Annotated in this window: 110 protein-coding genes, 3 tRNA genes and 1 pseudogene (2 of these 114 only partly in view); 14 read left to right on the top strand and 100 right to left on the bottom strand. The window is 34.5% G+C overall.

Features of this window, described 5'->3' with window-relative positions; translation table 11 throughout:
- The 29 genes from EL165_RS23425 to EL165_RS23285 all read right to left on the bottom strand — a co-directional run.
- Window positions 1-21: the 5' portion of a metallophosphoesterase family protein gene (locus tag EL165_RS23425; protein WP_002981113.1), read on the bottom strand. 753 nt of this gene lie to the left of the window's left edge; 21 of the gene's 774 nt are visible here — the first part of the coding sequence; the start codon lies at window positions 19-21; its stop codon lies off the left edge, out of view.
- 26 nt (window positions 22-47) lie between these two features.
- Window positions 48-539, bottom strand: coding sequence for a GNAT family N-acetyltransferase (locus tag EL165_RS23420; RefSeq protein ID WP_002981114.1), 492 nt, complete (start codon window positions 537-539; stop codon window positions 48-50).
- A gap of 10 nt (window positions 540-549) precedes the next feature.
- Window positions 550-1,023 (bottom strand): DUF6428 family protein, encoded by a 474-nt coding sequence (locus tag EL165_RS23415; protein ID WP_002981115.1) that lies wholly within the window; start codon window positions 1,021-1,023, stop codon window positions 550-552.
- 56 nt (window positions 1,024-1,079) lie between these two features.
- Window positions 1,080-1,406: an ArsR/SmtB family transcription factor gene (locus EL165_RS23410; protein ID WP_002981116.1), complete on the bottom strand. Its 327-nt coding sequence runs from the start codon at window positions 1,404-1,406 to the stop codon at window positions 1,080-1,082.
- Window positions 1,407-1,549: 143 nt separating this feature from the next.
- Window positions 1,550-6,658 carry an Eco57I restriction-modification methylase domain-containing protein gene (locus EL165_RS23405; RefSeq protein WP_002981117.1) on the bottom strand — a complete coding sequence of 1,703 codons (5,109 nt, stop codon included), beginning with the start codon at window positions 6,656-6,658 and terminating at the stop codon, window positions 1,550-1,552.
- Window positions 6,659-6,660: 2 nt separating this feature from the next.
- On the bottom strand, window positions 6,661-7,341 hold the full coding sequence (locus EL165_RS23400) for a hypothetical protein (RefSeq protein WP_002981118.1): 681 nt from the start codon (window positions 7,339-7,341) through the stop codon (window positions 6,661-6,663).
- Window positions 7,342-7,416: 75 nt separating this feature from the next.
- On the bottom strand, window positions 7,417-9,441 hold the full coding sequence (locus EL165_RS23395) for a hypothetical protein (protein WP_002981119.1): 2,025 nt from the start codon (window positions 9,439-9,441) through the stop codon (window positions 7,417-7,419).
- 21 nt (window positions 9,442-9,462) lie between these two features.
- Window positions 9,463-10,161 carry a hypothetical protein gene (locus EL165_RS23390; protein WP_027374958.1) on the bottom strand — a complete coding sequence of 233 codons (699 nt, stop codon included), beginning with the start codon at window positions 10,159-10,161 and terminating at the stop codon, window positions 9,463-9,465.
- Between the two features lie 13 nt (window positions 10,162-10,174).
- Window positions 10,175-11,032 carry a M23 family metallopeptidase gene (locus tag EL165_RS23385; RefSeq protein ID WP_002981121.1) on the bottom strand — a complete coding sequence of 286 codons (858 nt, stop codon included), beginning with the start codon at window positions 11,030-11,032 and terminating at the stop codon, window positions 10,175-10,177.
- Window positions 11,033-11,048: 16 nt separating this feature from the next.
- Window positions 11,049-13,037: a type IV secretory system conjugative DNA transfer family protein gene (locus EL165_RS23380; RefSeq protein ID WP_002981122.1), complete on the bottom strand. Its 1,989-nt coding sequence runs from the start codon at window positions 13,035-13,037 to the stop codon at window positions 11,049-11,051.
- 49 nt (window positions 13,038-13,086) lie between these two features.
- Window positions 13,087-13,953, bottom strand: a complete 867-nt coding sequence (gene traN, locus EL165_RS23375; RefSeq protein ID WP_002981123.1) for a conjugative transposon protein TraN — start codon at window positions 13,951-13,953, stop codon at window positions 13,087-13,089.
- A 5-nt stretch (window positions 13,954-13,958) separates the two neighbouring features.
- Window positions 13,959-15,170 (bottom strand): conjugative transposon protein TraM, encoded by a 1,212-nt coding sequence (gene traM, locus EL165_RS23370; protein WP_002981124.1) that lies wholly within the window; start codon window positions 15,168-15,170, stop codon window positions 13,959-13,961.
- A complete protein-coding gene (locus EL165_RS23365) occupies window positions 15,160-15,513 on the bottom strand; it encodes a hypothetical protein (RefSeq protein ID WP_002981125.1) in 354 nt (117 codons plus the stop codon). The genes traM and EL165_RS23365 overlap by 11 nt, the downstream gene beginning before the upstream one ends.
- 1 nt (window position 15,514) lies before the next feature.
- Window positions 15,515-16,129 carry a conjugative transposon protein TraK gene (gene traK, locus EL165_RS23360; RefSeq protein ID WP_002981126.1) on the bottom strand — a complete coding sequence of 205 codons (615 nt, stop codon included), beginning with the start codon at window positions 16,127-16,129 and terminating at the stop codon, window positions 15,515-15,517.
- Window positions 16,130-16,150: 21 nt separating this feature from the next.
- Window positions 16,151-17,386: a TraJ family protein gene (locus EL165_RS23355; protein WP_029296699.1), complete on the bottom strand. Its 1,236-nt coding sequence runs from the start codon at window positions 17,384-17,386 to the stop codon at window positions 16,151-16,153.
- A 1-nt stretch (window position 17,387) separates the two neighbouring features.
- Window positions 17,388-18,215: a hypothetical protein gene (locus EL165_RS23350; protein ID WP_041461890.1), complete on the bottom strand. Its 828-nt coding sequence runs from the start codon at window positions 18,213-18,215 to the stop codon at window positions 17,388-17,390.
- A gap of 4 nt (window positions 18,216-18,219) precedes the next feature.
- Window positions 18,220-18,885, bottom strand: a complete 666-nt coding sequence (locus EL165_RS23345) for a hypothetical protein (RefSeq protein ID WP_002981129.1) — start codon at window positions 18,883-18,885, stop codon at window positions 18,220-18,222.
- A gap of 1 nt (window position 18,886) precedes the next feature.
- On the bottom strand, window positions 18,887-19,567 hold the full coding sequence (locus tag EL165_RS23340) for a hypothetical protein (RefSeq protein WP_002981130.1): 681 nt from the start codon (window positions 19,565-19,567) through the stop codon (window positions 18,887-18,889).
- A 10-nt stretch (window positions 19,568-19,577) separates the two neighbouring features.
- A complete protein-coding gene (locus EL165_RS23335) occupies window positions 19,578-20,231 on the bottom strand; it encodes a hypothetical protein (protein ID WP_002981132.1) in 654 nt (217 codons plus the stop codon).
- Window positions 20,218-23,289 carry a TraG family conjugative transposon ATPase gene (locus tag EL165_RS23330; RefSeq protein WP_002981134.1) on the bottom strand — a complete coding sequence of 1,024 codons (3,072 nt, stop codon included), beginning with the start codon at window positions 23,287-23,289 and terminating at the stop codon, window positions 20,218-20,220. Before EL165_RS23330 ends, EL165_RS23335 begins: the two co-directional genes overlap by 14 nt.
- A complete protein-coding gene (locus EL165_RS23325) occupies window positions 23,261-23,575 on the bottom strand; it encodes a DUF4133 domain-containing protein (RefSeq protein ID WP_002981136.1) in 315 nt (104 codons plus the stop codon). The genes EL165_RS23330 and EL165_RS23325 overlap by 29 nt, the downstream gene beginning before the upstream one ends.
- Before the next feature lies 1 nt (window position 23,576).
- The gene (locus EL165_RS23320) at window positions 23,577-23,897 is read right to left on the bottom strand and encodes a DUF4134 domain-containing protein (RefSeq protein WP_027374949.1); all 321 of its coding nucleotides are present in this window, start codon (window positions 23,895-23,897) and stop codon (window positions 23,577-23,579) included.
- A gap of 119 nt (window positions 23,898-24,016) precedes the next feature.
- Complete coding sequence (locus EL165_RS23315) at window positions 24,017-24,565, bottom strand: hypothetical protein (RefSeq protein WP_002981139.1); 549 nt, start codon at window positions 24,563-24,565, stop codon at window positions 24,017-24,019.
- Window positions 24,566-24,592: 27 nt separating this feature from the next.
- Window positions 24,593-25,243 carry a ParA family protein gene (locus EL165_RS23310; protein ID WP_002981143.1) on the bottom strand — a complete coding sequence of 217 codons (651 nt, stop codon included), beginning with the start codon at window positions 25,241-25,243 and terminating at the stop codon, window positions 24,593-24,595.
- 39 nt (window positions 25,244-25,282) lie between these two features.
- Window positions 25,283-26,740 carry a relaxase/mobilization nuclease domain-containing protein gene (locus EL165_RS23305; protein WP_002981144.1) on the bottom strand — a complete coding sequence of 486 codons (1,458 nt, stop codon included), beginning with the start codon at window positions 26,738-26,740 and terminating at the stop codon, window positions 25,283-25,285.
- Complete coding sequence (locus EL165_RS26405; protein WP_228370545.1) at window positions 26,737-26,961, bottom strand: hypothetical protein; 225 nt, start codon at window positions 26,959-26,961, stop codon at window positions 26,737-26,739. Before EL165_RS26405 ends, EL165_RS23305 begins: the two co-directional genes overlap by 4 nt.
- A gap of 170 nt (window positions 26,962-27,131) precedes the next feature.
- Entirely contained in the window at window positions 27,132-27,455 is a 324-nt protein-coding gene (locus tag EL165_RS23295; RefSeq protein WP_002981146.1) for a bacteriophage spanin2 family protein, read from the bottom strand.
- Window positions 27,456-27,493: 38 nt separating this feature from the next.
- Window positions 27,494-28,585, bottom strand: a complete 1,092-nt coding sequence (locus EL165_RS23290; RefSeq protein ID WP_228370546.1) for a hypothetical protein — start codon at window positions 28,583-28,585, stop codon at window positions 27,494-27,496.
- A gap of 84 nt (window positions 28,586-28,669) precedes the next feature.
- Window positions 28,670-29,461 carry a hypothetical protein gene (locus tag EL165_RS23285; RefSeq protein ID WP_002981148.1) on the bottom strand — a complete coding sequence of 264 codons (792 nt, stop codon included), beginning with the start codon at window positions 29,459-29,461 and terminating at the stop codon, window positions 28,670-28,672.
- A 687-nt stretch (window positions 29,462-30,148) separates the two neighbouring features.
- Here EL165_RS23285 and EL165_RS23280 point away from each other — a divergent pair.
- Window positions 30,149-30,544, top strand: coding sequence for a hypothetical protein (locus EL165_RS23280; RefSeq protein ID WP_002981150.1), 396 nt, complete (start codon window positions 30,149-30,151; stop codon window positions 30,542-30,544).
- Entirely contained in the window at window positions 30,534-33,947 is a 3,414-nt protein-coding gene (locus tag EL165_RS23275) for a hypothetical protein (protein WP_002981151.1), read from the top strand. The genes EL165_RS23280 and EL165_RS23275 overlap by 11 nt, the downstream gene beginning before the upstream one ends.
- Window positions 33,948-34,141: 194 nt before the next feature.
- Here EL165_RS23275 and EL165_RS23270 read toward each other — a convergent pair whose 3' ends face one another.
- Together EL165_RS23270 and EL165_RS23265 are read right to left on the bottom strand one after the other, a co-directional pair.
- Entirely contained in the window at window positions 34,142-34,564 is a 423-nt protein-coding gene (locus tag EL165_RS23270; protein ID WP_027374947.1) for a hypothetical protein, read from the bottom strand.
- A gap of 16 nt (window positions 34,565-34,580) precedes the next feature.
- The gene (locus EL165_RS23265) at window positions 34,581-34,982 is read right to left on the bottom strand and encodes a DUF6876 family protein (RefSeq protein WP_002981153.1); all 402 of its coding nucleotides are present in this window, start codon (window positions 34,980-34,982) and stop codon (window positions 34,581-34,583) included.
- Between the two features lie 412 nt (window positions 34,983-35,394).
- Here EL165_RS23265 and EL165_RS23260 point away from each other — a divergent pair, with 412 nt between their 5' ends.
- Complete coding sequence (locus tag EL165_RS23260) at window positions 35,395-35,934, top strand: hypothetical protein (RefSeq protein WP_002981155.1); 540 nt, start codon at window positions 35,395-35,397, stop codon at window positions 35,932-35,934.
- Window positions 35,935-36,138: 204 nt separating this feature from the next.
- Here EL165_RS23260 and EL165_RS23255 read toward each other — a convergent pair whose 3' ends face one another.
- The 8 genes from EL165_RS23255 to EL165_RS23220 form a co-directional block, all read right to left on the bottom strand.
- The gene (locus EL165_RS23255; protein ID WP_002981156.1) at window positions 36,139-36,942 is read right to left on the bottom strand and encodes a PRTRC system ThiF family protein; all 804 of its coding nucleotides are present in this window, start codon (window positions 36,940-36,942) and stop codon (window positions 36,139-36,141) included.
- Window positions 36,939-37,661 carry a PRTRC system protein B gene (locus EL165_RS23250; protein ID WP_002981157.1) on the bottom strand — a complete coding sequence of 241 codons (723 nt, stop codon included), beginning with the start codon at window positions 37,659-37,661 and terminating at the stop codon, window positions 36,939-36,941. The genes EL165_RS23255 and EL165_RS23250 overlap by 4 nt, the downstream gene beginning before the upstream one ends.
- Entirely contained in the window at window positions 37,658-38,824 is a 1,167-nt protein-coding gene (locus EL165_RS23245) for a hypothetical protein (protein WP_002981158.1), read from the bottom strand. The genes EL165_RS23250 and EL165_RS23245 overlap by 4 nt, the downstream gene beginning before the upstream one ends.
- 77 nt (window positions 38,825-38,901) lie before the next feature.
- Window positions 38,902-39,120, bottom strand: coding sequence for a PRTRC system protein C (locus tag EL165_RS23240; protein WP_002981159.1), 219 nt, complete (start codon window positions 39,118-39,120; stop codon window positions 38,902-38,904).
- Between the two features lie 17 nt (window positions 39,121-39,137).
- On the bottom strand, window positions 39,138-39,689 hold the full coding sequence (locus EL165_RS23235; RefSeq protein WP_002981160.1) for a PRTRC system protein E: 552 nt from the start codon (window positions 39,687-39,689) through the stop codon (window positions 39,138-39,140).
- A gap of 33 nt (window positions 39,690-39,722) precedes the next feature.
- Window positions 39,723-40,154, bottom strand: coding sequence for a hypothetical protein (locus EL165_RS23230; protein ID WP_002981161.1), 432 nt, complete (start codon window positions 40,152-40,154; stop codon window positions 39,723-39,725).
- Window positions 40,155-40,170: 16 nt separating this feature from the next.
- Window positions 40,171-40,380, bottom strand: a complete 210-nt coding sequence (locus EL165_RS23225) for a hypothetical protein (protein WP_002981162.1) — start codon at window positions 40,378-40,380, stop codon at window positions 40,171-40,173.
- A 12-nt stretch (window positions 40,381-40,392) separates the two neighbouring features.
- Window positions 40,393-40,791 carry a single-stranded DNA-binding protein gene (locus EL165_RS23220; RefSeq protein WP_002981163.1) on the bottom strand — a complete coding sequence of 133 codons (399 nt, stop codon included), beginning with the start codon at window positions 40,789-40,791 and terminating at the stop codon, window positions 40,393-40,395.
- A gap of 664 nt (window positions 40,792-41,455) precedes the next feature.
- On the opposite strand from EL165_RS23220, the gene EL165_RS23215 reads away from it, so the two are divergent.
- Together EL165_RS23215 and EL165_RS23210 are read left to right on the top strand one after the other, a co-directional pair.
- Entirely contained in the window at window positions 41,456-41,632 is a 177-nt protein-coding gene (locus tag EL165_RS23215; RefSeq protein ID WP_002981164.1) for a histone H1, read from the top strand.
- Between the two features lie 67 nt (window positions 41,633-41,699).
- Entirely contained in the window at window positions 41,700-42,251 is a 552-nt protein-coding gene (locus tag EL165_RS23210) for an AAA family ATPase (protein ID WP_002981165.1), read from the top strand.
- Between the two features lie 55 nt (window positions 42,252-42,306).
- Here the strand turns inward: EL165_RS23210 and EL165_RS23205 are convergent, their stop codons facing one another.
- From EL165_RS23205 to EL165_RS23165, 9 genes are all read right to left on the bottom strand, one after another.
- Entirely contained in the window at window positions 42,307-43,140 is an 834-nt protein-coding gene (locus EL165_RS23205; protein ID WP_002981166.1) for a toprim domain-containing protein, read from the bottom strand.
- 418 nt (window positions 43,141-43,558) lie between these two features.
- Entirely contained in the window at window positions 43,559-44,656 is a 1,098-nt protein-coding gene (locus tag EL165_RS23200) for a hypothetical protein (RefSeq protein ID WP_002981167.1), read from the bottom strand.
- Window positions 44,657-44,715: 59 nt separating this feature from the next.
- Window positions 44,716-44,937: a hypothetical protein gene (locus EL165_RS23195; protein ID WP_002981168.1), complete on the bottom strand. Its 222-nt coding sequence runs from the start codon at window positions 44,935-44,937 to the stop codon at window positions 44,716-44,718.
- Window positions 44,938-44,976: 39 nt separating this feature from the next.
- Complete coding sequence (locus EL165_RS23190; protein ID WP_002981169.1) at window positions 44,977-45,612, bottom strand: helix-turn-helix domain-containing protein; 636 nt, start codon at window positions 45,610-45,612, stop codon at window positions 44,977-44,979.
- Between the two features lies 1 nt (window position 45,613).
- Window positions 45,614-45,865 (bottom strand): DUF3853 family protein, encoded by a 252-nt coding sequence (locus EL165_RS23185; RefSeq protein ID WP_002981170.1) that lies wholly within the window; start codon window positions 45,863-45,865, stop codon window positions 45,614-45,616.
- Window positions 45,862-46,416 carry a hypothetical protein gene (locus EL165_RS26045; RefSeq protein ID WP_002981171.1) on the bottom strand — a complete coding sequence of 185 codons (555 nt, stop codon included), beginning with the start codon at window positions 46,414-46,416 and terminating at the stop codon, window positions 45,862-45,864. Before EL165_RS26045 ends, EL165_RS23185 begins: the two co-directional genes overlap by 4 nt.
- Window positions 46,417-46,431: 15 nt before the next feature.
- Window positions 46,432-46,695 (bottom strand): helix-turn-helix domain-containing protein, encoded by a 264-nt coding sequence (locus EL165_RS23175; protein ID WP_002981172.1) that lies wholly within the window; start codon window positions 46,693-46,695, stop codon window positions 46,432-46,434.
- A 240-nt stretch (window positions 46,696-46,935) separates the two neighbouring features.
- Entirely contained in the window at window positions 46,936-47,778 is an 843-nt protein-coding gene (locus EL165_RS23170) for an RteC domain-containing protein (RefSeq protein WP_002981173.1), read from the bottom strand.
- 46 nt (window positions 47,779-47,824) lie between these two features.
- On the bottom strand, window positions 47,825-49,414 hold the full coding sequence (locus EL165_RS23165) for a helix-turn-helix domain-containing protein (protein WP_225875512.1): 1,590 nt from the start codon (window positions 49,412-49,414) through the stop codon (window positions 47,825-47,827).
- A 386-nt stretch (window positions 49,415-49,800) separates the two neighbouring features.
- On the opposite strand from EL165_RS23165, the gene EL165_RS23160 reads away from it, so the two are divergent.
- From EL165_RS23160 to EL165_RS23150, 3 genes are all read left to right on the top strand, one after another.
- Window positions 49,801-50,022, top strand: a complete 222-nt coding sequence (locus tag EL165_RS23160) for a hypothetical protein (protein WP_002981175.1) — start codon at window positions 49,801-49,803, stop codon at window positions 50,020-50,022.
- A 200-nt stretch (window positions 50,023-50,222) separates the two neighbouring features.
- A complete protein-coding gene (locus EL165_RS23155) occupies window positions 50,223-51,707 on the top strand; it encodes a MauE/DoxX family redox-associated membrane protein (RefSeq protein ID WP_002981177.1) in 1,485 nt (494 codons plus the stop codon).
- A 46-nt stretch (window positions 51,708-51,753) separates the two neighbouring features.
- Window positions 51,754-52,032 carry a DUF6520 family protein gene (locus EL165_RS23150; protein ID WP_002981178.1) on the top strand — a complete coding sequence of 93 codons (279 nt, stop codon included), beginning with the start codon at window positions 51,754-51,756 and terminating at the stop codon, window positions 52,030-52,032.
- A 35-nt stretch (window positions 52,033-52,067) separates the two neighbouring features.
- On the opposite strand, the gene EL165_RS23145 is transcribed toward EL165_RS23150, so the two are convergent.
- From EL165_RS23145 to EL165_RS23135, 3 genes are read right to left on the bottom strand one after another with little or no spacing between them, the layout of a single operon-like run.
- The gene (locus tag EL165_RS23145) at window positions 52,068-54,503 is read right to left on the bottom strand and encodes an alpha/beta hydrolase family protein (protein WP_002981179.1); all 2,436 of its coding nucleotides are present in this window, start codon (window positions 54,501-54,503) and stop codon (window positions 52,068-52,070) included.
- The gene (locus tag EL165_RS23140; protein WP_002981180.1) at window positions 54,503-55,891 is read right to left on the bottom strand and encodes a RagB/SusD family nutrient uptake outer membrane protein; all 1,389 of its coding nucleotides are present in this window, start codon (window positions 55,889-55,891) and stop codon (window positions 54,503-54,505) included. The genes EL165_RS23145 and EL165_RS23140 overlap by 1 nt, the downstream gene beginning before the upstream one ends.
- A gap of 10 nt (window positions 55,892-55,901) precedes the next feature.
- Window positions 55,902-58,913, bottom strand: coding sequence for a SusC/RagA family TonB-linked outer membrane protein (locus tag EL165_RS23135; protein ID WP_002981181.1), 3,012 nt, complete (start codon window positions 58,911-58,913; stop codon window positions 55,902-55,904).
- A 664-nt stretch (window positions 58,914-59,577) separates the two neighbouring features.
- Here EL165_RS23135 and EL165_RS23130 point away from each other — a divergent pair.
- The gene (locus tag EL165_RS23130; protein WP_002981182.1) at window positions 59,578-59,835 is read left to right on the top strand and encodes a hypothetical protein; all 258 of its coding nucleotides are present in this window, start codon (window positions 59,578-59,580) and stop codon (window positions 59,833-59,835) included.
- Window positions 59,836-60,516: 681 nt separating this feature from the next.
- On the top strand, window positions 60,517-61,377 hold the full coding sequence (locus EL165_RS23125; RefSeq protein ID WP_002981184.1) for an arsenic resistance protein: 861 nt from the start codon (window positions 60,517-60,519) through the stop codon (window positions 61,375-61,377).
- Between the two features lie 520 nt (window positions 61,378-61,897).
- On the opposite strand, the gene EL165_RS23120 is transcribed toward EL165_RS23125, so the two are convergent.
- The 48 genes and pseudogenes from EL165_RS23120 to EL165_RS22885 all read right to left on the bottom strand — a co-directional run bounded on the left by EL165_RS23120 (window position 61,898) and on the right by EL165_RS22885 (window position 110,707).
- Window positions 61,898-64,435, bottom strand: coding sequence for a multicopper oxidase domain-containing protein (locus EL165_RS23120; protein ID WP_002981185.1), 2,538 nt, complete (start codon window positions 64,433-64,435; stop codon window positions 61,898-61,900).
- Between the two features lie 81 nt (window positions 64,436-64,516).
- Window positions 64,517-64,987 carry a heme-binding domain-containing protein gene (locus EL165_RS23115; RefSeq protein ID WP_002981186.1) on the bottom strand — a complete coding sequence of 157 codons (471 nt, stop codon included), beginning with the start codon at window positions 64,985-64,987 and terminating at the stop codon, window positions 64,517-64,519.
- Window position 64,988: 1 nt separating this feature from the next.
- A complete protein-coding gene (locus EL165_RS23110) occupies window positions 64,989-65,651 on the bottom strand; it encodes a DUF3347 domain-containing protein (protein ID WP_002981188.1) in 663 nt (220 codons plus the stop codon).
- Between the two features lie 36 nt (window positions 65,652-65,687).
- Complete coding sequence (locus tag EL165_RS23105; protein WP_002981191.1) at window positions 65,688-66,209, bottom strand: DUF305 domain-containing protein; 522 nt, start codon at window positions 66,207-66,209, stop codon at window positions 65,688-65,690.
- A gap of 10 nt (window positions 66,210-66,219) precedes the next feature.
- Window positions 66,220-67,098 carry a DUF3347 domain-containing protein gene (locus EL165_RS23100; RefSeq protein ID WP_002981193.1) on the bottom strand — a complete coding sequence of 293 codons (879 nt, stop codon included), beginning with the start codon at window positions 67,096-67,098 and terminating at the stop codon, window positions 66,220-66,222.
- Between the two features lie 217 nt (window positions 67,099-67,315).
- Window positions 67,316-67,507, bottom strand: coding sequence for a hypothetical protein (locus tag EL165_RS23095; RefSeq protein WP_002981195.1), 192 nt, complete (start codon window positions 67,505-67,507; stop codon window positions 67,316-67,318).
- A gap of 283 nt (window positions 67,508-67,790) precedes the next feature.
- Entirely contained in the window at window positions 67,791-69,011 is a 1,221-nt protein-coding gene (locus tag EL165_RS23090; protein WP_002981197.1) for a hypothetical protein, read from the bottom strand.
- On the bottom strand, window positions 69,008-69,454 hold the full coding sequence (locus EL165_RS23085) for a Rieske (2Fe-2S) protein (RefSeq protein ID WP_002981199.1): 447 nt from the start codon (window positions 69,452-69,454) through the stop codon (window positions 69,008-69,010). Before EL165_RS23085 ends, EL165_RS23090 begins: the two co-directional genes overlap by 4 nt.
- 2 nt (window positions 69,455-69,456) lie before the next feature.
- Window positions 69,457-70,659 (bottom strand): di-heme oxidoredictase family protein, encoded by a 1,203-nt coding sequence (locus tag EL165_RS23080; RefSeq protein ID WP_002981201.1) that lies wholly within the window; start codon window positions 70,657-70,659, stop codon window positions 69,457-69,459.
- 398 nt (window positions 70,660-71,057) lie between these two features.
- Entirely contained in the window at window positions 71,058-72,137 is a 1,080-nt protein-coding gene (locus EL165_RS23075; RefSeq protein ID WP_002981203.1) for an endonuclease, read from the bottom strand.
- 319 nt (window positions 72,138-72,456) lie between these two features.
- Window positions 72,457-73,254, bottom strand: coding sequence for a phosphatase PAP2 family protein (locus EL165_RS23070; protein WP_123901653.1), 798 nt, complete (start codon window positions 73,252-73,254; stop codon window positions 72,457-72,459).
- Between the two features lie 185 nt (window positions 73,255-73,439).
- On the bottom strand, window positions 73,440-75,479 hold the full coding sequence (locus EL165_RS23065) for a heavy metal translocating P-type ATPase (protein ID WP_002981207.1): 2,040 nt from the start codon (window positions 75,477-75,479) through the stop codon (window positions 73,440-73,442).
- Between the two features lie 43 nt (window positions 75,480-75,522).
- Entirely contained in the window at window positions 75,523-75,999 is a 477-nt protein-coding gene (locus tag EL165_RS23060; protein WP_002981210.1) for an MgtC/SapB family protein, read from the bottom strand.
- Window position 76,000: 1 nt separating this feature from the next.
- A complete protein-coding gene (locus tag EL165_RS23055) occupies window positions 76,001-77,338 on the bottom strand; it encodes an LTA synthase family protein (RefSeq protein ID WP_232529149.1) in 1,338 nt (445 codons plus the stop codon).
- An 802-nt stretch (window positions 77,339-78,140) separates the two neighbouring features.
- Window positions 78,141-79,034, bottom strand: a complete 894-nt coding sequence (locus EL165_RS23050; RefSeq protein ID WP_002981213.1) for a cation diffusion facilitator family transporter — start codon at window positions 79,032-79,034, stop codon at window positions 78,141-78,143.
- A 28-nt stretch (window positions 79,035-79,062) separates the two neighbouring features.
- Window positions 79,063-79,941 (bottom strand): bestrophin family protein, encoded by an 879-nt coding sequence (locus tag EL165_RS23045; RefSeq protein ID WP_002981215.1) that lies wholly within the window; start codon window positions 79,939-79,941, stop codon window positions 79,063-79,065.
- Between the two features lie 31 nt (window positions 79,942-79,972).
- Entirely contained in the window at window positions 79,973-80,713 is a 741-nt protein-coding gene (locus EL165_RS23040) for a methyltransferase family protein (RefSeq protein ID WP_034689560.1), read from the bottom strand.
- Between the two features lie 60 nt (window positions 80,714-80,773).
- A complete protein-coding gene (locus EL165_RS23035) occupies window positions 80,774-82,093 on the bottom strand; it encodes an efflux RND transporter periplasmic adaptor subunit (RefSeq protein ID WP_002981220.1) in 1,320 nt (439 codons plus the stop codon).
- A 71-nt stretch (window positions 82,094-82,164) separates the two neighbouring features.
- Entirely contained in the window at window positions 82,165-86,529 is a 4,365-nt protein-coding gene (locus EL165_RS23030; RefSeq protein ID WP_027374942.1) for a CusA/CzcA family heavy metal efflux RND transporter, read from the bottom strand.
- 156 nt (window positions 86,530-86,685) lie between these two features.
- A complete protein-coding gene (locus EL165_RS26595) occupies window positions 86,686-86,979 on the bottom strand; it encodes a DUF6660 family protein (protein WP_002981223.1) in 294 nt (97 codons plus the stop codon).
- A gap of 309 nt (window positions 86,980-87,288) precedes the next feature.
- On the bottom strand, window positions 87,289-87,912 hold the full coding sequence (locus tag EL165_RS23020; RefSeq protein WP_002981225.1) for a class I SAM-dependent methyltransferase: 624 nt from the start codon (window positions 87,910-87,912) through the stop codon (window positions 87,289-87,291).
- Between the two features lie 29 nt (window positions 87,913-87,941).
- Window positions 87,942-88,985: an ACR3 family arsenite efflux transporter gene (gene arsB / locus EL165_RS23015; protein WP_002981227.1), complete on the bottom strand. Its 1,044-nt coding sequence runs from the start codon at window positions 88,983-88,985 to the stop codon at window positions 87,942-87,944.
- Between the two features lie 7 nt (window positions 88,986-88,992).
- On the bottom strand, window positions 88,993-89,268 hold the full coding sequence (locus tag EL165_RS23010) for a glycine cleavage system protein H (RefSeq protein ID WP_002981229.1): 276 nt from the start codon (window positions 89,266-89,268) through the stop codon (window positions 88,993-88,995).
- A gap of 118 nt (window positions 89,269-89,386) precedes the next feature.
- A complete protein-coding gene (locus tag EL165_RS23005; protein ID WP_002981231.1) occupies window positions 89,387-90,160 on the bottom strand; it encodes a metallophosphoesterase family protein in 774 nt (257 codons plus the stop codon).
- Between the two features lie 46 nt (window positions 90,161-90,206).
- Window positions 90,207-90,680, bottom strand: coding sequence for a DUF6428 family protein (locus EL165_RS23000; protein ID WP_002981233.1), 474 nt, complete (start codon window positions 90,678-90,680; stop codon window positions 90,207-90,209).
- A gap of 118 nt (window positions 90,681-90,798) precedes the next feature.
- A complete protein-coding gene (locus EL165_RS22995; protein ID WP_002981234.1) occupies window positions 90,799-91,128 on the bottom strand; it encodes an ArsR/SmtB family transcription factor in 330 nt (109 codons plus the stop codon).
- Between the two features lie 715 nt (window positions 91,129-91,843).
- On the bottom strand, window positions 91,844-93,067 hold the full coding sequence (locus EL165_RS22990; RefSeq protein ID WP_002981237.1) for a site-specific integrase: 1,224 nt from the start codon (window positions 93,065-93,067) through the stop codon (window positions 91,844-91,846).
- 247 nt (window positions 93,068-93,314) lie between these two features.
- A tRNA-Asp gene (locus EL165_RS22985) sits at window positions 93,315-93,388 on the bottom strand.
- Window positions 93,389-93,421: 33 nt separating this feature from the next.
- Window positions 93,422-93,495: transfer RNA gene (locus tag EL165_RS22980), tRNA-Asp, on the bottom strand.
- Window positions 93,496-93,527: 32 nt separating this feature from the next.
- Window positions 93,528-93,601 (bottom strand) — tRNA-Asp (locus tag EL165_RS22975).
- A gap of 125 nt (window positions 93,602-93,726) precedes the next feature.
- Window positions 93,727-94,044: a thioredoxin gene (trxA, locus tag EL165_RS22970; protein ID WP_027374941.1), complete on the bottom strand. Its 318-nt coding sequence runs from the start codon at window positions 94,042-94,044 to the stop codon at window positions 93,727-93,729.
- Window positions 94,045-94,127: 83 nt separating this feature from the next.
- Window positions 94,128-95,303 carry a cysteine desulfurase family protein gene (locus tag EL165_RS22965; protein ID WP_002981241.1) on the bottom strand — a complete coding sequence of 392 codons (1,176 nt, stop codon included), beginning with the start codon at window positions 95,301-95,303 and terminating at the stop codon, window positions 94,128-94,130.
- 2 nt (window positions 95,304-95,305) lie between these two features.
- Entirely contained in the window at window positions 95,306-95,776 is a 471-nt protein-coding gene (locus tag EL165_RS22960) for a hypothetical protein (protein WP_050791155.1), read from the bottom strand.
- A gap of 23 nt (window positions 95,777-95,799) precedes the next feature.
- The gene (locus tag EL165_RS22955) at window positions 95,800-96,387 is read right to left on the bottom strand and encodes an HAD family hydrolase (RefSeq protein WP_002981245.1); all 588 of its coding nucleotides are present in this window, start codon (window positions 96,385-96,387) and stop codon (window positions 95,800-95,802) included.
- A 2-nt stretch (window positions 96,388-96,389) separates the two neighbouring features.
- The gene (locus tag EL165_RS22950; RefSeq protein ID WP_002981247.1) at window positions 96,390-97,115 is read right to left on the bottom strand and encodes an SDR family NAD(P)-dependent oxidoreductase; all 726 of its coding nucleotides are present in this window, start codon (window positions 97,113-97,115) and stop codon (window positions 96,390-96,392) included.
- Complete coding sequence (locus EL165_RS22945) at window positions 97,115-98,434, bottom strand: FAD-binding oxidoreductase (RefSeq protein ID WP_002981250.1); 1,320 nt, start codon at window positions 98,432-98,434, stop codon at window positions 97,115-97,117. The genes EL165_RS22950 and EL165_RS22945 overlap by 1 nt, the downstream gene beginning before the upstream one ends.
- Window positions 98,431-99,318: a decaprenyl-phosphate phosphoribosyltransferase gene (locus tag EL165_RS22940; RefSeq protein WP_002981251.1), complete on the bottom strand. Its 888-nt coding sequence runs from the start codon at window positions 99,316-99,318 to the stop codon at window positions 98,431-98,433. Before EL165_RS22940 ends, EL165_RS22945 begins: the two co-directional genes overlap by 4 nt.
- A 107-nt stretch (window positions 99,319-99,425) precedes the next feature.
- Entirely contained in the window at window positions 99,426-100,115 is a 690-nt protein-coding gene (locus tag EL165_RS22935) for a YiaD family glycine zipper/OmpA-like lipoprotein (protein WP_002981254.1), read from the bottom strand.
- A 26-nt stretch (window positions 100,116-100,141) separates the two neighbouring features.
- Window positions 100,142-100,633, bottom strand: coding sequence for a lipocalin family protein (locus tag EL165_RS22930; protein ID WP_002981255.1), 492 nt, complete (start codon window positions 100,631-100,633; stop codon window positions 100,142-100,144).
- A gap of 124 nt (window positions 100,634-100,757) precedes the next feature.
- The gene (locus tag EL165_RS22925; RefSeq protein ID WP_002981257.1) at window positions 100,758-102,440 is read right to left on the bottom strand and encodes a S8 family serine peptidase; all 1,683 of its coding nucleotides are present in this window, start codon (window positions 102,438-102,440) and stop codon (window positions 100,758-100,760) included.
- A gap of 85 nt (window positions 102,441-102,525) precedes the next feature.
- Window positions 102,526-103,149: a WbqC family protein gene (locus tag EL165_RS22920; RefSeq protein ID WP_002981259.1), complete on the bottom strand. Its 624-nt coding sequence runs from the start codon at window positions 103,147-103,149 to the stop codon at window positions 102,526-102,528.
- 59 nt (window positions 103,150-103,208) lie between these two features.
- A complete protein-coding gene (lepB, locus tag EL165_RS22915; protein WP_002981261.1) occupies window positions 103,209-104,855 on the bottom strand; it encodes a signal peptidase I in 1,647 nt (548 codons plus the stop codon).
- Window positions 104,856-104,987: 132 nt separating this feature from the next.
- Window positions 104,988-105,689 carry a 4-hydroxy-tetrahydrodipicolinate reductase gene (dapB, locus tag EL165_RS22910; protein WP_041461892.1) on the bottom strand — a complete coding sequence of 234 codons (702 nt, stop codon included), beginning with the start codon at window positions 105,687-105,689 and terminating at the stop codon, window positions 104,988-104,990.
- Window positions 105,690-105,748: 59 nt separating this feature from the next.
- Complete coding sequence (locus EL165_RS22905; protein WP_002981264.1) at window positions 105,749-106,387, bottom strand: DUF5683 domain-containing protein; 639 nt, start codon at window positions 106,385-106,387, stop codon at window positions 105,749-105,751.
- Window positions 106,387-107,277, bottom strand: coding sequence for a ParB/RepB/Spo0J family partition protein (locus EL165_RS22900; protein ID WP_002981266.1), 891 nt, complete (start codon window positions 107,275-107,277; stop codon window positions 106,387-106,389). The genes EL165_RS22905 and EL165_RS22900 overlap by 1 nt, the downstream gene beginning before the upstream one ends.
- Before the next feature lie 67 nt (window positions 107,278-107,344).
- Window positions 107,345-108,117, bottom strand: a pseudogene (locus EL165_RS22895) (ParA family protein).
- A 164-nt stretch (window positions 108,118-108,281) separates the two neighbouring features.
- On the bottom strand, window positions 108,282-109,130 hold the full coding sequence (locus tag EL165_RS22890) for a hypothetical protein (RefSeq protein WP_002981270.1): 849 nt from the start codon (window positions 109,128-109,130) through the stop codon (window positions 108,282-108,284).
- Between the two features lie 290 nt (window positions 109,131-109,420).
- Window positions 109,421-110,707 carry an adenylosuccinate synthase gene (locus EL165_RS22885; protein ID WP_002981272.1) on the bottom strand — a complete coding sequence of 429 codons (1,287 nt, stop codon included), beginning with the start codon at window positions 110,705-110,707 and terminating at the stop codon, window positions 109,421-109,423.
- 313 nt (window positions 110,708-111,020) lie between these two features.
- On the opposite strand from EL165_RS22885, the gene EL165_RS25975 reads away from it, so the two are divergent.
- From EL165_RS25975 to EL165_RS22875, 3 genes are all read left to right on the top strand, one after another.
- Window positions 111,021-111,176: a hypothetical protein gene (locus EL165_RS25975; protein WP_164720352.1), complete on the top strand. Its 156-nt coding sequence runs from the start codon at window positions 111,021-111,023 to the stop codon at window positions 111,174-111,176.
- Between the two features lie 233 nt (window positions 111,177-111,409).
- Window positions 111,410-112,339 carry an alpha/beta fold hydrolase gene (locus tag EL165_RS22880; protein ID WP_002981274.1) on the top strand — a complete coding sequence of 310 codons (930 nt, stop codon included), beginning with the start codon at window positions 111,410-111,412 and terminating at the stop codon, window positions 112,337-112,339.
- On the top strand, window positions 112,336-112,887 hold the full coding sequence (locus EL165_RS22875) for an AAA family ATPase (RefSeq protein ID WP_002981276.1): 552 nt from the start codon (window positions 112,336-112,338) through the stop codon (window positions 112,885-112,887). The genes EL165_RS22880 and EL165_RS22875 overlap by 4 nt, the downstream gene beginning before the upstream one ends.
- Window positions 112,888-113,032: 145 nt before the next feature.
- On the opposite strand, the gene abc-f is transcribed toward EL165_RS22875, so the two are convergent.
- Window positions 113,033-114,622 carry a ribosomal protection-like ABC-F family protein gene (gene abc-f / locus EL165_RS22870; protein WP_002981278.1) on the bottom strand — a complete coding sequence of 530 codons (1,590 nt, stop codon included), beginning with the start codon at window positions 114,620-114,622 and terminating at the stop codon, window positions 113,033-113,035.
- A 195-nt stretch (window positions 114,623-114,817) separates the two neighbouring features.
- On the opposite strand from abc-f, the gene EL165_RS22865 reads away from it, so the two are divergent.
- On the top strand, window positions 114,818-115,343 hold the 5' portion of the coding sequence (locus EL165_RS22865; RefSeq protein ID WP_041461548.1) for a phosphoribosyltransferase. It continues 29 nt past the right edge of the window; 526 of the gene's 555 nt are visible here — the first part of the coding sequence; it begins with the start codon at window positions 114,818-114,820; its stop codon lies off the right edge, out of view.

Genomic DNA, 115,343 nt, shown 5'->3' with positions numbered 1-115,343 from the left:
GCTGAATAATGCAATTTTCATTTTTATTGATTTTATAATTTTAATTTTTAATCGATTCCGACAATCTTACTTCTGTACTCCATTAATATATTGTCTTTCCAAACCCCATTCTTCTTTCCAATTTTTTCTCTGTAGCCAACTATTCTAAAACCACATTTCTCGTGCAATTTTATACTACCTCTGTTTTCTGCAAATATCCCAGATTGTAATGTCCATATTTCATTTAACTCACTCTGCTTAATCAATTCATTCAACAACATTTCACCAATCCCTTTTCCTCTTGCAATTGTTGCAACATAAATACTTACTTCTGCTAAACCCGAATAAACACATCTGTTGGAGACAGGAGATAATGCAGTCCAACCAAGCATTTCGTTATTTTCATATATACTAATCCTGCAAAAATCAAGGTGTCCTTTATCCCAATCTTGCCATAGGGGCAAATCATTTTGAAAAGTAGCGATATTAGTCGCTAATCCCTGACTATAGATTTCTACCAGTTCTGAAAAATTGTCTTTGGTAATCGGCTTTATTTTCATAGAAATTGAATTAGCAACATCCAGAATTTGGCGGACAAGAATTGTTTTGATTTACACCAAGTTCAATTAGATTATTTTTTTCTTTTTCTGATGGGATTCCACAAGCGTCTTGTGCTAAACAAGCAGTAGTCTTACTTTTTAGAATAAATGTTTTCCCATTAAATTCTAAATCGTATTTTCCAATAGTATCACTTTGATACTCAACTTCAATATCAAAATCCTCGATTCCCAATTTATCCTCAGAGAGTTTGATAATGTTGAGTAACTTGTTAGGCTTTAAACGATGTTCAAAATCGTCTGCATTCCAAAGTTGAAAATTCACAACCTTCTCTGAACGAATGACACTGCCACAATCAATGAAGTTTTTATTAATCATTCCTACTTCTGTAACGTGAAAATGTTCCGGAACAAAAGTTCCATTTTCTAATTGAAATTCAACATTTTCTAATGTTGGCAAAATTTGTTTTACTTCTGATAATTTCATAATTGAATCTTTATAGCTTAAATGCAATATTGCGATATATTAAGGTAAAAAAATACTTAACAGCATTTTGATTTGGTCACAGTTTGTACTATAGCTGAAAAATAAGTGTTTAGAATTTCTATTGTCTTTTCGTCTATACAATAGCAGATAGCGTTTCCAGAAATGTTACCTTTTATAATTCCTGCGTTTTTCAATTCTTTTAAATGCTGAGAAACTGTTGGTTGGGCTAAAGGCAATTCGTTCACGATATCTCCACAGATGCACTCATTGACTTTCATCAAATACTCGATAATTGCTATTCGCGCAGGATGTCCTAATGCTTTTGCAATTGTTGCAATTTGGTTTTGTTTGTCCGTAAAATGCTCAGTCTTAGTTGCCCCCATATTTCATTATTTTATATTGCAATATTACGATGTACTTTTGAAATACAAAATAAAAATCATTTAATTTTTTATTGATTTTAAGTTGAGCCTAATTTTATAGATAATTAATATGTTATGATAATCATAGAATTTTAAAGGTTTCTTTACCTCTTTCTGTTTATGACAGAAACCTTTTCAACATTATTATTGGAGCTTACTGCTAAGAAACTATTATACAAAATACGATTATCAATGGTTCTTTCTCTTACATAGTCTCTATGCTTATTAATTTTCATTTGTTCCTCTTTTTCAATTTTGTATTGAATTACCAATTTACTTCTAATTTCAGGAAGATTTTCAAGTTTCTTATCAAACTCTACAATTTTATCTTCTGTACTTTTGGATTGAACTTCTATTTCTGCAACATTAACTCCTTTTTCAGCTAATAATTCTACTGTTTTTTGAACTTCAGCTTTAGCCAAGTCAATCGTTTTCTGATAAGATGGAAGTTGATTTTTCCAGTAATCAGTATTTCCATCAACATTTTTAGAATAACCTAAGATTCTGTTATATGACTCTTCAGCTTTGGTGACCATCTCCTTTACTTTTAGGAAGTCATTGTGTTTTCTGAGTACAAATGCAATGTCTGCAAGATGTTTATTTTTTTCAATTTCAATTTTCTTCTTTAAGAGTTCTATTTCAATATTTGCTCTCGTTTCCGGATCAGTAATAATAGAGGTCTTGAGTTCTTGGGTACTTATGTCAGAAATATCTAATACATTCGCTCCTTTCTTCATCGCTTCTAAATATCTTGCTTGTTTAGACTGTAACTTTTGTAGCATAAACACATCGATACTATCATTAGTGAGCATAAAATTGATTCTCACGTTTTCAAACTTGTTGCCCTGTCTCCAAGCACGACCTTCAACTTGTCTCAAGGTTGTAAAATTATAGGGAAGAGAAAGCATATACAGATCGGTCGTATTTTCCTGAAGGTTCATTCCTTCCTGAATGGCTTCACTGCCAATGATGATTTTAATTTTTCCGGAATTAAAATCATCCTGAATTTTCAATCTGTTTGGTTTGCTCGTTGCTCCTGTAATGACACCCACTTCTTCTGGTTTATAACCAACTTCTATTACAAGATACTCCTTAATTTTAGGGAACTCTGAAACTGCTAACTCAGAATAAATGATCTGGCCTGCATCGGGAATATCATTTCTATTCTGCCGTATCAGATTCATTGTATCAATAAGCTTTGGAGAATTTTCAATAAATTCTTTTACTGAAGGTAATTCTCCATCATAATATGGTGACAGATATGGTGAAATTGCAATAAGCCTCGCATTTAGTATGTGAGTTAAAATTGCTCCCTTTTGAGTTTCTTCAAAATTTTCTTTCAGTAAATCATACTGTTCTTGAGTTAAATCATTCTGCTCAATTTTATACTCTTTATTGATTTTCGTAGGACGAATCAGTTCAGGGTTATCATCTTCTCCTTTTATATCAATAAACTCAGACAAAAGCTGTTGAAACAAAGAATTATTTTTAAACCTCCGAACATTGGCCTTGAACTTTACATCTCCTATAGCATCAATTTCCATATCAGTATCCGCCTCCATAAAGGTTTCAAAGAAGTTGTTGACATTAAAGTAGCCAGATTCTTCCAACCTCTTATTGGCAATCAATGAAAGAATTGAATAATACTCCAGAGGCTTATTGGTAAAAGGCGTAGCTGAAAGTAACGTAACATTTCTGCCATTGTATTTATCCTGTATATATTGCGAAGCCATCCAAGTATTGATCCCAAGTTTGGAAGTCTGTTGATTTTGGCTTCTAAAATCGGATGCAAATCTTCGATCCTCAATTCTTACTTTTCCCACAATATGATTGGCGTTGTGAACTTCATCAAAAGTTAGATGATCAAAACCAAAATCTTCCCAGTCGTGGATTTTTCCACGTTTCATTTTGCCCTCCAGCTCCCTCTCTTTTTCTAATTCTATCTGAAAATCTCGCTCGCTGATGGAGTTCACACTTCTTAGTTCACTCTCTGAGATGTACGAAAACTTTGCGGCTAAATCTTGAGTAATATTTTCTGAAAAACCAATATTGTTAAAACCTTCATAAGTAACGATTGTGATTTCTCCATCTCTGTTATCAAATTTGGAAAGATCATAATCCTTTCCAAGATTGCCCAGCACATTTAGTTTTGCCTTCGGAACAGTTTCAAAAATTGTTTCTATCCATTGTTTTAAAATACTGTCGTTGGGTACAACAATCAAAGGTCTTTTAGCGTTTCCACGCTCCATCGCTTCGTGCATTGACAATATTCCAGAAAGTGTTTTTCCAAAACCAACTTCGTGAGCAAGCAACCCAACTCCCTTTGTTGTTAATCTTCCGATTCCCGCTTTTTGAACTTCAGTCAATCTAAGTTCTTTTCCTTTAAAATTCTGATAGATTTTCGAAAACAATGGGAATTTGGAATAATCCGGAACGTAAATGCTATTGAAGTTTCTATTAAATTCTTTTACAAAACGTTCTCTCAATTCATCAGATAATTCTTCACGAATGAATTTTTGAAACAGATCATTAGCTGCAGCTTTACGCCTTTCACGAACCAAAGCATTTCGTTCCTTGTCACTTCCAGTAACTGTTTCATTATCTACGAAACTTTTGACCTCCCAAGCTGAAGAACCTGCAAACGCATCACTTGATAAATCTCCTACAAAATCTTTAAACTTTTCTGCAAGATTGTAATCTACAATTACAGTTTCGACCAGTTTTGAATTTGGGTTATATTTCTCTTTTTCTACTTGACCAAGTGCAAACTTGTGTACAAATTCGTGATTGGGACTAATGGATATGTCATCCAAAGATTTAGGAATTGGTACAACACTAAGAAGCAGATTCATTTGCTTATCATACTGATCTTCTGTTCCGCCAACAGCATACTTATCAGCAAAATCTTTTTCTAACTGCTCCAGCTTTGCATAAATATTTCCTTCTGCATAATAAAAATCGTGCATCCACTTTCCATCAATAAAATTGGCAAATTGATAGTGTTTACCATAATTATTCAAAGTCCCGTCATAATTGGTATCACGAAAAGCATCAATTTGTTCTTTGGAAATTGAACTGCTATTTTGAAGAGAAGTATTTAGAACTTCATCAGATTTGAAAAACAGATATTTTAAAACCCCTTTTTTGATTTCCGGTTTTGTCTGAGTTCTATATTCTGAGTCTTTCCTTTTTTGAGTTTGAATTATTTTTTCGGATTTATCAAAAACCTCCTTTAGCTCTTTGGAATTAAAAGATTGAGCATCTTTTTCTATCTGTTCTTTGAGCTTGGAATATTTCTCAATTTCTTTGACAATAGCCGGAGATTTAAATTTGATTTCCTTTAAGGATGAAAGAACTTCAGTGATTTTGTCTGTAACATCATTCAGTGCTACTCCGCTTTCGGTTTCATTATCTATTTCCGTTTTATCATTGACTGTATTTTTGTTTTCCGGTTCAGTATTCTCTGGAATAAAATCTTCAAACAGATTTCCAATTCTTTCTGTCTCATTTTTGTTTTGAAGCCGGTGCAGAATATGTAAAGCATTATCCAAATTGCCGTGGACATATTGCTCCATTCTCCCAAAACGATTGCTTTTTTTCCGAATTTCTCCTAAGATATTTTCTGGGTTCTTTTCAAAATAATCAGATATATCCTCAGTGATTTTTACCGATGATTTTTTAAGGATAATAATGTCAGTTTCGATCTGAGTTCCGGCAAAAGCCCCTGAAGGTAATCTGTAGGCTTTCATAATCTCTACATTTTCTAATTTCTTCTGCCTGTTCAGCCAACCTGAAGGAAGTACCATTGCCAAAACACCATTTAATTTCAAAGAATCTAAAGAACGTTTGAAAAAATAATCTTCGTACTTACTAATTTTGGGTTCTTCCCCTAATCCTTTGTATAGACCTCGATGTTCTCCATAAGGCGGATTCCCAATAACCAAGTCATACTTTTCATTATAGTCATTTGCGTCAGTTTTTTGACCTTTTTCATTAATAAATTCAGTTTCAAACGAGCGCAGATTGATGTCAGCTTCAGGATGGAAAATTTTGGCAATTTTAGCTGTAGTATCATTGATTTCAAAAGCTGTAACATTTATTTTTACAGAGAGATCTTTTATAGCATAAAGAAAACTTCCGGTTCCTACGCTTGGCTCTAGAGCTGAAATCTCTTTTTGATTTTTGAATTGGTCTTTTATAAGATTGCGAATTGCCTCCACAATCTTTGAATCCGTGTAATATTCATCAAGGATTCCACGCCCTTCCTTCGCAGTACCACCACTTTTGTATTGATTGCAAATATTTTTTACATCGTCAGAAATCTCAACATTTGGATGTAAAGTAATTTTTCTATCCTCGGAAACAAAACAAGCTGCAGAAACTACTTCTGCAACTTGTTCATTGGTCAGTTTTTGACCTTTATATTTTGAAATAAGAGAATTTAATTCCTCAATATTTTTGGAATCATCTACTCTTCTTTCGATTCTATCGGATACAATTCTCCCGGATAGGATTCCGTCCAAGGAATGTTTTCTGTCTTCATTTTCTTCAACATTTTCAGGTTGTGCTCTGTCAATGGATTCTCTTCCTGTGTTTCCAAGATCGTTCCGTTCTGACTTTTCAAGTCCATTTCCAGCATCGTTGCTGCCCAAAGTTTGTCCTCCTGAGTAATCTCCGTTTTGTTCGGATTGGCTTCTTTGGAGAGACTCTCCAGAATTTCGTTCAGAAAATTTGGATCCCAAGTGCTGAGTGTCGGAAATTCTTGTTGGTCTAATGATAACTTCTGCATCCTCTGATTTTTTTGGTTCAACTAAATTAATATTTTTATTCTGAAGATTTAATTTGTTTTGTAGATATTCATTCAGATTCTTATTTGCGGTTTGGGATACCTCATACATACTTCGGATATCTTTAATATTCTTATTCTTCAGCTTCAATTCCATTAAAATTTTAAGCGTTGCAGCATCCCCTATTCTGCTTGCTTCCAAACATAAAAATATTTTCCCATCAAAATCTTTAAATCGGTTGAGAAATTTATTAGTATTACTCGCAGAATTAAGTGTAACAAGAGTTCTGTTATTGTTTTGATTATTCAACTTCAATAATTCGAGAAATGAGAGCGTATCAGTTTCCTTTTCAAATACAACAAGCTCATTCTTGCTTCCATTGATAACAGAAATATCATCTTTAAAATTTGAAGAATCCAATGACATACTCAATTGTTTTTTCTGCTTGTTACGAAGTTGTTGAACTCAAATAATTCTTTTGCCTGATCATCCCATTTTTTTCTGGGTAGCAGCTGAAGGGTTACGAAAATGTCGCTCTTCTTATTATAAGAATCAATGCGCTCCAGTCTACCATGGTAGTCTTTTTCGGCGTGTCTGTAAAAGGAATATGGTAAAATAGTATCTGTAGGATAAATGTAAAAACGCGTATAATTCCAAGGAGAGTTGATTTCAAAGCGTTTAAATTTTTTTTTGAATAATACTGTATCAGACAAATTTCTTCTGTTTCTGTAGTTGAGAATCCAATCCTTGGAAAATATAGCACCTACTTTTTTGTCCCAAACCGATAATGGTCTTTGTTTTTGAGAAACTGCTGAAAATATGATATTATTCTCTGATGGATCTACCTGGAAGTACAATGAATCTTTAATGTAGTAAGTTTGTTTATTAATTTCCGGAAACGAAGTATCGGGAACCAATTCTATCAAATGATTTTGAGAATAGTTTATTTTAGATAGATGAAAGCTTTCCATTTGGTCCAAACCTTTCGAAGCATCAAAATAGACATTGGAAATAAGATCAATCCCTCCACTTTCAGAAACGATTTCCTTGTGACAAGAACTTACTGTAAATAGAATTGCATTAAGTAGAAATATTAATTTTAGTTTCATTTCAATTGAGTTTATAAAAAAGCGGCAAATCATATTGACTTACCGCTTCCGATGGTATTATGGTAAGTAAAATTTTTATCTTTTGATGCTTTGTTCCCTAACATTGGCTTTATCGTTCTTGTTATCTTGCTCCAGGCCTTCTAAAGGTTTGTTAGTATTAAGCCTGTTCATTTCATTGTCATAAAGTTTAAGATTTCGATTTTGAGGATCCAGAACTGCTTTTCCTTCTATGACCTGATCATTCTCTTTGAATTTTACTTTTAATACATTCCCTTTTTCTAGAGATTTTATTGCGCTTTCTTTCCATTCAGGTCTGTCAAATACGAGATTAGATTTGTCAACAATCTTAGCCGTATTGACACCATAGTTTTTGTAGAAATTTTGGAAGTAATAATTTCCCTTCTCGGTCTTCGGTTCGTTGAAGTTAAATTGAACAAAAGCAGGTTCGACTTGTTGACTCTTTGGATTGAGAAACTCAATTTTCACGCTACGTCCCTCCAAAAGATTGACCGCTTCTTTTGCTGTAAAACTATTATCCCGGCTAACAGGAAAATTATGAGAGATCTCCTCACTGTTGTCATTAGTCAATTTTGCATTGTAGGAATTAAGAAAAACACCTCCGCTTTCACTTTTATTGAATTTTAATATAAAATCAACCTTATTTGCGGGTAAGGTTTTATCTGAGCTAGTCTTAATTTCAAACTCTTGCTTTTTTGAGTTGATACCTTTTTCTAAATCTTTGTGAAGTTTTTCCTCTTCTCCAAAACCGAGATATTTCATTTGGTCTTTAAGATATTTTACTTGGTCAAAGTCTTGTTGTTTTTCCATAATATTTGGGTTTTGATTGTTAAAATTTATATCATTGACTGTTAATATTCTGAATATTGATAAGTTATCTTCATCGAGATAAGTTTTTAAAATTTCTCCATTTTGTAATAATTTATAGGATTCGCCATTCCCTTGTCTTTCCAATAAGCCAAAAGCCAAGGCGTATTTATCATTCTTTGATAAGTGATGTCCGTCAAGTACATCCGGAATTTTCTCTAATTGTTTATTTGTTAATGTGTAATCTCCCTCCGTCGTTCCAAATTCTACTTTTTCTGAAAAACTCTTTCTTTGCTTATCTGTTAAGTGCAGATTTTCTAGGATAAATTCATTTTCTTTATTAATAAGTACGTAATTGAGCAGATTATTTTTTTCATCTTCAGAAAGCTTAGGGGTAAGATTATTTTGAGGTGCTTTTCCCTTCAGGTCATTTTCCACATAGGTTTTGAATTCGTTCAAACTTTTCGGTCGATCATAAAGATCTTTCATATCAGTCCAACCATTGCCAAATGAGGATGACTTATATTCTTGGGTTTGTATATCATAACTATAATAAATATTACCAGTTGGACTTTTCAGAGAACCGCTCCCATCATCGTACTCGCGCCAAATCCATCCTTCAGGAAGACCAGATGCAGGAACCAAACTTTCATCAAAGTCATCTTTTGAAAACAGGTCATCAAATTCGAAACTGTCTTCTTCCCAATCAAGTTGACTACTATTTTCCCAGCTCTTGTGAAGTTCCTCAGTGAGTGGATTAATTTCTATTCCCAATTTTCCTGCTTCAATCTCATAATTCCGGTAATGGTGGGCCTGTTGTTCATCAATTTGTGTATTGGTCATCCCCAAACTTAAATCTGTTCTTTTCTCCAATTCTTTTGCCCAAGAATCTGAAAGAAATTTTTGCTTTGAAGCTTCATCGCTAATAGTTACTTCTTTAAAGGAAGTATTATCTTGTACTATTAAAAATCTGTCATCGATTCTCTGTTTATCAAGGAATCTTACAGCTTCACTAAAGCTTTTAAAGTTTGTTTTAATCAATGCTTTACTATCTGAATTAAAAATGGAATTCACAGTAAAAGCAGATCCCTGAATCATTTGACTTTCTCTGGATTTATAGATTTGCATAAATCTTTTTTCCTGATTGGAAAACCTTCTTTCTCCATCTCTAAAAAAATTTTCGGGAGCTGTATTTTTTATTTCTTTTTCAAAATCTTTATAAGTTTTGGTTTTTGGAGTAATCACTCTGTCGAACCAGGATAATTTATTCTCCACAATTTTTAATTATTTGAGATTTTATCTTCTGAATCCTCTTCTTTTCTCCTGTTCCTCAGATTGTTCTTCCTGCTCCTTCCTGTTTCTGTTAGCATCTTCATACATATCTCTATCATTCACATTCAGTTGAATATCTGAATCACCTCCTTTTGAAAGTTGTTTTTCAGTTTCAGTAATGTGACTTACAGCGTCAATCTCTCTCGAAACAATGTTTACATCGTTTGTGATTTCCTTTGCTATTTCAGGATATTGGTCGACTTTATCTTGTAGAAAGCCTTTAAGTTTTAGCAATTCGTTTTTATAACGATTAAGTTCCTGCGCATCCTTTTTATCAGCAATGATAGCAGTAAGCTCTGTCGCATTTTTGATGAAATCAAACTCTACAACTTTTCCTGTTTCACTATCGAATACAAAAGCCTTCTTTTCAAGTGAAGGAAATTCATTTGAAAGCTCTTTAATGTCCGTATATTGAACTTTCTCTTTACTATTTTCAAGAAGTTTAGTTAGGCTTTTATCTCGTTCAAGAAAGATGACCTTCAGTTTTGTATTATCTTCTGTGAGCTGAAAAGTGGCTCTATTCTTATCATTGTCGGCAACGATGGTATATCCTTGAAGAAATTTCTGAATATCATCTTCGCTTAGCTTTTTGGAAAATGTAAAATCGTCATTGATAATTCCAAAGTTTTTAAGTTCGTCCGTTGGTAAATTGTGATTTTGCATAATGTTTAGAAGTTTAATGTTGGTTGTATGAGTTTGCTCGTGATTCATAGTAGTTGGCAATTAAATTATTGGCATTAATAAGATCATTTAGAAATCGGATGGGGTTAATGTATTTTCCATTTTCTGTCACTGAAAAATGAAGATGCGCGCCGGTAGAATTTCCGGTATTCCCACTTTTTGCAATGATGAATCCGGCTTTTACAAATTCTCCAGCTTTGTAATACATTTCTGAAAGGTGGAGATATGAGGTTATAAATGAATTAGAATGCCTGATTTTAATATAATTCCCTCCTCCACCTAAATCCCAACCCGATGCAATTACAACTCCATCTAAAACAGCATATACATTTTCATAGTTGGCTTTAAAATCTGCACCGTTGTGTAATTTATTAGCTCCAAAAATAGGATGAACCCGCCATCCGAAAGGAGAAGTAACCATCATCCTATTGTTAAGTGGCATACTTATTTTTGAGATAGATTCCTCTTCATTAACGAAATCAAACTTTTTAATACGCTTTTCTGTATTTGAATTTTCCAGATTTGTTGATTGCTTTTTATAGTTTTGTAAGAGTGAGTCATTATCGATTTTTGAGTCTGCCTTACTTTCCTCAATTCTTGATACATTGTAACGAAGCATTAATGTCTTCAGAGAATCAATCTCCTTTTTCAGATTTTTTTTAGTTGGAGCATTGAAAAGTCTGTTAATAATGCTTTTTTGCTCCTTTTCTATTTTGAAGGTAGATTGCTTCTGAAAACTTTGTTGTTCTTTAAGAATCTCGTTGGATGTAACCTTTTTAGGAGTCAGTGTATTGAACTGTGTAAAAACCAACGAATAGCAACCTAAAAACAGCACTGTTATTATATTTTTCATTTTTAATCCCACTGTATTAATCTTTAATATTTTCGTTTACGATGAGTTCCACCTCTCTATTTATTTTTCTAAAATTGGTCATCAGAACTTCTTCTTTACGATTATTGCCCTTTTTATCGACGAATGAATAGTAATTAGGCATAGCTACATAGTTTTGTTCTTCCTCCTTGATAGCTTTCATATCAAGATTGATTTTTCCTCTTATTGCAGAAGTTTTATATTCCTCACTACTGTTCTCTTCTCCTTGCGCAATCATTCCAACCATTTCACCGGTTTTGAGTGCAGCAATTTTTCCTGCAGGAATCATAAAGTCCATTTTTTCATTGATGCTGGTCGATGTTCCTTGCTGCGAAATAGATTGGGAGTAAGACTTTTGTTTAATTTTTCCGAACAATTTTTCAAGCCAATCCAAGGTATTTTTATTTCTTACAGAACCGGAAAGAACATTTCCGACAATCGCTGAAATAGTATCCGCGACTTCCTTTTTATAAAACTGTCGAAGCTGTGGAATTTCCTGAAGCCCTAATAAAACAGCTATCTTGTTACTTCTTGCTGTTGCTATTATATTGTCAATTTTATGAATGTATATTGTTGGGAATTCATCGCCAATAATTCCACCAGGTAAATTATGTTTAGAATTGATTTGGCGTAAGGTCCTATTAAGAATTGAAGAGTATAAGGCTGAATTAATGTCCTGTGTGCTCGGATCAGAAGCTAAAATCAGAATTGAAGGATTTTGCTTATCTGTTATTTTAAGCTCAACTTCATCTCCTGAGAATACCCAAAAACTCTCTTTAGTTGCCAATCGGGAAAGAAAGATTTTCAAAGTTCCAATTTGTCCTTCCAACTGATCAAAAGCCTTGTTGTCATAGGCTGTTTTGAATGGTGAAAGCAAGGAAAGAATCTCTTCATTGGTAAAAAGTGTATCAAAGATCTCTTTATAACTGCGGTTCATAAAAGATAGAATATGCGGCAGATCTGAATATTTCCCATTTTCCAACGTAGCAAAAAAGTAGACACAAGATGAAAGAAAGTTAATTGCCGATTGAGTAAAAAAAGCTTCGGAACCTCCTCCTGAGCTGGATCCTCCTTTTTGCAATGAAGAAACCATAGATTCAGCCATTTCCTGAGCTTCAGCCAATGTTTGAATGTACTTTTTATGGAACGGATTTACTCTTCTTGATTTTTCTACTTCATTAAGATTGATAATATGAAAACTGTAATTGTAATCTGATTCTCTACTTTTTTTCAATAAGTAATGATAATAAGCAATTTGCGCCAGGTCAGGAAACTTAAAATCGTAAATGCAAAGACAAAATCCTTTAGCAATCATTTGTCTAATAGATGGATTAATAACCCCAAATGATTTTCCAGAGCCAGGTACTCCGATTACAATTGTTCCTCTAAAAGGGTCGATATTAATATAGCCTTCATAGGTTTTGTTATTATATCTAAAAATATAAGGGATATTGATAGAAGTATCCGTGTTTACAAGTTCTTTGTTTTGATCAAAAGATTCTTCTTCAACATTCCATCGGTCTTTTCCCATTTTCTGCTGCATCAATTTAGAAATACTGTCTGCTCCCATCTGAAGAATAACTGCTCCTAAAAAAGAAAGAACTGCATAGATGATTTGATAAAAATTAAGCCCCGGAAAGATATGCGGAAGCTCTCTATTTCCAGCTTCATCCTGCCAGATCAAGGATGAGAAAATCATCAATAACCCTAACACTATTGGAATTCCAATCTTTGTGTATATATTAAGGTCTCTCTTCTTCTTAGCTTTTGTTCCAACAGCAACCAATCCAATCAAAACCACCGTGGCAAATTTTGCATTGATGGGAGGATAAATGAAACTCATTTTAGAGAAGTTCTTCAATAAATTGGAAACTACAGGAACATCAGCATTCAGATAAAACAGCGAAGCACAATCCAATGCAACTACAGCATAGACCACCTTTTGCAGGAATCCATAGATTTTAATTTGATGTTGTTGTTCTTGCATAGCAGTTTATTATAGTTTCATATTAATTAATGGTAAGCGGAACTTCCGCCTAGAAAGTATCAGCTTTTAGAATGTCAGAATAATTAACTTTCATTTCAATGGTTCTACCCGACAGCTGTTCTTCAATCAACCTTATCATCATTACCTTAGAATTCGGGTAAGTGAACTTTTTGAACACAAAAATATTTCTGAAATTCTTCTTGAAATGTTTTTGAGGATTCAACTGAAAAAGTGGCGTCATCTCGATGCTTTGGCTATTTGTAGCCTTATGGATTTTTTTATCCTCTATGGAAAATTTTAACGCCTCAATATCATAGCTCAGATTAGAGTTATTTTTAAAGGTCATATCAAGAAAGATGTAATCACTAATGACATACACATTGTTGAGCTGGAAACTAAGTTTGAGATTTTTCTCTTCCCTGATTGGATTACCTTCAGATTTCTTCTGAATAATTCCCATTGCAAATTTTCTGAGTTCAAGGTTAGAGAACACCATTTTATCAAATTCAATGGGCTGCATCGCTTCTGGCTGAATATGTATATTGGTAATTGTATTTAAGTTTTCAGAATGTCTGTAAACCGCTTTATACTGTGCAATAAAAGATTGCCCCACAACGGTAATAATTCCGACTTGATTTCCATTAAAAAAGATGGAGGTCTTTTTCTTTTTATCTTTTTCTTCAGATGTTTGGCTGTCTGTAATTTTGATTCTTGCAATATTGGTCGTCGGTAAATCTCCTGTCAGTTTTTCTGTAGACAGATCAACGTACTGGATAGGTTCCGGAGAAATAATATGCAGATTGACTCCCTCTGTGATTTCTATTTCTGGCAGGTCAGAAATAATTTGTTCTTTTGTTGCTGTCTGTGCATTGAGTGTAACAGTAAATAGTAAAAGTGTATATAAAAATGATTTCATTGCTTTTAAGGTTTTGGTTGGTTTTGTGACTCTTTCAATTGTTTTTCGTCAATCAGAAATACATAAGAGTTGTATTTCAATTTGGCTTTGTTGGTTTTAATGAGATTCGCAATCGATTTGGAGGTGGACGTAAATAATTTGGAACCAATGGTGGTAAAAAATCCTTCTCCTCCCATATCCATCTGTGTTCCTTGCACAGAATTGCTTCCCATTTCACGGATCATATCTCTAAAAACACTTTGTGGAACATACAATCCTTTCATACCATCAACATCGTAGATAGATAGGTTGATTGGAAAGATCTCTCCCTTAGCAAATACCGAAATGATTTTCAAGTCAACTCGCTGCATTGTAAATCCAGAAATCTGACAATATAAAATGGAACCTTTACTGATCTTTCTGTTTCCAACAAAGATGTCTTCCAGCAACCTGAATCTAATCCTGCTTCCTAAAAATCCTTTGTTGTTTTCATCGATAACAGCCTTGATAAAACTATTTTCCTTGTCTTTATAAATGGCGTTGAAGTCATTATTGATACCAGACTTACTGACGTTGAAAGTAGAGTTAAGGAACTCGTCCATCTTTTCTTTATTGGCTTTTAACTTTTGTTCAGCCGCCAGCTTGCTTTGATACTCGGGATCTCTTGCTTTCTCTAAAGAATCCATCACCAGCATTTGCTGCTTTAGATATTTTACAGGATCTTGCTGTGTATTTTGTTCTTTTGTTTTAGGCTTTATAATCTGAATATTATCTTCTGCTTTTCCGTAGGATTTGTCATTTAGCATTTTAATAATCTCAGTTGATCTTTTATAGTCCTGATCTTCTTTACCCTGCTTAGGATCATAATAGGATGATGGATTTCCTGTGGTCTCATATTGACTCTGCCTTGAATTGACAGCTTTTAAAGAATCAATCCTTCTTTTCTGAGCTAACGACAATTGGTCGTCATAGCTTAGCAGACTATCCTGTTCCTTGTCCAATCCTCCAAGCATTGTTCTGTTATCCTCCTTTTTAAAGAATGCATCATACGCATCATTTTTGGTCATAATGGAATCCTGAGATTCACCAAGTGACATAGAAAGCTCTTTCGGTTTGTCTGCAGGTTTATCTTCTTTCATAAATTGAGCACCTACATATGCAAAAAGACAAACGAACGGCAGAGCAAGGAGTGGCAGAACATATTTCTTTTCTTTAAAGTTGATTTTATTAATGTCCATTTTTTAAGTGTTGGTATTGGTTAAACAGATATTCTATTCTAAGGCTGTCATCTTTCCGTAGTTTTTGCTGATCTCTTTTTACTTTGAGTGACTGGAGTTCAACCACTATTTTTTTCATTTCCTTATCATTACTTTTTAAAGTATTTTGACCTACCGAACTTTTGGAATAAAGCACAGGAGGCTTGATTTTAAATGTCATATCAGAAGGAAAGAATATTCCTTGCACAATTGATATGATGAAGGAAACTGATAGGAAAGCCATCGAATACATAAAAAATTCCTTAGGGTTTTTGACTGTCCAGGCAAACCATTTCTGCCCAATCTTTTTAACAAAAGCATTCATTTTAATAAGAGTTTTTATTTTGGTTAGAGAGTTCTTCGTTATTGATGATCCGCCAGTTTTTAAGAAGAACACCGTGCGGATTGTTGGGACTTCGTATAATGTCATCAAAGAAACCTTCAGTAAATAATTTTCGGGTAATGACAGAAGATTTTCTGGTGATCATCTGTTTTCCGAAATACTGGAATTTCTTGTTTTCCATATTCAGAGTAATAGAATCAGTATGAATGCTGACCATTGAGCTGGAAGCAACGATCTGATTGTAAAATCCCTTTTCCCTTAGATTGGTGTATTCTTTTTTTCCACTATCATCAATGAGGTATAATGATTTTTGGATATTTTCCTTGATATAGGAGTCGTCAGGAGCCAGCGTAAAAAATAATCTGTGGAATAATTCGATTTGGGCTTTATATTCCACAGGTCTGTTCAGAAGCACATCGGTCTGCTTGGCAAGTACCGGAACTCCGTTATCAAGAATATAAATTGACTTTCTTGAATCCTGAATCATTTTGTAGGCAAATAAAAACCCTGCAATAATGATAAAGACAGCAAATACAATCGCTCCCAATGAAACCACCTTGTTGATCTTAATTCTTTGTTCTATATTTTTTATAAGCATTCTCGAATTTTTTTAGTCTGATTACTTTTTATTTTTCATTGCATCATTTACCCTCCCTGATGCAGAAGCAGCCGCCGCAGACTTCACTGCGGATGCTCCGCCTGTCTTGACCGCCAAAACCGCTGTTTTTGCACCGCTTGCAATTCTGCCTGCTGCACTTTTCATTTTGGTCATCGCCCCTGCTCCACCTGCAGTAACAATTGTGTCGGCAATGGTTGGGGTCATCAGAACTCCAATGCCTGTGACGATATAAGCCACACAGGTAAAGAGTTGATTGTAGATCATTCCGGAATTTGACACGTAAACCATTAAAGCATCCAAATTGGTAATAATTCCATTGGTTAAAAGCGTATCATATCGTTCAATCTCCATTGTATAGCCTGATGCGATCAGCTGTTGTCCAATATTGATAATAGTATAGGCAACAAAAGTGTACAGGTTGATATTGATGAATTTTGAAACCCAACTGTATAAAGAATTTTCAAATCCGGGAATCATTGACATTCCCACTGCAATAGGGCCAAGAATTATTAATATATATGCCCATATTTTTTGGATAAAGAAGATGAGATAAACACAAATTCTTAGTATGGATAAACATATAAACTCAATGACTTCTGCCACTAATTTTTGTAATTGAAACTCCATTCGGATCTGCCATTCCTTGATAGGTTGCAACAGTTTATCAATGCCTTCGCTGATATCATACCACGAATCGTCCACATCCTCGCTGGTATTATTGATTACTTCCTGCTTGGCATCCTCTTCAGCATTTAACCTGATGACTGCATCCAACAATTGCTGTTGTTTTTTGAACCTTTCAATTCTCAAATCGTTTACCTCAGATTCGATGTCACTAAAGATGGCTATCCCCGGTTCTGCAATGGCTTCAAAAGGTGCCTGAATTAGATTGACAAATCCAGTCCAGTAAATCAGTGTGAATCCAATTAAAATAGGTTTTAGCATTGGTACAATTTCCCATTCGCGATCTCCGGCTGCCATCTGCCATCCCATATATCCTAGATACATCAATGCTCCCAATCCGCCTATAGCCCGTCCTACCAAAGCTGAACCTTCCGCACTATCCTGTACACTGTTGTCCAATTTAGTAAACACCTCCATAAACCATTTTTCAAAAGCACCGTCGCCTTTTAAAAACTGCAACAGATTGCTGTAATCACTATCGGTCTGGGCAAAGCCCATTATTGGTAATCCTATTGCAAAGAGGCAAAAAAAGTATGTCAATTTTCTATTCATATTAGTATCTGTGTTTGTATTGCTGCATCACATTTTGAACAATCTGTCTATCTGAAGCAGGTGCCCATTGCGTCGGTAAAGCTGTGGGTAAATGGCTATTCAGTATATTTTTGTAATCCATAAGCAAAGTCGTTTTGTTATTATGCTTTCTTAATTCCTGAACAAATTTTCTCCATTTCATAAGCGTTTCGTGATACATTACAAAGCGTTTTCCTCTTGGCATATCCATTGAGCGGGACATAGAATACTTATCTTTAATGAGATCAAGTTCTTCCTGCAGTCTTTTCAATGTACCAGTCGTATTGAGTGTTTCATAAGTCTGCTGATCTTTCAGTCTCCATTCAATAAAATTCTGTGGTGTGTCTGGAAACTCTGTGATGGGTTTCAGCATTCGCTTGTAGTATAAAAGCCAGAGCGGGTCTGCATCGACCGTAGCAGAAGTCCAATGGGCAAGATCCTGAACACTTCTCTTATAAATTGTATCGGAAGCAGCTTTGATCTTCTTCGCTTCTTCTTCCTGAAATTTCAGTTGAGCAAATCGTATATTCTGTTCTCCGGTTGGTTTCAGAGGTCTTATATCATCACCATCTTTATAATCCCTGTTAATTTTAGGAGCCCACATTCCCCAAACTGTTGCATAAGCAAAATTGGTTTGAATACCCAGAAAATATTTAGGATAAGGACGCCAATCACCCCAGCTTTCAAAAGTCATCCTTTTATGCTGCGCAACAATTGCAGGGTCATTCAATCTTTTCACACTTTGTCCAAAGCCATTTACCGCAACTAGTAGTAAGAGAAAAAGTTTTCCTTTTTTAAGTAGATTTTCCATAGTTTTAGTTGAATAGGTGTTTGTATTTTTGAATAATATCACCGACAATCGCCTTATCGACATTGAGGTAATTTCTTAGTACAGGGACTTGGAACAGATATGGGATTTTCTTGGCATTCTCTAATCGTAAAATGATATAAAGGATATTCCCATTGATATTTCTTACCCTTGTAAAAACTTTCTCAATCAGCATTTCTCTGTCCATTGCATCCATCAGGAAATCTTTGTCTTCGTTCAAGACATCTTGGGTAACTTCCTGTTGGAGTTTAATAACCTGTTTACCAATTTCAGTATAGTACTTTGAAACCAGAACTGCATATTCAGGATGTTGTGCCGACAGATCCAGCATCTTGTTGGAATTGGTAGCAATCTTTCCTAAATACTGATACAGATAGATTAATTTCTTGCTTTGTGTAAGCGCTGAATTGACATTTTTAAGCTGCTGATAGATGTATTCCTGAATCGCAATAATTTGAGTTGTCTTGTTGTTGATTTCGTCATACAGCTCCTTTTGTTTTTCATAGGAATCCAAAAAAGCCTGCTCACTTGCCAGTCGAACACCGTGATTAAGCGTGATTTGTGATAACAGTTTATCATTGATAACAATCTGCTGGCTTTTTACTAAAATACTAGATAACGCAACGACTCCAAGTATTAATATTTTTTTCATTTTAAAAAGATTTGATGTTATTCATTATACTTTCCACAACTTGTTTATCTCTGTTGACATAGTACTGGAATGCTCTTTTGTTACGTAAGACCTTTGCTTTGATGTCCCTTATCTTTAAAAGCATATGGGTAGAGTTTCTACTTATTGCTTTGACTTCATCCAATGCATAATCCAGCAAAATTTTTCGTTCCGATTTTTCCATTTGGTTGATTGCCCCATAAGACAGGATGATTCCTGTAATTAATCGAGTGACCATTTGGAGGTCATCCACAAACTGTACTTGCGATGGCAGAACAGTTATGATTGAATATGGTGCAGTAATGATTTCATTAATAATAGTGGTCTGATTATCCGTAATCTTCGTTATCTCTCTGCTCATAGCGATTCCTGTTGGTATTGCCTGAACAGCAAATGATACAATTCGTAACCTGTCCTGTACTTTGGTAATCTTATCCTTGAAATCTTTCCATTGTGATTGATTAACTGTTTCCACAGTGGCATTTGCAGTCTGCTTCTGTCTCATTTCTTTTTGTCGGTCGTGTTCTTTCATCGCTGCATTGATCTCCAGATCCATCATTGGAAAAGAAACATTTTCCTGTTGCCACGCAGGTGTAGAACCACCGCTTGAAGAAGTGATTAAGATGTAAATAGGAATGGTCAGCATTAGAAAAATCTTTTTCATTTTTTGACTTTTAAAAATTTCTCTTGTACTTATTCATTATGTTCTCCACAATGCCTTTATCGGTATTGATGTATCCAGCAAAAGGATTGATGGAATTCCAAAATCCCAATCGATTGGCTTTTTCCAGTCTTAGCTTTATTGCCAAAAGCCATAGTTTCAGATTTTTTACATTTCCTGAGATATTATGCAGGATTTTATATCGATCTCCTGCAGTAGCCAGATTCAGTTCTCCAGATGCCAGAATATCCGTAATATCGGTGACTATTTTCAGACTTTGCTCATAGGTTTTTTGTGAAGCTTTGGTACCGAATATGGCATATTGCGGATGCTGCGAAGCCAATTGGACAACCTGAGCAGAATAATCGTAGCATTTGTTCAACTCAGTGTAGATCTGTTGTACCTGAATACCGTTTTGTAGTGTTCCGGAAACTTCTTTCAAACCTTTTAATATTTTATTCTGAATATCATTGGCGGCTACCATTTGGGTTCCGACCCAGGTTTGTGCATCCTTTAATTTTGATGTTTCTTCGATAACCTCGTTCTGCTTGGCTTTCAGATTTTCTGAATACAGAATCATTGCAGCCGTTACCGTAGGATCGATGTAGGTATTCTGTGCAAATAAAAAACTACTGAATCCTAGAAATAGGAGACTAAACTTTTTCATACAGATAATTTTTATTGATTAATTCTGAAAAACTGATTTGATGATCTTCAAGCTCCTGTGAAATGACCTTGAAAACATTTTTGCCTTTGTTCTCATTTTTCATCCTGTTGTAATAGGAAACAATCTTTTGGTCTAGAGGATTCTGATACAGATTGACCAGTGAAACAAGATTTTCAAGGTTGTCTCCAAAAATTTTTAAATCAAATACAATTTTAATAAGGGCTTCATCATAGCTTCCGTACTTCTGCACATAATACTCTACTGCTGACTTTTCAGGCTTCTCTGTTGTATAGGTAAGGTACTGCTCTATTGAAACTTCATTACCGTAAACTTCTCCTTTGGAACCACGTTTCAGATAAAATTCTTTGAATCTGCTACGTCCGAATTTGTTGTTAAGGTTGTTAATTGTGAATATCTTGTTCTGCTCCACCTTATTTAATGAAAGCAAAGCTGCAATACGGTCAAAGTTGTCCTTGAACTTGGTCTGATCAAGAAGAATAAATGTATCCGAATTGTTGATGATACTGTCTTTTACAACAGCATTGCCAATAATGTCATCCAACTCCTGTGTTACCACCACCGCTTCTCCCCAAAATTTTCTTACTGTTTTATAGAGATACAAAATATATCCACCCATCAGTTTACTTGCAATGGCTTTCCACGCTTCTTCAATGATCAGAGCTTTTCTGCGGTCTTTTCTGAGTCTCATTTTTTGGATGAACGTGTCCATTATGATGAGTGTCACGATTGGAAAAAGCTTGGGATTATCCTTAACATTATCAATCTCGAAAACGATAAATGACTCATCAAATAAAGTATTATCTGCATTTTCATTGAGCGTTGTTCCATAACGTCCACCTTTGTAAAAATCCCTCAGAACGAATAGAAAAGTTCTCAGGTTAAATTCTCTTTCTGTGATGCTGTGTTTCTTATTATTCAGATAAAGAGGAAGAAATTTGTCGCAATAGTCATAGAAACCATTAAAGGAAAGTTCTTTTGCATCCAACTTCTCTTCAAGTTCTTTGATTTTTATGATAATGGCTTTCCTAAATGATTCATCCCAGTTTTCTTCCGTTTTGTCCTTTTTGATGATTTCATTGGATCTGATAAGAATCAATTGGGTTTCATTGTAAATTCTTCTTCTCTCTTCATCACCCAGCGTTTCATAAGCTTCATAAACTGTATAAAATTTTTCATTGTCATAATCAGGATTATTGATGTTCTTGTCAGGATGATAGAATTTTAATAGTCTTCTTCCTGCATCCTTGATCTCTTCAGTACTTGCATTGAAGGCAATTCCTAAAACATCGTAGTATGTCCGCCGTTCATTAACATTACTCTCATACTGAGCGTAAATATCTTCTTCGTGAATGTTGTATTTATTCAAATAAAGAATTAACTCTTCTGAAGTTTTATTCTCATACCATTCACTTCCCGAATTAAAATATTGATGATAATAGGACATCAGCACATTGTCCAATATTGATTTCTGGGCAGATGACATTGACGCATCCGGACCTTGCCAGATAAGGAAGATCAGATTGGTCAAAAATTCTATTTTCTCAATATTGAATTCTTTCTTATCCATCAGAAAAGGATTCATTGTGATCGGCTTTTCTTCAGTGTACTGAATGTATCTCCCACCTTTGTATTTGCAGGTTCCTGAATAAGAATCTCCGGTATCGACGATGACGACATCATAATTATAGGTAAGGTACTGCTCAATTATATTATTCATTAAGAAACTCTTTCCTGAACCACTTGGTCCTAAAACAAATTTGTTTCGATTGTTAATTCTGCCAATTTTCATCGGTACGTCAGCAGGATCAACTTTTAATGGAACTCCTTGTCTGTCTGTAAACCTCAAATAGAAATTGGATTCTTCATTCAGGGGGTAACTCTCTTTAAAAAAAAAACACAAGGCCGCTTCGCTTGTCGTCATAAAAAGATCGTATTCCCTGAGCTCTGTGGCATTCCCTGGAATGGCAGACCGGAAGAGTTCCAGTTGATTGTAGGCATTCTTGGAAACGATGATCCCTTTCGTGAATAGCTTATTTTCAATCAGGGATTGTGTTCCCTCCATTTTTTCCAATGTGTCTGTTGAAAATAGTAGGGAAAAATGCGCATTGACAACCAATTGCCCATCGATAGCGATGTTATGCAGAAGAGTTTGTATTTCTTCCGCTATAATGGCATTGGAAGGAGAATTATTGGCTGCACCTTCGTGCTTTTTCTTTTTCTTGTCGAGTTCTCTCTGTTGTTGTGCCTGAAGAGGAATCGTAATTACCTGATTGTAAATGATGGTTTCGTAATCCTCCAAATCATTGATGAATGTGAAATTATCAACAGCCGTTTCTGCAGCTGCGCCATTTCCACCAAGTATGGAATAAGGCTCTATCTCAGAAGGCAGATCAATGTTTTCAACATCGACATATGAAATATTCTTAACGAACTTATTTCCTATCTGCAGATATTCATTGGTTGATTTAATATTATCAAAAGTGGGAACATCTGAAAACTGCATCGACAATACGCCGGATATATAATGTTCAAACTCCTTTTCAAATAAAAATTCTGGTTCGCAATCGCTTTGCTTCAAAAGCATAAATACCTTTTGACATTTATCACGAAGCTCTTTATAACTCTTGTCAGAGAAATGGTAGTGCTTCATTTTCTTTTTCAGCTTATCATCGACAATATCTGTGAAGAAAAGTATGGTTTCAATAGTTTTGAAAAGCCTCCCCTCAAAATGCTCCGAATACTTCTGTTGCAGAAATTGATTGGATTGTTCGGCTGTATATCTCTTTTTTGAAAAAATATCAAGCTTTTGTACGATTCTACTCTCTCCTATAATAGATACAACCTGATTTAAAACCGTGTGGAAATTCAGATAATTGTCAGGATCTGCCGAATATTGCTCAACAGGATTTTTTATTTTGATTCCGATGATAGGATTTCCGTACTGCCCAAATAAAACATCAAAGTCCCATCCGAAATCTTTTCCAATATCAAAACCGATAAAAGGAATATCAAATGCTTGTTTCTTTATTTTGGACATAACCTAAAAGTGTTTTATTGTTTATTTTTTTGGGGAAAATCAAAACTTGATCGAAGTTTTTGGTCTTAGCGTACAGACCATATTTATCCTGTCTTTTGAAGATGAAATAGACGCCTCCTCCTGTACCTGCGAGTCCTAAAAGAGAACCCAGCAATCCGAATTTGGATAATATGAGTGCTGCGATGACACCGACTCCAATGACTCCTACTGCATAAAAGATGTATTTGCCTTTAAGCCCGAAGAATACAAGGGGTTTTTTAAGCCCCTTGTAGAGATAGAACCCCATATTAAGCAAAGAATGCTGTTACGAATTCCGGAACTACCAATAAGAAGATCATAGCACCTCCGTAGCCCAAGATCTCTTTGTTGACATCCTGATCGCCATTTGTCCATTTGTTGTACACTCTCAGACCTCCGATGAAACCGACCAATCCTCCGACAGCTTTGAGGATAAGCTTGATCGGATCCCAATAATCTTTGATGTCATTGGCTGCATTGGAAATTGCTGTTGCACCACCCTGTGCAAATGCTGGGGTTACAGCAAGGAGGATTACACAAGCAGTCAATAACTTTTTAAACAGCTTGTAATGTTTCGATTTGTAGTTCATAATGATTAAGGATTTATGTTTAGAATTGTGTTTATTTAGCTTAGAATTATGCATAAGGGGTGTGCTATCCGCCTTTTATAGGCGGATCATTTTAGTAGTGAAAAGTTTTGATTAACCTCTTAGATCATTGATTGATAGACCTTATGTCCATCTTGGTTTAGAATAACCTGAACGCTTGTTTCGGCGAGATTTAGAAAGTCTTTAAACTGTTTATGTAAGGCGTCGAGGTTTGGGGATGGAATCTCTTTTTTTTCTTGCTCTTGAATAATGTTTTCCTGTTGGGAATCAAGTGAAACAGTTTCCTTTTGTTCTTTTTCATTTGGCTTTTCTTGTATTTCGGGAACGTTATAAAAATCATCAATATTCTGCTCAGACTCAAACTTCTTTCGAAAGTGATCAAGGTCACGGCTTTCATCTTGTTGCTCTTCCTGATTAGCCCGAAATAGCTCTTTCTTGTTAAAAGAATTAGGAGTATTGATATTTTCTACATCATCGATCTCTATTCTTTGTACTTCGTTTTTGTTCTCTTCTGAAAATTCCGTTAAAGAATACTCTTCAGTTTCATCCGTTTTTTTTGAACTGTCTTTTTTCAAAAAAAGATCATACAATACATTCCCTGCATAATAAAGCAGATAAATGGCTATGATAGAGGTAATTATTTTAATCATATTTTGTAATGAGTTTATAGTGATCCGTTATAATGTAATTTCAAGGCATTTGTTAATGTGGTCAATTAATTCGTTGAATGATTTCTCCACAGCATATCTCTGATGATTCGTTAATTTTCTGGTATCAAGAATTTGTAGACAATTTCTTTTGAATACAGGATTCTTCAATAGCAGTCCATACCTGCTGATTTCGGCGTCCATTCCTTCTTGATTCTGGTATACATAGCCTTTATCAAATCGTGAGCGAATGAATACCCTTTCTGCCTGACTTTCCAACAATCCCAAAAAATTAATGAAGACCAAAGTTGATTTTGCTGAGACATTTGAATATTCAAAGGGAATGACAATAAAATCACTGTAAATAAGAAGGTCGCTGTACTTTACATCCAATGTTCCTGCAAGGTCGAATATGTTTATCTCTTCACTTTCTTTCAATGCTATCAAACTATCAAAATCCGTGAAGGGTTCTTCATTCTCTTCATCAATGATTTCAACATCATATATTTTTGGAATTTCCAGCAATTCATCTTCTTTCCATTTGTGGTAAAACGATTTTTGAAAATCGAAATCGAAGACCTTGATCATTCTTTTAGAATGAGCAGAAACATAATTGGCAAAAGCAATTGCAAGCGTTGTTTTACCTGTTCCTCCTTTCTGCGTTGCAAATGTGATTATCATAATTTTACATTGATTACAGGTTCTTGAAAGCCAGTCATTTCAGCGACCTTTCTTTTTCCTCCTCTTCTTCAATTCATTTTCTGCCGGGTCTTTAGAATTGGCTGAGCTTCTCATCAGTTCAAAAAACATCTCATTGACTGCTTTTTTCAATTCATTTCCTTCTTTATTTTCCTTGGTACTTTCTAATTGAGGATTTAGGAATTCCTGGTATTGCTTTTCTCCAATCATCGGTTTCAATTCTCCGATGTAGTGAAGTCTCGAATAAATGACGTAATATTTTCCTTCCTCCGACTTAATTATATTAACATCTTTATTATTTTGGATTTTCACGTATTCTTTTACATCGTTTCTGATAGCTGTGAATGTGTCCTTATTTTTCAGCTTTTTATTCTCAAAAAGCATAAAGTATTGTATTTCATTTTTTGGGTTTCTATCTTTCAAAAACCTTTGCAGTACTGCTTTAGTTTCATCATTTGGAATATTGTAATCCTTGAGACTTTCAAACAGTTTCTTGTCCATTTTCGCCGAAGTGAATTCAAACAACTCATTCATTTTCATTAGTTCGCTTCCTTTACAAACTGCGCCTGTTTTATGATCAATTACAGTATAGCCAAAAGGTTGAAATTCATCTTTATGGTGGAAAACCAAGTCAATCCCAAAAACATCTCTTAGCTTCTTCTGAAGTTCACTTTCAAATTCAATTTTCGGTGTCCAATCAGCTTTTTGCTTTTCTTCAGGAAGCATCGCTTCCTGCTTTCTAAAATCCTCAACTTTGAAAACCTTGTTGGAATAAATCTCTTTATACTTGGAAAAAATGGCTTTCAGTTGTTTTGTTCTTCTTTCATTCTTTCTATTATCATAAACAATCTGGTCTCCTGATAATGTTCGCTGGATTACTCCGTTTTTTAAAATGGTCAAAGATTTCGCATCATTTGTGTTTTTGCCCAGTTTATAGCCATTTCTGTTAAGTAAAGTTTCAAACTGATGGAGGGAACTCATTTTGTAGTTCAACAGTTTGTTCAATACTTCCTCCGGTTTGATTCCGTAAAGTTTTTCGAGAGTATTAGCTAAAGCTTTTTGAGCTTTTAACTTTTCGTAACTGTCATTAATCTTCTTTCCAGTCTGTTTATCTACTCGAGTCGTAACAATATGAATGTGATTGTTCTCTGTGTCATTATGGAAAGCCACAATAAATGGTTGCTTTCCATATCCCAATTCATCCATAAAGTCATCAGCAATTTTTGTAAGTTCTTCTTTGGAATGCTCCCTGAACTTGGTTGAAATTGTTGCGTGAAATTGAGGCTTAATTACTCTTTTATTTCCAGCCGAAATAGCTTTTAAATAATCTCTTACCTGTTGCTTATTGCTATGTTCATTAATGAAGGACGGAAAGTTTTTCATCATCATCAACTCCCCTTTTCCTTTGTCTATTTTTTTATCATTGTAATTAACTCCTGGAAAGTCGGATCCTGCTGGATTCATTATCTTAACAATCATTTAGATAGCAAAGAATAAATGTTTTCAAATATTTTGTTCTGCTCTTTTTTTAGAATTATTACTTCTGAAAGCTTTTCAGAAAAAACTTTTAAATCCTCAGAACTAATGAATTTTTGGGCATTTACAATCTTGGCAACTTGATTGATATTGGTTTCGATCTTTACAAAAACATTATCTTGTTTTTCAATGAATTCCAGAACTTTTCTTCTTTCATCTTCCAAAATTCTGTTTTCGACAGAATTGATGATTAAACTTGTAAGAGAAATATTTCTTGTGTCGCATATTTTTTTCCACTTTTCTTTTTTCTGATTACTGATTCTAAAAATGATAGTCTTATTCTCGGTTTCAATCGGACTCATTTGAAATAGTAAATAGTTTCATTCTGGTATATCTAAATTGGAATAAAAATTAGAGCAGCAATTGCTAAAGCGCCAACAAAAACAGAATTCAATACTTTCCATTTCTTCATTTGCCTAATGCCTGCTTTCTCAAGGCTAATCTGTTCTTTCTTAGCTGAAATTCCATAGATACAATCTTTATCAAATCCCGTTATTTTTAGATTAAGTACTTTTGCATTAAAATCTTGAACTTCATAGCTTCTGCCAACTTCTATTGAACTTTCAATTAATGGTTTCCCAGGATTAGCTACTATGGTTTTGCAGGAGGTCAATGAAATACATAATAACAGAATTAAAAATATTTGGTAATTTTTCATCACTCTATTTTTTTAAGTTCAATTAAATTTGCAATGCATTAAAGTGCTTCCCAGTTTGCCACACCATTTACACTCTTTAGAACATACGTTCCTACAGGTGGTGGTTGAGGAATTAATTCAGTAGCAAAACCAAATGATCCATCAGATTTAGCCACCACTCTTTTCGTATATGAAGAATCGTTATCTGCATTTGGCATTTGTGAAGGAGTGACACTTAATTTTCCATTGATATTGAGCCATCTTTCAGAAAAATCCCCCGAAATCAACGCGAATTTGTAATCAGTATAATTATTTGTGATACTATCCCAGAAGTTGGTTGAACTTGTTGTAACGGGGGTTGAATGTATAGCTAATTTATTGCTGACGCTTCTATTTCCAGAAGCTGGACTACCTGCTCCAACACCAATAAATACATTGTTTGAACCTGTTCGGTTTCCTGTACCTGACAAATATCCTATCGATATATTATCATTTCCGGAAGTGATGTATGACATTGCTCCTGCTCCGATTCCAATATTTCTGTTTCCTGAAATTATTCCGTTTGCAATTCCATTTAGTGCTGATACACCTGCTCCATAGTTTAACTTACCGGTTATTTCTCCCTGAGACATTGCGTAAAAACTAGCAGAATTTCCTTTTCCTGAAGTGATCTTCGAATCTGTTGCAACGATGGAATTATACTCGCCTGTAATTTGACTTCGGGAATTTCCAAGTGTATAATTTTCCTTACTATCAAAATCAAGATGGAGATTACTTTTGACAACGAGTTCGACAGTTGAGGAGTTTCCTCTGAGAGCAACGTTATTTAGAGGGTCTTCCTGAATAAAAGGTATCCACGCACTACCATCAAAATAATATAAACCTGATTTTGTAATATGAATGACTTGGCCAACTAAATTTGTAGCAGGTAATGTGACAAAGACTATTGTTCCCTTTTTCGCAGTTGAATAAGTTTTTGTTGCCAGTTGCTCTCCCGTGATACGTGGTGGAATAATTCCATCATAATGATTAGTATCATTGGGTTTGCCTACAACTTCTAATGTTGCTTCTGGTGTTTGGGTATTGATTCCGACTTGAGCGTGAACCGCTATACCAAAAAAGGACAAAAAAAGATAAATAAGTGTTTTCATTTTATTATTGTTTTTATTTAAATTCATTTGGTTATAGAATCGCTTTCTTTCATCACTTGTATCAGAATTTCAATTTTGAAAATTCTATTTTAGATATGGCTTCCTCCAGTTAGAATAACTTTGCACTTCTCCATATGTATAAAATGAGGGTGACATTGAACTTAAAGTGCTTTGCGGAATTTGAAAACCATAATTTTCAAGCAAGGCTGGAAAATATTGTGTTGAATTTTCTCGATGCAGTAGGGCGATTTGATACGGAACAAACCCTAAATCACTGCATATATCTCCAATGTTTATGAAAGTATTTCCTGTGATTGGTTCACTATCTAATCTGTATAACTGAAAACGGATATTGACAATACCATTAATTTTTTTAAAAGATATATTTCCATTTAATCCTCCAAAATTTTTTGTTCCTACAGAGTAAGATTTCGATGAAGTCAAATATGCGTTTGTATTACCCCACTGATTTCTCGGAGTTGACCAAGTTGATGTTGCAGTAAGACCTGCAGTACTGGTTGGGTCGAATGTCAGTAAAATGAAATATTCGATTGGATCTTTATCTTGTAAAAGTAGCTGCCAAAAACTTCCATCAAAACAGTATAATCCTGTTTCAACAACAGACTTAACCTGACCGACTAAATTGGTCGCAGGAGATGTCACAAAAACGATAGCACCCTTTTTACCTGAAGTATATACCTTAGCAGATAACTGGTCGCCTGTAATACGAGGAGGAATTACGCCATCATAATGATTAGAATCACTTGGTTTTCCTACAACATCCAAAGTAGCTTCTGGTAATTTGGTATTGATTCCGACTTGCCCTCGCATAGTTATCACAGTAAATAGCAGAAAAAAATAAAAAGGTATTCTCATTTCGTTTTTTGGTTAACATTTCTTCTGCAAAGTTGGGACATCAAAACCTTGAAAACAATAGTGTTAATGGGAGCTGGGCTAAATAAGATGAATTTGGATGATTCTGGAATCTCTGGAGATTAAAAAAGAATAATCTGGATTAATCTGGAATCTTAAACCTAATTTCACAGAAAACAAAAAAACAAGTTCCGCAGTTTTTTACCCTTTTTGAAGAAAAGGCAAGAGAGTCTTTGTGTATCAAACTTGAAAAGTTTGTATATACAAAGACACATCTTGCTATCAGAACGCACGAGTTTTTTAGAGAAACAAAAAAACAATATAAATATTTGATTATAAATATTTTAAAAGACATTATTATGCAATCAAAAAAAATAATAAAATGAAGATATCTTATTACACACTTTTTTGTTCAGGTTTGGAGTGAAACTGTAAACTTTCTACTGAGGTCTTAACAAAACCTGTAAATTACTTTTACAGGATTGCGGTTCATATTTATGATTTTATTGCAGGTAAAATGCTAGGTTATAAGATTTTTTTGGCTGCAAATATTTTATGCAGGTTAAGGTAACAATGCCATATTAGAAGTTTTTAGTTGTGTACTAGTTAAACTCCGCTACAATACTCACTGTCAATTTGACACATTCCAAATTGGTACATTGCTTGTGATAATCTACTAATATTTAAACTATGCCATTAATTACTACAGCAGCCATTGCTGCATTGTACCCATTTTTAATTGAATTAGCTAAGAAAAGTGCTGAGAAAGTTGTTGATACATCAAGTGAAAAACTAACCGAAGGAAGCATTGATTGGTTAAAGTCTTTATTTTTCAAAAATAATGAACCAAAAAATGCACTTAAAGAATTAATTGATGCTCCTGAAGACAAAGAAAGACAAAATGTCATTAAAGCAATAATTGAGAATTCTATTGAAGATAATCCTGAAAATGACAAATTTCTAAAGGAAATTCTTAACAAAGTTCCAAAAACAGAAACTTCTATATACAAAAGTAAAAACGTAAATACTGGTGACGTAAATACCCAAGGTGGTAATTTTAGGATAGGCGACGATTATGGAGTATAAAAATGTAAACACTGGAAATATTGATGCTGAAAGCGTTGAGATTGGAGATAAAATTTATAATAATATTACTCAATTTATAGATGGATTAGGTCTTTTACTTACAGAGTATAAGCAACAGCTTGATGAAATCAACCACCTGATTCTGGCTTTCAAACCCAAAACAGCTCTTGTTTTACTTCAAGCTCTTGAAAAAAGAATAAATGACAGCCAGACTACAGTAGATAATAAAACAAAAAGCAAGTTATTATTCTTAAAAGCTCTTTGTAAAAGAGAATTGTCTGAGTTTACAAGTCAAGAATCTGCAAAAGATTTCATTCACGCTTATAATCTCAATAAAGAGGATGAAGTTTTAAAAACCAAAGCCTGCATAGAATATCTTCATATTCCAGATTCTCAAAAAGCTGTAATATTAGCAGACGAATTATTAAGTATTGATGAGTATAATCTTACAGCTTGGATAGTAAAGACAATAACGTCCAGTAATATCAAACAATTTTTAAAAACTGTTCCTAATGTAATAATCAACGATTACGGTTTTCGTCACAGTATAATTTATCACATTATAAGAGTCGAGAAACTTAATTATCTAGAAGATTTGAGACAATATAATCTTAAGCTAACTTTTGATTTCGAGAAGTACAAAGAAATTAATTTTCAGAACAAGGACTCATTTTTAGTTGCTATAGATCTTTTTGTAAATAGAACTTTCAATGACCATCCTATTCGATACATCAACGGAAAACATTTTTCTATTGAACGTTTTCCAGAATTGAATAGTGGTTTGAGCCTCATCGAGAAATATGTAGTTGGTCTAGAAAACTCAGAAATCGCAGATTCCACCAAAAATCAAAAATTTTATCTCCATTTTTTAAAATACTTAATATCCAATAGCCCTGAAGATATACAGATATTAGAAAGTTTATACAATGAAATAGAAAAACCTAAATGGTTTTTCACTAATGCAATATGCCAGATTTATAATCACCAAGAGCATTACCAAAAGGCATTGGATTCTTTAAATCTATATGAAAAATCAGGAGAAGAACTACATTCTGAATTTTACCTTTTCAAATCAATCGTTCTTTATCTTCTTGAAAAGAATGATGATATTGATGAATTGTATAAAAATTATTTGGAATCGACAGATATTCTTGATGAACGACATTTGTTCAACATTATCAGTGCATTTTTCAATGTTCAAAGGCAAATCGGAAATAAGCACAAATATGTTGAATATCTAGATTTAGCCCTGCAAAAAAACTTTTATCCAAACGAGATTAAGACTTTATTAAAAACAATTGTAGATTTAAGATATATTGAGAAATATGATGAAAAAGAAGTTTATAAATCCCTGAATAGCATAAAAGATAGTGTGGAGTTAAATATTAACTGTAAAAATCTTATTGCTGAGGATTTAGATTTTATAGGGAAAACCAACGAAGCAATACAATATCTGGATTCATATTTAGACAAATCAAAAGTTTCTGGCACCCTACGACTTTACATATTATTACTTGATAAACAACTCTCTGATAAAAATGATTCAGAACAGTTTCGTTACAAAGAATTACTAACTCTTTTAGAGTTTTGGAGGTTAAACAGCAGTTTTGTAGATGAACACCTTTGTAAAATCGAGTATAATCTTTATCTAACAATTAATGACTTTCCAAAGCTAAAAACAATCAGTGAATTTCTATATATTAAATTTCCAAGTAACGAACGATATTTGTATTCTTATTTAGTTTCGCTTGAGAGATCTAGTGATTTTGATAAAATCAAAGATATTTCTGACAGTATGTCTGAGATCTTTAATGATGAAGAGGTAGGAGTTTTTATTTCTGGAATCTTGGGAAGAAATGACATTAATCCAAAAAAGGGATTCGATATACTTTACAACCTGGCAAAAAATCCTAGTAATACAATGGCCAGAAAAAACTATATGGTGGGATCTACTCTATATGATTCATTTTTTGAAAGATATGACGAGATTTGTTTTGGATACTATGTGGTGTATACAATTGGTGATCAAAAATTTCGCGAACAGATTTCTCCAGGTAATGAATTTCATAAGAATTTAATTGGGAAAAAAATTGGAGATCAAGTGTCTATACCTTCCCCAATGACCAATAGAATTAATTCTGTAGTGATTATTGAGATATTCAATGATGCTGTAAACTTATTCCGAGAAATCAATGAAGAGGCACATAATCCGCTAAACAATCTGGGATTTGAATCTTTTCAGACACCTACAAATCCTAAGGATTTTGAGAAAATGCTTATTGAGCAATTTGGCATTAGTGGTTCCCAAGAAAATGAACGAATTAGAGAATCACTAAACAATTATTACAGCTGGAAAATTGGATATACGGAAGTTGTAAGAGCTGTATTCAAAGATAATTTTATAGATGCCTATCTACATCTAACAACTGACTCTGGTAGTAAGTTCACTACACTTCCCAATAGATTAGTCAGGTCAATCACAGATAGTCCTGACATTCTATTCGCATTGGATTTTAGTTCTTTGATGCTTTTTTATTTCTTGGAAAAAGAACTTGATTTCAAATTCATTCATAAGTTTAAAATATCTTATTACATAAAGGAACATATTGAAAATAAAATTTTAGAATTAAAAGGTTCTCACAAAACGTTTATGTATGTTCAGATAACTATGGATGGTGTCAGACCAAGCCCAGTTCCTGAAGATTACAATGAAAAAAGAACTACCTTTTTTCAATCGATTTTAGATTGGGTAAATGAAAATTGTGAAATCGATTATGTTGAAGAAAAGCTAAATGTTCTTCCTAAATTAAAACAAAATGAATCTGATTTCACAGGTAATTTTTCAAATTTAATGGTAGACAATATGTATTTTTCATCTAATGATAAGTACAGATTGATAAGCAGTGACAGTTCTTTAATAAGAATAAAATCTGAACAAAACCTATATTATAATTATATAAATCCAGAAAAATATTTGCTCAGTTATTATCCCGAAAAATGTAACAGTGAGTTTTACAGATTTCTTCTGAAGTCAAAATATTTGGGAATAGGAATAGGACTTGACACCTTAAAAAACGAATTCTATGACTTTATAGCAGGTAGAGAGAACTATTACCCTTTAGTATTAGAGAATCTACAGTTTACAATACACGGTGATGAATCAGTCATTAATACTTGTATTAAATTTCTAAAGCATCTATATTTAATCAATTCATTATCTATGAATGATAAAAACAGATATGCTTCTGAGATATTTAGAAATACATTCTACGGTATTCCATCAAATTTAATTCTTAAATATAAGTCCCAGCTCGCAACCGAGTTTAAGTTGTTAGGAACCAGTTATGATGAAATATTAAAAGAATTTGATTTAGCGGTCAAATTATATTACAATAAATCTTAGAAATTCTTTCAAAAAGATTGCAACCTTTTTTCGAAAGCATCTAAAGTCTTTGCACGGAAATGTTTTTGAAATGGGGTTGCTTCAGACGTCTCAAAAATGCGTTTCCGACCACAGGGAGCAATTGCATTTTTGACAACTTTTTACAAAAAAAAGAGCCAATTGGAATTTATCCCAATTGGCTTTATTATAACTAATTACATTTTAGTCTGCAATAATCGTTGAAGATTTTTAGATTTTCTGAAATTAATCAACTTTTTAAACTCCGGAGTTTTTGAAAATTTTTGAAGTGCCGCAATAGTATCTATGTCTTTGTCGGAAATACTTGAGATTTTAATGCAGACAGTTCCTATATCTCCAAAACAATTTCCTAAACCAAAAAGAAGAGAATAGTAAGTTTCTTTGGAAATAGGACGTTTAAAATGTGGTAAATTAGTTATACCTTCCTCATCTTCATTCATAAATCGTAAGTCCTCATTAAACATCTCTTGCGAAAAGAATAGACCATAATCTATCCCATTGTAAGTTTCATACTTTAGATTATATTGTTCTTTGAGAAGTTCATTTACCTCTATCGCTTTTTCTGGTTTTTTCAAATATATTATCGAGTAAGTTCCCATTTTAAATATTTTTAATTTAAAAAAATACGATTGCCTGTACATCGTGAGGTTCTTTTTGATTAATGTTCACTGGTAGGAGTAAAACATTATCTTCTTTCCAGATTGTAAACTCATTAAAGAAGAAATCAGAAAACTCAATATCTTGTGTAGCCAGAACATTATCATTTCCGTCAGTCGCAGAAAGGTTGAATCTATTCGCTTCAATTCTTTCGATTTTCCAGACTTGGAATTCTTCTTTTTGAAATTTTTCTGAATATTGGTAGGATGCAATGCAGTCAAGAAACCAAAAGCAAGATTCTTCCCGAGCTATAGTTATGACACCATCTGTTAATAACAATTTTCCTATGTAGGAGTAATAAGATTCTGTTCCCATAAAACTGTCATAAAAATCATTGGCTGAAATGTTTGGATTTTTCATAATTGAAATTTTAAAAATGTTTGTATTTTGTTTTATTTTTCGGAAAAGTCACAGATTGCTGTGTTTTAATTTTTTCTGATTATGGAGTTGTTTTTCATTGCTTTTTGACGATAGAAATCCAGTTTCAGCCAAAACCGGAATGGAAAAATGAAATGAAGGCTTCGAAATCTTTTTGCCCGAAGGATTTTAGGAGTGTCTGGAAAAATTATTGAAGCGATGTGGAAAGAATTTTTTAGAAACCCAAAAAGATTTTTTGAGCAGAAAAGGATTTATACTTTTGCAAACTGAAAACAACCTATGTAGTCAGAAAAAAAGCATAAGAATTAGAACCCTTTTTCGATTGTAAAACAAGAAATAAAAATCAATAATTGTATATTTGAATATCCAACAAACACATTATTAAAGAGGGTTTATGAAAAAACTAATTATATTATCACTACTTTTAATCGGAATATCAGGATTTAGCCAAACGAACTGTGAAGCTCTAAAAAAAGAAAACGAAGCTTTGCAATCAACCAATAAAGTTTTGACTTCTGAAAACGATTATCTAAAAAAAGTGCTTGAAATCAATAAGCCAATTCTTGAAACAGAAACAGAAAATTCTTCTTATAGAATCACAAAAGTTACAGGTAATAAAGCTGGGAAAAACATTGAAATAAGTTTCCTTATTATGTCCAAGGATGAGAATAAAAAAATGACAATCGAAGATATTAGTATTGTGGATATCGAAGGTAATGAACACAAAATTGACTTGTATAAATCCAGCAAACCATTTCCTGAATTGGCCAAAAATGTTCCTTTCAGACTAAATTTTTCATTTAAAGATATACAAGGTGAGCCATTGTTTATCAAAATATTTAAATTCAAAACGACCTCACAGCCTGAAAGAAATACATTTGAGAAAACGAAATCAAACTTAGAATTTAAAGATTTAAAAGTTGTTTGGAACTAAGATGACTGAACAAGATTTTTTGAATCTACTTGATTTTAATAATTCAAAAAAATAAAATACTCCGCATCCTTTTTTCAAAAATATCTAAAGCCAAAACAAGGCAATTTTTTTGAAATAGGGTTGCTCCTTATTTTGCAAAAATGCGTTTCCGACCTCAGGAAGGAATTGCATTTTTGCCGCCCGACTTTCATCGGACAGCAAAATCTACAATTTAATCGCTTGAGAATGGAAGTTCTTTAGATTAAGAAAAAAACCTCTGTTCTCAGTTAATCCATCACAGAACAAATTCCACAAAAGCGAACATCCCATTTGAGCCAAAGTTGAATTGATAAACAAATCTTGTCTTGCTAAAGCTTCTGCCAGACTGCAACTTGGCGTATCGTCCTCAGTCTCGGATTGTTTTAGAAGTTCTCCGAATTCCTCAGTAATAAATGGAAGATTACTTCTTGTTTCATATTTATCGGATTTTGGTTGTGCTAAGCTTCCAACAGTAGATAACAAGACTTGCCCCGTATGTTTACCATTCCCAAAATCAATCCAATATTTAGGTTGATTGCTGAAACTTTTATAATCATCTCTCTCTTTTAAAATTTCTGCAACACCAAACCTTGCCTGTACATTATCTACGCAGGTCATTGTAATCGTTGCTTTAGCATCTTCTGAAAATCTGCCGAAGCTATCTTTTTCAAACTTTTGTGTTTCGGCTTTCCAATTGGTTCCTGCCCATCGATTGATGCGGTTGATTAACGCAACGGATTTATACAATCCTCTTTCACATTCTGCAAACCGTTGTCTGCCTATATTGGCATTTGTGACAATATCATCATCCCAAAGACGAACCTGTAATCCTGCGTGTCCTAATTCAATAAGACTGTGGTTCATTTCCATTAAAGCTGTTAAAACTTTAGAACCTGTCCCTCCTCCTCCAATTAGGTTTAATGAAATTGGGTTGGTCGGACTAAGCAAAGAATTGTCTGCAAAATGAACCATTATTTTTGTTGCAATCATCGTAATAAATTTTTGAGGGTTTTATTGTTTTTCTTTAACATTTTGACAGGAAAAGCTTCATTTGATTCAAGCAATTTTTTCCAAAGGTTGACTAAGTTCCCATCAATAGGATTATGATTACCTACCAAATGGCTGAAATAAGAATTGAAAAAGTAGTTCTCCCATTGTTCTATAAATTCTTCGACCGAAGCTGAGTTTTTAATTTTTATATCTACAGTTCCCATACAAACATCACCGTCATTATAGACGTTGAAAAATGGAGCATAATGCAATGGTGTTTTTTCTGTTGGTCTTTTATCGTTTGATAATGCAAAAACAGAAAGAGTTTCTGTATCCGCAATCCATAGCATTGCAGGAACTTTTGCTTTTCCGCTGGGTATTTCCAGATTTTTCACAAAATACATTTGTCGTTCTTGTGCTTTGGTGTACCAAATCACTGAACCTTTTTGGCTTGGGTTAATATGCAAAATGTTATTGGCTAAGATTCCTTTAGATTTTAAAAAGGCTTTCTCGATTTCTTCATCAATGACTAATGATTTTGCTAACGCTTTTGCTTCATTAACAGTTAACGGATGTGCATTGACTGGATTTCCATTTCTGTCCATATCAAAATGTTCAACGTACATTTCATTTTTATCTAAAGATTCGTAAAAAACCAATGCAGATTTTGGTTCGTACAGTATTCCGAAATATTTGTTGGTGTCAATTACATTATTCATTCTAATTTTTTACAGGTTAATACTTGATGTAATTTTTCCATTAAAGCGAATAAACGATATTCAAAATCAAAATCCGCTTTTGGAATTTCTGTTCCATTAATAGGTAAGTAAATAGTTGGCTCTTCAATGCTTCCGTATTCATTGAACTCCGCATTAATGCTATCTTCAATATTATTGTACAAACAGCCTTTGGTGTTAGCTACAAATGAAATGTACATATCCATTGATATAGCTTTATTGGAATAATCGTCATCGTGCGGGTTTTCTTCAGATGATGGTTTATTTCTGAAAATTGTTGTATTTGGATATTCTGAATAAAGAGCAAAAGCTTCGGAAGCAACTTTGTGGCAAATGATGTCAAATTCATTTTGGATTTTAAAACACTTCAAACGCTGTTCAAAAAAATCCAAATTTTTAATATTAAAAATTTTTCGTTCTATTTTGTCTCCTATATTCTTTGACATTTCAAACTCTCTGCAATAATGATGTGAATCCTCTCCTGCTTCATCCTCCTCCATCCATCCTTCGTGCATTTCGTATATCCAATACAGATAACTAGCTTGTTGTCTATAATATGGAACGTTGGCAATATGATAAAGGTAACTAAAAACCGAAAGTAAAAGTTGAGCATTCTTTTTACACATTTTGTCGTGAAGCATTTTAAAAAGTGGTACAACGGGAATAAAATAAAGTGATGTATTAGTGCAGAACTGTTCTTCTTTTGCAAAATGAAACTTTTTGTTAGTTCGTATGAGTTTGAATTGATTCCAATCCGCATTAGCCTGTTTCATTTTCGTTTTTATATCCCACATTGCCAAAGCCAAATTATATGGAAAACCAAAGTCTTTTGTTTGCATTGGCTCTACTCCATACTGTTTGGAAAATTTAGAAAGGGACTTATAAAAGTCCCTTTCTGTGTTAAGTATTTTCTTGCTACCTTGAAAATGTGAAACTTCTTCTTGTTTTGGTAGAAACTTACATTTCAGAAAACCATTGGAAGCATTGCTATTGGTACAGACTTCTGTTTGTCTTTCCGAATTTCGTTCAAGGTCTTTGGTTTTTGAAGCCAATGAGCGAACCTGCCCAATTGTTGATGTAACTCTTCTTGTTGTCTTTCTTCCGGTAACTTGATTTTTCCCGATATGATTTTTTGTTGCATTCATTTTTATTTTGTTGTTGGTTGCTGAAAAATGAGGACTGGATTTAAAGTTATTTGCTCTTAACAAGTCGCAATATTTATCTATCCCTTAGTCCCCATTACACTTTCAAATTTGTACTGTATAGTATCATCTTTAATCTGCGGTGCTGAAACTTTTGCAGTGGTTAATATTGGGTAAGTATTAGCGTAAAAATTCATCACAGCTTCTACACTCCATTTAGGTTCGGGGTCTGTAAGTTTTATTTCGTGTCCATTGTGTTTCAAAACAAAAACTCGTTCTAATAGTGTTGCAAGTAACATTTTTAAGATTTTTAAGGTTAGGTAGTTTCAGTTGGTACATTGTTGTCATTGCTTTCAGTAAAAAGATTGGGGGCAAGAAATTTGGAGTACTCGTCTTGTTTACCGCGGATAACTTCGGCGAAGTCGGGATAATCTGATGCTTTTGGAAGTGCTGTCCAAGCATCTTTATATTTTCCCTCTTTTTCAAGTTCTTCGGCTTTTTGCAATGCTTCTTTATACTTTTTTTCTTTGGTATCTTTTTCCTTTTTTTCCTTGTCCGTCTTTTCCTTTTCCATTGCCGATTTCTTTTTAACTTCTTCAAGTTGCTTCATAAAAGCTTCCATATCCACCATCAATCCAGAAGCGGTTTGCAATGGTGTCGTTATTTGTTCAAAAAAACCGTTATCGAGTTCCTCTGCTGTACCACGAAGATTGAGAGGTGGAATCAATTTCCTTGCTTCGTCTCCACACTGCTCATTACTGAGCAGTATGGAAAGAACAAAGCAATTTTCAGTCGTTGGACGAAGTGTGATTTGCAAATCTCCTGTTAAGTCCATTTTTGCTATATGTCTGAAAAAATTGGTCTGCATAATTCTTATGATGTGAAATTTTGAATCTATAAATTATTTTGTGAATTCCTCCAATGAAAATTCTTCTGTAAAAAATTCTTCGCTTGTGTGTTTTCCGAATGCGTTGTAGATGGCATTTCCGCTCTTAAAAACTTGCATTTGACGGTTGTGCAAATCGTGTTCGGGTTGTAAAAGTTGTTTCAAATCATCTTTTTCCAATTCGACGAAAAATTGATTTTTTTCTGAAAGCCATTCTTCAATTTGAGGGTAGTTTTCTTTAGAGAATTTGAAAAACTCAACTTTGACATCTTCATAGTTGAGCCATTTCAAATCAGAATCATTTTTCACAATTTTCACAACTTCCAATCTTTTCTTTTGGATTTTTTTCCATTCTTCGGTGATATGTATAATTGCAAAATCACAGTCGTCCCATTCGCTCTTTGCTTTTATTAAAAAATATTCGGTTGGTTTGATTGATTTTTTCATTTTCTAATTTTTCTTGTTAATTGGTTTCGTAGATATAAGTTCCACTTACTTTAAGAGGTTCTGCCCCTTGTGTTAATCGGATTTCTGATTTAAAGATCTTGGAAATCTTTCTTGCATATCGTACTGCTGTAGTTCTGTCACATTCGGTGAGATAATAAACTTCTATGTCTTCCCATCCTCGTTTGTCTTTTTTCTGCTTTATCTGAAAATTAAATTGTGCTTCCATAAATTTCACTAATTAGAATGGTAGATCGTCGTCTGTATCTTCCGCAAATGTTTTTTTGTCTTGCGCTTTTTCTGTCACAAAGTTTTGTACATCTTCTCGTTTTCCTCCTCCGTGAAACTTTATATTTGAAGTATGGAAGTTTAATCCAGACCTTATCTCTCCATCCTTACCTATCCACGCATTTGAACTCGTTCTGCCTGATAGTTCAACCAAAGTTCCCTTAGTTAAAGATTTTGCGACATTAGGACTTTGCCAATATGCGCAATTATAATAAGTGGTCTGCTCCACCTTTTCTCCTTGTCTATTTTTGTAGCTGTCATTGATGGCTATTGAAAAATTCACAACTTGCTTGTCGTTTTTTAAGATGTTGATTTCTGCGTTTTTGGTAACTCTACCGATAATTGTGTTCATAATGTTTCGATTTATTTTGTTAATGATTTCGTTGATAATTATTTATTTTATTAATGATTAAAATCTTGAGTGATTTGATTTGGTATCGAGGACACTCGGCTCTCTTTTTTATATTTAAGTTTTGAAAAACAGTATATTTTGTTGTTTTTCTATTTGTTTTTTCGTTGATGTCAAAGAGCGTCTTGAGTTGAATTGATTAGTATAACTGAGGTTCCGGCTTTTTCTTTGCCTATGATTATAGGAAAGCATCAGGCACACAAAACCCGATTCACTTCCCGTAATGGATTACAGTGGTGAATCGGGCTTGAAATCTTTTTGTCCGAAGGATTTAGGAGTGTCTGGAAAAATTATTGGAATGAAGTGGAAAGAATTTTTGTAGAAACCCAAAAAGATTTTTTTGAGTGAATGATGCTATCCTACATTTGCAATAGTAAAAAGCACAAACCACAGTTATGAATTGGTTCAATGAAGTTTTTGTCAACGAAAAACAAAGGAAAATCCATTAGAAAAAAATCGTTTTTCACATTCTGACTTTTGTAAAATGAAATTCAAATAGTTTGATGATTTATCATTCTATAAAAAATTTGCAAATAGGCTTAAAAGTGCTTATAAAAAGGAATAAAAATTTATATTTGCGGTCTTATTAAATATATAAACATACATTATGAAAGAACTTATCGAAAAAATCAACGCAGAATTTGAGGCGTTCACTACAGAAGCAAACCAACAAGTTGAAAAAGGAAACAAAGCAGCTGGAACTAGAGCAAGAAAATCTGCTTTGGAACTAAGTAAATTATTTAAAGACTTTAGAAAAATCTCTGTTGAAGAATCTAAGAAATAATAATTGATAAAAAATAAATCCCAGCTTTTCAGTTGGGATTTGTTTTTGAATACCAAAATAAAAATCTATGCTCAAAAATAAATCCCAACATCTATTTGTTATTACCGGCGGACCTGGAGCTGGAAAGACAACTTTACTAAATGCACTTGAAATTAAGGGAAAACGTGTCATTCCTGAAGATGCCCGCCAAATTATTAAACAACAGATGCAGATTAATGGTGAAGGACTGCCGTGGAAGAATAAAATTTTATATGCGGAGTTGATGTTTGAGGCTTCTTTAAAAACTTATCAAAAAGTAACAAGCGAAGTTTTGGATAAAACAGTTTTCTTTGATAGAGGAATTTTGGGTGCAATCTGTTATATGGAAATGGAGAATATTCCTGTATCCGATGAGATAGTGGCTGTTGTACGCTCAAATCCATATAATCAAAAAGTATTTATCCTGCCACCTTGGTTAGACATCTACGAAACAGATAATGAAAGAAAACAAACTTGGAAAGAGGCAGTATATACTTTTGATTTAATGAAACAGACTTATACAAAATTTGGTTATAAAGTTATTGAAGTTCCTAAGGAAAATATCGACAAAAGATGCGAATTCATTTTCAGTAATATTTGAAATAATTTTATTTCTCCATCATTTTTTCTCGTAATATTTAAATAAAAAACACCCTCTAAATGTTGCAGTACCACTCGTTCAAATCATTATACGACTCATAAATCACGGAACAGTCTTCTACATTTTTGTATCGTTTTTCAATTTTAGACTTGACAGATTTTCCATTGGAGTCATTATCTAAAAACAGTGAGATTTTATTATACTTCTTCAATTCGTTTTCAACTTTAAAAAGCATTGATGTAGAATTGAGAATCAGATAATCTGAGCTTTGTTCTTTTTCCATATTTCTGTAAGTAAGGTAATCGAAAAAGCCTTCAAAGATTGCAATTTCATCAAAGTTATTATTTTGAGTTTTTATTAATGTAACATCTTTCTTACTCAAACAGATTTTAGAATATTTGTTTCGTATTTCGAAACCACCAGAGTCATTTAAAAAGCCTATTCCAAAATACTTTTTTCCATTCATTTTGTAATGAATCTCTCTGACCAAATCCTTTTGCTCATAAACTCTTCGTGATGTTAAATACTGAACTAATGCAAAGTGCCTAATTTCACTCGTTTTTAAGATTTCGTATTCCAATTCTTGATTAGAATCAACTTTCTGAATATCATTCTGGACAGAAAAGCCAAACCTTGCCAAGTATTTCAAAGCATCAGAAACAGAACATTGATTAATTTGCTGCACAATTGAAATCACATCATAGCTTTTGCCAGTCCCGAAATCAAATGCTCTATTTTTCACAAAATCAACAGATAAACTGGGTGTCCTCTCCTCTCTGTCAATTGCAAAGTAAAAAGCCGTTCTTCGGTTTTCTTTGGACGGAAATAAGTTGAACGATTCCAGAACAGTTCTGATTCCTATTTTTTGTTTAATTTCTTCGCAATTCATTTTTTTTCTTTTTAAAGCAAATTTTTCATCTTCATTTTCCTTTTAGATAAAAAAAAACTTTTATCTACTTTTAATATACTTTTAGTAAATCGCCATATCGTATTACCACAAAGGATTTCCATTATTTTTCGAATGAGTGCAATTCCGAATTTAAAATAAGTGCAATTCCGAAACTGAAATGAGCACAAATCCGAAAAAAACCAGATTTTGGAATGAGTGCAATTCCGAAATGCCTTTTTTAATTGTTTATAGATTCTCTCAATTATTCGCGATTTTAATGATAACCAATAATTTTAACTCTATTAGAAAAAATGAAATGAGCGCAATTCCGAAAACAATGACTGAAGCTATCATTTTTTAAGATTTCTTTAACTCCAGCTACCGCAATTCCGAAATCCGAATGAGCGCAATTCCGAATTCACAATATTATCGGGTAACCATTTGGAATTAATTTTCCGGTTCTACTCTCCTGATATATTTGTATAACCAGCTTCTGAATTTCTTGTAAAAAAGCTATCCCTTGAAATATGACAGACTGTATTTTTTTCAATCTGCAGATTTTGATGAATCTTTTAAAAGCTTTTTCTATCAATATTCGGGTCTGGGGAATATTTCTGTATTGATGAAAGAATTGTTTCATTTCATTTTCCTGTAAGCCAAATCTTTTCCGGAAATAGCTTAACCTTTTAGTGATTTCAGGTGTTTTTTGTAAGTCTTCGGACATCAAAACATCTGAAGTAATTTTAGCTTTGTAAGGAAATATAAAGATAGAATCCCCTTTGTATTGGTAGTTGAAAGATAAACTATTGTGTATATCCAAGCTAATTCTTGCAAGCTTTAGAAACTTAAAACAGAAATCATTGGCTGTTTTATAGTTAAGTCCAAATTTTTTGTTCAAAGTCGATAACTTTAGAACTGTTCCACTTTCAGGTATTTTTGAAAGCCAGATGGCGAAAATAATATGTTTGTTGTTTCTTACGTTGTAGACCAAATTATATAAAATGTAGTTGTATTCAGGAATGACCAACAGTTTCTTAAGCCAATAACTGCTGACTAAAAATGTAGTATAACCACGTTTGTCATAACTGGGTGTAGAAATCAATCCACCGAAAGTTTTAATTTCTTTTCCTTTTGAGTTCAAAGATTTATACCAACCCATTTTGAATCGTGCAAGAAACTCATATGCATCAACGACTTGTTGTGTTGAACCACTTGGTGAAATTTTACTGTTTCTGATTCTAATGGACGCAAAAATATTGTTGTCCGTCTCAAACTCTTCATCAAAAAGCGATAATTGTTTAGGTCGGTCTTGCGGACGAAATTGTTCATTACTGATTATAGAAATAATATTGAAAATAACACGCAAAGCATTAATTGGAATATCTGCAGCCTCGTTGTCATCGAAAATAAAGTCATCTACAAAACGATTTCCTATTCTTATTCTTTCCTGACTGAATTCATTCTTAACTTCAAATTTGTTACGGATTAATCGAAAATCCTTATCTGGATTAGCCATTCTATTGTTTAAGATATTGTAAGATTTAATCTAATTATATTTCAAATTGCTTGGAAGGACTAAATCAATTTAATTTTTTCACTTTTAAGCGTTTTCGAGCCATCAGCTAAGCTGTAATATTTAAAAATATTAACTCCTTCTGCTTTAAAAACTCTTTTGTCAGCCTTACCCAAATTGAGAATTCGTACTTTTTGGATGCCTTTATATTCTGCAAGCATACCATTAATAATAACCTTTTGTCCAAGTTTTAAATCGGATATTGTAATTTCTTTTTTACCCATTACTTTTTGAAATTTGATTTAATGATTTTTAATTCTGAGTTAGGGGCGCTTTATATTTGGAATATCTTTTAATGAAATTGGATTATCTTCACTTGAATTATTCATATAGGGCAGTGTACTTTTTAGTGTTGCTTTCCAATTACTGATTGGACGATTAAATGCATTTTTCCATCCTTTATCAACCCAGATTTTATATTTTTTTTCAATGGAAAAATCCATTGGCGAATCATAGCTTTGCAACGTCTTTGCATAACTGATAAATTCTTCCCAAGAAGGGATGATGGTACTTTCATTGGCTAAGTTGTCAATGATTTGAGGGATTTCTAGAATTGCTCTTTTTTGTAAGTTTTCCGTATCAGAATCTTTTTTTATACCTTCTTTTTCCGGTTTAATCTCAAAAGAATAATCTAAAAGTAAACGATAGTAGCAAGGAAGCCCATTGCTGGTCTGAAATTGTATTAGTCCTCTATTTTTGAGCTTATCTTTTGACGCTTTTATGGTAACTCTCGTCAGACCCAACTCTCTTGCTAATTCCACATCAGAGATTTTAAAATCATAGCGGTCTTTTTCATAACCAATTTTAAGCAAGTACAAATACAAAGCAATCTCAGTAGGACTTATTTTGACAATCTTATTAAAATCCCAAAATCGTTGTATTAATTCAAGGTAATACATATTACTTCTGGGCGAAAAGCTCCAAAGCTTTCTCAATGTCAATAATGATTATATTACCCTTTTGGATAATGGCTTCATCCAATATTCCAGATGATTTTATTTCAGAAGCTTTTGAAATGGAACATCCCAGAATTTTTGCCAATCCCTTTAATCCATATTCGTATTTTTGTTGAAATATGAAGTCTTTTGAAATTTCTAAAAACTCTCCAACAGTTAATTTCCACATTGGAGTTTTAAGATTTATTTCTTTCATAGGTTCTGGTTTTGATTGCTGTTTTTCATTTTCGAAATCCAATTTCTTGCAGCTGATTTCCAGCATTTCATTGGTTTATCATTTGTCAAACTCCAATCCTTAGATTGATACAATGAATAAAATTGACACGCTTCTTCAGATACTATATCCCGCTCATTGAAATACATTTCAATCTCATATAGCGCTGGTACAGAAAAATTAAATATTTCCTCTTGCAAGGCTTTTTCTTCCAAGCTTAATTCATTTTTGTTCTTATCTACACTTTCAAAATCAATAATTTCAATCGAGCTTCCTTCGTAAGAATTATAGCTCGGCGAATAATTAATAAATCCTGCATTATGTATCTCCCTAATACATTTATGGTAGGTTGCAAAAGATTTAATTTTACTTAGCTTCATTAACTCTTCGCGACAAACACGAAAGGGATTTTGAAATTTGGTTGAACTCCACAATTGGAAAATTGAAACATATAAGCTGAGATGTGAAGGATACATCCGGCTATCCTGAATAAAAGAGCCTAAGAAACTGATGATATTTTTAGATTTCTCCATAATTATTACTACCAATTAATGTTTGAAATCTTTCAGTAGTTTCTCAATATCCTTGTAATTGTAGTATAATGTCCCTCCTACCTTACTGTAAGATAGTGTTCCATTAATTCTTAAGTTCTGTAATGTGCCTGAAGAAATATTAAGCATCTTCTTGACCTCAGAGGTGCGAAGCCACAACTTTTGTTCTGTAGTATTACCTTGTAATAGTTCTTTGATAGCTTCCAGCAATTCAACTTTAAACTGCTGAAGGTCTTCTTTGGTGATAATGGATATTGCCATAGTTTTAAAATTGTTTTATTTGACAAAATTTCAAAATCACGCAAAATATCTTTCGGTAGTTTCTCGGTACTACCGAAAGATTTTTTTTATATAAAAAAGTTGTTCAAACTTTCCAAGCAATAGGTGTATAACATATAACTTCCGTAATTAAGCGGATATTTTCCCAAAAATATTTACAAATTCTCTGATTATTTGTGTTAGGGTATTTTTCGGTAGTTTGTCGTACTACCGAAAAATTACTTAGATATCTAAATCATCCAGATACTGATTAAGATTTTGTCGGAGTAAATTCAGAAATTTTGACCGATCATTTTTTCTTAGTCTTATTTCACCTAAAGTTTTATGATAGTTACCTAAACTAATATCAAATGATTTCTCTGCCCATCTAAAAATTTCCGATAGTTCGGTGTGACCCGAATTAAAACAATTACTTAGATGTAAGGCAAATAGTAATTCAGTTAGACTCACTTTCGATGCAGACCATACTAGTGGTGATAAAATTTTATTGCTGCGGTTTTCACTTAAATTTGCTATTGACTCTTTCAAATATTCATCAAATAGCTGATTGGCAATAAATCTTGCTACTAGATGATCGTGAGATGTTGTAAAACTTGTATCGAAATTGTAAAAGCCAAAAGATAGCTTCATTTTTAAATCATAAGAATTCCTCACAAATATCTTGTGATCCAAATAGGTGGCATCACGACGATAATAACTGTAAAATTCGGATTGTTCAGTATAAAAATTTTTTAACTTTTCTTGCTCAGCTTCATAATATTCTTTAATAATTTTAATGCCTGCATTAGGCTTATGAGATTCAATATCAAGGATTGTTGAATGATAAATAAATTTTGAAATAAACTGCGGTTTTATTTTCTTGAAAAAATGTATTTCTTGAGCAATTGTATCAAAATGATGGGATGAAATCATTCCTTTAACTTTTCGCACAGCGTTATCAATGAGAATCAAAGATTTTTCAGCGAGTTTGACAACATCATTATCTTCTTTATAAACTTTATTAATCTCTGATTCTAACTCATCATGTAATTGAGTAATTTCTCTAAAAATAGTATTTGTTACCATGTCCTTTTTCTAGAAATTTACAAAAAAACGTTTACTGGAGCCATTTTCAACTTAAACCGAGCTCTTGTTTTCGCTTTTTTATGTAATCCGCTGGACGAATCCCATTAATCTCGAAGAAAAGCTTTGAAAAGTTTTGTCTAGCCACAATACCGCACTCCTCTGCTAAAGCCTCTATTGTAAAATTTAAGTATTTATTATTACTGTTTAATAAAGTTGTAATATAATTAATCCGTAATCCAGCAATATACTTATTAAAATTTACACCTTTATTCTCATTAATATAAGCCGATAAATATCGTGAATTAGTATTGAGTTTAGCGGCTAAGCTATTTTGAGTTAAACGCTTGGTAAATTGGAGTTCCTTCTCAAACTTGTCCAACTTTATTCTAATTTCATGGGACAATTCAGGAGTGAGTAAACTCTTTTTTAACAAATTATCATCTGCTTCATCTACTTTTTTGTCCAAAAGCACATTGTTACCTTCAGCAATTCTCTTTTGAAGTAAATCATACTGCTTTTTTATTTTTTGGTCTTTTATATATTTGTAGGAAAGAATTGTAAATGCAAGTGATCCCGTTACAATAAGAATATTTGCAAACAACATATTATTTCGTCCAGTTGTCTCAATATTTTCTTTTTCTTGTATTAGAGTATTTCGGTCGTAATCCTTATGCAACTTATTTGATAAATAAGGATAATCTTTTGTAACCAAACTGTCAGCTTTTAAAAGCTGATTTGTGTAATAAAGCTGCTTATTAAGATCCTTATCCTTATAATAGCTAATTAGATAATTGTAACCCCTGTAAATCTCAGGAAATATAAATTGTTGTTTTTCGAATATTGAATCGATTGCGCCATAATATTTTATAGCATTGGGTAACTGGTTTCTTACTTCTGATATCTTTCCAAGATAATAATAAATTACCGAGGTCCATGCAAAATCATTTCTTTGCAACAATATCGGAAGTGCCTGCTCTAAATCTAATTTTGCTCCCGAATAATCCTTTTTATGAAATTTTGAAATTCCCCTACACTTAAGAAAGTAACTATTTTCAATAAGAAAATCACCATCATTTCTTGTCAGATGATATCCGAGATCGATTAAACTGTCGCTTTTCAAAAAATTTTTCAGATATCGGTTTACTATTGTCATCTGATGCAGTGAGTTATAATAAGCTTTTTTATAGTTGAAAAGTATATTCTCGTGCATTTTACTGTTCATTTTGGTGCTGTAGAACTCTGCGCAATTTGAAAAATGTTCTAAAGCCTCGTCATAATAACCTAAATGTTCTTTAACTATTCCAAGATGATATAAAACTTTATAATAATGGTACTCATCTTTTGAATCCTTTGAATATTTATATGCCATTAAATATTCATTCAAAGCCAGTTTATATTTTTTTTGATAGAAGTAATAAATGATTCCTTTGCTTAAGTAATCTTTGCTAATATCATCGTTGTTTTTATATTTAATACTTGCCGCCAACGCGCTGTCGGCATATTTCATTTTGTTAGCAAAATCAAATTGCCTACCGTCCCTATATCCTTGGATGAGTTTTGGCAAGTTATTCTGTCTCTTAGATTTTTGAATATAGTCCTTAACGTATGGCATTGCGCGAATGTCGTCAATGGTCATTTTTTGATAATTTTTTCTGATTTCCCAGAAGGTTCTCTCTTTTTTTTGCTGTGAAAATATGTGTTGAGAAAATGCAAAAATGAAGACGAGAAAGTAATTTAACTTTTTCATATGCTATTATTAGAGCCTCACCATTCCAAAATTACGCAATTTGCCTATAAACACTATCTATTTTAGCAGTTTACAAGCATTTTAAACGCAAAACGTACATAAGTCTGATTAATAATACATTATCATTAAAAATCACATGGTACTATTCTAAAATAGTGACGTCACTATTTTAAAATAGTACCGTAATGTAGTTTTTTTCTAGGCACTTGCCAGATAACTTTGGCTTCAGAATTCTACATAATCCGACGTCGGGATAATCAACAAAAATTTATAAAATGAAAAAGTTTATCCCATTTTTGAGCATAATGATTGGATCAGTTTTATCTCAAAGCTGTGTCCAGAGAGATGAAGATATCATCTCAACTAATAATGAAAAATTTGAAATAAAAACTAATCTACAGATGAGATATGATTCTGCAAAAACAGTACAACAAATAATAGATCCTGATCCCCCAGTAAGAGATGGAGATAATTGGAGAATAAAGCCAAGCAATTAATCAATTTACAACCTATGATTCCTCATACCTATATATCAATTGCAACAGGCTTACCATGTCCGGCGAGTGGCATTTGGGAAAGTATGGGGAATTTTAAAACAACCATTGCCCTTTTTAAAGGCGAGCTTATGCCGGATTATTGCGGTCATAAAGTTCGATGGAAACTTTTGACTGAACAGTAATCAAAAAAACTATATATCATGAAAAATTTTCAAATTTATTGTATTACTGCTGTTTCGTATTTTTTTGCCATCCTTTTTATTTATGCAAGTGTGAGTAAAGTACTGGATTTTGAAAACTTTCAGTCACAGATTGCCCAGTCTCCTCTGCTTAGCGTCTATGCTGGAAGCATATCCTATTTTACAATAGTTATAGAATTTATAGCGGTGTTTTTTCTAATGATTCCTGCAAAAAGAATTTTAGGCTTATACTTTTCGCTTGGACTGATGTCTGCTTTTACGATGTATATTTACCTAATTCTCGAGTATAGTGAGTTTGTTCCGTGCTCCTGTGGTGGAATTTTGGAAAATATGGGATGGAAATCCCATTTAATCTTTAATGGGATATGTGTAATTATTGCAGGTTTTGCCATTGTACTGGCTGAAAGACACCAAGGTCAGAAGGCAATTAAGTTTATTTCAAGACCTGTAGTGGTAATCTTCATCAGCTCACTGTCTGTTAGCCTTTTATATCTTCAGTCTGAAAAACAAATAAGAAAAAATAATAATTTCACAAGAAGATACATACCGCATGCAGTAGAAGAAGAAACTCATCTCAATATTGATTATAATTCTTTTTATTTTATGGGAGATGATTCTCATAATCTTTACCTCGGCAACACAACCGCACCTTTAAATATTACTGTTGTAAAAAAAGATCTGAGCGGTTTCTCAAAGTATCGAATACCTTTAGAAACTAAATCATATCAATTTAAAAGTCTGAAAATAGCATGGAAAGCTCCCTTTTATTATATCTATGACGGCACTGTTCCAGTGATTTTTAAGGGAACGATTTCAAATAATGACCCGTTACATAAAGTGACTGAAAATGAGATGTTTTTTGATCAGTTAAATGTTCTTTCGGAAGAAAACTATTTATTTAGATCACAAAGCTCAAAATTCAAAAATTTCGTATTGGGTTATTATCAAAACAACATTGTTAAATTGGAATATGATCTTCTGGGAACTGATGAAGCAGGATATATTGACAATGATGGTCTTTTACTTTCTGACCTGCAGACAAAAATGTCAGTGTATTTATATTACTACAAAAATGAGTTTGTTGCTTTTGATCATGCAAAAAGTAGAAATAGTAACAGATTAAAAATGATTGGTTTTCAAAAAGAGCAGAAAACCGAAACCGTAAAACTTCCTGACGGTTCAACGAAAATTAAGAATCCCCTTCAGCAAAGTGTAAAAAATGCTTTTGTCACCAATAATTTATTGTTTGTCAATTCAAATTCCAAAGCTGTCCATGATGGAACCATGCAGTGGAATAAGTCGAGCATTATTGACCTTTATAAGATTAATCAGCAATATTATTCCGGGAGCTTTCTGGTACCCAATCGCCATGGTGAGAAAGTAAAGGACATGTTTATCGCTGGTGAGTACTTATATATCCTCATTGGAAATGAAATTGTCAAATATCATTTTGCGCAACCGATACTTGAGCAATTTCACAGGTAAAGCCGAAAACCTGTTTTAATCGTAGGCACATCTTAATACAATTATTATGAGAAATCTTAAAACAATCATGATTCCCGTAGCCATCTTAGTGTTTGGTGTCGGAAGTGCTTTTGCTACAAACAAAGCAAAAACAGAGAAGAAAGCAAGTATTTTTGCTTATCATTTTGACCCAGCTGCTCCAGCTGAGAAATGTATTCCATTTGGAGAAATTGACTGTGATGTCATTGGTGGTACAGTTTGCACCGAATTGGTCAACGGTTCACCAAAAGTAATGCAGTCATATCTCAGCGATACGGAATGCGGACAGACATTATATAGAAATTAAAAAGTGAAGGATGCCTTTCGGCATCCTTCTTATTTTTATTCTGTCCATGCTGGTTTTTCTTCTCCTTTCAAATGGTGTCCTAACCATTCCATCGTTTTTTGAAAAAGATCCTTCGAACTCGACCTGGAAGCTATATAATGTCCTTCCTCTGGATATATGAGCAATGTAGCCTCTTTTTTATTTCGCTTAAGCCCGATATAAAATTCCATCGATTGCCCCCACTCAACATTCAGATCTTTTTTTCCTGTCCATAACAAGATGGGTCTTGAAACATTTTCCACATAATAAACTGGATTATTGCGGAAATAAAGTTCCTTATCTTCCAAAAAAGAAGTTTTTAAATTAAATTGTCCGTTTTCATACTGCCAATAAAGCGGACTCATATAATGAAAACTCATTGAAAAATAGGAGCGAACAATATCACTATATCCTGAACCTGCTATGTAGGTTGCAAATCGATTTGAATGGGTTGCAACAAAATTGGTGATGTAACCTCCGTGCGAATGACCAATCATCCCTATCTTATCAAAATCTATTGAATTGTAACCACTTATTGCATCAAGAGATTTATTCACGCAGTCCAGTGCCGATATGCCTGTTCCCCGTTTATCAAAAACAATGTCAGGCATATAAACGAAATATCCTTGTTCCAAAAGAGATCGGATATCAAAGCCTTCAGTTATATTTTGTTCCAAGAATACCGGGTATTCATTGCGTTTGTCACTTTGTATCTCATACACATGGACGATCAATGGATAGCGTTTAGATGGAATATAATTGAGAGGATAATGCAATGTCCCTTTAAGATTAGCATGCTCACTGTTTTGATAATGAATGGTTTCTATTCGAAAATCTGCTTGTGCTTTATCCCCTCTATTTGACTGATAAACTACCTTCTTTTTTTCTGACCTGCTCAAAGTGATCAATTGCTTAGGCAGATTATAGTTTTCTTCTGTAAAAACGTAACTGTTTTTTGAAATATCAGTTTTCTGATAAACCAGTTTTGAAGTGGTAGTTTTAATCAGAGGTAAATATTTTGTATTGGTTTTCTCATAAAATGATTTCACTAACGTAGATGGATCATAAACTTCAAACATAAAACTATTCTCATTAAGCCCTCGACTACGAAAATTGATTTCTAAAAGATAATTTAGAAAATTGCCTGAATAGTCATAGGTAAGAATCTTGTAAATTCCCGGTTCATCTCTGTAACTGAGTTTAAGATGATCTGTTTTTATATCGTATTCCCAAAGTCCCTCCGATCCGTCAAATATGATCTTGTTATTTTTTGTAAAATAGACATTGGCAAAAGAGTTATCTTTAATCTCTGTATACTGTAACGTATTAATATTTAATAGTTTCCAAAATTTATTTTTTTTATAAATTATATACTGACCACCCGGCGAATAAAAAGCGATTTCTTTTATCGTATCAACATATTTAAATTCTTCGTTTCTTTGATCAAATCTGTAAACTTTTGATGAAACCTGTTTTGTCGTATAATCCTGCATTTGGGAAAAGCTGAACGTCAAAAAATAGTTGTCATTATTGATATCTACGACTCTCTCTAGGTTCTTAGTTCCCAACTTAAGAATCTTTTTTTCTTCTGGTTGCCAAAGAAATTGACCTGGTACAGTATTTTTAAATTTCTGTATAAGATTGTTATCTGATGTTAACCAAACTTCAGGATCAGAAGATTGTCTTTTGACCTTTGTCTTTTCCGTAGTGATTATTATGCTTCCATCATTTCTTTGGTATCCGGTAGCAGAATTAAATTGAGGCTTTAGTACTTGCGCAAACTTGAATGTTTTTTTTGAAAACCCATTATAATATACAATGTCTTGAATGTTTCCATCTTTTTTTTCAAAAATTAGTAAAGAATGATTTCTGAGAAACTTTACACTAAATATAGTATTAGGTGTTTTGTACAAAGATACGATGCCATTATTTTTTAAGTCAACTAGGTCATACTCAGTTCCATTTTTAACTTGCATACAAATTGTATCATCATGAAAAAAAACGTTAGAAACTAATCCTATCTTATCCAGTAACTGTTCATTTTTCAAATCATAGACCTTAACTGTGTCAGAACTGTATAGTGCCAATAAATGATCTTTAGGAATCATTCCAAAGCTTTTACATGCAGGTAATTCCCATTGTTTATTTTTATTATAATCAAAAACTTCTGTATGGTCATTATACTTCAGCACTAGTCGGTCGTTACTCCACTTGTGATCTTGTACTTTTACTTTCTGATATTGCTTGTCGGGATTGTTCCGATTTACGATCACAAGAGTATCACTGTTGTCATCATACACTTTATAAAATGCCAGCCACTTGCCGTCTAATGAAGTATCTTTCAGATTAATGTCATAGTTATCATATTTTTCTCTCGATGCCATTTCACTTTTCTCCTGAGAAAATACTTGCTGGATTAAGAAAAACAATACGAATATTAAAAAAGTTTTCATCAGTACCCGAAATTTTGTGGATTAAGATTTGGATTAATGACCAGTTCTTTTTCCGGAATAGGAAAAGCACTGTGAAAAGTTTTCCAGCTGGGTTTTGTTAGAGGAAGCAAGGTTAATTTTTTAAATCTTTTTAGATCATAGAATCGATGACCCATTTCTGCAAAAAACTCATGTCTTGATTCTTCCATCATTTTATCAATGAGCCCATCTTTTGAAAGACCAAAAGGTAAAGGACTAAGTCCTGCTCGCTGTCTGATTTTGTCAACAGCTGCTTTAGCTTCAGATAGTTTATTCTGTTGAGCCATGCATTCAGCATATAAAAGGTACACTTCCTCAATTCTAAAGATGACGGAGTCTTCGGTCGAATTGGCATTGACAGGATTCTTATACTTCAATGGACGGAAATAGGTTTTCTGATTGATTACTGTAGAAATTATCCAAGCCTGCTTTCTTAAATCTCCTGTTTCAAAAGAATTGACTAAAGCATCTGACAGCGAAAAAGATGTTGGCAGACTTGTTGTAAAATTGAACATGATAAATTCTTTTGTCGCATCCGTTGAGTTCGCCGGCTTTAACTGCCACAAAATGTGCTTTCCTGTTTTAATAAAAACCTTACTTAAATCAGATTCCCAAGTGTAAAGCGGTGATTGAATAATCTGGGATAACAGAATTTCTGCTTCACTCCATTTGTCATCCATCATTAAAACTTTTGCCAGTAATAGCTCCGCCGTTTTTTTATTGATGTAGATTCTTTCCTGATTAGCATATTGGTCATTCAGAATACTAATGCTGCCTTTCAGATCATTTTCAAGATATGACATAAGTTGGCTCTTCGACATCTTTTTTAATTGACTGTTGTAAACATAATCCGTTGTATCGGTATACGGAATGTCATCAAAAATCTGTGACAAGTTGAAATATAAAATCGAGCGTATAACCGTAGCTTCTCCAATTAATCGATCTTTGTTTGCCTGTGAAATAGAGGTTGATTCCCTTACACCTTTAATAATTGAGTTTGCATAATAAATGTGTTTATATGCTCTCGACCAAAAATTGTAGATAATCGTATTGCTTGGAATCTGTACATTGTTGTAAATATCAACAAGACCATTCTGAACGTATGGGGAATAACAGTTGAGATCATCCGTATACGTTCCAAGAATAGCAGCTCCACCTGTCGCATCTCCTGAAATCATCGAGCTGCTCCAAAGTTCGGCGTACAGTCCTGCAAGGGCGGCATTGGCTGATGAGACATCTGCAAACACTTCCGTGTTTCCAATTTGATTATAGGGAAGTTCTGTATTGATAAACTGTTCACATGATATCGATCCCAACAGGACTAAGCTTATTGAAACACTTTTCAATGTATTGAATATATTATTTTTCATTTTTTTAATTTTAAAAATTAATCTGAGTTCCTATGGACCATGTTCTTAAGGGTGGTAAATATCCTGTGGCAACAAACTCTGGATCAAGACCGAAATAGTTTGTCCATATAATCACATTTTGACCCTGAACATAAATCATCACTTCAGAGATAACAGAATTTTGAAGGGGCAGCCTGTAATTAAGCTGGATATTTTTTAACCTTATCAATGATGCATCGCCAACAGCTGCTGTACTTCTCATAAAATTGGTATGCGCAGCATTTTTTGTTGCATTTACACCAGTGGTGTACGGCATGTAATAACCGTTTGGATTATTCACAGACCATACATCAGAAACCACCTGCGGTTGATTATTCATCGTTCCGGGAACTGACATATAGCTGTGGTAGTTATAATTTCTCTGCTTTGTAAACTGGAATAAGAAGGACAAATCCCAATTTTTATATCGTAATCTGTTAGACAACCCTCCATAAAATTTCACTGAAAGATCTTCAATACTTTTATTGTCATCAGGGGCTGAGATTTTACCGTCTCCGTTAACATCTGTAAATGAGTAAAGTCCCGTTAGTGGATTAACGCCCGTAAAATTGTACAGTTTTACAATAGATGTGCTGTAACCTACTACATACTGATTGGAAAAAGTGGATCCTTCCAGATTAGGAAATGCTAGAAGACGATTTTCGGGGATCGTAAGATTGAAATTGGATTCCCAAGTAAAATTGTTGGTTTTAATGGGTGTAGCTCTGAATTCAAACTCCCAACCTTTGTTCTCAACAGTTGCCGCTAAGTTAGCCTGAACGGATGTAAAGCCCGTAGTAGCCGGCAATGGAAGTCCAACGAGTTGATTATCTGATCTGTTTCTAAACCAGGAGATATTCATTCCAATAGCATCAGAAAAAAATGAAGTTTCAAGGGCAAATTCCAGCTTTTTTGTTTTTTCCCAGCTAAAGTTACCATTGAACAGCCTGGTGGGTACAAGCCCTACTACTCCATTATAAATACTTGATGAAGCTACTGAATAGGTGTCTCTGAATTGAGCATCACCAATATTATCACTTCCTGCAATACCGTAACTGCCTCTCAGTTTCCCAAAACTTAACCATTTTCTGTCTGCCAAAAAGTTCTCTTTGGAAAATAACCAGGCTGCTCCTATGGCTCCAAAGTTGGCGAATCTATTATTGGGTCCAAATCTGCTGGAACCATCTCTTCTTGCGGTAAGATTAACAATATACTTACTGTCAAATTGATAGTTTATTCTTCCGAAGGCTGCAATATATTTATAATCTGTGGAAATAATATCCGAGAATATTTTTGTTTTTGCTGCATTAATATTCATCATTAATGCATTGCTTTCAAATCCTGAACCCTGAATAGAAGACTGTTTTGACTCCAAAGAATTAACAGTAGCTCCCAGTAGAACACTGACTTTATTTCTTCCCAACACAAAGTCCCCGGTAATCTGTGGTTCCACGTTATATGAAAATGAGGAAAATGAACTCGTGAAGGTACTTGACCCATTTGAACTCGTAAAGTTAAAGGCAGGATTATACCTTGTATGAGGTCGCAGGTTAAATTCTTCAAAATTCTGATAATTGAATCCTGAATTAATGTTAAAATTAATGTTTGGAAAAAGCTGATAAGACACATTTAAACTGTTGCTGATCTGCTTGGTATCGTTTTGATAAGTAGCTAATGTTGATGCTATGGGATTGGTAAAGGTGTTATTTTGCCAATTCAATGAGCCATCAACATTATAAAGCGTAGGAGCATTGGGGCTCAAAGACAAACCGATATTGGTCATATCTTCATTAATGACATTATTGAACTGCTGCGAAAAATTATTTGCAAGAGCAATATTCAGCTTTTTATCTTTCGATCTGTGGGTAAATCCCATTGATAAAACATTATTCTTATACTGATAATCAGCTGGGTAAACCGTTGTCTGTTCATTATGGGTAACATTGATCCGGTAAGTCCATCCGTCTGAGCCTCCCGATAGTCCCACATTGGTATTCGACGTTGTTGCTGTTTTACCTGTTAATTCTTTCTGCCAATCGGTAGAGCGGGATTGATCCCATGCACCATTGATATCGTAAGCCGTAGCCGGCAACATTAAAATATTGTCATTGGCAAATGCAGATTTTCTCATCTGGATGTATTCTGCGGTATTCATCATTTTCATCCTTGATGCTACACTGCTGAAAGCCAGACTTGAATTAACCGTGATACTGGATTTATTCTTAATTCCTTTTTTAGTTGTAATTAAGATCACACCATTAGCTCCCCTGCTTCCATAAATAGCAGTGGCATCAGCGTCTTTTAAGATTTCCAGGCTTTCAATGTCATTGGGACTTATGCTATTCAACGGGTTGATATTTCTGAATGGTAAGATCTGTGCAGAAAATGTTGAGGTAACTGATGTGGCCATAGGCACTCCGTCTAAAACATATAGAGGCTGATTTCCGTCCACAGGACTATTGGATAGGGTTCTGAGACTGTTTCTTCCTCTGATCTGTACATCATAACCGCCACCTGCAACTCCTGTGCTTTGAGTAATGTTAACCCCTGCCATTCTACCCTGCGCCGCTGAAAGAACATTGGTGACTGGCTGATTCTCTATATCTTTTGCTGAAACTTTGGCGATACTACCGGTTCTTTCTCTGTCTCTAACCTTGTAGTAGCCTGCGTTGAGAATAACTTCTTCGATTCCCTTTACTTTCTGTTCTAAGCTGACATTTACGACGGTCTGATTATTTGCTGTAATTTTTACTTCTGCATAATCAGGATGTCTGAACAATAGGATGGGATTTTCTGTATTAACCTCCATTCGGTAGGTTCCGTTATTGCCGGTAATGGTTACTTGGTCGCTTCCTTCCTGAGAAATGACAACTCCCGAAAGTGGTTTGTCTGACGAAGTTACGGTACCGGAAATGGTGCGTGTTTGAGCCTGTGTATTGATACTTACTGTTGTCAGCATAAGGCCAAAGAAAATACCTCCTATATTGTAATAGGATTTTTTCATAGATTTGTAAAGGTTTTTAATTTAATTAATAACTGATTTCAGCTCTTTCCCTTAGGTCTCCAAACTGTATGGGAAGGGGCTTTTTCTTTTTTCTTCTGATTTTAATTTTGCTATTGTTGATTCATGTGGATAATGTAAAGACTTTCCTAATGCCCTTTGGTATGAAAAAGGACTGGTGAGGTTCTGCAAGCAGTGACCGCAAGGCACCGGAAAGAATTTAATATGAATGAAATCTGTGTCCCAAGTTGGCATTTTATTGCCTCAATAGGTTGTACCCTCCTATTGTATCGTGCATGATACTATTTTGTAAGCAGGGCTTAGATTGTAATGTAGAGTGAACGAACAGCATTGGAATTAAAAACAGCGTGGACTCACTACATCATCGCTTGTACTAGAGGTATCGCCAAACACCTTGCAACAAACTCCGTAAGTGAGCCCACGCCGAAGCGTGAGCTACTTTACTTATGGTCTCGTTGCATTTGTTTTGAAAATTGGCGATTTTCTAGTACGAGGTTCTAAGCAATAGCTTCTATAATTCTTTGAAGTATCGCAAAATTACTTTAATAAGTAATTTGTTCCAAATATAATAAAAATATTTATCATTACCGAATTCGGTAATGATAAATATTGTAATAAATGTGAAATTGCAATAAACAGTGCAATTATGAGTGAATTTAAGACTAACGAAATCAAGAAATTAGTCGCTGAAAGAATTAAAGAAATTAAAGGTGATATGCCTTATTCTAAAATTGCGGCCAAGTGCAATATTACCGCGGCGCGAATTAGTGATGTGTCAAATGATAAGATAGATTGTCAATTAAGCACTTTTATTGAAATAGCAACTGGTTTACGTATTCATCCTAAGGAGCTATTTGACATAGTTTTTGATTTTAAAGAATATTATTCAGAATTAGATAATTGAATCTTAATGAGAGTTTCGAGTTTATGGAAGGCTAAAAAAAATGAATGAATTATTTATATGTATTAGCAAACCTGAAGCAATTTTTAAATTTAATTGAATAAAAAACAATAATTATCTTAATATATGAAAATAATCGATGAACTTAAAACTGGAAACATTTTTGAGCTGGCAAATACGAGTCATATTCCTATCGAAAGTATATTTAGCACAAAAGATTAAAAAAAATCTCTAAGAATTCCATTTTGTCAATTTTATCTACTAAAGAAAATTACAATTATTCAAAACCGAAGTTAATTTGATGTTATTTTACCTACCCTACTAAATTGGATAAATCTTAATTTAAAACGTGTATATTTTCTAATAAGATTATTGAGAGGAGAGAACTAAAAAAAGTTTTTGCATATAAATTCCTTGGAACATACAAAGTTATTAAACTGAATAGAATGCTTTGATTTTTATACTTTTGCAATACCTGTCAATGGATGAAAAGGTAAAACTTAATTAAAAACTAAAGTTGTTGACGGTATTAAAACAGAATTGAATTTTAGTATTCAATCTAAAAAAATTTGCTATAACTAATGATTACTAAAGAAATACTCGAAAAAAGACAAATTGGTATATATATAGCCACACTTTTAATAAGTGCTATTATTGGACTGAATTGGGGTAATAGCAAAATTCTTGAGACACTATACAATTGAACCAGTTATTGGAATTTTGCTTTATAGTATGTTTTGTCAGATACCATTTTTGAAACTAAAAAAAACATTTCAAAATCCGTCTTTTTTTAAAGCTCTTTTACTTGGAAATTTCGTACTGATACCATTACTTGTTTGGGTTTTAATAAATATATTTCCTGTAACAATTGTAATTAGTGTTGGCGTTCTTTTAGTTCTTTTGACACCTTGTATAGATTATGTAATTGTATTTACGTTCTTAGGAAAAGGTGATTCTCAATCTGTCCTAGCTTCAACACCCTTATTATTTATCATTCAGATGTTGTTGTTACCCTTATTTCTATGGATTTTCTTGGGAAGAGAAGTAATCAACATAATCCAAATTACTCCTTTTGTTAAATCTTTTATTTACTTGATAATTATACCTTTTATATTATCAGTTTTAACGCAGACAGCTTCAAAAGCTAACAATAAAATAGGAAATACAATAATGGACTTTTCGAGCTGGTTGCCAGTTCCATTTATGGCGTTGACATTTTTTGTTGTTACTGCGTCTCAAATTTCATCACTTTACAATAATCCTGAACCGATTTTAACTGTTATCCCTATTTATATTGCATTTGCCATATGTGCGCCATTTATTGGTATGCTATCATCCAAAATATTTAAGGTAAATCTTTATGGAACAAGGGCAATAGCTTTTTCGACAAGTACGAGAAATTCATTAGTTGTTTTACCTCTAGCACTTTCTCTTCCTTCCCCCGATAATCAATTAGTTGGAGTGGTAATTGTAACTCAGACCATTGTAGAAATTCTCTTTGAACTGATTTATATCAAAATTATTCCTTACATTATAAGAAGATAATCGAATTAGCTTTGCAGTTAATTTGAAATCTTATTATATTTTAAAAAACGAGTTAAGAAGTTTCTTTGCATTCTATGCAAAAAACAAGGTCGCTTTGATTGTAAAAATTTAGATATTTGTATAAAAAAAAAAATATCTTGTCCTAAAAGACCAACAATTTTTCAGATATCTTAATAAAAACATCACAAAGTAATGATATCAAAACACTAATACATCTTTTTGTTTTTATATCTATACCTAGATTACTTATATACAACCTACATCTCTTTTACTCAAGCTAAGAAACAGTCTTCAGCTATCAATCTCGATAATTCTGTTTCTAATTTTGCAATATTTAACTATGAAATCAACTCATTTAGTTCCGAAACATTGATTTTTTTTTAAATCAAACAATGCACACAGATCAGCGGTTTTCTGAAACTGTTATTTGTTCTGAAAATAACTATGCATTGTTTGAATTAGTATAATTAAGGTTCTGTTATTGTAAACATTTTTAATAGTTCATTTTTCCAGCTGCTATTTAGTATGTAAATGCCATTCCTACACCAAAACCCATATCACTATCATAATGTGTACGGATACCAATGTTTTTGGTAATGATGTATCTAAGTTCTGCCATATATTCCATATCAGTGTTTACCATAAAGCCTGCTCTTAATCTTTTTGAAATCGGAATATCTTCACGCATTAATGACAGACGTACAATGCCATCGTGATAGACTTCTGCCTGAAAATTAACCAACATTGGCAAAGTGTACATAAAACCTAGACTAAAAGCTCTGCGTGTATCTTTTTCATTTTTCTGTCCAAATAAATTTGTTTCGTGCTCATCCATACCCATTTTTCGGTAACGCCAATCATAACCGATGAATGGCATAAACCATTGCATTTTACCAATGTATCTACCTAAGTGTGTTTCTACTTCATAACCGTGCATATCATTATAACCTAGACGCCATTCTGTACCTAAACTCCATCTTGCGTTCTGAAGCATTGCGTCACCATCATTTCCATTGGTTGCAAAATCATTCTGTGCCATAAAATGAGGCATATTACTCTCTCGCTGCAACATATTATATGCCTTCTCTTTGTCAGGTAAATTAGGATTTTGATAATCGTCCACTGCAAAAACTCTGTTCATTCCGGACATCATATGATAAAGGATATGACAGTGAAAAAACCAATCTCCTTCTTCATTCGCTAAAAACTCAATGGTATCTGTTTCCATCGGCATAATATCCAACACATTTTTCAGTGGAGATTTTTCGCCTTTACCGTTAATCACTCTGAAATCGAACCCGTGTAAGTGCATAGGATGTCGCATCATAGAATTATTATAAATGGTAATACGTAGAATTTCACCCTTTTTGACAGGTATTTTATCAACTTCTGAAAGAATTTTATTATCCATACTCCACACATAGCGGTTCATATTTCCGGTAAGTGTAAATTTTAATTCCTTTACCGGAGCATCTTTGGGAAGTTCTGTATTATAGGGCGATTGTAGCATTGCATAATTCAGGGTTTTGATTTCTCCTAAAGCATTTGCATTGTAACGGTTGGGGTCGTTATCCATATTCATACTCTCGTGCTTGCTATGGTCTGGTTTTTTCCCTGACAATCCCGTAATTTCAGGATACATCACAACATTCATATCCATTTGATTCAGGCTCATTTTCATTCCCATATCATCTAAATCACCATTCATCTTCATCATATCGTTCATCATCTTCATCCCTTCAAAATATTTCAATCTTGGAAGCGGTGATATTAATTGTTTGATACCATTACCCACAAAATAACTTGCTGATTGTGTGCGGTCTTCGGTAGTGGCCGAAAACTCATAGGCAACGCCGTCATCAGGAATGGTTACTACAATATCATAAGTTTCGGAAACTGCAATGATTAATCTATCAACCTCCAGAGGCTCTACATCGTTTCCATCATTGGCGACTACTGTAATTTTACCTCCTGCATATCGTAACCAAAAATAGGATGAAGCCCCGCCGTTTGATACCCTTAGTCTTACTTTATCTCCGGCTTTTAGTGCTTTTCCATCAACGGTTTTTAAATCGGTAGTAGGATTACCGTTGATTAATATCTTATCATAATAGACATCGCTTACGTCCATTGCCAACATACGTTTCCATTCATTGGTTAATTTTGTTTTAAAATGTCCTTCTCTAATAGCTTCCGCATAAGATTGTGTTGCTCCTTTTTTTATAGCCGCCCAATCGTTGGCATTATGCAGCATTCTATTAATGTTATTGGGATTTAAATTTGTCCATTCGCTTAAAATGATGGGCACAGTTGGCAAATCATCTATTCCTTCTCTAAAGGTTGTATCATCATCACGCTTTTTCATTATAAAACTTCCGTACATCCCAATCTGCTCTTGCAAGCCCGAATGTGAATGATACCAATGTGTACCGTGTTGGATAATTGGGAAACGATAAGTATAAGTTGTACCTGCCTTAATGGGCTTTTGAGTAAGCCAAGGCACGCCATCTTCCTTATTGGGTAAGAACACACCGTGCCAATGCAATGATGTGCTTTCTTTTAATTGGTTATGTACTACAATTTCGGCTGTATCGCCTTCAGTAAATGTTAATGTAGGCATTGGAATTTGACCATTTACGGAGATGGCTCTTTTTTCTTTACCTGCATAGTTTACAAGGGTATCTTTAACAAATAAATCGTAGCGAACAGTTTTTGGTGCAGTGGCTTCTACCCTTCTTTTTAGAGTTCGAGGCATTTCAATAGGCATCGACATATTCTGCATTTTGTCTACCTTTTTTGGCTGCTCCTTTGTGAGATTCGGCATTCCAACGTTCTCTTTGTTTGATGACTGTTTTACCGTTTTAGCCTTTTCTTTTATTAATTTCATACCACACTTTGGGCAGTTACCTGGTTTCGTGGCATGTATTTCGGGATGCATTGAGCAAGTATAAGTTATTTGCTGAAACTTTTCTTTACTCATATCCATAGCTTTCATATCTTGTGCTTGTAAACAGGAAAATGCAGAAAGGATGAATAATATTAGTGTTATCTTTTTCATTGATTATTTTTATTGATTTTAAAAAAATTGCATTTATGGCAACATTGCGTGGTTTTCTGCTTTATATTTTACGCATTGTTTTTAATTTATGGTCGAAAGGCTATCGGCTGTCTTGCTAATCCAATCTATGACGATTTTTTTTTGCCCCCGTGAAAGCTTTGCATTGCTATGCAATATTTTATAAGAAGCTAACGGCATTTCATCGTTTTTAATTTGGTTTGCTATTCCTTCCAATTTACTTATTTGCCTTCGCCTACCTAAATTGCCAAATTCACTAAAGTTTAATTTTTCTTTTCCTCTACCAATATGCCTTTTCATAAACAATGCCATAGGTTGAATATCCGAATACCAAATATTTCTTGTGTTGTTACTGTGGCAATCGTAACATGCATTTTGTAAAATGCTTTGGACATTTAATGGAACGTCATAAACTTTTTCAAAATCTGTTTCGTAAACCTGCCCCTTGTTTACATTGAGGGCAGGCTGGTAAAACTGTATAGCAATAAAAATAAACAGCACTATAGGCAAAATTATCTTTAATACTTTTTTCATTTTAGAATTCCTTTTTCACAGAACCGCAGGTAAGCATTTGGCTACCGTAATAAGGATTTTTAATTACCTTTGCTTCGCTAATCCAAACAGCTCCTTTACCATCATTATACATTGGGCAGAAGTCTTGATACAATTTTTGAGTAGAGCCAAACAATGTGATAAGGTCTGAAATATCTTTACTCATTAATGCCAAATGCTCTCGTTGGTGACCTATTTTTCCGGCATTGGCACCAATATGTTCGGCATGTTCTTTGGCATCGTCAGCAATGTCCATATATTTTTTGTACTTGTCGGCAGGAATGGCTTTCATATTTATCTGATTAAATGTTACCAATAATTGCTTACCTGCATTGGCTGCTGCTTTATCATTATCTCCTACAAGTGCATTTTTTAATGCCAAATAATCTTTTATTATGGGCGCTATAGAGAAGTTTTGAACCTTGTCTTTTACATCTTGTTTTTCAACTTTTTCCGTCATCGTGTCAATTGATGCAGTTGTACTTGCTGTATCGCTTAGCGTTTGTGTTTCAACTGGTAGATTTTCGGAATTAATACTAGTATCATTAGCTTTTGTTTCCGTATTTTTATTTGATGACTCGTTGCACGAAATTGTGGCAACTGCAATTGTAGCCGTTCCTATGATGGAGAATATTAAATTTTTCATTTTAATGATTTTAAATAATAATGTGTAATTTTTTTGTTATTTATTTTCAAATTCTTTAAGCTTTCGCTTCATAAATTCGATTTCTTCTGCTTGGGTTTTGAGTATGTCTTTTTGCAACTGTATCAGTTCGGGGTCAGTAAGGTTTGCTTTTTCAGACATTAATACTGCCGCTGCATGGTGTGGGATCATACCTTTTACAAATTCATTATCACCAACAAATAACTGCTTCCGAATACCAAACCATGAAAAGATACCTATTGCAGCTGAAAGTATGATAATACTCCAATTGATTTTCGTGTTTTCGTACATACCCTTCATTATCCATAATTCTATTATCAACATTGCAGAAACCATTAGCAAAGTCATATATAAATTATTAATGTTGGGTATAAGATTGTTTAATCCATCAATCATTGCATACATTATAAAATACATTGCTGCGAACATAACAACCGCCATAATTGCAAAGCGTTTGTACATTGCCAAAGAATGTTTAACACTATGTACTTCATTTTTAATACTAGGTTGCATTTCGTGTTTGTTTTCAATACCTTCCATAATTCCGTGGTTATTTGTTGTTTATGATTTCTTGTACGCTGCCACAGGTAAGCATTTTAGAGCCATAATATGGATTCTTAATCGCTTCTTCCTTGCTCAGCCAATTTGCTCCTTTCCCGTTATTATACATCGGGCAATGCTGATAATATACAGGGATCTCCTGCTTTGATGCCTTAGCCAACTCATACATATTCTTAGAAAGCAAAGCGAATGCTTCCTTTTGTTGTGCAACATTTTTAGAAGCAGCAATCTTTTCGGTATTTGAAGTCAAGTCTTTCATTACTTTCATCCAAACGGTATGCTCTTCGGTAGAAAGTTTTACCATTTCTATCGCTTTGATGGCTTTCACCAATTCGGCAGCTTTTGTGGATGAATTGCCTGCATCAGTTTTTACCAAAGCATCTTTCACTGAAAAATAATTATCAAAAATAGTTTTCAATTGTGGTGCATTTTGGGCATCGGCAGTTTTTGTTGTTGCCATTTCGTTATGATTTGCGTGTTCGTTTTTCATATCCATACCTGCATCATTAGATTTTGCGACCGGTTTTAATTCCCTGCTGTATTGACAACATCCTGAAAGTTTAGCATACACATCATCCGGAGCTAAAAACTTTTCGCTGTCATAGCCTGCCAAAGCAATACGTTTCAATATTTCATCCTGATTGGTCTTACCGCTGTCATAAGTGAGTTTAGCTATTTTTGTGTCTTCATTCCATTCTACACTGGCTACCTTATTCACATTGCCTGCTTTTTCGATAGTGGCTTTACACATACCGCAATTGCCGTAAATTTTCACGGTTTCTGTTTTCGCATTCTTGAGTTGTGCGAAACTGTTTATTGATGATAGTAATACGGCGATTACCACCATTATTTTTGATAATGATTTCATTTTGAAAATTTTTAATTTAATAAGAAATACAAAAGGGGTGCGAAAACCGGATTTGGTTTTCGACAAGACATAACTTTGGCTGTAAAGCCTCCGTTTTAGCCTATTTTAGGTGGTTGCCAAATGGATGAGTAACCTAAAGAATAGTTGACTTGTTCAAACCCGAATTTTTGCTTTTTGTTTTCAGCAAAAGGGTCTGTTATATTTAAATCAAATGGTATTAGTAAGCTGACAAAAGATGAAGTAGTACTGCATCTGCAAGAGCTGTGTTTACAATTGCCATCGCAGTTGTTACCATCGTCACATTTTTTATCTGACTTGTACTTGCAACTGTCTTTGTAGTGCAATTTTTCAGATTTTTCTTTTGAGCAGGATTTTTTTTCAGTGCTTGTTGATTTTTTGGAACAGGCATAGCTTTGAAAGGGTATCAAAAAGAAACCCAAACAAAATAGTGTTATCACACTCGTATATATTCTTAAATTTTTCAACATAACAAATTTACAAATAAAAATATATTTTCAACAGCTTAGCTATATATATTTCAACTTCTTAGTAAAATTTCACCCAATGCTCTTGATTAAAAATTTAAATTATCCAATAAAAAATTGAAACTCTCATACTTAAATTCCTCACCTATTATTTCATTTTATCTTTTATATATAAGATATTTTTGCGTAAAAAATATCTCCCAAAAATTAAAAATAGGTAGAAATTCCGAAACTGAAGCCTGTCGTGGTTGATGAAGGATTTGCAAAAACATCTTTTTGTTTCTGAAATCTGTAATTAATTCTAAAAACAGTCTGTGCATTTGGTCTTAAACTAATTGCAGGCATTACACTCCATAGGTCATCTCCAATTTTGCTGTTATTTTCTCTAAAGTGGCCTACATTCCAATCTATATATTCAAAACGGCAAGCAACATTAACAACAGCTTTTTCCCAACTTAGAATTTTTCTTTTAACTACGGGTTGCACAATATCAATAAATCCTCCATATTGTCTATCCCCATATTGCTGTGTATAAGTTTCAGGAACATCTACTTTTACCCATGCCCATTCCGCAGTAATAAAAGTTCCCAAATTTGGAAGTGTATTATTATAATCCAATGCAAATACCCTTACACTTCTTTTATCATCGATCTGGAGACCATCATCCTGAAATTTATTATAAATACCTCCCATATAAGAAACTCCAATCTCTCCTGCTTTTTTATGTCTTGTAGCAATTTTGGCGGTTAAAAGAGGGATGCCACTGTTGATTTCTTCAAAACGTTCCGGATTACTTTTGGCAGCGGGCAAATAAGTTTTGTTCTGACTATTATCAATAATTGAATTATCAAAATTTCCGGAAAGATAGGCTTCATAGCCAATCATCCAATCTGCTTTATACATTTTTCCATATAACCCAAAGCCGGCGTTGCTAAATGTTGCAGGCAACATTTGTGTTGCTGATATAGGACGATCAGTAAATTCCCATTTCGGACCATCATGATTTTGGTTGAAAGCCCCAATTGGATTCATGATAATTCCTCCTCGCAAATTAAGCAGGGGATTGAGCTCCACATCAATGGCAGCAAATTCAATATTAATCTCTTTACCACCTTCTTCCCATTCTAGTTCACTAAGAAATTTTATTTTGGACGAAATTGAAGAAGATACGAAAAGTGTCGTTCTTCGTAATTGAAATTGATGTCCTTCTGATACGCCGTCGGTACTGATGTGCTGCCAGTTGACTTCTGCATAGCCTCCGATAGAGACAGGTACTTTTCCTAGGCCTAAGAAAGGGCGTGTGTAGACAGCATCCATATTTAAAGATTGGGCGCTGTCTGCAGGAATTCTTTTTAATAGCTCAGTATCGACCTGTGCTATGGTTGTTTGAAATATTAAAAATACAGTAAGGTAGAGGATTTTTTTCATACGGGTTTCTTTAAAGAAATTTTCAAAAAATCGAATTCTATGTACACCGGAAATTTTCTTAGTGCCCTATCAGCAGGGCCATTTTGTACATGCCCTTTATTGGTAAATTCGCTACCGTGTGCAGGACATTGGAGCTTGTCTCCAAACACTTGTAATTGGCTTCCCTGATGGCTACATTGCATCCATAGTGCCTCATATTCGGTTTCTGAAAAACGAAATACGCAGATAGGATATTTCAGGATATCATTTTGAATGATGACATAAGAACGTTTTTTATCTGGATATTTTGCTTCCACAAAATCTACCAAAGGCAATATAATGTAATCTTCTTCAATTGTTCCAGCAACTATTTTATTGCTTATACACCCTGAAAGAACGATAGGAAGTGCAGTAAGCCCCAAACAGGCAAAACCACATTTTTTTATAAATTCAAGTCTGTCCACTTTTATAATGATTTTAAAAATTTAATAATAGCTTCTTTCTCCTGAGATAATAACTGCATGTATTTATTTTTGCTATTTGTAGCTTCTCCACCATGCAGTTGTATAGCTTCCTCTATACTTTTTGCTCTACCATCATGCATTAAGAAATATTGCCCCCCTTGTGATTTTGGTGATAAACCCAGTCCCCACAATGCAGGAGTACGCCATTCATAGGTCTTTGCAGATCCTTCTGTATATCCATCATCCAAAGCATTGCCCATATCATGAAGCAATAGATCTGTGTATGGGTAAAACTTTTTATTTGATAATGCTGAAATTGAAGATGATGAAGTTTTTAATTCCGGGACATGGCATTTAATGCAACTTATTTGGGTAAATAGAGCCTGCCCCTGCTTAACACTATTGTTTTCTGGATCTCGTTGAATCGGCGTTTTTAATGTACGCAGATAAAATACGACATCTGCAATGGTTTTGTCAGAGACCTCTGGGTCAATGTTCATTCCTGAATAAACATCTTGAGGATTAAATGTTGAAGCAATGCCCATATCTTGATTATAGGCATTAACAGTCTGTTGAAGTAAGCTGTATGTGGATGCTTTTTTACCAAATCGTCCAATATACTTTCCTTCTTTTGGGATAGCAAAGGGGAATGGCGCTTGATACCCTGGAAGCACTATGTAATTTGGAACTCCTGAAATCCCATCATTATCTGCATCAAAAGGATCAGCCATTGCCAAGATATCTGTATCGGATACCAATTCAATAAAACCCAATCCTGTATTTGCAGGCGGAGTAAATTTGGAAAATGTCGCTCCGAAAGGAATTGTCTCCGGAGTAAAACCCGGTATCGCTCTATTCTGTAATTGGGGACCACCTAAATGTAAAAATAAATTACCTGTTTCGTCAACCTGCCCAAAACGAGTCAGCGTAGAAAAAGGTGTGCCCTTTCCGTCACCGGCATGACAACTGCCGCAACTTGTTGCTACAAATGTAGGCCCAAGCCCTTTTTCAACTGTGAAAATTTCATCATTAAAAGCTATATCTCCTTTTAAAAATTGCTGGTTTTCAGCATAAGACAAACCCTCAATTGGACCATCTAGTAATTCACCTTCGTCTATTGCTTCCGGATGAAGGTTATCACAAGCCTGCACGATAATAAAAACAAGATAGCAAAGTACAAAAACAGATAAATATCTTTTACTCACGATTATTTTTTTTACAAATATAAATAAATTGTTAGACTAATCTAACAATTTGTTTATATTAATCTAATTTTACTGTGATATTTAATCTGGATTTCGGTTTTTGAACTTTTATCTTATTTAACACAGAGTCATATTCCAAAAATTTTAAAAGAGTTCTACTCAGAGTAATCGTAATAGAAGATTTTTATAGTGTAAGAAACGGAGGTATAATTCTGTCCAAACTTTTTTTGGCGACGCATACAATTAATTACTAGATTAAAAAAGCAAAGAGGCTGTCCGAAAAGTTTGGACAGCCTCAATTTTTGCTGGTTTTATTTGTGCCCCAATACAGGAGGAGTATATGAATATTTGATTCTCAGAAGGTTTATCTGACTTTTAGGACACTTCCTTTTGCTTTTTTAATCTTCTATAATAAATTTTGTATTGCTATTATCTAATTTAAGAAAATAAACTCCTTTTGGTAGATTTTTCAAATTAACTGTATTCCCATTCTCAAATGGTTTTTCAATTGTTTGAACATTTTGTCCAGCAGAATTAATAATTAATGCAATTTTAAATTTTTTCAAATCTTTTTCGCCAGTTACTCTTAAGACATTTCCTCTAACTGGATTTGGAACAATGGTTAGATTTTTAGATATTGATGAAACATCATCTACACCCATATAAGCTCCCCAAATCAGCGCAACAAATTCAGGGCGGTCTATATATGGATTCCTATTTCCCTGATATGTGAAAGCTGCATTATTTCGTGCTATTTCAAAAGCTGAGACTGGATCTCCATCATTCCACGCAAGTAATTGTTTGAGTTCCCAAGTTTGAAGACCTGGAAATGCCACAGAGCCTAAAATGTTTCCATTGCTGAAACCAGAAAGTTGTGTTTCATATCTTGTTACAAAATATAAAATCATTCTTGCAATATCTCCCTTAAATTCATCTATTGGTTCAAAAACAGTACCTGCGTAGCCTGCGGAAGCCGAACTTCCTAATTTTGAGCCATTTAATGAAGTAAAAGAAACCGTTCCTACTTTTCCAAATGGGTAATTTGATCGCATTCCGTTTACTTTGCCATCAGTTGGTGTCACAAAATGGACATCAGATCTCATTGGTAAGTTTTGATTAAATAAGCTTTGTGGTACTACGTGCTCCCTGTTATAACAATCTCCTTCACTGCTGTAATTACCACACTGGTTAGAACCGTGGTTATAGTTGTATGGATCTGATCCAAGTGGATTTTCTGAATACATATCCATTACAGTTCCGTCGTTTTCATAAAAATAATCTCGGTCTGTAGTTTGAAATGCATTTAATAATCCTGCATACCCTTTGTCTTGGTGCCCATTGGTAATTATTGTTTTAAGTTTTGATTTTAGGGTTGCTCCAGAAAGACCTGCTGTTCCGTCATAATAATTCGTTGGTGCTTGTGCAGAGATTGTACAAAATACAAAGCCCGTCAAAAGATTTAGTAATAATTTTTTCATGCTAATGTTAAAAAATAAAAGGTTAATAAAAGTTGTTTGAATGAATTTTTGTTTGGAAAATATTGTTTGGAGAATACTTAAGTATTATTCAGAAAATGATACATTGTATTTTAACTATTTAGAGTGTGTTTGATGGTTAGATGGTCTGGGATGAATTTTTGTATACTTAACACTAAATTTATAAGTCTGATGTATTATTAGCAAAAGAAAAAAAAGGGCACAACATATCAGATAAAAGATATCCTTTGAGGAAACCCTATGTTTACTATTACGTATTGCTTTTCTTTTTAATGTCCTTTTAAAACTCATTATATTACTTTTAAAAGGACAATTGATAGTTTAGCCCCATCATATTCGTTTTATCAAATTTTTGATAAAATGGCGAAATCATCGAAGCAGACTTACCCTTGCTGATGTTAAACAAAGAATTGATTTTGGGATATAACCAATAAGCTAGTTCTGTTGACAATATCCCAACTCCAGCACCTGCAAATACATCAGTTACCCAATGTTTGTTATTGATTACCCGGTATACACTTGTAAAAACCGCAAATGAATATCCCGATATTCCAAGCCAGTAATTGGTGTCCTTATATTCACGGAATAAAAAGTGGGCAGTCGAAAAGGCAACAGCAGCATGTCCCGAAGGAAACGACATATTATTGGATTTATCAGGTCGCTCTTCTCCGATTAATTTCTTACTTGGAAGTACAATAGCCGCTGTCAAAGCCTGGCTGGTTGCAAAAATAATTGTTCTTTCTTTAAAATTATGTTTACCCTTCATCCCTGCTAAATTCAAGGCATACACCATTGCAGCAGGGACGTACTGTGTATAATTATCCAGTTTTGAATTGGACAAATTATGTTCGTTCACTTCTCCCCTAACATCACGATCTATTTCTTTCATCTGAGGAACAGCAAAACTGATGGCTCCGGCTGTAATCAAGCTTGCCGGGATAATTAATTTCTTGTAACTTAATTGATGATGTTTCAGATCAGATACCTCTAAAGAATCATAGTAATCTACAGTATTTAACTTCAGACTGTCTTGTGCTGAGGCTAAACAACAAATCTGCATCAATATTATGAGCATATATTTTTTGAATAAATTTGTCATGGGAATATGCATTTTGATTTAATTTCTGTAATTATTTCTGAACATAGTTATTGCTGTTCCGATATAAAATCGGAATAAAAACAATAGAATTATATTGATTTAAAGATTAGTTAGATATTGGAGGCTGGTTTAAAAACTTCATTTTATTTATTGAATTACAGTATTTAAAAAAATCTGAAAAGTAATTATTCAAATTTCATTTTCTGAATTCTTACGGCATTCAGAATAGCAATAAGTGAAACTCCTACATCAGCAAAAACAGCTTCCCACATCGTTGCCAGCCCTCCGGCTCCCAGAACAAGTACAATTGCTTTCACTACAAATGCTAGGATGATATTCTGCCAAACTATCTTTTTTGTCTGTTTGCCAATATTAATTGCAATAGGAATTTTTGACGGTTTATCATCCTGAATTACGACATCGGCTGTTTCAATAGTCGCATCACTTCCTAATCCACCCATAGCAATTCCTACGTCACTCAATGCAACCACTGGTGCATCATTTACCCCGTCACCAACAAATGCAACGCTCTCTTTTCTTGCTTTAATCTCTTTAACTTTATTGACTTTGTCTTCCGGAAGTAAATCTCCAAAAGCATTATCAATTCCTATCTTATGCGCAACATATTTAACCACACTACTCTTATCCCCACTGAGCATGGTCACCTTAACATTAAGATTATGAAGTTTTTTGATTGTAATCCCTGCATCTTCTTTTATGCTGTCTGCAATAGTAATAAGGCCAGCAAATTTTCCTTCATATGCTATTGCGATGATAGTATAAACAATTGTGGAAGGGTCAATATCATATTTAATATTGAATTTATCCATTAGCTTAAAATTACCTACCAACAAATCTTTTCCGTTCACAGTCGCTATAAGACCGTGACCTGCAATTTCTTCCGTATTCTCAAGATTGATAGAACTATCAATTTCTCCAACATACTCATGAATAGCGGTTGCGACAGGATGCGTTGACTTACTCTCCAGTGCATTTACCAGCTTAAGAATTTCGTCCTGGTCAAAACCTGGCAGAATTTTAACTTCCTGAACTTTAAAAACACCTTCAGTCATTGTTCCGGTTTTGTCCATTACAACGTTTTGTATCTCAGCAATTTTATCGAGAAAATTACTTCCTTTAAATAAAATCCCATTTCTGCTTGCGGCACCAATCCCTCCGAAATATCCTAAAGGAATCGATATTACCAATGCACAAGGGCATGAGATCACTAAAAATACCAGCGCACGATACAACCAATCTCTAAATACATAATCATCAACAATGAAATATGGTACAACGCAGATTAAAATTGCCAATAAGACGACTATAGGTGTATATATACGAGCAAATTTTCTGATAAAAAGTTCTGTAGGTGCTTTTTGTGATGTGGCATTCTGTACCAATTCCAAAATCTTACTTAATTTACTATCTTCGTAAGCAGTAGTGATTTTTACTTGTGCGACGCTCGTCAGATTGATCATTCCTGCTAAAACTGACTCCCCTTTGCTTTTCGTATCTGGTTTACTTTCGCCTGTTAAAGCAGCGGTGTTAAAGGATGCCGAATCACTTAGCAATTCACCGTCCAACGCTAATTTTTCACCAGGTTTCAATTGAATAATCTCTCCTATTTTAGCTTGTGCAGCTTTTATAGTTTTAGGAATATTATTCTCCAAAATTGTAACCTCATCTGGGCGCTGGTCAAGTAAAGCTTTAATATTACTCTTAGCCCTTGTAACTGCGAGAGTTTGAAAGGTCTCTCCTACAGCATAGAACAACATTACAGCAACACCTTCAGGATATTCTGCGATAATAAATGCGCCGACAGTAGCAATGGTCATCAGTAAAAATTCCGAAAAGACATCACCTTTTACGATACTTTCAATAGCTTCTTTTATAACAGGAAGGCCAACAGGAGCATAAGCAGCCACATACCATATTGTCCTAATCCATCCATTAAACCATTCAATTTTCACGTAATTATCAAATACTATTCCCGTTAATAGAAGCACCAGTGATATTACTGATGGTAAAAACATTTGAAAAATAGTCTTATCCGTGCTTCCGTGGTCGTGCCCGTCTTCATCGTTATGATCATGATCATGCCCGTCGTTCGCTGTATGTTTCGATTTTTCCAGGAGATTATCAGCCTTTTTATCAATCTTTTCCTCTTGTGCAGAGCAGCATAGCTGTTTGCCCTCTGCGTCATACTTGTGAATGTGTTCCATAATATTTTGATTAAATGTTTACATTTTTAAATCTTAAAGTAAGCTAAACGTCGTTTCCTTCATCATGCTTACTTTTGTTTGAAATATTACTTTTTATTATCTTTCTAAACCATGTGAATTTATTAAGAGATAATAATATGTAAATTAAAACGGTAGAAAATATAGCCAGTACATACATATTGAGAGCAACTGCAGAGCCGACTGCCGCCGTAGCCCATAAGGCAGATGATGTTGTCAGCCCCATAAGACTGTTGCTTTTATCCTTAAAGCTCAAACCTGCGCCGATAAAGCCGAGTCCCGTTGCTATCGCAGCGAGCATTCGTGCAATAGCAGATTTATCATCTGTAAGGTGAGATGCAATTGCAACAAACAGACACGAAGCCAAGGTAATTGCACCAAAAGTTCTGATTCCCGCATCTTTATGGGATGTTTCCCTCTCAAAACCTATAATACAACCTAATACTATTGACAAAAAGAGTTTAGCTGCAATAATTAACTCAAAGCGGAGATCCATATTCATATCAATTATTTTTTTTATTCTGCTTCAAACCATTATTTTTATAAAGGTAATAGGCTGTTTGATAATTGGCAATTGCCCTTCTTATTATTTCCGGCTTAGGTAATACAGCAATCTGATCGTTTTTTCCTTGTATATATTTAAAAGTCTCAACTTTTTGTTGGGGTGAAAGGATGACGAGATCATCATTCTCCATATAGGCAAGTTTTTGGTAAGTTCCCACAAATATTCTGGGAATATAGTTGTCGCTAATTACATTTTTCCCATACAGATTGCTTGTATATTTCCATCCTAAAAAGTTAAATAAAGTAGGATACAAATCAATTTGAGAACACATTTTATCGATTTTCAAAGACTGCTTGTCCTGAAGATTTACAATCATCGCGGGAATGTGGTATTTTGATATATCAATTTCATTTTTCCCGGCGCTGCTAGCACAGTGGTCTGCAACAATAACAATAACAGTATTTTTATACCATGGCTTATTTTTTATCTTTTTCAGAAATGCTCCTATTGCATAATCTGTATATTTAACTGCTCCTTCTCTTCCTGAACCAGAGGGAATATCAATTTTACCATCCGGATAGGTGAACGGTCGGTGATTTGACGTAGTCATAACAAAGTCGTAGAAGGGTTTGCCACTTTTATATTGCTGATCTGATTTTCTGATTACCTCATTGTAAAGATCCTCGTCACATATCCCCCATGCGTTTTCGAAAGTAATATTTCTATCATCGATTGAAGTTCTTGGCGCAAGATAGTTTTCCCTTGCAAATGCATTTCTGTTTCTATCAATAATGTTATATCCGTTATTCCCAAAATACTTGTTCATATTATCAAAATATCCGTCCCCTCCGTAAAAAAAACTTGTATCATAACCCTGCTCACTGAAAATTGACCCTATTGTTGTCAGCTGGTCATTATTTTTTCGTCTGACGATACTATTACCTGGTGTAGGTGGTATTGCGAGAGAGAGAGCTTCCATTCCTCGAACCGTCCTCGTACCTGTAGCATACATATTTGTAAATAAAACACTTTCTTTTGCAAGCGAATCCAATACCGGAGTTATATCCTGATTATTTCCAAAAGTTTTCATGAAATCTGCACTGAAACTTTCCATTGTAATCATAATTACATTAGGTCTTTGTATAGTTGCTGTGGTAGGTTTAATTTTTCTTTCGATTGAGAAACTGTTCTGCAGAAATATTGAACTGCTGTCTTTCAAATCATTTTTAATAATCTTAAAAGCATCCTTATTATCCATAAGTTGATAAAAATGATCGTAATTGATTTCATTATTATTATAAGCAGAAAAGAATGAATAGATTCCTGATTTTGACAATTCATTTTGATAGCGGTTGGTACTCAAATCCGCAAAATTGTTTTCGACTAAGAAAGCATAAACAAGAGTTGCTGCAAAAATTCCAACCGTTATTTTCAGCCTTGACAAAAATATGGTAGTGCCTTTGAAAGTATCAAAAAAATATTTTTTTCGGATACAGAAAAAAATTACAAAAAATGTGAGAATAATCATCACTGCAATTAATATGGGCAGGGGATAAGATTCATTGATATTATTAATTACTTCGTAAGTGTAAATAAGATAGTCTACAGCGATAAAATTAAACCGGCTTTCAAATTCCTGCCAAAAAGTTATTTCAGCAAAAAAGGAAAAAAACAGAATCAATATACCAAGAGAAAAAGAAAAGTAGGTAATGATTTTATTTAATCTAGAATCTACCAATCGTTGGGGCAAAATCAACAAATAAAGGCTATATGGAAATATGAAAAACAAACCTACCCCTATGTCATATATAAGTCCTAATAAAAATACTCTAATAAAAGATACTGCAGAAAACTCAGCCTTTTGAAATGAGGACAATACAAATCCCAGCCTTAGTAAAAAAGACATTATGATAAATAATAGAAAAAATCTGGTAAGCAATGCATAGCTGCTCTTAAAAAGACTTTTAGGTTTCATACCGAGAATAGATTTATTTTAAAGTTAAATGTGGATAGCGATCCCATGAACCGCCAAGCAAGCTTCCCGAAGTGATTCATAATCCGTAGGTCAGAGCCAACAATTATTACATCAAATCTGTTTTCCATATTCCAGTATTTTTGATTATTAGTATTTTAAATCTTTAAAGATGTGCTTCGCTTTCTTTGTGTCCTTCTGTTTCAATTTGAAAAGTAGTATGAGAAATTTTAAAATCAGTAGTAGCTATTTCTGTAAGTGTTTTTAGTAGAATATTCATATCCTCACTACGGTCAGCAATGACATGTGAACTCATTGCATTTACACCTGAAGTAAGAGACCAAACATGCAGGTCATGTAATTTTTTGACTCCATTTATGGATTCAAGAGATTTCCGTAAATCTTCTATGTTGACATCTTTTGGTGTACCTTCTAAGAGGACATTTATAGCCTCTTTCAAAAGTTTCCAAGTCCTTGGAAATATTAAAAGACCTATTGCAGCAGAAATTAATGGATCAGCATAATACCAACCTGTTGTTAACATTATTATTCCTGCAATCATTACTCCTATTGATGTTAATCCATCTGAAAGAACTTCAAAATAAGCGCCCTTCATATTTAGACTCTCAGAAGAATCTTTACGGATAATTATGATCCCAATGATATTTACCACTAAACCAATCCCAGCTACAATCAACATAGGAGTACTTTGTACCTCTGGAGGACTACTAAATCTCTGATATGCTTCAAACAAAACATATAGAGAAATACCTAATAAAACAACTGCATTAATAACGGCAGCCAATATCTCTGTTCTATAGTAACCAAAAGTTTTCTGAGAAGTTGCTTTTCTTTCACCTATCTTGATAGCAACGAATGCTAAAAATAGCCCTACCACATCTGTCAACATGTGCGCTGCATCAGCTAACAACGCAAGACTCTTTGTTGTAATACCTCCTATTACTTCTGCAATCATATATGTACCACTTAAGCAAAGTACAATCAATAGATTCTTTTTGTGCTTTGATGAGGCTGAAAGATTTTTATTATCATTATTCATAATTTCAAGATGTTATCATGTATTTAAACTACATTTCAAAATAGGAATCATTCTGTCTTTTAGCGGGAATATTTTTCTCACCAATCATTTGAAGAAGGTTAATTTCAATCGTGTGAGCCAAAGCTGTCATTGGCGTATCAACAGGAGTATTCTCAAAAGGATCCTGCATGATAATAGCTGTTTTCTCTATCGTAATAAATATAATAGGGACAATGATAGTAGTCGCTATTTCAACAGTCAACTGAGAATCTTCCAAACCAAAAGGCAGTAAAAAAGCAAAAACATAAATCAATGTATGAAGCAGGATACTGTAAGCTCTTGGAAATACTGTATTTTTCAAACGCTCGCATTTTCCCATGCTGTCACATAATCTCATAAGAACCTCATTTAACTGAACTTCTTTAAAATCTGAAATACGACCTTCTGCAGCAATTTTTCTAATATGTTCAGAATGCTTATCCAAAATTGCATTAGGAATATTTGTTCCTGTAATATTATGGGACTGCAGATAATTCTTCACTTTATCTGAAAATACCTGTTTTCTCAACGCTTCACCTAATGCATACACCCACACGATCTGTCTTTCTGTAAATACCCTGCTCTCCTCAGGTAGTTCAGGAACAAACTGTCTTACTAATCTTATAAAAGATCTTGAGTCATTGACTATAGCTCCCCATACGGTTCTTGCCTCCCACCATCTTTCATATGACTGTGCTGTTCTGAATGCCAGAAGTAATGACACTGCCGTTCCCAGCAAAGCGGGGATGCTTAATGGAATAGATATTTTTTTAAATAAAGATATATCATCCAAAAAACCTATAAGAAAAGCAAAAAATACAATCAATATGATCTGGTACTTAATCTGACGGACAAAATATCCTATTGAAATTCTTTTGTTGAGTAACATAGTTTTTTTGTATTTAATATTTATATGTTTTCTACCTTTTAATTTCGAGGGAAAACCCTTTATTTCTTTTTATTATTTTCAAGACCACATATAACAGCATAGTCACTATGCAACCTGTAATAAAAACATTATTGAAATGAAGGTGGTTATTCATAACTTCTGCCGTAAGATCAAATACAGTAAAAATCAGAAAGATGGCAAAAAGTCCGTTTTTTTCTTTAAGCAAAACTTTTCTGATACTGAACCTCAGCTGATTACTTTTGAACAATGAAAAATTAGGTATAAACGGAGGTACTCTTTCAGTCCACCTGATATAATAATCCCCAAATTTTCTTTCAAGAAACTGCTCCTCAGCAAATATGATTCTTTCATAATAGATCCAATAAAAAAGGATGAATGAAACTATAAACCATATGTTTTCAGTAAACAGAGCTACACCAAGCCACATAAAGAAATTTCCGAGATACAGTGGATTTCTGACAATACTGTAAATTCCTGTTGTATTTAATTCATCAGCCACCTGACCCGCTTTTGTGTTTCTGCCTGATGTATTTTTTGGAGTAAAACCAACTGTGTAAATTCTTATGCTTAATCCGAAAATACTTATAAGGAGGCAAAACAATTCATAATAAACATTACATTCAGAGCTACTTCTGTTCCAGTTGGTCTCAATAAAAACTGCTAAACCAATGAAAAGAATGATAAGCGGTAAAAAACTTCTGTATCTGAACAGCCAGTTACCTTGTTTTTCAAGTTCTTGTTTTAAGGCCATAATCATTAATTTTTAAATAAGAGTGAAACACCTTAAGGTTAATTTCACTCTTTGAGTTTACTAATGCCCATGATCTCCAGCGTTCGATAGTTTAGCATTCACGAAGAAAGCTCCTTTAACGACAATCTTTGCATCTTTTGGAATTTCAGTAACAGGAGTAATAGCGGTATAGCCCATTTCTGATGAACCTTTCGCCACTTCAACTTTTTCAAAATTCATTTTCTTCCCCTGTTCTTTCGCGTGATTTCCAGCTTCCTGTTCATTTTTGTGACCGTGTTCAGCTTCTCCTTCATCATGTCCATGTCCATGATCATCATCTGCCTTCTCTAGAGCTTCATGCTCCTCAGCTTTTTTGTCTGTCTGTACAAATACATAGAACTTACCGTCAGCCTCTACAATTGCCTCATCGGGAACTGCAGGCGTTGTCGCACTCTCAAGATTAATTACACCTGTGATATTCATTCCGTCGATCAACCCCACTTTATTTCCTGTAACATTGGCATGAACAGAAATGGTCTTGCTTTCATTTTCAAAAGAAGAACCAATACTATAAACTTTTGCATTATAAAGCATTTCAGGGTTATTGGTCAGCTTAAACTGTACATTTTGACCTACTTTCATTTTAGGAAGGTCTCTTTCGAAAACTTGAAGATCCAAATGAATCGAACTGTTATCAATCATTTCCAAAACTGGAGACGAAACATCCACATAACTTCCTATCTGCGCATTGATATTACTTATAATACCACTTATAGGAGCAGTAATGACCAATCCTGAACGTAGATTCCTGTTATTAACCTTTCCTGGGCTTATTCCCATCAGCTGAAGTTGTCTCTGTAAAGATGCTCTTTGTGTTCTCAGACTCTTCAGTTCGGCATCAGAACTCTGTAGATTCTTTTTGGCTCCTGCATCATTGTCAAATAGCTCTTTCTGCCTTCTGAATTCCTGCTCTGCAAAAGATATTCGACTGTTTACGGTTAAATATTGCTCCTGCAGCTGAATGTATTCTGGATTACTGATGCTTGCCAACACCTGCCCTTTTCTTACATAATCACCAATCTGAAAATTAATGGTCTTAATAACACCTCCATATAAAGAGGTCACTGTAGCTTTTTTATCATTAGGAACCCTCAACAATCCGTTGGCTTTTATGGTTGACGTTAGGTCTTTCATTTCAACTTGTCCCAGTAAGACTCCTACAGATTTCATTTGTTCTTCTGTAAGTTCAGCAATAGTTTTCGGTCCTTCTTCGTGAGCACCCTCTTCAGCTTGTTCTGTTTTGGGTTTTTCTGTTGTTGCTTCCGCTGTATCTTTCTTTCCGCAACTAACAGCAAAAAGTGAAATTAAAGCTAGAGATACAATACTATATTTGATTTTCATCTTTATAAATTTATTTGTCAGATGAAGTACCTGTAATACTGATTAATTAATAGCATTACAGGCATTTCATTTTATTGATTGATTATTGAATTAATGATAATGACAGATTCATTGACCTGCTGAATGGATTGCAGATATTTCAACTGAATATTGGTAGAAGTCTGCAAAGCAAAAAGATATTCCACATATGATATTTCCCCTGTTTTATATCCCAACTGCCCTGCTTTTGTAATCTTCTCAGCATTTGGAATAGCCAGATTGACATAGTAATCATACTGTTTTATATTTTGCTGATATTGGTTCAAAGCATTTTCAAGCTGTGCTTCCAATTGTTTTTGCTGAAACTTCGCATTGGACTCCGCCATTTGCTTTTGATAATCCAGTGAACGAATTCTCGCCTTGGTTGCACCAAAAGTTAATGGAATAGAAACTCCAATTGTTGCAGAATGAAATCTGTTTCCACCGTTAAAATATTGATCCATTCCATTTACAGTCTGAAAACCAATCAGTGACTGATTTGTATAACCTATTGTGAAATCCGGTAAACCTAGGGACTTTTCAACCTTTTTGTTTTTCTCAGCAATCTCCATATCCTGATAAAAAGCCCTTACCGTAGGATGTCTTGCAACAACAGTACTGTCCAGAACATAATCCGCTTTCAGAGGATGATAATTCTCATCATATAATATGGTAAAATCCTCAGAAGTATTTAAAAGTGCCTTTAGGTTTTTGTAAGCATTAATCAAATACACCCAATTTTGTTTGAGTAACAGATTAATTTCTCCTTTCTGCGTTTCAGCGGTATTAATTTCAATTTTTTTAACATCTCCCGCTTTAAACCTAACTGTTGCAATTCTAATAAAATCGGTATATAAGCTGTCCAGGTTTTGAAGTTTTGTCTGATTGTACTGCAAGTACTCAATCTGATAATAATATGTTCTAACCTGTTTAGCGAGTTCATTTGCAGACACCTCTTTACTTATTTGTTTACCTTTCACCTGCTCGTTAATAAGGTCTTTTTTGGCTTTAAATAAGCTGGGAAATGGAATTGTCTGAGAAATGGAAAACATTTGATCAAACTTTTTCGAGTTATACTGTCCCAATTGCATATCTGCATTCATTTTAGGAAGTTCTTTGGCGGTAGGCAATAATGCTTCCGTGGCCTTAATATCCAGATCTTTTGACTTCATCAGGTTATTGTTGGTTAGCGCCATCTTGGTAGCCTCCTCAAGACTCAACGGATTACCCTGCTGTGCTTTAAAAGTCTGACCTAAAAATAAGAATCCTAATATCACAAGTGTTGCAACTGATTTATTACCTATTTTCTTTATGTTGATTTTTGTATTAAAAATAATATAAAGCATAGGCAATACAAATAATGTCAGGAATGTAGCTGTTACCAAACCTCCAATAACAACTGTTGCCAGTGGTTTCTGAACTTCTGCTCCTGCTCCCGTAGAAATTGCCATTGGCAAAAATCCTAATGAAGCCACCGTCGCTGTCATCAAAACGGGTCTCAACCTCGTTTTGGCACCTACCAATACGCGCTTTAGAATATCGGTTTCGCCTTCTTTTTCCAGTTGGTTGAAAGTGCCTATCAAAACAATTCCGTTCAAAACCGCAACTCCAAATAAAGCAATAAATCCAATTCCTGCACTGATACTGAATGGCATATCTCTTAATATTAAAGCGAAAACACCACCAATAGCACTCATTGGAATGGCTGTAAAAATTAGCGCAGCCTGTTTAAAAGAGTGAAATGTAAAATATAAAAGCATAAAGATCAGTAGCAACGACACAGGAACAGCAATCATCAACCTTGCGCTCGCCGCCTTTAGATTTTCAAACTGACCACCATAGGTGAAATAATATCCCGACGGAAGTTTAACCTGTTGATCCAGCTTTTTCTGAATATCTTCCACAACGCTTTCAACATCTCTGCCTTTGACATTGAAACCGATAACAATTCTTCTTTTTCCTGCCTCACGACTGATTTGTGCGGGACCTAATTTATAACTGACATTTGCCACCTGTGAAAGAGGAACCTGCACTCCGGAATTGGTGGAGATCATCAGGTTATTTACATCATCGATATTAGTTCTGTTCAGACTGTCTAAACGGACAACAAGATCGAATCTTCTTTCATTTTCGAAAACCTGCCCTGCTGCCTGTCCTGCAAATGCAGTACTTACAGCACTGTTAACATCCTGAATATTCAGTCCATAATTGGCCATTCTTGTTCTGTCATATTCCACATTAATCTGCGGTAGCCCACTAACACGTTCTATTTGTGGGGAAGTTGCTCCCTGAACCAATTGAATAACTTTTGCTGTTTTATCTGCATAAATTGCCAATGAATCTAAATTCTCACCAAATATCTTCACCGCAACGTCCTGTCTGATACCGGTCATTAGTTCATTAAAACGCATTTGGATCGGCTGGTTTTTTTCAAAGAAAACTCCTGGAATGGTTTCCAGTTTTTCAGAAATTTCGTCGGCTAATTGTTCATAGGATTTCTTGGTTTTCCATTCATCCTGTGGTTTTAGTACGACAATCATATCCGTGGCTTCCGGCGGCATAGGATCAGTAGGGACTTCTGCAGCTCCTGTTTTTCCGACAACCATTTTTACCTCATCGAATTGCTTGATAATTCTTGAAGCCTGCATTGAAGTTTCTATACTTTGACTTAAAGAACTTCCCTGTGGTAAAATACAGTGAAAAGCAAAATCTCCTTCCTGTAATTGAGGAATAAATTCTCCTCCCATTCTACCAAAAATCAGAACTGCAACGGCAAATATGGCAACTGTTACTCCCACCAGCCAATATTTAATTTTCAAAGCTTTTTCCAAAAGAGGCTGATAGATTTTTTGGAGTCTGTTCATCATCTTATCTGAGAAAGTCTCTTTATGAGAAGGTTTTTTTGATAAGATCAAGGCACTCATCATAGGAATGTAAGTCAGTGACAAAATCAAAGCTCCTAGAATTGCAAACCCTACTGTCTTAGCCATTGGTGTGAACATTTTACCTTCAACACCCACTAAAGTTAGAATCGGAATATAAACGATTAAAATAATGATCTCTCCGAATGCAGCACTGCTTCTAATCTTTGACGCAGAAAGGAAAACCTCTTCATCCATTTCATTTTGAGTCATTACCTTCATACTTTTTCTCATTCCAAGATGATGAAGGGTGGCTTCGACAATAATCACTGCACCATCTACAATCAAACCAAAATCAATAGCTCCTAAACTCATCAGGTTGGCGCTTACCCCAAAAACATTCATCATTCCTAAAGCAAATAGCAATGAAAGGGGAATTGCTGAAGCTACAATCAAACCAGCTCTTAAATTTCCAAGGAAAATAACCAAGACAAAGATTACGATCAATGCTCCTTCAATCAGGTTTTTTTCTACAGTACTGATTGCTCTTCCTACCAGATCTGTTCTGTCCAAAAATGGCTCAATCACAACATCTGCCGGAAGCGATTTCTGAATGGTAGGAATTTTTTCTTTAACTCTTTGAACGACTTCATTACTATTGGCGCCTTTCAGCATCATAATTACACCTCCCACTGCATCTACTTCGCCATTATAAGTCAAAGCTCCATAACGGACTGCGTGGCCTAAGCCAACATTGGCTACATCTTTAATGAAAATCGGAACACTACCCGTTTCATTTTTGACAGCTATATTTTTTACATCTTCAATCGAAGTAACGATTCCGATTCCACGAATAAAATAGGCATTCGGCTTTTTATCAATATAAGCACCTCCGGTGTTTTGATTGTTTTTCTCTAAAGCAGTAAATATATCTGTAATACTTACTCCCATTGCTTTTAGACGGTTTGGATTTACTGCAACTTCATACTGTTTCAACTCTCCTCCAAAGCTGTTAATTTCCGCAACACCAGGAGTTCCGTTAAGCTGTCTGCGGACAATCCAGTCCTGCATTGTTCTTAGCTCCTTACTGCTGTATTTTTTCTCACTGCCTTTTTTAGGGTGAAGAATATATTGATAGACTTCGCCCAAACCTGTACTTACAGGAGCCATTTCAGGTGTTCCCACACCTTTCGGAATTTCTTCGGCAGCTCTTTTTAATTGTTCGCTGATTAACTGACGGGCAAAATAAACGTCTACATCTTCTTTGAAAACAACGGTAATAACTGATAGCCCAAACCTTGAAATACTTCTTGTTTCTTCAATATTTGGGACATTGGCAATACTTTGCTCGATTGGAAAAGTAACGAGTTGCTCCACTTCCTGTCCTGCAAGCGTCGGGCAAACTGTAATAATCTGTACCTGATTGTTGGTGATGTCCGGTACGGCATCAATAGGTAATTTTGTGGCGCTCCAAGCACCCCAAATGACTAACATCAAAGTCATCAAGCCTATGATGATTTTATTTTTGATGCTAAATCTTATGATATTATCTAACATTGAATTTAAGTTTTTATTGAAATTCGAAATGTGTTCATCAATTGTGATGAACCTAAAACGAAATACAAAGATGAACAGGATTACAATGCAATCATATTGCAAAGTATCCATGACAAATTGATGAAAGACACGCACCTTTCATTGAATCAATAAAAACTAAATCTTGGGGGGTTGCCAAATTTGGTCGTATACCAAATACGCAAAGTCATTTTTCTGAAAATGAATCTTTTTTGAAAAATATTCAGTGACCTTTTTTTGAAGTGGAAGAGGTTCACTTTTAAAAGAAGCTACTGTTATCTGACAACAGTTACAAGTACATAATGGAGAACAAATATCTCCTTTGTCTTTAGAATGAGAATCTTCAGAATTGCTGATAGTACTGTAAGAATCTTTAGAATTATTTGGAGACTGCGCATGGATATCATTACAAGGCACTACGGCAAGCACCATGAAATAAATAATTAAAAAGAACTTAACTAATCTCACTTTACAAATATAAATATATTTTTCAAAGTTTAACTAAATATTCTAAAAACTTTTAAAATAAAAATTCTTGAAAAACAAAAACTTATTATTAATAAACTTTTTAAATTTCGCAACTATTAACAAACGACAATCAAATGTAGATTTTTCATCTGTTTTATTTTTGACTAATGATACTGTGAAGCTGTCTGTCTACTACATCAACAAACTAAAATGAATGGTGAAACTTTGATAAGATCTGCCATTTCATTTTTTTATCGATATTTTTATTCCAACTCATCTTTTTCTTCTAAAACTGCAAAACACAAAGTTCTGATTGGTATTAAAAGGTGTTCTGTGGTCTACGGTAAAGCATTCTATTTTATTGAAATGTTCCTTAAAGCGACTTTCCAATGAACTTTCAGAATACTGTTTGATTTCAATACCACTACATTTTATCGGACCTTGTTCTGAAAAGCTCCCGATTACCAAAATTCCTGTTGGTTTAATGTTCTGTTTAACCGTATCGATGTAGCTTTCAATTTCATTATCCTCTGTCAAAAAATGAAAAGCAGCCCTGTCGTGCCAAAAATCATATTGTTCTGTGGGTTTAAATGTACTGGCATCTTCAACTATCCATTTTACACGGTTTGACTTTTCGCCAAGTCGTTGCTTAGCTTTACTAAGTGCTGTCTCTGATATGTCTAAAACTGTAATGTCCTGATAACCCAAGTCAAGCAAGTGATCAACAAAAAAACTATCTCCTCCGCCAATATCAATTATTTTGGCCGTTTTTGATACATTGAATTCTTTAATAAATGCTAATGACGTTTCGGGTGTAGGCTGATACCAGCTTACTTCTTCCAAAGCTTTGGTATTGTATATTTTTTCCCAATGATTTTTTCTATCAGATAATGACATATCTCTTTAATTTTTTGTACTATTCAAATTTAACTCATTTTTTTTTTACTATCTCTCACGTTTAACCACAAACTTACCTTTACCAATAGTATCAAGACGGGAACTTCTACCAACGGTCCAATAACTCCCACAAATGCTTGTGGGGAATAGATACCGAAAATAGATATTGCTACTGCTATAGCCAATTCAAAATTGTTTCCTGTGGCTGTAAATGCGATGGATGCGTTTTTGTCGTAAGGAATTTTTAAGGCTTTATTGATAAAGAAACTAACGAAGAACATTAGTATAAAATAGATAATTAGTGGTATGGCTACTTTTATTACATCCATTGGTAACTCTAATATTTTATCGCCTTTCAAGCTGAACATTAATACTATGGTAAACAGTAAAGCATATAATGTAATGGGCGATATTTTGGGTACAAATTCCCTGTTATACCATTCTATCCCTTTTGATTTTACCAATGCATAACGGCTTATAAAACCCGCTAAGAATGGAATGCCTAAATATATCAATACGCTTATTGTAACATCTTTCATTGATACACTTACATTGAAATTTGCCAATCCTAATTTACTCGGTAACACATTAATAAATAACCAAACTAAGAAGCTATAAGAAAGCATCTGGAAGATACTATTTAATGCCACTAACATAGCTGTATATTCTCTGTTTGCTTTAGCTAAATCACTCCATACGATTACCATTGCGATACATCTTGCCAAACCTATCAGTATCAAGCCTGTCATATAATCGGGTTCATTTCGTAGAAACAAAACGGCTAATCCGAACATCAGCAAAGTACCGATAATCCAATTCAGAAACAACGATATGCCGATTACTTTTTTATCCTTAAATGCTTGGGGCAATAATGAGTAATCTACTTTTGCCAATGGTGGGTACATCATCAGTATCAGACCTATTGCCAAAGGAATGTTTGTGGTGCCGGCTGAAAGAGCATCCGTAATTTTTGAAATACCCGGAAAGAAATGTCCCAATCCTATACCAACTGCCATTGCAAGGAATATCCATAAGGTAAGGTAACGGTCAAGAAATTTTAGTTTTGGTTGCATAGCGTTGCTAATTTGTAAGTTCTTTATATTGGTTTGCTGTCAATAAGTTTTCTAATTCTGTAAGGTCTTTGATTTCAATTTTTATCAACCAACCATCTTTATATGGGTTGTCATTGATAAGTGTAGGTGCTTTCAATAGTAGGTCGATTGTTTCAATGATTTTACCCGATACGGGCATAAATAAATCCCTGACCGTTTTAACCGCTTCAACAGAGCCGAATACTTCATCCTGCTGAAAATTATATCCAACATTCGGTAAGTCTGCATTTACAATTTCGCCCAATTCACTTTGTGCAAATTCTGTGATGCCTATTGTACCAATATTCTCTTGTACTTTAATTCAAGTATGTTCTTTTGAATACTTTATATCGTTTGGAAGTTCCTTTTTATCATTTTTAGGATTAATAACCTCTTCTTAAATTTTCTGCGTATTCGTTTGGTAGTGGGCTTTCTTCAACTGCTTTTGCTGATTTTTCAATATCATAATCAAAGCGTATAAATTCTACACTGATACTATCTTTATCTAGTACTGAACTATCTTCATTGATTGTAAGCATCACGTAGCCACCTCTTACATCATTATCTTTAGGTTTACCTACCGAACCAATATTGATGGCGTGTCTGAAATGATTTTTTCCGTCAATACCAGAATTTAAAATACGGTGGTATGGCTTGTGTGTATGCCCGAAACACAAAATGTCCGCGTCCGCCTGTTCCATAATTCTGAGCATACTTTTTTCTTCTCTATCCTCAAATAAATATTCATTTATTTTTCTTGGACTTCCGTGTACTAATAATAAATTGAGCTTATCTTCATTCAATTGAAATTCTACTTTGATATGTGCAGGAAGTGTACGCAAATAGGCTCTTTCTTCATCTTTCATAATAGAGTTGGTAAATGAAATAGAGATTTTCCCATTATCTTTTTCCCCGTCTGTTTTGTACGCACATCCACAATCGTTGCTCATACGCCCGATGCCAAAATCATAATTTCCTGCAATGGTTGGTATTTTCCTTTTACGGATTTCGTTTACAACTTCATTTGCCCAAATATTATAACCTACCAAATCGCCTAAGCAATAAATACTGTCGGGGTTTCTTTTTTCTACATCTTCAAAGAATGCTTCTAAGGCAGGTAGATTGGCGTGAATGTCGCTGAATAATGCAATTTTCATTTTTATTGATTTTTATGTTTTGAATTTTGTTTTACTTATTAAGATATTAACAACAACCACCTCCTGGCGTACAAGCGTTTGAATTGTTTACAGATAATTCAGTCAAATTTTTCTTTTGTTTCTCTGAAGGAATGCCACAAGCATCCTGAGCCAAACACGCAGTCGTTTTATTTTTTAGTACAAATGTTTTCCCGTTAAACTCCAAATCGTACTTGCCAATTGTTCCGCTTTGATATTCTACTTCTATCTCAGCATCTTCCATTCCCAATTTTTCTTCAGATAACTTGATGATGTTTAATAGTTTGGTCGGCTTTAATCTATGCTCGTAATCATCTGCATTCCATAATTGAAAGTTGACCACTTTTTCATTTCTGATTGTTCCACCACAATCGATGAAATTCTTTGTAATTACACCCACTTCTGTAACGTGAAAGTGTTCTGGTACAAATATTCCGTTCTCTAATTGAAATTCAACATTATCTAATGTTGGTAAGATTTCTTTGATGTCTGATAGTTTCATAAATCTTCTATTTTATTATGATATTTTTCTATACTTTGGAATTCTATTTTTGATATACAAATTTAATCGATACATAATATTGCAATATAACGATATTAAGGAATGTAAAAAAATGCCTTTAACAGCATTGATTTACTTTTACTTCCTGTTCAAAGAATTGATTGAAATACTCTTGTATCTCTTTCCATTTCTTTTCTTCTATACAATAACAAACTGATTTTCCATCTATTGTACCCTGTATAATACCCATATATTTCAACTCTTTTAAATGCTGCGAGATTGTCGCTTGCGCCAAACCTAATTTATCCACCAAATCATTGCAAATGCAGGATTTTTGATTGATAATATATTGAAGTATAGCTACCCTTGCAGGATGTCCAAAAACTTTAAACAAAGAAGCTAATTTATTTTGTTCATCTGAAAACATATCTGATTTTGTAAGCCCCATACTTAATTATTTAATATCGCAATATTACGATATTAAATTTGAAATACAAAAAGATTTAATAGCTTTTTACAAATTATATTTAAAAAAGGTATCAGGATATAACTTCTATTTTTTATAAAATTATATTTTGAACTTGTTACCATCTTTGAGACAAAATCATACACATTATTAATAATTTTCTAAAATTTTTTCTTTACAACTTTTAAAGACAATCTTCTCGCATAAATCCAGTGATAAATGAATGTGAAGCTCTCATTCCTTTTGTTTCTAATTATTAGACACTAAGAAGGATGCTATATCTCTCACAACTTTACTTATAAATACAGGATATCTCTGGAAAAAAATGTTTTTCTTTCTGATCATTAAGCTGGATTTCTTTTTCAATAAAAAATACTCCGCTAACCTCACACAACTCCCTACAGGAAAAATATTAGGATGTTTTTTGCTAAATTCAAATCTTACGATCTCTCTTGGAAATCGAAAGATATATAAATAAAAAATATATGAAGATTATTAACAAAAGATGACTAGCAGCTTTTTTAGGATGTCGAACTTAAGTTTTGTCTTCTTCAAGACATTTTTGAAATCTTAACAGACAAATTTCAATATCTTTTTAAAAAAACTGTATCATTACTTTACAAGGCATATCAACTTCGAATATAGATCCTCTATACAACTATCTTTGTCTGATAATTTAATTATCTCAGAAATCTTTTTACATTCTTTTGTCAAGATATTTTTGTTTAAGTAACATCATGTCCTCACTAACTTTGCTATCTAATATCTTCGCATAATGCTGCGTAGTTTTAATACTTTTATGACCTAGCATTTTACTTACACTTTCAATAGAGACCCCGTTAGATAAAGTAACGGTTGTTGCAAAAGTGTGGCGTGCAATATGGTAAGTTAATTCCTTATTGATACCACACAGATCTGCAATTTCTTTCAAATAGGCATTCATCTTTTGATTACTAAGAATAGGCAGAAGTTTTCCACTATTAAGGCAAGCCGGATGATTTTTGTATTTTTTAATAATTTTCTCTGTTTGAGAAAGTATGGGAATATTAGAAGTAGTTTTAGTTTTCTGACGTTTGGTATAAATCCATTGAGAGCCATCAAGACCTAAATTGATATTTTGATATGTTAGTTTTTGGGTATCAATGTACGCCAGTCCGGTGAAACAGCTGAACAGAAAAATATCTCTAACCAAAGACAATCTCTCATTTGTAAAATCTTTGGTAAAAAGCACTTCAATTTCCTGTTCATTAAGAAACATTCTCGTCACTTCATTAAACTTAGAATGATAGTTCATAAAAGGGTCTCGCTCTATCCATCCATTCGCAAGACAAATACGAACAATCTTACCAAAATTCTTAATATACTTAACAGCAGAATTATTGTTGCAGGATCTCTCGGTTCTTAAAAAAAATTCAAAATCATTTAGAAAAGCATAATCAATCTTTTTAATTTCAATGTCGGTAATACTATATTTCCATTTCAAGAAATCTTTTGTATGTTTGAGACATGTTTTATAACGTGTCAATGTTCCTTGTGCAAATTCTTTTTCAATCAGTTTCTCCATTCGATCATTATGATCCTGAAAAATAGGAATGAGCATTCTGGTCAATTTACCTTTACCAACTAACTTATTTTTAAGAGTCTCACAAGTTACTGTTTCCTTATCTCTGATTAATTCGTGATAGGCATCATAAACTTTCTGCTCAAAAGTTTTCAAATAAAAATTAAGTGATCTAAATTCTTCAGAAGAGCCACTAACCTTCTGCATTGCAGAATTCCATTTTGAAGCCTTTACTGTACGTTTTGTGCTTATCTCGGATATCTTGCCATCAATTGTAATTCGTAAGTAAATAGGAGACTCTCCTAAAGAATTGATTTTAGCTTTTTTTACATAGAAAAGTAAATTGAATGTCTTGTTCATTTCGTAAAGGGTTTGAGATTTAAAATTAATCTTAGCAAAAACTTATCACAAGATATTCAGTTCCTGAACTAGCTACTGAACAGGGTTTGTTGAATTTTCAGTGACCTTTTTAAACCTATTTTAACAGGTCACTGAATAGGTCACTTTCAAATTGTGCTTTTTTAACTTTCTTTGAATAGACATAAAACGAAAAAAGCTTTAAAACATATGTTTTAAAGCTTTTTGCACTACTTTGATATTGTAGTTGCGATCCGGACGGGACTCGAACCCGCGACCTCCGCCGTGACAGGGCGGCATTCTAACCAGCTGAACTACCGGATCAATTTTTTAAAAAAGAAATTGAGAAAACTTCTGCGATCCGGACGGGACTCGAACCCGCGACCTCCGCCGTGACAGGGCGGCATTCTAACCAGCTGAACTACCGGATCAATTTTTTAAAGTAAATTGAGAAAACTTTCTGCGATCCGGACGGGACTCGAACCCGCGACCTCCGCCGTGACAGGGCGGCATTCTAACCAGCTGAACTACCGGATCATTTTTTAAAGAACTTCGTTTCTTTTTCGTGGTTGCAAAATTACACCTTTTTTTGTTATCTGCAAATTATTTTAGAAAAAAAGCCTTCCAACACTGGAAGGCATTCATTATCAAACTTATTTTTTTTATAAGTGAGCGCTTAATTTTTCAGCGATTACTTCTTTTGGAGCTACACCTACTAATTTATCTACTACTTCTCCGTTTTTAAAGATAAGAACTGTAGGAATATTTCTGATACCATACTGCATAGAGATTTCCTGGTTGTTATCCACATCTACTTTCCCAACTACTGCTTTACCTTCAAAATCTGATGCTACTTCTTCGATGATTGGTCCTAAAGTTCTGCAAGGTCCACACCATACTGCCCAGAAGTCTACTAATACCGGTTTGTCTGATTTTAAAACCGTATCCTGAAATGAGCTGTCTGTAATTTCTAAAGCCATTTTTGTTTCTTTTATTTTATTAATATTATTTTCTTTTAATCCTCTTATCGGATGTTCAAAATTACGATTTTTAGAGCACAAGACTATCTATGCTCAACATTAGTTTTTTCTATAGTGTAATCTTTTGAAATTTCTTTCAGTGCATTGACTAATGCATCAATATCCGATTTGGTCGTCATATGGCTGAAAGAGATACGCAATGGCGTACAGTGATCCATTTCGTCTTCAGAAAGCACCATCATCATTACCATTGAAGGTTTTGACGCTCCTGACGAGCATGCACTTCCCTGAGAAATTGCAATTCCTTTCATATCCAGCTGAAGTCCTATCAATGGATTTTTATAAGGCAGTAATGCACTTAAAACCGTATAAAGACTATTTTCCTTTTCAGCGCTTCTTCCATTGAACTTTATTCCTTCAATTTCTGTGGAAAGCCTTTCAATTGCATAATCTTTGATATCCTGCATATGGCGGGTATATTCCTCCATATGATTCAGAGAAAGCTCCAATGCTTTCCCCAGCCCTACGATACCGCAAACATTTTCAGTCCCTGCTCTAAGACTTCTTTCCTGGGGTCCTCCGGTGATAATTCCTTTTAATCCTGTTGCCTTTCTGATAAATGCAAATCCGGCACCTTTTGGTCCGTGAAACTTATGGGCACTACAGGAAGCAAAGTCTACAGGGATATCAGAGAAATCAAGGTTCATATGGGCCATTGTCTGCACGGTATCCGAGTGGAAAAGCGCATTATACTCTTTGCACAGTTGGGCAACTTGTTTAAGATTAATGATATTTCCGATTTCATTGTTGGCATGCATTAAGCTTACCAGTGTTTTTTTATCTGATGCTTTTAAAAGCTCTTCTAATTTAGCAAGATCAATATCTCCTTTTTCATTCGGACGGATATAGTTTACTTCTACTCCTTTTCTGCTTTTCATATCCAGAATACTTTCAGAAACACATTTGTGTTCCAGAGGAGAGCTGATTATTCTTTCTACCCCAAGGTGTTCTACCGAGGATTTGATGATCATATTGTTGGATTCGGTTCCACAGGAAGTGAAAATGATTTCAGCCGGAGTTACATGAAGATAGTCTGCAACCTGTCTTCTTACATTTTCAATAAGGATTTTTGCTTCCTGTCCAAAGCTGTGCGTTGAAGACGGGTTTCCGAAATTCATCTTCATAGTGCCAACCATTGCATCTATAACTTCTTCTGCAAGCGGAGTGGTTGCGGCATTATCTAAATATACTTTATCCATTATTATTTTGAATATTTTAATTCTACGGAGTTAAACTGATAATCTGAAGGAACAGTGAAAATAAACCAAGGGTTGGAAATCACCTGAATTTCCATTCCACCGGATGGTGCTCCGGCCGGAACTTCCACATATAAAATTTTATTTTTTACAGACACACTTTTGATCTCATCAATAGTATGACTTCCTGATCTGAAAGTTCCCAGATTGTATAGAACAACTTTTTTATTTTTAGGAAATTGCGGGTATTTGATGTAAGATCCATCTCCTTCCGGGCCTATAATGCCAAAGCTTCCTTTGATTGTATTACGAAAATCTGTTTCTTCCTTAATAATTCTAAAACCTGCCTGTGCTGCACCTCCCTGTGACTGGGATACAATAAGTTCTGCGTCATGCTGACTATCAGCATTCTTTTGCGAGGATGTAGCTGCACAGCTCATGAAGATTACAGCACATGCAATTGACAGACTTTTCATTTTTACAATTTTATCTCCCAAAATTAATGAAAAAATTGGTAATGTCCTTCATTTGCCCATTTCAACATTGGCCGATCTCCGGAAGTATCTCCAAATGCAATAATTTTATCGTACTTTGAATCGTTGATTTCCTCTTTAATTCTTATCAGTTTTTCTTTCCCATTACAGTTTTTCCCTACAAAATTTCCTGTGAAAACCCCGTTCTTAAACTCTGCCCGCGTAGAAACCAGCTCCATTTTAAGTTCTTCGGCAAAAGGTTTTACCCAGATATCCAATGAAGCGGTTACCAATAAACTCTGTGTATTATTCCTATCGATATTTTTTATAAAGTCTAATGCATTCTCCCTTACGATTTTAGGATAATGCTGTTCAAAAAACTGCTTAGACTTCTGTTCAATTTTTTCCTGGCTTTGTCCTTTTAAAATAGAGCCGATAAAACTTTTCTTCACTTTTTCAGTTTCAGCCAGTTTCAGCTTTAGCAGGATAAAGAGCGGTACATGTCTCAAAAATTGTATACGGTATTTTGTAGAATCGTAGAATTTAAGGTACATAAACATTGTATCTTTATACGTCAGGGTTCCGTCAAAATCAAAACAATACAATTTTTTCATTTTTAAAGCTTTAATTTTTTGAATATAAACTCAGGGATATTCCTGATAATCATCATAATAATACTCCAAACCGGCAAAACATATGCCACATTTTTCTCCTTTTTGAAGGCTTTATAAATACAGGCAGCTGCCTGTTTTGGCGTCGCTGTCAATTTAGGATTCAAAGGCAGACCTTCTGTCATCTTGGTTGCCATAAACCCGGGCTTTATTGTAAGCACATGAACTTTTTTATCAAAAAGATAATTTCTCAAACCACTCAGATAAGCGGTGAAGGCAGCTTTTGCACTCCCATAGATAAAGTTGCTCTGCCTCCCTCTATCACCAGCTACTGATGAAAGGCCAATGATTGTTCCTGATCTTCTGCTTTCAAATTTATGGGCAAAATAATTCATTACAGGAATCAGTTTTGAATAATTGATTTCAATGATACGTTCTGTATTCCTGTTATCATACAATCCTTCTTCTGTTCCTTCCCCTAAATATCCTACGGCACAAAATAATACATTTGAATTGATATGATCGAATCTGTTGTAATCAATTTCTTTTGTCAGATCCAGATCAATGACTTCTGCCTGCTGCAGAAACTTTACATCAATATGTCTTGCAAAACGCTCTGTAGTTTCTTTATTTGAGGTAAAAAGATAAATTTTTTCAAACTTTTCTCCTTCCTGAAGTGCTTTTTCCACAAAAGCCTGTGCCACTTCGGATGTACTTCCCAGAACTATCATTATGAGTTATTATTTATGATTCTTTTGTGCTGTAATGACACAAATTTAGGGTTTTGAATATTTTTGAGGTAACTTGTTAGCGATGATCTGCTCATACTGTCTTTGGTAAGGTAAATCCTTCCTCCGAACTCCTGAACAATAGCATCCAGCTGATCTACCAGCTTTTTCAACTTTGAATTGACTTTAAAATCCAGCGCCAATGTATACCCTTCTACAGGGAATGAGTTGTAAGCCTGTGGATTATTTTTCCCAAAAAGTTTTAACACAGCTAAGAAAGATCCGTTTCCACTTTTAGCAATTGTTTCAAGGATTCTTTTCATTCCCTCTTTTCCTGTTTCTTTAGGGATTACCATCTGATACTGGATAAAACCGGATTTTCCATAGATTTTATTCCAGTCATTGATTGCATCCAAAGGGTAGAAAAATGTCTCGTAATCGATGAAGTTTTTTACTTCTTTTTTAGATTGCTTTTTATAATACAGCCAGTTGAAAATTTTTACAGTAAGCGCATTCAATACAAACCCCGGAAAATAAAACGGAACTGTAGGAGAAAATTTCTTCTTCAGCCTCAAAGGAGTTTTTGAAAAGTTCTGTGGAAGTTCATGCTGGAAAGCATGCTCTCCTCTCATCAGGATACTTCTGCCAATATTTTTTCCTTTCTGAAGACAGTCAATCCATGCAACGGTATAGGTCCAGTTTTCACTTTCGTCAAACAGTCTGAATATTTCATCCAGGTTGTCTGCTTTTATGCTTTCCTGACGGATATAAGCAGATTCTATATTTTTAAGTTTAAATTTTGCGGTAAGAATAATTCCCGTAAGTCCCATCCCACCAATGGTTGACCAGAATCTGTCTGAATTTTCTTCCCGGGAACAGGTAATAATTTCACCATTCTCGGTCATAAGTTTAAATTCAATGACATATTCTGAAAAGCATCCTTCCGCGTGATGATTTTTCCCGTGAACATCTGAAGCAATAGCACCTCCTACTGATACAAATTTTGTCCCGGGAGTAACATAAAGAAAGTATCCTTGCGGAACAGCTATTTCCAGCACATCTGAAAGAAGCACTCCGGATTCACACTCTATTACACCGTTTAAACGGTCAAAGCTGATGAATTTATTTAATTTCTTCGTTGAAAATATGGATTCTCCCAGTGAAGCATCACCATAACATCTTCCGTTTCCTCTTGCAATAATCTCGTTGTGGCTGAGTACAAATTCTTTTATTTTTTTGAAACTGTCCTCAGATCTCATTTCTTTCTCTACTACCGGGAAATTTCCCCAGTTCGTAACTTTCTGTGTGAAATTAGGCTTCATTTCTTAAAATAAATTTGAATTAAAAATGCAACTACCCAAAGTAATAAAGTAACCTGTATATAACGGTCTCTGTAAACAATTTTTGTAGGAGACTCCGTTCTGTTGTAAACAAGCGTCTGCTGAAGATATCTTAACAATGCGAACACTACGAAAATTACTGTATAAAAAACTCTTTCATGAAATCTTTCCTGAACTTCCGGAGACAGGGTAAACATCAGGTAGCATACTATGGCCAGCGTAATAGAAATGGATAAGGCAATATCTGCAAACTGCACGTTATAGCCATCCAATGCCTTTCTTGTTTTTCCTGAAACCTGAGCATTGATAAGTTCACCTCTTCTTTTCCCGATTGCCAGTACCAACGCCAATACAAATGTCAAAAGAATCGCCCATTGCGAAATACTGATTCCAGTAATGTAACCACCTGCCAGAACCCGTAATACAAATCCTATGGCAATAATAAAAATATCAATAATAGGTACATGCTTAAGCCTGAATGTATAGGCAAGATTCATTACCACATAAAATCCGATGATGGTTGCAAACTTCCAAAGTATTTCATGGAAATAAAGTTGCGTGAAGAATACAAGACCGATATCAGCAATGATAAGGCCTATAAGAATGCCTATCGCTTTTGATTTTGAAATAGCTCCGCTAGCCAGCGGTCTTCTCCTTTTTTCAGGGTGCTTTTTGTCTGCTTCAATATCATTATAATCATTCAGGATATATACAACACTGGCCGCAAGGGAAAATATTAAGAAGGCAAAAATGCTCTTAACAAGCAGATCCATATTGGTAATATTACCTGAAAAAAACAGAGGGACAAATACAAAAAGGTTTTTCACCCATTGCTCCACACGGAGCAGCTTTAAATATTTCTTCATTTATGTTATTTCAAATACAAAAATAATAAATTCAAAATTGCTAGCATAAAAATACAAAAAAAACCGCCGGGGCGGTCTTTTACGAAAATATTTATATATTAAATTAACTATTGCCCTTGTTTGGCATCATTAATCATTTTTTCATTAGCTGTAATAGCAAACTCTACTCTTCTGTTTTTAGCTCTTCCTTCTTCTGTATCATTGCTTGCTACAGGCATTGCTTCACCTTCACCTTTTGTAAACATTCTGCTTGATGCAATTCCTTTCCCTGTTAAATATGCTTTTACAGCATCAGCTCTTCTTTGAGAAAGCTTAAGGTTGTAATCATCCGAACCTTTGCTGTCTGTGTGACCGTAGATATTGATATTAGTATCCGGGTTATTAGCCAATACTTCAGCTAATTTATCAAGGTTGGTCTGTGCAACAGAAGTAAGGTTTGAAGAGTCGAAAGCAAAGTTAACAATACTTTCATTCATGGTTACTTTAATACCGTCTCCTACTCTTTCTACCTGAGCACCTGGTAAAGTTTCTTTAATATCTCTAGCCTGCTTATCCATTTTGTTACCGATAACATTACCTGCAACACCACCGATAATACCTCCCAATACTGCTCCTATGGCTCCGTTTCCTCCTTTACCTACATTGTTACCAAGGATACCTCCCAGTACTGCTCCTGATGCAACACCTACTGCGGTACCTCTTTGTTGGTGATTTGAATTCTGAACCGCTTCACAGCTCGTTAATAATAATGCTGATGACAAGAAAAGGGCTCCTACGTATGTTTTTGTAAATTTCATTTTTTCTGATCTTTTATGTTGATAAATTATTTCATTCCAGTTCTCTGGAAGTTGTAAACTACTTTTACATTACTTCCTTCAAAAGGAACATCTTGCTCAAGTGAAAACTGATCTGTTGACTGATTAGTCAAAGTAAGGCTGTAACCTACTGTATTTTGTTTTGCTTTTGTACCTGAAGCAATTTTTTTAAACATAAACGTGTTACCGTCTTTTACTTCAAATTTGATAGGCTGTGTAATTGCCGGGCAATTTCCACCACCGTTTAAAGTATAAGCTCCTGTCCAGTTATTAGGAATCAATCTCCAGTGACTTCCTACGAAGCACTGTGCGTCTGCACCTTCGTCAAAAGGTTTAATTTTATACCCTTTATCGTAATCTATGCTCACAATCTGCCAGTCTCCTTTCATTTTCAGGAAATCTGCTCTTTGATTTTGAGATGTAGCTGCTTTATTAACAGAGGAACACGAAACTGCAAAAAGTGATGTTCCCAACATCCCTGCAAGTAGTAACTTTTTCATTTTGTTGTTTATTATTTTGTTACTATAAAGTTACAAAAAACCGTGCCAAAATTTAAAATAAAAAATAAAAAGTCCGAAAAAATTCGGACTCTTTATGGTTTCTCCTTAAACACAGGAAGATAAATTATTTTTTAACAGCCTTTTTTACGGATTTCGAAGGCTTGGTACTGCCTGATTTCTTGCCGTTATAGAAATTAGTATAAGCATATTCCGCAGCTTTTTTCAGATCGATAACTCCGCCAGCCTGTGATTGCTCTGCAAATCCGTTTGCAGTACTCGGATTGCTGCTTTTCACAAGTGCCTCAATAATCTGGTACGGCTTCAGCTCCGGCATATAAGCCAATAAAACAGCTGCTGCTCCGGCGACTACAGGAGAAGCCATAGAAGTTCCCTGAAGGTATTTGTATTCATTCTTAGGAACGGTAGAATAAATTTCTTCCCCGGGAGCGAAAACATTCACCATTTTTTTATTGTAATTGGAGAAATCAGCTCTCAGTGCATTATTTTTATTGGTGCTTGCTCCTACTACAAGGACGTTGCTCACGAATGGTTTTTCATCAGTAACGTTTTTAAAATTAGTAGGATATGCCAGATGCTCTGCAACATCCTCATTTTCATTACCTGCTGCCTTTACTAAAAGCACGCCTCTATCTTCAGCATATTTAAAAGCATCCCAAACGACATTTTTACCTGGTGAAACAGGCTTACCAAAGCTCATATTTAAGACTTTCGCACCGTTATCCACTGCATATCTGATAGCATTGGCAACATCTTTATCTCTTTCGTCTCCATTCGGCACGGTTCTTACAGACATGATCTTGGCTACTTTTGAAGCAACACCATACTGGACTTCTTTTCCCTGCGGAAGTCCTGCAATAATTCCTGCAACGTGAGTCCCGTGTTCCGCATCCGGTCCTTCGTAATGGTTGTTACCATAATTTTTTTCAGAATAGTCGTCATAGTTATCTCCTACAATTTCCTTTCTCGGATCATATGAAAGGTCATATTGTTTTGCAGCAGGAGCAAAATGATCAATAGCTTCCTTCATTTCCTCCTTCATCTTTTTTTCAAACTCTGCAGCTGACTTTCCTTTGAATTCCGGGCTTTGCGAAATCTGACCTAAGAAATCCAATGCAATGGCATCTCTTTGATCTGTAGGTGCTTTGATGGACGCAATGGTTTCAGCGGTTACAGGCTTACCGTTCAGTAACTTTACCATATTAGGAATCAATTCGTTCAGCATCGAATAAGTCCTGAAGTTCTGCTGCGCCTCTACACTTTTCTTATTAAACATGTCTTTGGCCTTCATATACATATCAAACTCATCCTTCATCTTGGCCTGGTTGGCTTTATTCTTTGCAGAGTCATCTCCTTCGAAGATAGGCTTATATTTGGCAACAACCCTTGTTACTTCCATATTATCGATATCAATATCACCGTTTTTACCTCCTATGAAGTTCCATCCGTGTACATCATCGATGTATCCGTTTCCATCGTCATCTTTATCGTTTCCCGGGACTTCATTAGGGTTGGACCATAGGTTTTTTACCAATCCGGGGTGATCTACCTGTACTCCACTGTCCAGTACTCCCACCACTACGGTTTTAGGCTTCAGCCCTTTAGATTCCAAGTATTTATAAGCATTTGCTGTATTTATTCCATATACTTTTGAAGTTGCAAAATCTTTATGATACCATGTCATCAGATCTTTATCTTCGTTGGGATCAATACTTTTAGCTTTAGATTCCTGTGCAAAAGAGAAACTAAAACCTGCTAAAAAAACTGCAGCTAATAATACCTTTTTCATATGTTGATATTTAATTTTTTAAGAGATATGCCAATCGCCATTATCATCTGTTTATGCCTGAAAGCTTATCAACAGCGATTGTAACCTAATATTGTTGTTTTATATTTTTAATATACACCAGTGATTCCGGGCCTTTATTACAAATCAGGTCAAGAACCGACAGGTCTTCCAAAAATCCGAATTTATCAGAAAATGTCTGGTAATATTCTTCCATCTGAAATTCTGAAGGAAGTTTTGCCGAAAACTTTTCCCTGAAATTGATGCTTTCAGGATTTTTGATATATTCTTCATTCAAAGAGTGTGCCTTTTCCGTTTTCAGTATCTGTTGGATGACTTCTATACCTTTAAGGTTAAAATCAAGAAGGAACTTTTCTTTAAGGTCAAATATTTTTCTGAACTTATCTTCATAGTACTCAAAATAAGGGGAACTCTGGTACGCTGTTTTGATAGATTTCCAGTGAAGTGTTCTCCAGTCTTCGCGGTAAGAGATTTCAATATCTTTAAATTCTCTTTTCCCGTTATGATGGATAGGAATTATTAATGACAATTTTCCGTTCGCTCCATAGATATTCGCACGGTTTCTGTAAGTCTGCTTCGGAAAGTTTTCAAACTGTTCAAATACAATTTCATTCTCAGGATTCAAAAACACTGAGAACCATGAGATTGGGGGCATATAAAATGCCGGCAATAATACATTCGTCATATTCATAATGCAAAAATGAAGTATTTTTTCAAATACTTCATTCTATTTTAAGTTTAATTTTTCTATTAATCGTCTTCAGTTTTTTTCTTTCTGAACAATTTCATGAAATACTCCCATCCGAAGAACAGAATCAGAATCATAGCTGCAATCCACCAGTAAGAGGTTTTATTAGCTTCTCCTGTATTGGTTGCTTTAAACATTCTTTCCCAACGGATTTTGAATGGTGCCTGATAAGTAGAACTGTTGTCCGCAAATGCACCCTGAAGGCTCATCCAAGTAAACATTGGTTTTCCAACGATATTTTCTTCAGGAACGAAACCAAAGAATCTGGCATCCAGTGATGCATCTCTGTTGTCCCCGATCATCATATAATAATCCTGCTGAATGGTATATTGACTGGCTTCTTTTCCGTTGATGAAAATTTTTCCGTTCTTTTTTTCCAGGCTGTTATGCTCGTACTCAGAAATGATCCACTGATACATTGGAAGGGTTTCCTGATTGATGGCAACCACATCTCCTTTTTTAGGGATTCTAACCGGGCCATACCAATCCTGATTCCAAGGTTTGTTGATCGGGAAGATAGATTGGGTTGTATCAATTTTAGTTTTCGCTTCGTCTCTGTAATATACTGCTGCTTCTCCCTTAGGTGAAATTTCTTCCTTCATATCAATAACGTGAGGAAGTTCTTTAATTTCTTTAGCAATTTTATCCGTTAAACCCTGGAACCCATAAAGGAAACCTCCATTATTTTGCTGTACTTCCTGAACCGGTAAAAATCCATAAGCTTTATATAAAGTAGGGATATCCAATTGTGCATCCGTAGTTACAATATATCTGTGCTGTACTTCCTGGTCTCCCAAAACGGTTTCCGGTTTTCCATTAACGAAAAGTCTTCCGGCTCTCATTTCGAAAGTATCTCCTGCTGTTGCCACACATCTTTTTACATAAGGATCTTTTCTGTCGATCGCTGTATGTACAGAATCCTGAGGATAGTTGAAAACCACCACATCATTTTTCTGCGGCTTGTTGAATTGTAAAATTCTTGTATAAGGAAGCTTTACAGCATCTACGTAAGATTTCGGATCATCTTTCGGGTTCCCTTTCTGCCCTGTATCCATAATGGTTCCCTGAAGGAAAGGTATTGCTACCGGGCGCATCGGAAGTCTGTATCCGTAGCTCCATTTGTTTACAAAAAGGAAGTCACCTACCAATAATGTTCTTTCCATTGATCCTGTTGGAATTCCGAAAGGCTGAGTTACAAAAACGTGGATGATGGTAGCAAAAACTACAGCAAAGGTAATAGAACCAATGAATGTATCTTTCTTCTTATCATTTTTCTCTTCATCTGTAAGGAACAGGTCATTTGCATTTTCATCTTCTAACTCTACATCTTTGGAATAGTTGATTACTGCCATGTAAATAAACGGCAGGATCACCGTAAGAATCTGATCTTTGAAAAGTGTTTTCCCAAACTTTTTCACCAAGTAAAGGTGGAAAACAGACATCATGATTGGCCCTACTATCGGAAGATAGGACAGGATTGCCCACCATTTCGGATGTTTTGTTTCTTTAAGAATAATGAAATAGTTGTAAAAAGGGATAAAAGCAAATAAAGGGCTGTACCCCATTTTCTTGAACAGTTTCCAAGATGAAATCCCCATCAATACGGATAGTATGAGGACATATACTGTATAAGTTAAAAAATAATTCATAAATTTTTTGTGCCTATTCTTATGATATAAATGATAAATGATGAGTAATAAATGATAAAAGCAGTCCGCTGTTTACTATTCACTCATCATTTTCTGTCTTATTGGTCTGCAATTTACAGAATTTGTTACAAATTAAAGTCCCAAAACGTCTTTCATTCCGAAGTTTCCTTTTTTATCTTTAATCCATTCAGCAGCTACCACAGCTCCCAATGCAAAACCGTTTCTGTTGAACGCGGTATGCTTGATCTCGATTTCATCCACTTCACTTCTGTAATATACACTGTGGGTTCCCGGAACCTCATCTTCACGTATTGCAAAGATGCCAAGCTGCTTACCTTCTGTTTCTTCCAGCTTCCAGGCATCAAATTTCGGGTTGTTTTGAATAATCCCCTCCGCGATGGAAATTGCAGTTCCACTTGGTGCATCTTTTTTATGGATGTGGTGAATTTCTTCCAACTGACAAGAGTATTCATCTACATTCTTCATCAGATCTGCAAGCTTTTCGTTCAGAGCAAAAAACAGGTTGACTCCCAAACTAAAATTGGAACCGTATAAGAAAGCTGTATCATTATCCACAGCTAATTTTTCAATTTCAGCTTTTTTCTCAAGCCACCCTGTAGTTCCGCAGATCACAGGTATTTTGTTTTCAAGACAAGCTTTGATGTTTTCAAAAGCTACTTCCGGTAGTGAAAATTCGATCACAACATCCGGATTATTAAGATTTTCAGAAGTTGGGGTTTCCTTCAGACGGGCAACTACTTCATGACCTCTCTTCTGCGCGATCTCATCAATAATCTTACCCATTTTACCGTAACCAACTAATGCTATTTTCATATAATCTTTTTTATTTTTTTCCTGCATTCAATATGGTTTTCCTGCAGAGATGTTGTTTTTTAAAATCTATAACTTAAACTGAATCCTGTTTTCGGAGCGCTATAACCGTACTGATCCTGAATAACCGATGGTTTAAAACTGAGATCCGGATCATGACGGCTTTCATAAAGGTGTGCATCTACTACAGCGTCTACAATATTCAGAATATAGATCAATCCTGTAATAGCAATGGCATAATCCCTTTGTCTTTTGGCTCTGTCCTGTGCATTTCCTAAAGCTCTTTTGTCTAACCACGGATGACTGTCCACAAACTCATTAGGAGTTCCGTTCAGTTTTGCCACATAATATTCACGATATTTTTTATACTGGTTATCATTCCATACAGCAATACCTACTCCAGCCCCTACAGCTCCCCAGACAATCGGAATCTTCCAATACTTTTTATTATAAAACTGTCCCAATCCCGGTAGAACAGCAGAATACAATCCTGCCCTCGTAGGATTCAGTTTTATGGTTTTGGCCGTGGGACCATTGGCTTTTTCAAGATCTTCAATGATCTTTGCTTCTGTTTTACCTGGTTTTATCACACGGGGTTCTTCTTTCGGAGGAGTTTCCATCCGAACGGTATCGATAGGTTTAACTTGTGAATAGGCCAGTGCAGCAATACACAAGAAAAGTGTGAAAAATATTTTCTTCATTATTTAATATGGGATAAAATATATTCCAGCTCTTCTTCATTTTTGAAGTCCAGAACAATTTTACCTTTTTTACCATTTCCAGAAGCTTTGATTTCCACTTTTACATCCAGGATGTCAGCGATGGTCTTCTGGGCTTTTTTATAATTATTGGAAAGCTCCACTTTTGCTTTTTTAGCAGCAGGAGACTTTGGATTCTTCAATGCTGCAGCTGCCTGCTCTGCCTGACGAACGTTTAATTTTTCTTTGATAATAAGATCAAACAACACCTGCTGATCTTCTTCGCTTTCAAGGCTAATGATAGCTCTTCCGTGTCCCGCAGAAATTTCACCGCTTCTGATGGCATTCTGGATATCCGGATTTAATCTTAAAAGCCTGATAGAGTTGGTTATGGTACTTCTGTCCTTCCCTACTCTCTGGCTAAGTGTTTCCTGAGTAAGCCCGATCTCTTCCAAAAGCCTATGATAGGTCAAAGCAATTTCAATAGCATCAAGATCCTCTCTCTGGATATTTTCAACAAGAGCCATCTCAAGAAGCTCCTGATCATTTACCAGACGGATATAGGCAGGAATAGTTGTTAAACCGGCAATTTTAGTTGCCCTGTAACGTCTTTCCCCGGAAATGATTTCAAACTTTTCACCATCTTTTCTCAGGGTAATCGGCTGAATCACGCCTAAGTTTTTAATTGACTGTGCAAGTTCGTTTAATGCTTTTTCATCAAAATAAGTTCTCGGCTGCGTCGGGTTCGGATAGATATCTTCAAGCGCAACTTCTACAATATTCCCTACAAACTTATCTGCTCCTTCATCAGTAGCGGAGTTGATCGTTGCTTTGGATTCTGCACTTAAAATGGCGCCCAAGCCGCGTCCCATAGCTCTTTTTTTGTCCTTCATAGATATAATTGATAAATGATGTTTGAAAAGTGATGACAGGCATTCACTCTGGCCATTTATTATTAATTTAATTCTTTATTAAGTTTTCATTCTTCAAAAGAACTTCTTCAGCTAACTGAATATACTGAACAGCTCCTTTACTTTCCGCATCATAATTCAGGATACTTTCCCCGAAACTTGGTGCTTCACTCAATCTTACGTTTCTGCTGATAATGGTTTCAAAAACCATTTCCGGGAAATGCAGATTTACTTCTTCCACTACCTGATTGGATAATCTCAGACGGCTATCATACATGGTAAGAAGAAGACCTTCTATTCCAAGATCTTTATTATGGATCTTCTGAACGTTTTTAACGGTGTTCAAAAGTTTTCCAAGCCCTTCTAATGCAAAATATTCGCACTGGATCGGAATAATTACAGAATCTGCTGCCGTAAGCGCATTTACCGTGATAAGACCTAAACTCGGTGCACAGTCGATGATAATATAATCATAATCATCTCTTACACTGGCTAATGCTTTTTTCAGCATATACTCACGGTCTTCCTTGTCTACCAATTCAATTTCTGCAGCTACAAGGTCAATGTGCGATGGAATAATATCCAGGTTCGGGGTTGCTGTCCTTTTGATACAAACCCTTGTATCTGCACTATGCTCCAACAGATTATATGTAGAATACTGAACATCCTCAACACCTAATCCGGATGTTGCATTCGCCTGAGGATCAGCATCAATAATTAATATTCTTTTTCCAATACTCCTAATGCTGCTGCCAAATTTACAGCGGTGGTAGTTTTACCAACACCTCCTTTTTGATTAGCAATACCTATGATTTTTGCCATTATTAGAACTTTAAGATTCAAAAATACACTTTTTTCTTTGCTCTCGGTAAGCGGGGAAAATCAAAATTGAGTTAAAATATTGTTAATAAGCAATTTAACGATAAAAAAAATTATCCACAAAAAAAATTCTTTGTGGATAACTATTTGAAATTTACTTTTACATGTTAATTATCAAATTTCATGGAGATCGGAAATTTGAAATAACTTCTTACATATTCTCCTTTTTTGTTTTTGGCTGGAATCCATTTTCCTTTACTGGAAATTGATTTAATAGTTCTCATTGCCTCATTGTTAAAATCGGCGTTGGTTCCGTTAGCTTTTACCCCTGAGATGGTTCCGTCCATTTCTACAATAAAGGTAACTGTCGTTTTTACTACATCTTCTGATTCAAATCCTGAACCGTCGAAGCTGTTCATTACTTTATTTCTGAAGGAGTCTATTCCGCCAGGATAGCTGGCTTCTACTCCCAATTCTCCTGCTTCAGCAATTTTATTTTTATCCACCGGGTCAGCAATTACAGGTGGAGGTGTCGTAATTACAGGTCCTGTTCCTACTGTTACTGTTGGAACATTAGGTGTATTAGGTATAACCGGATCTCCTTTAAAATTGTCCTTAAAACCTACTACTGCATCATCAGGAACAGGATCTTTTTTCACATTATCCTGGGCTGTACTTGATGGTGTAGGCACTGTACTGTCAAAAGTCTTTGTATTGGGAGCTGTTTCAGGTTTTACCGGAGTAATTTTTACCGGAGGTGCAACCGGATCGTCAGGAATTAATACTGGCGGAGGAAGTACATATTCTTCACCTGTTGTAGTTTCTACAGGCTTCAATACAGAAATTACAAACGGCGTAATAGATACAGCCGCCATTAAACTTGCTCCGATAAAGAGCGCTTTGGTTAATATTCTATCTGATTCGTTTCTTAATACATAGGCACCATAGTCTTTATTGCGGTGCTCGAACAGGACTTCGTTAAACCGAAATTCCTGGTTTTGGTTATGTTGTTTCATCACTACTACTATTTAAACTGTTAAAAATTTGATTATTAGTTTTATTATTCTTATCGATAAGTACTGTTTCAATATCAAAACATCTGCCAAAATTTTATCAAAACAACATAATATTAGAAAATTTTATGATAAAGTTTAAATTTTAACATTTATAAATAGAAAGTTTATGCAAGAAATAGGAGTTATTTCTTCTAAAGTAAGTGGGAGAACAAACTTAATGACCTCTTATAAAAACAAAAAAAAGAGACCACCATGATAGCCTCTTTTTTATTATTATGTTGTAAGAAATGTTAGAATAATTCTTTTCTGATGATGTTCTGACTTCTTTCAGGACCTACAGAAACTAAATAAACATTGATTCCTAAGTATTTTTCAATAAACTCGATGTATTTCTGAGCCGTGTCAGGAAGTTCATCATAGCTTCTTGCTTTGGTAATATCTTCGCTCCAACCTGGTAAATCCTGATAGATTGGTTCGTAATTGTATAGTTTTTCTGTTGACGAAGTGAAATAATCGATGATTTTTCCGTCTTCAGTTTTGTAATGGGTTACCACTTTAAGGTTTTCAATTCCTGTAAGAACGTCTAATTTTGTAATTACAAGGTTATTGATACCGTTGATCATACAGGCATGCTTTAAAGAAACAAGGTCTAACCAGCCTGTTCTTCTTGGTCTTCCTGTAGTTGCTCCGAATTCACCACCGATCTGTCTGATTTTTTCACCCAGCTCGTTATCCAGTTCAGAAGGGAAAGGTCCGTTTCCAACTCTTGTACAGTAAGCTTTTGCTACACCGATAAGATTTTGAAGTGAAGTTGGCGGAACACCTGCTCCTGAACAAACTCCTCCTGTAGATGGAGAAGATGAAGTTACATATGGATAAGTTCCGAAGTCGATATCAAGCATTAACGCCTGTGCTCCTTCGAATAAAACGTTTTTACCGTCTCTGATTGCTTCGTTCAGTTCTAATTCAGTATCAACGATTCTGTCCTGAAGCTGCTTTCCGATAGCTAAATATTCATTGTAGATTTCTTCAACATCTAAAGCCGGTTTTCCGTAATATTTTTCAAAAAGAGAATTCTTTACTTTTAAGTTCTTCTCGATTTTATCTCTTAAAATTTCTGGATTTAAAAGATCCACCATTCTGATCCCGACTCTTGCAATTTTATCTTCATAACAAGGTCCGATTCCTTTTTTGGTAGTTCCGATCTGAGTTCCTCCGTGCTCCTCTTCACGGTAAGTATCCAAAAGGATGTGGTAAGGCATGATCACATGCGCTCTTCTGCTGATAAAGATATGATCTGTTCTCAAGCCTTTGCTCTCGATCTGACCAACTTCTTTAATAAAAGACTTAGGGTTTACCACTACTCCGTTCGCAATGATACATTTCCCTTTGCATTGAAGAACTCCTGAAGGAAGAAGGTGTAGAACGAATTTTTCATCCCCTACATAAACCGTGTGACCAGCATTGTCTCCACCCTGGAAACGTACTACATAATCCGATTTTGCTGATAAAACATCCGTGATTTTTCCTTTGCCTTCATCTCCGTACTGAAGACCTACAACTACATAAGTTGACATATTTTACTTTTGTTTTTAGATTCGTGCAAAATTACTTTTAAAAAAAATGACGGCCAAATTATAGAGGATATTTATTTTAAGTTGGGGTGAAAATCATGAGGTTGGAAATACTAAAAATGAAATATTAATAAGATTTATTCTGTATTATTGTATTTACAAAAAACTAATGTGCCAACCAATTCAACTAAATATTTCATTAGTTTTCACTTTCCGAAGAAGTTTAATATAATTTAAAACTCCAATAAAAAAAATTATTTATCTACTCTTTTCTATACTTTTTCTGGGTACTTCTTTGAGTTTCTCACCCAAAAGAATGGAAAACGAGAAATATAAGCTGACCGGAAAAATAGTAAGTGATATTTCTCTACCTCCAGATTGTGGTTATATACCTTATGCTACATTAATAGAATTCGAAATTATTAACTCAAATATAAAAACTACACAGATAAAAAAGTCCCTATTATCATAAAATGTCCTGAATTTTATGGAGATCACTTTTTTGAAAAAGATAAGATTTATACACTCAGTCTTATCGACAAAAGCCAGACTGATTTTGGATGGACCATTACAAATTTAAATTTGGAAAAGAAATATAATCTGGATAAAAGATTATGGGCAATATCAATTAAAAAAGAGGAATAATCTTTATTAATTCAAAACTTTTTTATTCCCTATCTTTGATAGGCATCTAAATAAGCTATTATGCGAATATCCCAAAAATCAGCCTGTCTCCCATCAAAAATAAACAACGAATCTCAGCTGTACTACACCCTATTTTCCCCGGAAACAGCAAAAGCCACCCTGCTCATTGTTCACGGTATGCAGGAACACAGCGGAAGATATGCAGAAATTGCGGAATATTTTGCAGCTCATGGGATTGCTGTATTGACTTATGATCACTTGGGACATGGAAAATCGGTAAAGGAGAAAAAAGACATTGGCTTCTTCCAGCTTGAAAAACCGGATGGAAGACTTGTTGCAGACGCGGAAATGATGGCTGATTACCTTGCAGAACAATATCCAGATGTTCCCCATTTTATTCTGGGACATTCTATGGGATCTTTTATCACCCGCTGTCTTCTTCAAAAGGCAAGCAGTAAGTTTGCAGGAGCTGTCATTACAGGAACCGGCGGACCTTTACCGGGAATCGATATATTGAGAGGTTATTTGTCATTAGCCACAGCTATCGCTCCTCGTCACCGTACTTTTTTGAATTCTGTTTTTACGAGCGTCAATAACAAACATTTTAAAAAGGATAAAGATTTCAGTGATACCAGCTGGCTCAGTGTAAATCCTGAAAACAGAAAGAAGTTTGAACAGGATGACCTCTGCGGAATTCCGTTTACCCATAATGCTTTTTATACCTTATTTACTATCTATAAAAAAGCTACATCAAGGAACTGGGCTTCTTCCATTCCGAAATCATTTCCATTTTTATTTGTAAGCGGGCAGAATGATCCGATCGGTGATTTTGGAAAAGGCGTAATACATACGGTCAACAACTTAAAAGCTGATGGTTTTCAAAATGTAGACGTCAAGATTTATCCTGAAATGCGTCATGAGATTCTGAATGAGGAAATACGGGAAGAGGTACTGAACGGGATTTATAACTGGATGATAACAGAATCATGAGGCTCCATATTTTCGGAGCTTCAGGCTCCGGTGTTACCACTCTAGGAAAAGCACTGTCTGAAAAACTCAATATTGAATACTTCGACAGTGATGATTTCTTCTGGCTTAAAACTGAAAATCCTTTTACAGAAAAACAGAATCCTGAAATAAGGAACACTATTGTTTCGGATAAACTTCATACCACTGAAAACTGGATTTTCGGAGGTTCCATCATTCATTGGGGTGAAAATGTATTTCCAATGTTCGATCTGATTGTATTTCTCTATCTTCCTCCTGAACTTAGAATGAAAAGATTGAGAAAAAGGGAATATGAAAGATATGGTGATGAAATTTTCACTCAGCCGGAAAAAGCTCAAAAATATCAGAAATTCATGGAATGGGCTAAAGATTATGATTACAATACCGGGATTGCCACCAGAACTTTAAAGGCTCATCTGGAATGGCTGTCTGAGATGAACACTCCTTTGATTGAGATTTCAGGGGATTATGAACTACAACAAAAGATGGATATGGTTCTGGATGCAATCAACAGGAAAGGAGAAAAATAAAAAGCAAAATCCCGGTTATAGTCAGCCGGGATTTTTATGATAAGATTTGGCTAAAGCCAAAGGATTTCTAATCTTATTGATAGACGGGCTAAAGCCCGCCTCTACTGAATATCTGATGATTCTGTACAAATGCAGAATACAATCATTAATCCAGCGCTAATTCCCGGTCTATACCAATTTCTTCCATAAAAACTTCATCGTGGGAAATCACCAGCAGAGTCCCATGATAGTCTTTGATAGAATGGGTAAGGATTTCCACGTTCTGAAGGTCAAGGTTATTCGTAGGTTCATCAAGAATGATCATGTCAGGAGCTTTATTACTGATGGAAAGTCCGCAGAGAAGCAACCGTAAGCGCTCTCCTCCGCTCAGCATCCCGCATTTTTTGTCCCAGGTATCTTTCCCGAATAAAAATCTGGACAGTAATGTTTTAATTTCAGATTCCTGCGTGGCGCTGTCATTGAAAGTCTGTACAAAATCATACAGCGTTGAGTCATTATCAATCAGAGAATATTCCTGATCAATATAGATACTGTTGAATCCGGACCTGTTTATTTGTCCTTCCGAAGGCTCTGTTTTTCCCAGCAGAAGTTTTATCAGTGTAGTTTTTCCGGAACCATTTCCTCCTTTAATCGAGATCCTGTCTCCACTCCGGATCTCAAGACTAAGATTTTCCTTCCAAAGTTTCTGTTCTCCATAACTGAAGTTGATATTTTCAGCGGTAATCAGGATTTTCCCTGAATGCAGATTGGAATCATTAAAATTCACTTTCATCTGATCAGAATTTCTTACCGATGAACGAAGGTCCCTTAATTCATGTGAAATACCACTGATTTTCTCTGTATGAACCGATTGCAATTTCGAAGAATTTTTCTCAGCATTATTCCTGAGAGTATTCATCATAATTCTTGCTACACCGGATTTTTCCTGTTTCCCCTTCCCTCTTGCATCAAGCTTTTGCTTTCGTTCTAATGTTTCCCGTTCTTTTTCCTTTGCTTTTTTCAATGCCCGTTTTTTAGCATGAATATCATTATGCAAAGCTTCTTCTTCTACTTCTTTCTGTTCTGCGTAAAAATCATAGTTTCCTCCATAGGCTGCAATTCCTTGATTGCTTAACTCGAAAATGGTATCAACAAGATTAAGTAATGTACGGTCATGACTTACGATCACAACGGTTGCATCTGTTTTGTCAATAAGATCATACAGCAGCTTTCTCCCCTCCATATCCAGATGATTGGTAGGCTCATCCAATATGATCATCTCAGGCTGATTAATCTGGATTCTGGCAAGAAAAACTTTGGTCTTCTGTCCTCCGCTTAAACCTTCCAGCTTCCGGGTAAGTTCAAAATCGCCAAGCCCCCAAAGTTCCAGGGCATGCCGGCATCGTTCCTCAATATCCCAGTCGTCATTGAGTGTTTCAAAATAAATTTCGTCTACCTCCCCGCTGGTAATTTTTTCGAGAGCATGCAGCTTCTTATCTATTTTCAGACATTCGGCAATCGTAAAATGATTGAAATTCCCGAACATCTGGGGTACATAAAAAACCTCCCCCTGAAGGCTGATATTACCACTTAAAGGATGTATTTCACCTGCTATAATTTTCAGCAGGGTAGATTTTCCCATACCGTTATTTCCCACTAGAGCAGACTTGGTATGAGATTGTATTGTTAAATTGGTATGATTAAATAGAAGATTTCCTCCCGGAAACCCAAAGGATATATTTTGCAGTAAAATCATGATTTCTTTCTTAATAAAGGTTAAACACCGATAACATGGTGGTTATCGTTTGATCAAATCGGAAAGAAATTATATCCTACATCTCTGTATTTTTGGGTTTTGAAAGAACAAAGATAGCACAAATACCGGATTAAACACAAAAAGATTTTAATGAAAAATCTAAAATCCGTAACTTTGCCTCCTACTAAAAATTTTATGGAAAGCATTAAAGTTCACGACAAAACTTTCGTTCCTTATTTAAAGGATGCCGAAATTCAGGAGATTGTAAAAGAGACAGCGTTAAGAATTTATGAAGATTACAAGGATGAAGTTCCTGTTTTCATTGGCGTTTTAAATGGAGTTGTTATGTTCTTCTCTGATCTTTTAAAATATTACCCGGGGGAATGCGAAATTGCCTTCATTCAAATGAGTTCTTATGTAGGAACTGAGTCTACAGGGATTGTTTATCAGAAAATGGAACTGACTAAAGATGTGAAAGACCGTCACATCATTCTTGTAGAAGATATCGTTGATACAGGAAATACGGTTGAAAGTCTTTTCAAATATTTTAAAGAAACACAACGTCCTAAATCTGTAAAACTGGCAAGTTTCTTACTGAAACCTGAAGTTTATAAAAAAGATTTCAAACTGGATTATATCGGGAAAGAAATTCCGAACAAATTTGTACTTGGATACGGACTTGATTATGATGAATTAGGAAGAAACCTACCGAATCTGTATC

The organism is Chryseobacterium gleum (assembly GCF_900636535.1).
Lineage (GTDB): Bacteria > Bacteroidota > Bacteroidia > Flavobacteriales > Weeksellaceae > Chryseobacterium > Chryseobacterium gleum.
Note: the sequence above shows the minus strand (reverse complement) of the source record. Positions and strands in the feature narration are given on the sequence as shown.

Bases quoted from the DNA above. Each gene is read 5' to 3' on its own strand.
- EL165_RS23420 (WP_002981114.1), bottom strand. From the start codon at position 539: ATGAAAATAAAGCCGATTACCAAAGACAATTTTTCAGAACTGGTAGAA.
- EL165_RS23415 (WP_002981115.1), bottom strand. From the start codon at position 1,023: ATGAAATTATCAGAAGTAAAACAAATTTTGCCAACATTAGAAAATGTT.
- EL165_RS23410 (WP_002981116.1), bottom strand. From the start codon at position 1,406: ATGGGGGCAACTAAGACTGAGCATTTTACGGACAAACAAAACCAAATT.
- EL165_RS23405 (WP_002981117.1), bottom strand. From the start codon at position 6,658: ATGTCATTGGATTCTTCAAATTTTAAAGATGATATTTCTGTTATCAAT.
- EL165_RS23400 (WP_002981118.1), bottom strand. From the start codon at position 7,341: ATGAAACTAAAATTAATATTTCTACTTAATGCAATTCTATTTACAGTA.
- EL165_RS23390 (WP_027374958.1), bottom strand. From the start codon at position 10,161: ATGCAAAATCACAATTTACCAACGGACGAACTTAAAAACTTTGGAATT.
- EL165_RS23385 (WP_002981121.1), bottom strand. From the start codon at position 11,032: ATGAAAAATATAATAACAGTGCTGTTTTTAGGTTGCTATTCGTTGGTT.
- EL165_RS23380 (WP_002981122.1), bottom strand. From the start codon at position 13,037: ATGCAAGAACAACAACATCAAATTAAAATCTATGGATTCCTGCAAAAG.
- traN (WP_002981123.1), bottom strand. From the start codon at position 13,953: ATGAAATCATTTTTATATACACTTTTACTATTTACTGTTACACTCAAT.
- traM (WP_002981124.1), bottom strand. From the start codon at position 15,170: ATGGACATTAATAAAATCAACTTTAAAGAAAAGAAATATGTTCTGCCA.
- EL165_RS23365 (WP_002981125.1), bottom strand. From the start codon at position 15,513: ATGAATGCTTTTGTTAAAAAGATTGGGCAGAAATGGTTTGCCTGGACA.
- traK (WP_002981126.1), bottom strand. From the start codon at position 16,129: ATGCTTATAAAAAATATAGAACAAAGAATTAAGATCAACAAGGTGGTT.
- EL165_RS23355 (WP_029296699.1), bottom strand. From the start codon at position 17,386: ATGAATAGAAAATTGACATACTTTTTTTGCCTCTTTGCAATAGGATTA.
- EL165_RS23350 (WP_041461890.1), bottom strand. From the start codon at position 18,215: ATGGAAAATCTACTTAAAAAAGGAAAACTTTTTCTCTTACTACTAGTT.
- EL165_RS23345 (WP_002981129.1), bottom strand. From the start codon at position 18,885: ATGAAAAAAATATTAATACTTGGAGTCGTTGCGTTATCTAGTATTTTA.
- EL165_RS23340 (WP_002981130.1), bottom strand. From the start codon at position 19,567: ATGAAAAAGATTTTTCTAATGCTGACCATTCCTATTTACATCTTAATC.
- EL165_RS23335 (WP_002981132.1), bottom strand. From the start codon at position 20,231: ATGAAAAAGTTTAGTCTCCTATTTCTAGGATTCAGTAGTTTTTTATTT.
- EL165_RS23330 (WP_002981134.1), bottom strand. From the start codon at position 23,289: ATGTCCAAAATAAAGAAACAAGCATTTGATATTCCTTTTATCGGTTTT.
- EL165_RS23325 (WP_002981136.1), bottom strand. From the start codon at position 23,575: ATGGGGTTCTATCTCTACAAGGGGCTTAAAAAACCCCTTGTATTCTTC.
- EL165_RS23320 (WP_027374949.1), bottom strand. From the start codon at position 23,897: ATGAACTACAAATCGAAACATTACAAGCTGTTTAAAAAGTTATTGACT.
- EL165_RS23315 (WP_002981139.1), bottom strand. From the start codon at position 24,565: ATGATTAAAATAATTACCTCTATCATAGCCATTTATCTGCTTTATTAT.
- EL165_RS23310 (WP_002981143.1), bottom strand. From the start codon at position 25,243: ATGATAATCACATTTGCAACGCAGAAAGGAGGAACAGGTAAAACAACG.
- EL165_RS23305 (WP_002981144.1), bottom strand. From the start codon at position 26,740: ATGATTGTTAAGATAATGAATCCAGCAGGATCCGACTTTCCAGGAGTT.
- EL165_RS23295 (WP_002981146.1), bottom strand. From the start codon at position 27,455: ATGAAAAATTACCAAATATTTTTAATTCTGTTATTATGTATTTCATTG.
- EL165_RS23290 (WP_228370546.1), bottom strand. From the start codon at position 28,585: ATGAAAACACTTATTTATCTTTTTTTGTCCTTTTTTGGTATAGCGGTT.
- EL165_RS23285 (WP_002981148.1), bottom strand. From the start codon at position 29,461: ATGAGAATACCTTTTTATTTTTTTCTGCTATTTACTGTGATAACTATG.
- EL165_RS23280 (WP_002981150.1), top strand. From the start codon at position 30,149: ATGCCATTAATTACTACAGCAGCCATTGCTGCATTGTACCCATTTTTA.
- EL165_RS23275 (WP_002981151.1), top strand. From the start codon at position 30,534: ATGGAGTATAAAAATGTAAACACTGGAAATATTGATGCTGAAAGCGTT.
- EL165_RS23270 (WP_027374947.1), bottom strand. From the start codon at position 34,564: ATGGGAACTTACTCGATAATATATTTGAAAAAACCAGAAAAAGCGATA.
- EL165_RS23265 (WP_002981153.1), bottom strand. From the start codon at position 34,982: ATGAAAAATCCAAACATTTCAGCCAATGATTTTTATGACAGTTTTATG.
- EL165_RS23260 (WP_002981155.1), top strand. From the start codon at position 35,395: ATGAAAAAACTAATTATATTATCACTACTTTTAATCGGAATATCAGGA.
- EL165_RS23255 (WP_002981156.1), bottom strand. From the start codon at position 36,942: ATGATTGCAACAAAAATAATGGTTCATTTTGCAGACAATTCTTTGCTT.
- EL165_RS23250 (WP_002981157.1), bottom strand. From the start codon at position 37,661: ATGAATAATGTAATTGACACCAACAAATATTTCGGAATACTGTACGAA.
- EL165_RS23245 (WP_002981158.1), bottom strand. From the start codon at position 38,824: ATGAATGCAACAAAAAATCATATCGGGAAAAATCAAGTTACCGGAAGA.
- EL165_RS23240 (WP_002981159.1), bottom strand. From the start codon at position 39,120: ATGTTACTTGCAACACTATTAGAACGAGTTTTTGTTTTGAAACACAAT.
- EL165_RS23235 (WP_002981160.1), bottom strand. From the start codon at position 39,689: ATGCAGACCAATTTTTTCAGACATATAGCAAAAATGGACTTAACAGGA.
- EL165_RS23230 (WP_002981161.1), bottom strand. From the start codon at position 40,154: ATGAAAAAATCAATCAAACCAACCGAATATTTTTTAATAAAAGCAAAG.
- EL165_RS23225 (WP_002981162.1), bottom strand. From the start codon at position 40,380: ATGGAAGCACAATTTAATTTTCAGATAAAGCAGAAAAAAGACAAACGA.
- EL165_RS23220 (WP_002981163.1), bottom strand. From the start codon at position 40,791: ATGAACACAATTATCGGTAGAGTTACCAAAAACGCAGAAATCAACATC.
- EL165_RS23215 (WP_002981164.1), top strand. From the start codon at position 41,456: ATGAAAGAACTTATCGAAAAAATCAACGCAGAATTTGAGGCGTTCACT.
- EL165_RS23210 (WP_002981165.1), top strand. From the start codon at position 41,700: ATGCTCAAAAATAAATCCCAACATCTATTTGTTATTACCGGCGGACCT.
- EL165_RS23205 (WP_002981166.1), bottom strand. From the start codon at position 43,140: ATGAATTGCGAAGAAATTAAACAAAAAATAGGAATCAGAACTGTTCTG.
- EL165_RS23200 (WP_002981167.1), bottom strand. From the start codon at position 44,656: ATGGCTAATCCAGATAAGGATTTTCGATTAATCCGTAACAAATTTGAA.
- EL165_RS23195 (WP_002981168.1), bottom strand. From the start codon at position 44,937: ATGGGTAAAAAAGAAATTACAATATCCGATTTAAAACTTGGACAAAAG.
- EL165_RS23190 (WP_002981169.1), bottom strand. From the start codon at position 45,612: ATGTATTACCTTGAATTAATACAACGATTTTGGGATTTTAATAAGATT.
- EL165_RS23185 (WP_002981170.1), bottom strand. From the start codon at position 45,865: ATGAAAGAAATAAATCTTAAAACTCCAATGTGGAAATTAACTGTTGGA.
- EL165_RS26045 (WP_002981171.1), bottom strand. From the start codon at position 46,416: ATGGAGAAATCTAAAAATATCATCAGTTTCTTAGGCTCTTTTATTCAG.
- EL165_RS23175 (WP_002981172.1), bottom strand. From the start codon at position 46,695: ATGGCAATATCCATTATCACCAAAGAAGACCTTCAGCAGTTTAAAGTT.
- EL165_RS23170 (WP_002981173.1), bottom strand. From the start codon at position 47,778: ATGGTAACAAATACTATTTTTAGAGAAATTACTCAATTACATGATGAG.
- EL165_RS23165 (WP_225875512.1), bottom strand. From the start codon at position 49,414: ATGACCATTGACGACATTCGCGCAATGCCATACGTTAAGGACTATATT.
- EL165_RS23160 (WP_002981175.1), top strand. From the start codon at position 49,801: ATGAAAAAGTTTATCCCATTTTTGAGCATAATGATTGGATCAGTTTTA.
- EL165_RS23155 (WP_002981177.1), top strand. From the start codon at position 50,223: ATGAAAAATTTTCAAATTTATTGTATTACTGCTGTTTCGTATTTTTTT.
- EL165_RS23150 (WP_002981178.1), top strand. From the start codon at position 51,754: ATGAGAAATCTTAAAACAATCATGATTCCCGTAGCCATCTTAGTGTTT.
- EL165_RS23145 (WP_002981179.1), bottom strand. From the start codon at position 54,503: ATGAAAACTTTTTTAATATTCGTATTGTTTTTCTTAATCCAGCAAGTA.
- EL165_RS23140 (WP_002981180.1), bottom strand. From the start codon at position 55,891: ATGAAAAATAATATATTCAATACATTGAAAAGTGTTTCAATAAGCTTA.
- EL165_RS23135 (WP_002981181.1), bottom strand. From the start codon at position 58,913: ATGAAAAAATCCTATTACAATATAGGAGGTATTTTCTTTGGCCTTATG.
- EL165_RS23130 (WP_002981182.1), top strand. From the start codon at position 59,578: ATGAGTGAATTTAAGACTAACGAAATCAAGAAATTAGTCGCTGAAAGA.
- EL165_RS23120 (WP_002981185.1), bottom strand. From the start codon at position 64,435: ATGAAAAAGATAACACTAATATTATTCATCCTTTCTGCATTTTCCTGT.
- EL165_RS23115 (WP_002981186.1), bottom strand. From the start codon at position 64,987: ATGAAAAAAGTATTAAAGATAATTTTGCCTATAGTGCTGTTTATTTTT.
- EL165_RS23110 (WP_002981188.1), bottom strand. From the start codon at position 65,651: ATGAAAAATTTAATATTCTCCATCATAGGAACGGCTACAATTGCAGTT.
- EL165_RS23105 (WP_002981191.1), bottom strand. From the start codon at position 66,209: ATGGAAGGTATTGAAAACAAACACGAAATGCAACCTAGTATTAAAAAT.
- EL165_RS23100 (WP_002981193.1), bottom strand. From the start codon at position 67,098: ATGAAATCATTATCAAAAATAATGGTGGTAATCGCCGTATTACTATCA.
- EL165_RS23095 (WP_002981195.1), bottom strand. From the start codon at position 67,507: ATGCCTGTTCCAAAAAATCAACAAGCACTGAAAAAAAATCCTGCTCAA.
- EL165_RS23090 (WP_002981197.1), bottom strand. From the start codon at position 69,011: ATGAAAAAAATCCTCTACCTTACTGTATTTTTAATATTTCAAACAACC.
- EL165_RS23075 (WP_002981203.1), bottom strand. From the start codon at position 72,137: ATGAAAAAATTATTACTAAATCTTTTGACGGGCTTTGTATTTTGTACA.
- EL165_RS23070 (WP_123901653.1), bottom strand. From the start codon at position 73,254: ATGACAAATTTATTCAAAAAATATATGCTCATAATATTGATGCAGATT.
- EL165_RS23065 (WP_002981207.1), bottom strand. From the start codon at position 75,479: ATGGAACACATTCACAAGTATGACGCAGAGGGCAAACAGCTATGCTGC.
- EL165_RS23060 (WP_002981210.1), bottom strand. From the start codon at position 75,999: ATGAATATGGATCTCCGCTTTGAGTTAATTATTGCAGCTAAACTCTTT.
- EL165_RS23050 (WP_002981213.1), bottom strand. From the start codon at position 79,034: ATGAATAATGATAATAAAAATCTTTCAGCCTCATCAAAGCACAAAAAG.
- EL165_RS23045 (WP_002981215.1), bottom strand. From the start codon at position 79,941: ATGTTACTCAACAAAAGAATTTCAATAGGATATTTTGTCCGTCAGATT.
- EL165_RS23040 (WP_034689560.1), bottom strand. From the start codon at position 80,713: ATGGCCTTAAAACAAGAACTTGAAAAACAAGGTAACTGGCTGTTCAGA.
- EL165_RS23035 (WP_002981220.1), bottom strand. From the start codon at position 82,093: ATGAAAATCAAATATAGTATTGTATCTCTAGCTTTAATTTCACTTTTT.
- EL165_RS23030 (WP_027374942.1), bottom strand. From the start codon at position 86,529: ATGTTAGATAATATCATAAGATTTAGCATCAAAAATAAAATCATCATA.
- EL165_RS26595 (WP_002981223.1), bottom strand. From the start codon at position 86,979: ATGGTGCTTGCCGTAGTGCCTTGTAATGATATCCATGCGCAGTCTCCA.
- EL165_RS23020 (WP_002981225.1), bottom strand. From the start codon at position 87,912: ATGTCATTATCTGATAGAAAAAATCATTGGGAAAAAATATACAATACC.
- arsB (WP_002981227.1), bottom strand. From the start codon at position 88,985: ATGCAACCAAAACTAAAATTTCTTGACCGTTACCTTACCTTATGGATA.
- EL165_RS23005 (WP_002981231.1), bottom strand. From the start codon at position 90,160: ATGAAAATTGCATTATTCAGCGACATTCACGCCAATCTACCTGCCTTA.
- EL165_RS23000 (WP_002981233.1), bottom strand. From the start codon at position 90,680: ATGAAACTATCAGACATCAAAGAAATCTTACCAACATTAGATAATGTT.
- EL165_RS22995 (WP_002981234.1), bottom strand. From the start codon at position 91,128: ATGGGGCTTACAAAATCAGATATGTTTTCAGATGAACAAAATAAATTA.
- EL165_RS22990 (WP_002981237.1), bottom strand. From the start codon at position 93,067: ATGAACAAGACATTCAATTTACTTTTCTATGTAAAAAAAGCTAAAATC.
- trxA (WP_027374941.1), bottom strand. From the start codon at position 94,044: ATGGCTTTAGAAATTACAGACAGCTCATTTCAGGATACGGTTTTAAAA.
- EL165_RS22965 (WP_002981241.1), bottom strand. From the start codon at position 95,303: ATGGATAAAGTATATTTAGATAATGCCGCAACCACTCCGCTTGCAGAA.
- EL165_RS22960 (WP_050791155.1), bottom strand. From the start codon at position 95,776: ATGAAAAGTCTGTCAATTGCATGTGCTGTAATCTTCATGAGCTGTGCA.
- EL165_RS22955 (WP_002981245.1), bottom strand. From the start codon at position 96,387: ATGAAAAAATTGTATTGTTTTGATTTTGACGGAACCCTGACGTATAAA.
- EL165_RS22950 (WP_002981247.1), bottom strand. From the start codon at position 97,115: ATGATAGTTCTGGGAAGTACATCCGAAGTGGCACAGGCTTTTGTGGAA.
- EL165_RS22945 (WP_002981250.1), bottom strand. From the start codon at position 98,434: ATGAAGCCTAATTTCACACAGAAAGTTACGAACTGGGGAAATTTCCCG.
- EL165_RS22940 (WP_002981251.1), bottom strand. From the start codon at position 99,318: ATGAAGAAATATTTAAAGCTGCTCCGTGTGGAGCAATGGGTGAAAAAC.
- EL165_RS22935 (WP_002981254.1), bottom strand. From the start codon at position 100,115: ATGAAATTTACAAAAACATACGTAGGAGCCCTTTTCTTGTCATCAGCA.
- EL165_RS22930 (WP_002981255.1), bottom strand. From the start codon at position 100,633: ATGAAAAAGTTACTACTTGCAGGGATGTTGGGAACATCACTTTTTGCA.
- EL165_RS22925 (WP_002981257.1), bottom strand. From the start codon at position 102,440: ATGAAAAAGGTATTATTAGCTGCAGTTTTTTTAGCAGGTTTTAGTTTC.
- EL165_RS22920 (WP_002981259.1), bottom strand. From the start codon at position 103,149: ATGAATATGACGAATGTATTATTGCCGGCATTTTATATGCCCCCAATC.
- lepB (WP_002981261.1), bottom strand. From the start codon at position 104,855: ATGAATTATTTTTTAACTTATACAGTATATGTCCTCATACTATCCGTA.
- dapB (WP_041461892.1), bottom strand. From the start codon at position 105,689: ATGAAAATAGCATTAGTTGGTTACGGTAAAATGGGTAAGATTATTGAT.
- EL165_RS22905 (WP_002981264.1), bottom strand. From the start codon at position 106,387: ATGAAGAAAATATTTTTCACACTTTTCTTGTGTATTGCTGCACTGGCC.
- EL165_RS22900 (WP_002981266.1), bottom strand. From the start codon at position 107,277: ATGAAGGACAAAAAAAGAGCTATGGGACGCGGCTTGGGCGCCATTTTA.
- EL165_RS22890 (WP_002981270.1), bottom strand. From the start codon at position 109,130: ATGAAACAACATAACCAAAACCAGGAATTTCGGTTTAACGAAGTCCTG.
- EL165_RS22885 (WP_002981272.1), bottom strand. From the start codon at position 110,707: ATGTCAACTTATGTAGTTGTAGGTCTTCAGTACGGAGATGAAGGCAAA.
- EL165_RS25975 (WP_164720352.1), top strand. From the start codon at position 111,021: ATGGAAAACGAGAAATATAAGCTGACCGGAAAAATAGTAAGTGATATT.
- EL165_RS22880 (WP_002981274.1), top strand. From the start codon at position 111,410: ATGCGAATATCCCAAAAATCAGCCTGTCTCCCATCAAAAATAAACAAC.
- EL165_RS22875 (WP_002981276.1), top strand. From the start codon at position 112,336: ATGAGGCTCCATATTTTCGGAGCTTCAGGCTCCGGTGTTACCACTCTA.
- abc-f (WP_002981278.1), bottom strand. From the start codon at position 114,622: ATGATTTTACTGCAAAATATATCCTTTGGGTTTCCGGGAGGAAATCTT.